Source organism: Pseudomonas sp. Irchel s3h9, assembly GCF_900187475.1.
GTDB lineage: Bacteria > Pseudomonadota > Gammaproteobacteria > Pseudomonadales > Pseudomonadaceae > Aquipseudomonas > Aquipseudomonas neuropathica.
The window spans coordinates 3,847-115,768 of record NZ_FYDH01000002.1 but is presented as its reverse complement, the minus strand read 5'-3'; the positions used below and the strand labels follow the sequence as shown (position 1 = coordinate 115,768).

The 111,922-nt window shown below is 60.0% G+C and carries 110 protein-coding genes and 2 pseudogenes (1 of these 112 cut by a window edge); 55 read left to right on the top strand and 57 right to left on the bottom strand.

Annotated features, from left to right (window positions below; translation table 11 throughout):
• On the bottom strand, positions 1–228 hold the 5' end (the start) of the coding sequence (locus CKW26_RS03440) for an isochorismatase family cysteine hydrolase (protein WP_095047512.1). The gene continues 417 nt to the left of window position 1, outside the view; 228 of the gene's 645 nt are visible here — the first part of the coding sequence; the start codon lies at positions 226–228; the stop codon falls past the left edge of the window.
• Between the two features lie 2 nt (positions 229–230).
• Entirely contained in the window at positions 231–1,085 is an 855-nt protein-coding gene (locus tag CKW26_RS03435) for a MurR/RpiR family transcriptional regulator (RefSeq protein WP_093439023.1), read from the bottom strand.
• A 332-nt stretch (positions 1,086–1,417) separates the two neighbouring features.
• Here CKW26_RS03435 and CKW26_RS03430 point away from each other — a divergent pair, with 332 nt between their 5' ends.
• Together CKW26_RS03430 and cobF are read left to right on the top strand one after the other, a co-directional pair.
• On the top strand, positions 1,418–1,972 hold the full coding sequence (locus tag CKW26_RS03430; RefSeq protein ID WP_095047511.1) for a histidine phosphatase family protein: 555 nt from the start codon (positions 1,418–1,420) through the stop codon (positions 1,970–1,972).
• A complete protein-coding gene (gene cobF, locus CKW26_RS03425; protein ID WP_095047510.1) occupies positions 1,972–2,727 on the top strand; it encodes a precorrin-6A synthase (deacetylating) in 756 nt (251 codons plus the stop codon). Before CKW26_RS03430 ends, cobF begins: the two co-directional genes overlap by 1 nt.
• 232 nt (positions 2,728–2,959) lie before the next feature.
• On the opposite strand, the gene CKW26_RS03420 is transcribed toward cobF, so the two are convergent.
• From CKW26_RS03420 to CKW26_RS03410, 3 genes are read right to left on the bottom strand one after another with little or no spacing between them, the layout of a single operon-like run.
• A complete protein-coding gene (locus CKW26_RS03420) occupies positions 2,960–4,141 on the bottom strand; it encodes an acetyl-CoA C-acetyltransferase (RefSeq protein WP_095047509.1) in 1,182 nt (393 codons plus the stop codon).
• A gap of 11 nt (positions 4,142–4,152) precedes the next feature.
• A complete protein-coding gene (locus CKW26_RS03415; RefSeq protein ID WP_093439005.1) occupies positions 4,153–4,818 on the bottom strand; it encodes a CoA transferase subunit B in 666 nt (221 codons plus the stop codon).
• A 24-nt stretch (positions 4,819–4,842) separates the two neighbouring features.
• Positions 4,843–5,541 (bottom strand): CoA transferase subunit A, encoded by a 699-nt coding sequence (locus CKW26_RS03410; RefSeq protein ID WP_016983257.1) that lies wholly within the window; start codon positions 5,539–5,541, stop codon positions 4,843–4,845.
• Between the two features lie 292 nt (positions 5,542–5,833).
• Here CKW26_RS03410 and CKW26_RS03405 point away from each other — a divergent pair, with 292 nt between their 5' ends.
• A complete protein-coding gene (locus CKW26_RS03405; RefSeq protein ID WP_095047508.1) occupies positions 5,834–6,721 on the top strand; it encodes a LysR family transcriptional regulator in 888 nt (295 codons plus the stop codon).
• A 327-nt stretch (positions 6,722–7,048) separates the two neighbouring features.
• Here CKW26_RS03405 and CKW26_RS03400 read toward each other — a convergent pair whose 3' ends face one another.
• Positions 7,049–7,891, bottom strand: a complete 843-nt coding sequence (locus tag CKW26_RS03400; protein ID WP_095047507.1) for an NAD-dependent protein deacetylase — start codon at positions 7,889–7,891, stop codon at positions 7,049–7,051.
• A gap of 91 nt (positions 7,892–7,982) precedes the next feature.
• Positions 7,983–9,029, bottom strand: a complete 1,047-nt coding sequence (locus CKW26_RS03395; RefSeq protein ID WP_095047768.1) for a class I SAM-dependent methyltransferase — start codon at positions 9,027–9,029, stop codon at positions 7,983–7,985.
• 413 nt (positions 9,030–9,442) lie between these two features.
• Here CKW26_RS03395 and CKW26_RS03390 point away from each other — a divergent pair, with 413 nt between their 5' ends.
• Positions 9,443–10,282, top strand: a complete 840-nt coding sequence (locus CKW26_RS03390) for a DUF692 domain-containing protein (protein ID WP_095047506.1) — start codon at positions 9,443–9,445, stop codon at positions 10,280–10,282.
• Entirely contained in the window at positions 10,275–11,027 is a 753-nt protein-coding gene (locus CKW26_RS03385) for a DUF2063 domain-containing protein (protein ID WP_095047505.1), read from the top strand. Before CKW26_RS03390 ends, CKW26_RS03385 begins: the two co-directional genes overlap by 8 nt.
• 1 nt (position 11,028) lies before the next feature.
• Here the strand turns inward: CKW26_RS03385 and CKW26_RS03380 are convergent, their stop codons facing one another.
• The 4 genes from CKW26_RS03380 to CKW26_RS03365 form a co-directional block, all read right to left on the bottom strand.
• The gene (locus CKW26_RS03380; RefSeq protein ID WP_095047504.1) at positions 11,029–12,057 is read right to left on the bottom strand and encodes an NAD(P)/FAD-dependent oxidoreductase; all 1,029 of its coding nucleotides are present in this window, start codon (positions 12,055–12,057) and stop codon (positions 11,029–11,031) included.
• Complete coding sequence (locus CKW26_RS03375; RefSeq protein ID WP_095047503.1) at positions 12,044–14,224, bottom strand: hypothetical protein; 2,181 nt, start codon at positions 14,222–14,224, stop codon at positions 12,044–12,046. The genes CKW26_RS03380 and CKW26_RS03375 overlap by 14 nt, the downstream gene beginning before the upstream one ends.
• A gap of 241 nt (positions 14,225–14,465) precedes the next feature.
• Complete coding sequence (locus CKW26_RS03370) at positions 14,466–15,773, bottom strand: HAMP domain-containing sensor histidine kinase (protein WP_095047502.1); 1,308 nt, start codon at positions 15,771–15,773, stop codon at positions 14,466–14,468.
• Positions 15,770–16,510 carry a response regulator gene (locus CKW26_RS03365; RefSeq protein WP_007919579.1) on the bottom strand — a complete coding sequence of 247 codons (741 nt, stop codon included), beginning with the start codon at positions 16,508–16,510 and terminating at the stop codon, positions 15,770–15,772. Before CKW26_RS03365 ends, CKW26_RS03370 begins: the two co-directional genes overlap by 4 nt.
• A 296-nt stretch (positions 16,511–16,806) precedes the next feature.
• On the opposite strand from CKW26_RS03365, the gene CKW26_RS03360 reads away from it, so the two are divergent.
• Genes CKW26_RS03360 through CKW26_RS03350 form a run of 3 tightly spaced genes read left to right on the top strand, consistent with a single transcriptional unit; the run spans position 16,807 to position 18,620 of the window.
• On the top strand, positions 16,807–17,070 hold the full coding sequence (locus tag CKW26_RS03360) for a DUF2790 domain-containing protein (RefSeq protein ID WP_095047501.1): 264 nt from the start codon (positions 16,807–16,809) through the stop codon (positions 17,068–17,070).
• Positions 17,071–17,116: 46 nt separating this feature from the next.
• Positions 17,117–17,371, top strand: a complete 255-nt coding sequence (locus CKW26_RS03355; RefSeq protein ID WP_095047500.1) for a hypothetical protein — start codon at positions 17,117–17,119, stop codon at positions 17,369–17,371.
• A 37-nt stretch (positions 17,372–17,408) separates the two neighbouring features.
• Entirely contained in the window at positions 17,409–18,620 is a 1,212-nt protein-coding gene (locus CKW26_RS03350) for a cytochrome c biogenesis protein DipZ (RefSeq protein ID WP_095047499.1), read from the top strand.
• Positions 18,621–18,636: 16 nt separating this feature from the next.
• On the opposite strand, the gene CKW26_RS03345 is transcribed toward CKW26_RS03350, so the two are convergent.
• Complete coding sequence (locus CKW26_RS03345; protein ID WP_095047498.1) at positions 18,637–19,098, bottom strand: GNAT family N-acetyltransferase; 462 nt, start codon at positions 19,096–19,098, stop codon at positions 18,637–18,639.
• 225 nt (positions 19,099–19,323) lie between these two features.
• Here CKW26_RS03345 and CKW26_RS03340 point away from each other — a divergent pair, with 225 nt between their 5' ends.
• Together CKW26_RS03340 and CKW26_RS03335 are read left to right on the top strand one after the other, a co-directional pair.
• Positions 19,324–19,596 carry a DUF4242 domain-containing protein gene (locus CKW26_RS03340; protein WP_095047497.1) on the top strand — a complete coding sequence of 91 codons (273 nt, stop codon included), beginning with the start codon at positions 19,324–19,326 and terminating at the stop codon, positions 19,594–19,596.
• Between the two features lie 33 nt (positions 19,597–19,629).
• Positions 19,630–20,442 carry a class I SAM-dependent methyltransferase gene (locus CKW26_RS03335; protein ID WP_095047496.1) on the top strand — a complete coding sequence of 271 codons (813 nt, stop codon included), beginning with the start codon at positions 19,630–19,632 and terminating at the stop codon, positions 20,440–20,442.
• Positions 20,443–20,590: 148 nt separating this feature from the next.
• On the opposite strand, the gene pcsA is transcribed toward CKW26_RS03335, so the two are convergent.
• The gene (pcsA, locus tag CKW26_RS03330) at positions 20,591–21,313 is read right to left on the bottom strand and encodes a phosphatidylcholine synthase (protein ID WP_007919592.1); all 723 of its coding nucleotides are present in this window, start codon (positions 21,311–21,313) and stop codon (positions 20,591–20,593) included.
• A gap of 259 nt (positions 21,314–21,572) precedes the next feature.
• On the opposite strand from pcsA, the gene CKW26_RS03325 reads away from it, so the two are divergent.
• The 4 genes from CKW26_RS03325 to ligD all read left to right on the top strand — a co-directional run bounded on the left by CKW26_RS03325 (position 21,573) and on the right by ligD (position 27,456).
• Positions 21,573–22,343 carry a tellurite resistance TerB family protein gene (locus tag CKW26_RS03325; protein WP_095047495.1) on the top strand — a complete coding sequence of 257 codons (771 nt, stop codon included), beginning with the start codon at positions 21,573–21,575 and terminating at the stop codon, positions 22,341–22,343.
• 162 nt (positions 22,344–22,505) lie between these two features.
• Positions 22,506–23,882 carry an iron-containing redox enzyme family protein gene (locus CKW26_RS03320; RefSeq protein ID WP_095047494.1) on the top strand — a complete coding sequence of 459 codons (1,377 nt, stop codon included), beginning with the start codon at positions 22,506–22,508 and terminating at the stop codon, positions 23,880–23,882.
• An 11-nt stretch (positions 23,883–23,893) separates the two neighbouring features.
• Positions 23,894–24,847 carry a class I SAM-dependent methyltransferase gene (locus CKW26_RS03315; RefSeq protein WP_095047493.1) on the top strand — a complete coding sequence of 318 codons (954 nt, stop codon included), beginning with the start codon at positions 23,894–23,896 and terminating at the stop codon, positions 24,845–24,847.
• Between the two features lie 17 nt (positions 24,848–24,864).
• Complete coding sequence (ligD, locus tag CKW26_RS03310; protein ID WP_095047492.1) at positions 24,865–27,456, top strand: DNA ligase D; 2,592 nt, start codon at positions 24,865–24,867, stop codon at positions 27,454–27,456.
• Here ligD and CKW26_RS03305 read toward each other — a convergent pair whose 3' ends face one another.
• The 3 genes from CKW26_RS03305 to sodC all read right to left on the bottom strand — a co-directional run bounded on the left by CKW26_RS03305 (position 27,457) and on the right by sodC (position 28,935).
• Positions 27,457–27,858, bottom strand: a complete 402-nt coding sequence (locus CKW26_RS03305; protein WP_175559657.1) for a hypothetical protein — start codon at positions 27,856–27,858, stop codon at positions 27,457–27,459.
• Between the two features lie 80 nt (positions 27,859–27,938).
• Complete coding sequence (locus CKW26_RS03300; protein ID WP_095047491.1) at positions 27,939–28,253, bottom strand: DUF2388 domain-containing protein; 315 nt, start codon at positions 28,251–28,253, stop codon at positions 27,939–27,941.
• A gap of 160 nt (positions 28,254–28,413) precedes the next feature.
• The gene (gene sodC / locus CKW26_RS03295) at positions 28,414–28,935 is read right to left on the bottom strand and encodes a superoxide dismutase family protein (RefSeq protein ID WP_095047490.1); all 522 of its coding nucleotides are present in this window, start codon (positions 28,933–28,935) and stop codon (positions 28,414–28,416) included.
• Positions 28,936–29,179: 244 nt separating this feature from the next.
• Between sodC and CKW26_RS30450 the strand changes: the two are divergent.
• Positions 29,180–29,935, top strand: a pseudogene (locus CKW26_RS30450) (MCP four helix bundle domain-containing protein); the annotation flags it as partial.
• Positions 29,930–30,793, top strand: coding sequence for a methyl-accepting chemotaxis protein (locus tag CKW26_RS30445; RefSeq protein WP_371857731.1), 864 nt, complete (start codon positions 29,930–29,932; stop codon positions 30,791–30,793). The pseudogene CKW26_RS30450 and the gene CKW26_RS30445, both read left to right, overlap by 6 nt.
• 60 nt (positions 30,794–30,853) lie before the next feature.
• Here the strand turns inward: CKW26_RS30445 and CKW26_RS03285 are convergent, their stop codons facing one another.
• The 3 genes from CKW26_RS03285 to CKW26_RS03275 all read right to left on the bottom strand — a co-directional run bounded on the left by CKW26_RS03285 (position 30,854) and on the right by CKW26_RS03275 (position 33,174).
• On the bottom strand, positions 30,854–31,351 hold the full coding sequence (locus CKW26_RS03285; RefSeq protein ID WP_095047488.1) for a hypothetical protein: 498 nt from the start codon (positions 31,349–31,351) through the stop codon (positions 30,854–30,856).
• Positions 31,348–32,583 (bottom strand): AAA family ATPase, encoded by a 1,236-nt coding sequence (locus CKW26_RS03280; protein WP_095047487.1) that lies wholly within the window; start codon positions 32,581–32,583, stop codon positions 31,348–31,350. The genes CKW26_RS03285 and CKW26_RS03280 overlap by 4 nt, the downstream gene beginning before the upstream one ends.
• A gap of 159 nt (positions 32,584–32,742) precedes the next feature.
• Positions 32,743–33,174 carry a nuclear transport factor 2 family protein gene (locus CKW26_RS03275; protein WP_038369331.1) on the bottom strand — a complete coding sequence of 144 codons (432 nt, stop codon included), beginning with the start codon at positions 33,172–33,174 and terminating at the stop codon, positions 32,743–32,745.
• A 522-nt stretch (positions 33,175–33,696) separates the two neighbouring features.
• On the opposite strand from CKW26_RS03275, the gene mqo reads away from it, so the two are divergent.
• Positions 33,697–35,343 carry a malate dehydrogenase (quinone) gene (gene mqo, locus CKW26_RS03270; protein ID WP_095047486.1) on the top strand — a complete coding sequence of 549 codons (1,647 nt, stop codon included), beginning with the start codon at positions 33,697–33,699 and terminating at the stop codon, positions 35,341–35,343.
• 158 nt (positions 35,344–35,501) lie between these two features.
• Here the strand turns inward: mqo and CKW26_RS03265 are convergent, their stop codons facing one another.
• The 3 genes from CKW26_RS03265 to CKW26_RS03250 all read right to left on the bottom strand — a co-directional run bounded on the left by CKW26_RS03265 (position 35,502) and on the right by CKW26_RS03250 (position 38,989).
• Positions 35,502–35,933, bottom strand: a complete 432-nt coding sequence (locus CKW26_RS03265; RefSeq protein ID WP_095047485.1) for a nuclear transport factor 2 family protein — start codon at positions 35,931–35,933, stop codon at positions 35,502–35,504.
• A gap of 363 nt (positions 35,934–36,296) precedes the next feature.
• A complete protein-coding gene (locus CKW26_RS03255; protein WP_095047484.1) occupies positions 36,297–36,875 on the bottom strand; it encodes a DUF4123 domain-containing protein in 579 nt (192 codons plus the stop codon).
• Positions 36,872–38,989 (bottom strand): type VI secretion system tip protein VgrG, encoded by a 2,118-nt coding sequence (locus tag CKW26_RS03250; RefSeq protein WP_256579863.1) that lies wholly within the window; start codon positions 38,987–38,989, stop codon positions 36,872–36,874. The genes CKW26_RS03255 and CKW26_RS03250 overlap by 4 nt, the downstream gene beginning before the upstream one ends.
• Before the next feature lie 142 nt (positions 38,990–39,131).
• Here CKW26_RS03250 and CKW26_RS03245 point away from each other — a divergent pair, with 142 nt between their 5' ends.
• Both CKW26_RS03245 and CKW26_RS03240 read left to right on the top strand, forming a co-directional pair.
• Positions 39,132–40,343 (top strand): helix-turn-helix domain-containing protein, encoded by a 1,212-nt coding sequence (locus CKW26_RS03245; protein ID WP_095047483.1) that lies wholly within the window; start codon positions 39,132–39,134, stop codon positions 40,341–40,343.
• A 31-nt stretch (positions 40,344–40,374) separates the two neighbouring features.
• The gene (locus tag CKW26_RS03240) at positions 40,375–41,007 is read left to right on the top strand and encodes a PQQ-binding-like beta-propeller repeat protein (protein WP_095047482.1); all 633 of its coding nucleotides are present in this window, start codon (positions 40,375–40,377) and stop codon (positions 41,005–41,007) included.
• Between the two features lie 121 nt (positions 41,008–41,128).
• Here the strand turns inward: CKW26_RS03240 and CKW26_RS03235 are convergent, their stop codons facing one another.
• From CKW26_RS03235 to CKW26_RS03195, 9 genes are all read right to left on the bottom strand, one after another.
• Positions 41,129–41,320 (bottom strand): hypothetical protein, encoded by a 192-nt coding sequence (locus CKW26_RS03235; protein ID WP_095047481.1) that lies wholly within the window; start codon positions 41,318–41,320, stop codon positions 41,129–41,131.
• A gap of 202 nt (positions 41,321–41,522) precedes the next feature.
• Entirely contained in the window at positions 41,523–42,911 is a 1,389-nt protein-coding gene (locus CKW26_RS03230) for an amidohydrolase family protein (RefSeq protein ID WP_095047480.1), read from the bottom strand.
• A gap of 13 nt (positions 42,912–42,924) precedes the next feature.
• The gene (locus tag CKW26_RS03225) at positions 42,925–44,289 is read right to left on the bottom strand and encodes a nucleobase:cation symporter-2 family protein (RefSeq protein ID WP_095047479.1); all 1,365 of its coding nucleotides are present in this window, start codon (positions 44,287–44,289) and stop codon (positions 42,925–42,927) included.
• Between the two features lie 256 nt (positions 44,290–44,545).
• A complete protein-coding gene (locus CKW26_RS03220) occupies positions 44,546–45,589 on the bottom strand; it encodes a GTP-binding protein (protein ID WP_095047478.1) in 1,044 nt (347 codons plus the stop codon).
• An 88-nt stretch (positions 45,590–45,677) separates the two neighbouring features.
• Positions 45,678–46,307 (bottom strand): UbiX family flavin prenyltransferase, encoded by a 630-nt coding sequence (locus CKW26_RS03215; protein ID WP_095047477.1) that lies wholly within the window; start codon positions 46,305–46,307, stop codon positions 45,678–45,680.
• Complete coding sequence (locus CKW26_RS03210; RefSeq protein ID WP_095047476.1) at positions 46,304–47,689, bottom strand: UbiD family decarboxylase; 1,386 nt, start codon at positions 47,687–47,689, stop codon at positions 46,304–46,306. Before CKW26_RS03210 ends, CKW26_RS03215 begins: the two co-directional genes overlap by 4 nt.
• 246 nt (positions 47,690–47,935) lie before the next feature.
• On the bottom strand, positions 47,936–48,841 hold the full coding sequence (locus tag CKW26_RS03205; RefSeq protein WP_003224037.1) for an amidohydrolase family protein: 906 nt from the start codon (positions 48,839–48,841) through the stop codon (positions 47,936–47,938).
• A 4-nt stretch (positions 48,842–48,845) separates the two neighbouring features.
• Entirely contained in the window at positions 48,846–49,775 is a 930-nt protein-coding gene (locus CKW26_RS03200) for an amidohydrolase family protein (RefSeq protein WP_095047475.1), read from the bottom strand.
• A gap of 421 nt (positions 49,776–50,196) precedes the next feature.
• Positions 50,197–51,102 (bottom strand): LysR substrate-binding domain-containing protein, encoded by a 906-nt coding sequence (locus tag CKW26_RS03195; protein ID WP_095047474.1) that lies wholly within the window; start codon positions 51,100–51,102, stop codon positions 50,197–50,199.
• A gap of 118 nt (positions 51,103–51,220) precedes the next feature.
• Between CKW26_RS03195 and CKW26_RS03190 the strand changes: the two genes are divergently transcribed.
• The 6 genes from CKW26_RS03190 to CKW26_RS03165 all read left to right on the top strand — a co-directional run bounded on the left by CKW26_RS03190 (position 51,221) and on the right by CKW26_RS03165 (position 58,651).
• Complete coding sequence (locus tag CKW26_RS03190; RefSeq protein ID WP_095047473.1) at positions 51,221–51,685, top strand: (2Fe-2S)-binding protein; 465 nt, start codon at positions 51,221–51,223, stop codon at positions 51,683–51,685.
• Entirely contained in the window at positions 51,685–53,898 is a 2,214-nt protein-coding gene (locus tag CKW26_RS03185; RefSeq protein WP_095047472.1) for a xanthine dehydrogenase family protein molybdopterin-binding subunit, read from the top strand. The genes CKW26_RS03190 and CKW26_RS03185 overlap by 1 nt, the downstream gene beginning before the upstream one ends.
• Positions 53,899–53,904: 6 nt before the next feature.
• Positions 53,905–54,795: a LysR substrate-binding domain-containing protein gene (locus tag CKW26_RS03180; protein ID WP_095047471.1), complete on the top strand. Its 891-nt coding sequence runs from the start codon at positions 53,905–53,907 to the stop codon at positions 54,793–54,795.
• A 197-nt stretch (positions 54,796–54,992) separates the two neighbouring features.
• Positions 54,993–56,489, top strand: coding sequence for a helix-turn-helix transcriptional regulator (locus tag CKW26_RS03175; protein WP_095047470.1), 1,497 nt, complete (start codon positions 54,993–54,995; stop codon positions 56,487–56,489).
• 136 nt (positions 56,490–56,625) lie between these two features.
• Positions 56,626–56,883, top strand: coding sequence for a DUF1652 domain-containing protein (locus CKW26_RS03170; RefSeq protein WP_093438847.1), 258 nt, complete (start codon positions 56,626–56,628; stop codon positions 56,881–56,883).
• A 1,117-nt stretch (positions 56,884–58,000) separates the two neighbouring features.
• Positions 58,001–58,651 (top strand): trimeric intracellular cation channel family protein, encoded by a 651-nt coding sequence (locus tag CKW26_RS03165; RefSeq protein ID WP_256579862.1) that lies wholly within the window; start codon positions 58,001–58,003, stop codon positions 58,649–58,651.
• A gap of 130 nt (positions 58,652–58,781) precedes the next feature.
• Here CKW26_RS03165 and CKW26_RS03160 read toward each other — a convergent pair whose 3' ends face one another.
• From CKW26_RS03160 to CKW26_RS03135, 6 genes are all read right to left on the bottom strand, one after another.
• Positions 58,782–59,549 carry an SDR family oxidoreductase gene (locus CKW26_RS03160; RefSeq protein ID WP_034152479.1) on the bottom strand — a complete coding sequence of 256 codons (768 nt, stop codon included), beginning with the start codon at positions 59,547–59,549 and terminating at the stop codon, positions 58,782–58,784.
• 22 nt (positions 59,550–59,571) lie between these two features.
• A complete protein-coding gene (locus CKW26_RS03155; protein WP_095047468.1) occupies positions 59,572–60,639 on the bottom strand; it encodes a phosphotransferase family protein in 1,068 nt (355 codons plus the stop codon).
• 220 nt (positions 60,640–60,859) lie between these two features.
• Complete coding sequence (locus tag CKW26_RS03150; protein ID WP_095047467.1) at positions 60,860–61,828, bottom strand: 2-hydroxyacid dehydrogenase; 969 nt, start codon at positions 61,826–61,828, stop codon at positions 60,860–60,862.
• Positions 61,829–61,999: 171 nt separating this feature from the next.
• Entirely contained in the window at positions 62,000–62,428 is a 429-nt protein-coding gene (locus tag CKW26_RS03145) for a hypothetical protein (protein WP_095047466.1), read from the bottom strand.
• A gap of 15 nt (positions 62,429–62,443) precedes the next feature.
• Positions 62,444–62,923 (bottom strand): DUF4822 domain-containing protein, encoded by a 480-nt coding sequence (locus tag CKW26_RS03140; RefSeq protein ID WP_095047465.1) that lies wholly within the window; start codon positions 62,921–62,923, stop codon positions 62,444–62,446.
• Between the two features lie 467 nt (positions 62,924–63,390).
• Positions 63,391–63,774: a tautomerase family protein gene (locus CKW26_RS03135; protein WP_095047464.1), complete on the bottom strand. Its 384-nt coding sequence runs from the start codon at positions 63,772–63,774 to the stop codon at positions 63,391–63,393.
• A 241-nt stretch (positions 63,775–64,015) separates the two neighbouring features.
• Between CKW26_RS03135 and CKW26_RS03130 the strand changes: the two genes are divergently transcribed.
• From CKW26_RS03130 to CKW26_RS03115, 3 genes are all read left to right on the top strand, one after another.
• A complete protein-coding gene (locus tag CKW26_RS03130; RefSeq protein ID WP_095047463.1) occupies positions 64,016–64,210 on the top strand; it encodes a hypothetical protein in 195 nt (64 codons plus the stop codon).
• A 529-nt stretch (positions 64,211–64,739) separates the two neighbouring features.
• Positions 64,740–66,020, top strand: coding sequence for an HAAAP family serine/threonine permease (locus tag CKW26_RS03120; protein WP_095047461.1), 1,281 nt, complete (start codon positions 64,740–64,742; stop codon positions 66,018–66,020).
• Positions 66,021–66,100: 80 nt separating this feature from the next.
• Positions 66,101–67,747 carry a SulP family inorganic anion transporter gene (locus CKW26_RS03115; RefSeq protein ID WP_095047460.1) on the top strand — a complete coding sequence of 549 codons (1,647 nt, stop codon included), beginning with the start codon at positions 66,101–66,103 and terminating at the stop codon, positions 67,745–67,747.
• 205 nt (positions 67,748–67,952) lie between these two features.
• On the opposite strand, the gene acnB is transcribed toward CKW26_RS03115, so the two are convergent.
• Positions 67,953–70,562 (bottom strand): bifunctional aconitate hydratase 2/2-methylisocitrate dehydratase, encoded by a 2,610-nt coding sequence (gene acnB / locus CKW26_RS03110; RefSeq protein ID WP_095047459.1) that lies wholly within the window; start codon positions 70,560–70,562, stop codon positions 67,953–67,955.
• Between the two features lie 468 nt (positions 70,563–71,030).
• Here acnB and CKW26_RS03105 point away from each other — a divergent pair, with 468 nt between their 5' ends.
• Positions 71,031–71,501 (top strand): DUF1289 domain-containing protein, encoded by a 471-nt coding sequence (locus CKW26_RS03105; RefSeq protein ID WP_064117650.1) that lies wholly within the window; start codon positions 71,031–71,033, stop codon positions 71,499–71,501.
• Between the two features lie 87 nt (positions 71,502–71,588).
• On the opposite strand, the gene CKW26_RS03100 is transcribed toward CKW26_RS03105, so the two are convergent.
• Positions 71,589–72,452: a universal stress protein gene (locus CKW26_RS03100; protein WP_095047458.1), complete on the bottom strand. Its 864-nt coding sequence runs from the start codon at positions 72,450–72,452 to the stop codon at positions 71,589–71,591.
• Between the two features lie 159 nt (positions 72,453–72,611).
• Here CKW26_RS03100 and CKW26_RS03095 point away from each other — a divergent pair, with 159 nt between their 5' ends.
• The 3 genes from CKW26_RS03095 (at position 72,612) to CKW26_RS03085 (ending at position 75,427) form a co-directional block, all read left to right on the top strand.
• Positions 72,612–73,220, top strand: coding sequence for a tRNA-(ms[2]io[6]A)-hydroxylase (locus CKW26_RS03095; protein WP_095047457.1), 609 nt, complete (start codon positions 72,612–72,614; stop codon positions 73,218–73,220).
• Between the two features lie 212 nt (positions 73,221–73,432).
• Positions 73,433–74,140, top strand: coding sequence for a winged helix-turn-helix domain-containing protein (locus CKW26_RS03090; RefSeq protein WP_095047456.1), 708 nt, complete (start codon positions 73,433–73,435; stop codon positions 74,138–74,140).
• On the top strand, positions 74,141–75,427 hold the full coding sequence (locus CKW26_RS03085; RefSeq protein WP_095047455.1) for an ATP-binding protein: 1,287 nt from the start codon (positions 74,141–74,143) through the stop codon (positions 75,425–75,427). It begins immediately after the preceding gene.
• A gap of 162 nt (positions 75,428–75,589) precedes the next feature.
• Here the strand turns inward: CKW26_RS03085 and CKW26_RS03080 are convergent, their stop codons facing one another.
• On the bottom strand, positions 75,590–76,078 hold the full coding sequence (locus CKW26_RS03080; protein WP_095047454.1) for a GFA family protein: 489 nt from the start codon (positions 76,076–76,078) through the stop codon (positions 75,590–75,592).
• A 138-nt stretch (positions 76,079–76,216) separates the two neighbouring features.
• On the opposite strand from CKW26_RS03080, the gene glsB reads away from it, so the two are divergent.
• The gene (glsB, locus tag CKW26_RS03075) at positions 76,217–77,125 is read left to right on the top strand and encodes a glutaminase B (protein WP_007911001.1); all 909 of its coding nucleotides are present in this window, start codon (positions 76,217–76,219) and stop codon (positions 77,123–77,125) included.
• A gap of 199 nt (positions 77,126–77,324) precedes the next feature.
• Complete coding sequence (locus tag CKW26_RS03070; protein WP_095047453.1) at positions 77,325–78,827, top strand: aldehyde dehydrogenase family protein; 1,503 nt, start codon at positions 77,325–77,327, stop codon at positions 78,825–78,827.
• 122 nt (positions 78,828–78,949) lie between these two features.
• Here CKW26_RS03070 and CKW26_RS03065 read toward each other — a convergent pair whose 3' ends face one another.
• The 3 genes from CKW26_RS03065 to cynS form a co-directional block, all read right to left on the bottom strand.
• Entirely contained in the window at positions 78,950–79,609 is a 660-nt protein-coding gene (locus CKW26_RS03065; protein WP_077573391.1) for a carbonic anhydrase, read from the bottom strand.
• A 12-nt stretch (positions 79,610–79,621) separates the two neighbouring features.
• Positions 79,622–79,858, bottom strand: coding sequence for a DUF2790 domain-containing protein (locus tag CKW26_RS03060; RefSeq protein WP_095047452.1), 237 nt, complete (start codon positions 79,856–79,858; stop codon positions 79,622–79,624).
• 80 nt (positions 79,859–79,938) lie between these two features.
• A complete protein-coding gene (cynS, locus tag CKW26_RS03055) occupies positions 79,939–80,406 on the bottom strand; it encodes a cyanase (protein WP_093437115.1) in 468 nt (155 codons plus the stop codon).
• Positions 80,407–80,526: 120 nt separating this feature from the next.
• On the opposite strand from cynS, the gene cynR reads away from it, so the two are divergent.
• Complete coding sequence (gene cynR, locus CKW26_RS03050; protein ID WP_095047451.1) at positions 80,527–81,414, top strand: transcriptional regulator CynR; 888 nt, start codon at positions 80,527–80,529, stop codon at positions 81,412–81,414.
• A 333-nt stretch (positions 81,415–81,747) separates the two neighbouring features.
• On the opposite strand, the gene CKW26_RS03045 is transcribed toward cynR, so the two are convergent.
• The 3 genes from CKW26_RS03045 to CKW26_RS03035 form a co-directional block, all read right to left on the bottom strand.
• Complete coding sequence (locus tag CKW26_RS03045) at positions 81,748–82,077, bottom strand: hypothetical protein (RefSeq protein ID WP_093437124.1); 330 nt, start codon at positions 82,075–82,077, stop codon at positions 81,748–81,750.
• Between the two features lie 510 nt (positions 82,078–82,587).
• The gene (locus CKW26_RS03040; RefSeq protein WP_095047450.1) at positions 82,588–83,091 is read right to left on the bottom strand and encodes a GNAT family N-acetyltransferase; all 504 of its coding nucleotides are present in this window, start codon (positions 83,089–83,091) and stop codon (positions 82,588–82,590) included.
• 48 nt (positions 83,092–83,139) lie between these two features.
• Positions 83,140–85,083 (bottom strand): DNA topoisomerase III, encoded by a 1,944-nt coding sequence (locus tag CKW26_RS03035; RefSeq protein ID WP_095047449.1) that lies wholly within the window; start codon positions 85,081–85,083, stop codon positions 83,140–83,142.
• Positions 85,084–85,360: 277 nt separating this feature from the next.
• Here CKW26_RS03035 and CKW26_RS03030 point away from each other — a divergent pair, with 277 nt between their 5' ends.
• The gene (locus tag CKW26_RS03030) at positions 85,361–86,767 is read left to right on the top strand and encodes a serralysin family metalloprotease (protein ID WP_095047448.1); all 1,407 of its coding nucleotides are present in this window, start codon (positions 85,361–85,363) and stop codon (positions 86,765–86,767) included.
• A 290-nt stretch (positions 86,768–87,057) separates the two neighbouring features.
• Entirely contained in the window at positions 87,058–87,426 is a 369-nt protein-coding gene (locus CKW26_RS03025; RefSeq protein ID WP_093437143.1) for a DUF427 domain-containing protein, read from the top strand.
• Positions 87,427–87,481: 55 nt separating this feature from the next.
• On the opposite strand, the gene CKW26_RS03020 is transcribed toward CKW26_RS03025, so the two are convergent.
• Complete coding sequence (locus CKW26_RS03020) at positions 87,482–89,104, bottom strand: MFS transporter (protein ID WP_095047447.1); 1,623 nt, start codon at positions 89,102–89,104, stop codon at positions 87,482–87,484.
• Between the two features lie 170 nt (positions 89,105–89,274).
• Positions 89,275–90,921, bottom strand: coding sequence for a GMC family oxidoreductase (locus tag CKW26_RS03015; protein ID WP_095047446.1), 1,647 nt, complete (start codon positions 90,919–90,921; stop codon positions 89,275–89,277).
• Positions 90,922–91,054: 133 nt separating this feature from the next.
• Here CKW26_RS03015 and CKW26_RS03010 point away from each other — a divergent pair, with 133 nt between their 5' ends.
• The 7 genes from CKW26_RS03010 to arsH all read left to right on the top strand — a co-directional run bounded on the left by CKW26_RS03010 (position 91,055) and on the right by arsH (position 95,915).
• Entirely contained in the window at positions 91,055–91,960 is a 906-nt protein-coding gene (locus tag CKW26_RS03010) for a LysR family transcriptional regulator (protein ID WP_095047445.1), read from the top strand.
• A gap of 74 nt (positions 91,961–92,034) precedes the next feature.
• Positions 92,035–92,487, top strand: coding sequence for a GNAT family N-acetyltransferase (locus CKW26_RS03005; protein ID WP_095047444.1), 453 nt, complete (start codon positions 92,035–92,037; stop codon positions 92,485–92,487).
• Positions 92,477–92,908 carry a VOC family protein gene (locus CKW26_RS03000; protein WP_095047443.1) on the top strand — a complete coding sequence of 144 codons (432 nt, stop codon included), beginning with the start codon at positions 92,477–92,479 and terminating at the stop codon, positions 92,906–92,908. The genes CKW26_RS03005 and CKW26_RS03000 overlap by 11 nt, the downstream gene beginning before the upstream one ends.
• Before the next feature lie 148 nt (positions 92,909–93,056).
• Positions 93,057–93,404 carry a metalloregulator ArsR/SmtB family transcription factor gene (locus tag CKW26_RS02995; protein ID WP_095047442.1) on the top strand — a complete coding sequence of 116 codons (348 nt, stop codon included), beginning with the start codon at positions 93,057–93,059 and terminating at the stop codon, positions 93,402–93,404.
• Positions 93,405–93,427: 23 nt separating this feature from the next.
• Positions 93,428–94,711 carry an arsenic transporter gene (locus CKW26_RS02990; RefSeq protein WP_095047441.1) on the top strand — a complete coding sequence of 428 codons (1,284 nt, stop codon included), beginning with the start codon at positions 93,428–93,430 and terminating at the stop codon, positions 94,709–94,711.
• Positions 94,712–94,739: 28 nt separating this feature from the next.
• Positions 94,740–95,210 (top strand): arsenate reductase ArsC, encoded by a 471-nt coding sequence (locus tag CKW26_RS02985; protein WP_095047440.1) that lies wholly within the window; start codon positions 94,740–94,742, stop codon positions 95,208–95,210.
• A 9-nt stretch (positions 95,211–95,219) separates the two neighbouring features.
• The gene (arsH, locus tag CKW26_RS02980) at positions 95,220–95,915 is read left to right on the top strand and encodes an arsenical resistance protein ArsH (RefSeq protein ID WP_095047439.1); all 696 of its coding nucleotides are present in this window, start codon (positions 95,220–95,222) and stop codon (positions 95,913–95,915) included.
• Between the two features lie 29 nt (positions 95,916–95,944).
• Here arsH and CKW26_RS02975 read toward each other — a convergent pair whose 3' ends face one another.
• On the bottom strand, positions 95,945–96,871 hold the full coding sequence (locus CKW26_RS02975) for a universal stress protein (RefSeq protein ID WP_095047438.1): 927 nt from the start codon (positions 96,869–96,871) through the stop codon (positions 95,945–95,947).
• Here CKW26_RS02975 and CKW26_RS02970 point away from each other — a divergent pair.
• The gene (locus tag CKW26_RS02970) at positions 96,870–97,085 is read left to right on the top strand and encodes a hypothetical protein (RefSeq protein ID WP_095047437.1); all 216 of its coding nucleotides are present in this window, start codon (positions 96,870–96,872) and stop codon (positions 97,083–97,085) included. The genes CKW26_RS02975 and CKW26_RS02970 overlap by 2 nt on opposite strands.
• A gap of 34 nt (positions 97,086–97,119) precedes the next feature.
• Positions 97,120–98,193, top strand: a complete 1,074-nt coding sequence (locus CKW26_RS02965) for an NAD(P)-dependent alcohol dehydrogenase (protein WP_095047436.1) — start codon at positions 97,120–97,122, stop codon at positions 98,191–98,193.
• A 49-nt stretch (positions 98,194–98,242) separates the two neighbouring features.
• Here the strand turns inward: CKW26_RS02965 and CKW26_RS02960 are convergent, their stop codons facing one another.
• The 8 genes from CKW26_RS02960 to CKW26_RS02925 form a co-directional block, all read right to left on the bottom strand.
• Positions 98,243–98,806, bottom strand: coding sequence for a GNAT family N-acetyltransferase (locus CKW26_RS02960; RefSeq protein ID WP_095047435.1), 564 nt, complete (start codon positions 98,804–98,806; stop codon positions 98,243–98,245).
• 157 nt (positions 98,807–98,963) lie between these two features.
• On the bottom strand, positions 98,964–100,379 hold the full coding sequence (locus CKW26_RS02955) for an ATP-binding protein (RefSeq protein ID WP_095047434.1): 1,416 nt from the start codon (positions 100,377–100,379) through the stop codon (positions 98,964–98,966).
• Positions 100,376–101,038 carry a response regulator gene (locus CKW26_RS02950; RefSeq protein ID WP_007910671.1) on the bottom strand — a complete coding sequence of 221 codons (663 nt, stop codon included), beginning with the start codon at positions 101,036–101,038 and terminating at the stop codon, positions 100,376–100,378. Before CKW26_RS02950 ends, CKW26_RS02955 begins: the two co-directional genes overlap by 4 nt.
• Before the next feature lie 11 nt (positions 101,039–101,049).
• Complete coding sequence (locus CKW26_RS02945; protein ID WP_095047433.1) at positions 101,050–101,694, bottom strand: tetratricopeptide repeat protein; 645 nt, start codon at positions 101,692–101,694, stop codon at positions 101,050–101,052.
• The gene (locus CKW26_RS02940) at positions 101,691–102,500 is read right to left on the bottom strand and encodes an SDR family oxidoreductase (RefSeq protein WP_095047432.1); all 810 of its coding nucleotides are present in this window, start codon (positions 102,498–102,500) and stop codon (positions 101,691–101,693) included. The genes CKW26_RS02945 and CKW26_RS02940 overlap by 4 nt, the downstream gene beginning before the upstream one ends.
• On the bottom strand, positions 102,487–103,161 hold the full coding sequence (locus tag CKW26_RS02935) for a TenA family transcriptional regulator (RefSeq protein ID WP_095047431.1): 675 nt from the start codon (positions 103,159–103,161) through the stop codon (positions 102,487–102,489). The genes CKW26_RS02940 and CKW26_RS02935 overlap by 14 nt, the downstream gene beginning before the upstream one ends.
• Positions 103,158–104,639, bottom strand: coding sequence for an AMP-binding protein (locus tag CKW26_RS02930; RefSeq protein WP_095047430.1), 1,482 nt, complete (start codon positions 104,637–104,639; stop codon positions 103,158–103,160). Before CKW26_RS02930 ends, CKW26_RS02935 begins: the two co-directional genes overlap by 4 nt.
• Positions 104,629–105,306 (bottom strand): thermostable hemolysin, encoded by a 678-nt coding sequence (locus CKW26_RS02925; RefSeq protein ID WP_095047429.1) that lies wholly within the window; start codon positions 105,304–105,306, stop codon positions 104,629–104,631. The genes CKW26_RS02930 and CKW26_RS02925 overlap by 11 nt, the downstream gene beginning before the upstream one ends.
• A gap of 209 nt (positions 105,307–105,515) precedes the next feature.
• Here CKW26_RS02925 and CKW26_RS02920 point away from each other — a divergent pair, with 209 nt between their 5' ends.
• From CKW26_RS02920 to CKW26_RS30020, 9 genes and pseudogenes are all read left to right on the top strand, one after another.
• Positions 105,516–106,064, top strand: coding sequence for a cytochrome b (locus tag CKW26_RS02920; RefSeq protein WP_095047428.1), 549 nt, complete (start codon positions 105,516–105,518; stop codon positions 106,062–106,064).
• A 63-nt stretch (positions 106,065–106,127) separates the two neighbouring features.
• A complete protein-coding gene (locus CKW26_RS02910) occupies positions 106,128–107,174 on the top strand; it encodes a tetratricopeptide repeat protein (protein ID WP_256579861.1) in 1,047 nt (348 codons plus the stop codon).
• Positions 107,175–107,237: 63 nt separating this feature from the next.
• The gene (locus tag CKW26_RS02905) at positions 107,238–108,116 is read left to right on the top strand and encodes a tetratricopeptide repeat protein (RefSeq protein ID WP_177409222.1); all 879 of its coding nucleotides are present in this window, start codon (positions 107,238–107,240) and stop codon (positions 108,114–108,116) included.
• Between the two features lie 118 nt (positions 108,117–108,234).
• The gene (locus CKW26_RS02900; RefSeq protein ID WP_095047426.1) at positions 108,235–108,447 is read left to right on the top strand and encodes a DUF4287 domain-containing protein; all 213 of its coding nucleotides are present in this window, start codon (positions 108,235–108,237) and stop codon (positions 108,445–108,447) included.
• Between the two features lie 13 nt (positions 108,448–108,460).
• Positions 108,461–108,964, top strand: a complete 504-nt coding sequence (locus CKW26_RS02895) for a GNAT family N-acetyltransferase (RefSeq protein WP_095047425.1) — start codon at positions 108,461–108,463, stop codon at positions 108,962–108,964.
• Positions 108,945–109,763 (top strand): diaminopimelate epimerase, encoded by an 819-nt coding sequence (dapF, locus tag CKW26_RS02890; protein WP_095047424.1) that lies wholly within the window; start codon positions 108,945–108,947, stop codon positions 109,761–109,763. Before CKW26_RS02895 ends, dapF begins: the two co-directional genes overlap by 20 nt.
• A 498-nt stretch (positions 109,764–110,261) precedes the next feature.
• A complete protein-coding gene (locus CKW26_RS02885; RefSeq protein WP_016982978.1) occupies positions 110,262–110,624 on the top strand; it encodes a DUF6124 family protein in 363 nt (120 codons plus the stop codon).
• A gap of 162 nt (positions 110,625–110,786) precedes the next feature.
• On the top strand, positions 110,787–111,311 hold the full coding sequence (locus CKW26_RS02880; RefSeq protein WP_095047423.1) for an excinuclease ABC subunit C: 525 nt from the start codon (positions 110,787–110,789) through the stop codon (positions 111,309–111,311).
• A 392-nt stretch (positions 111,312–111,703) separates the two neighbouring features.
• Positions 111,704–111,922: pseudogene (locus tag CKW26_RS30020) on the top strand (hypothetical protein); the annotation flags it as partial.

Here is a 111,922-nt window from a genome sequence, read left to right as displayed (position 1 = left end):
GGTGTGCAGCACGTTCTGCCGCGCCTCGCGAAAGGCACTGAGCAAACGACGTTGGTTGGGCACCACCTGCATGTGTGCACGGGTCAGGAAATACTCGGCGTCAGGCCCGTTGAGGTGCGCGTCGAACTGCGGTTCGAGCCAGGCACGCTGCATGTCCACCAGCAACAGTGCGGTGTGATCGGTGACAAACGGCAAGTCTCGCGGCGAGCGGTGGGGAAGGCTGAACATCCTTATTTATCCTCCAGCAGGTGGGTGTTGAAGTCATTGCGCAGGGCATCGATGCCTTCCAGGCGATCGGCGAGGTTTTCGGTGCGCAAGGTCAGGCAGGCGATCAGTGCTTCGACCTGAGCCAGCGCTGGCACCATGGTGTCGAACGGCGAAGCCGATTCCACCGGCGCGCTGATGATCAGGTCGGCCAGTTCGCGCAGCGGCGAGGCATAAATGTCGGTGAACAACACCACGCGGGCGTTGTTGTTTTTTGCCGCGCTGGCGACTCGCAAGGCCTGGGTCTGGTAGCGGCGATAGTCGAACAGCAACACCACATCCTGGCGTTGCAGATCAAACAAGCGATCAGGCAGTTGCGCGTTGTCTTCCAGGGCAAAGCAACCGGGGCGCAGCAAGCGCAGGTGATTGAGCAGGTAGGTGGCCATCAGGCTGCTGAAGCGCCCGCCGAAGCAATACACCTGATGCCGGGCATCGAGCAGCCAGTCGGTGAGAATGCGCACGTCTTCGGGTTGGGTCAGCGATTGGGTTTCGACCAGCAGGCGATGGCTGTCGCCCAGATAGTGGCTCCAGGCGTCGTCCCTGTGTTGATGGGCGCGCGGTTGCAACAGCGTGCGCGGCGAGCGCAGGCGGTGATCCATGTCACTGAGCAGGGCATCCTGGAATTCGGCGTAACCACCGAAACCGAGTTTTTTCACCAGCCGCACGATGGTCGGATCGCTGACGCCGGCATGTTCGGCCAGACGCGCCATCGGCCCCAGACCGTTGCGTGGGTACTGATCAAGCAAGGCGCGAACGACTTTGCGCTCCGACGGCGTAAGATCCAGGCCGGGATCGGTGATCAGGTCTCTGAGAGGGGGCATCCGGGCTCCTGCTGGATGGGGGGGGTGTCGAATTCGCTTCATAATCCGTTAAAACAGTATTTATGTAACTGGCGTTACATGTCTAGTGAATTTTTCCGCGTGTTGAAAAGGCCCCAAAATGGGGCGAGACGCCTGTGTAACAAGGGCCACACGGACTTCGACAGGGCTTGTAGTCCATCGCCCACGTTAGTGTCAGAGATTGCCGTATTTTTGCTTTTGTCCGCACATGCCGGGGCGATCCAACAACCCTGCAACCCTCGGTTTACGGCACAATTGCCGACACAACGGCTTTGCGCCGCTGATTTTCATGAAGGCCCACCGGAGCGATCCCTGTGCAGACCACTCGTTTGACATTGATTTGCCATGCGCGAACCGTCGCACAGAAATTGGCGTGTTTTCCTACGAATGAACCTGTTGAAAATAGCCCGCTGACACCGGGCGAATTGGCCGAGCGTTTCGACGCCGCGCGACGCTTGATTTGCGCGCCGGAGTTGCGCACGCGCCAGACAGCGGCATGGTTTGGCTCGGATGCGCAGATTGATGAGGCGCTGCGCGATTGTGACTGGGGACGCTGGCATGGCCAGTCGATCAAAGCCCTGCAAGCCTCGGAAGACGCCGCGCTGCACGCCTGGCTGGACGATCCCCACGCCACTCCGCATGACGGTGAGTCAGTGGCGCAGTTATGCCAGCGCGTGGCGATTTGGCTAGCTAACCTGCAAGGCACGTCGGGACATGTCGTGGCGGTGACGCATCCGTTTGTCATCCGCGCCGCGCTGATCCACGTGCTGCGCGGTTCGGCGTTGCATGACATCGATGTCGAACCGTTGTCGCTGCTCGAACTGCGCTTCACCGGGCGCTGGCGCCTGTGTCTTAAAGGAGCTTTGTGATGAAACAACTGCTGGTGATCGGCATCGGTGCCGGCAATCCCGACTACATCACGATGCAGGCGGTGAAGGCGTTGAATCGGGTCGACGTGTTCTTTCTGATGGACAAAGGCCAGAGCAAGGACAAGCTGATCGACCTGCGTCGCGAGATTTGTGAGCGCTATATCGACAATCCTGACTACCGCTTCGTCGAGGCCCACAGTCCGGAGCGCGAACGCGGCGATGTCGACTACGCCGCCAGTGTCGATGAGCTGAACCGCGCCAAGCAGCAGACCTTTGAGCGGCTGATCAATGACCAATTGTCTGACGGTCAGTGTGGCGGGTTCCTGGTGTGGGGTGACCCGGCGCTGTACGACAGCACCGTGCGTATCCTCCAGACGATTCTGGCCTCGGGCGCGTGTGCCTTCGAGTTTGAGGTGATCCCCGGGATCACCAGCGTTCAGGCGTTGGCGGCGCAGCACAAGGTGCCGTTGAACACCATCGGTCGTTCCATCGAAATCACCACCGGGCGGCGTTTGGCGGCAGGGCAGGTGAGTGATGCGGACAGTCTGGTGGTGATGCTCGATGCTGAAGATTCGTATCACCGGGTGGCCGATCAGGATACCGAGATTTACTGGGGCGCCTACTTGGGCACACCGGACGAGATTTTGATCAGCGGCAGGCTGGCGGATGTTGCGGATGAGATCGAGCGGGTGCGCAAGGCGGCGCGGGCCGAGCATGGGTGGATCATGGATACGTATTTGTTGCGCAAGCCTTAGATTTTCGCTGGCCGGGCGGGCCTCTTCGCGAGCAGGTCGAATCGTCGCACCGTCGCTCCCACATTTTGAAATGCATTCCCTGTGGGAGCGAGCCTGCTCGCGAAGGCGCCGGAACACTCAACGCACATTTCCAACAGGCAAAAAAACACCCGGTGCAACGCAAGTCGCACCGGGTTTTTGTTGCCAGCAAGCGGCGGATGTCGTGGATCCGCCATTCACTGTTGAACTCTGGTTATGCGCGTTCCAGCGCCAGCGCCACACCCTGACCGCCACCGATGCACAGGGTCGCCAGACCCTTTTTCGCATCACGCTTGATCATTTCATGCAGCAGGGTCACCAGCACGCGGCAACCCGATGCACCGATCGGATGGCCCAACGCGATGGCGCCGCCGTTGACGTTGACCTTGTCCAGATCCCATTGCAGATCCTTGGCCACCGCCAGCGATTGCGCAGCGAAGGCTTCGTTGGCCTCAATGAGATCGAGCTGGCCGATGTTCCAGCCGGCCTTGTCGAGGCAGCGGCGGGTGGCCGAAACCGGGCCGATGCCCATGATTGCAGGATCAACACCTGCGTTGGCGTAGGCAGCGATTTTCGCCAGAACCGGCAGACCGAGGGCTTTGGCTTTCTCGGCGCTCATCAGGATGACCGCAGCGGCGCCGTCATTCAGCGACGAAGCGTTGCCGGCCGTGACGCTGCCGTCCTTTTTAAATGCCGGGCGCAGTTTCGCCAGGGATTCGGCAGTGGTGTCGCCACGCGGCTGTTCATCAACCTTGAAGGCAACCGGATCGCCTTTGCGCTGCGGGATCAGGATCGGCGTGATCTCATCGACAAAACGACCGGCCTCAATCGCGGCGGCGGCTTTCTGCTGAGAAGCGGCGGCGAAAGCATCTTGCTGTTCGCGGCTGATCTCGTATTTGTCGACGAGGTTCTCGGCGGTGATGCCCATGTGGTAATCGTTGAACGCATCCCACAGGCCATCGCTGATCATGGTGTCGACGATTTGCGCGTGGCCCATACGCAGACCGGTGCGTGCGCCCGGCATGACGTAGTTGGACAGGCTCATGTTTTCCTGGCCGCCGGCGATGATCACGTCAGCGTCGCCGCAACGGATCGCTTGCGCACCCAGATGCAGGGCTTTGAGGCCCGAACCGCAAACCTTGTTCAGGGTCATTGCTGGCACGGCATGGGGCAAGCCGGCCTTGATCGCGGCCTGACGCGCCGGGTTCTGGCCGGCGCCGGCGGTCAGCACCTGGCCCATGATCACTTCATCGACCTGCGCACCGTCCAGACCGGTTTGTTCGAGCAACTGGCGGATCACCGCCGCGCCCAGATCAACCGCGGACACGCTGGCCAGGGAGCCCTGGAAACTGCCGATCGCGGTGCGCGTGGCGGCAACAATTACGACGTCTTGCATTTTCGAATTCCTCACTGGGCAGCGAACTGCATTTCCGGTACGTGATCCGGGACGATCAGTTTACCAGCGGTTTTGGCGACGATTTCCTCGACGCTGACGCCAGGTGCGCGTTCCTTGAGGACAAAAGCGCCATTTTCGATTTCCAGATAGGCGAGGTCGGTCAACACGCGCTTGATGCAACCGGCGCCGGTCAGCGGCAGGCTGCACTTGGATAGCAGTTTCGACTCACCATCCTTGGAGGCGTGGGTCATGATCACGATGATATTGTCGGCGCCGGCCACCAGATCCATCGCACCGCCCATGCCCTTGACCAGTTTGCCGGGGATCATCCACGAGGCGATGTTGCCTTCGACGTCCACTTCGAACGCGCCGAGCACGGTCAGGTCGACATGACCGCCACGGATCATCGCGAACGATTCGGCGGAGTTGAAGATCGACGCGCCGATACGCGCAGTCACCGTTTGTTTGCCGGCGTTTATCATGTCGGCATCGATAGTGTCTTCGGTCGGGAACGGACCCATGCCGAGCAGGCCGTTTTCCGATTGCAGCATGACTTCCATGCCTTCGGGAATGTAGTTGGCGACCAGGGTCGGAATGCCGATGCCGAGGTTCACATAAAAGCCGTCCTGCATTTCGCGGGCGACGCGCTGAGCCATTTGTTCGCGGGTAAGTGCCATGGTTTTATTCTCCGTCAGCCTGAATTATTTGCGGATGGTGCGCTGTTCGATGCGTTTTTCGAACGTGCCGCAAATGACCCGATCGACGTAGATGCCCGGGGTGTGGATCTGCGAGGGGTCGAGTTCGCCGGGTTCGACGATTTCTTCGACTTCAACCACGGTGATCTTGCCGGCGGTAGCCGCCAGCGGGTTGAAGTTCTGCGCGGTGTGACGGTAGATGACGTTACCGAAATGGTCGGCTTTCCAGCCTTTGACAATGGCGAAGTCGCCGGTGATGGATTCTTCCATCAGGTACTTACGACCTTTGAATTCGCGTACTTCCTTGCCTTCGGCGACCGGGGTGCCGACGCCGGTGGCGGTGAAGAAGGCCGGAATGCCGGCGCCGCCTGCGCGCATCTTCTCGGCGAGGGTGCCTTGCGGGGTCAGGATGACTTCGATGTCGCCTTTGAGCAGTTGTTCTTCGAACAGCTTGTTTTCGCCGACGTAGGAGGCGATGACTTTGCTGATCTGACGATCGGTGAGCAGCACACCGAGGCCAAAACCGTCGACGCCGCAGTTGTTGGAAACGACGGTGAGGTCGCGGGTGCCTTTGCGTTTGATCTCGGCGATCAGGTTTTCCGGAATGCCACACAGACCGAAGCCGCCGGCGATAACGGTCATGCCGTCCTCAAGCCCGGCCAGGGCTTCCTCGTAGGAACTCACGCGCTTGTCGAAACCTGCCATATGCACCTCTTTTATTATTTGCGGGCGGCTGGCTAGCCGAATGGTTGGAGTGTCTCGCTGGAGGATATATTTGTTAAGTTGATTTTTAAGGTTGATTAATAGATAAAACTCAATAATCGCGTTATGGCGTGCTGCTTTGATCGTTCCCACGCTCCGCGTGGTAATGCCTCTAGGGACGCTCCGCGTCCAGTGACGCGGAGCGTCACGGGCTGCGTTCCCACGCAGGAGCGTGGGAACGATCATCATGGCTCGCCGCTTAACGCTTGTAGCTTACAACTGGAGCGAAGCGAGTATGACCATCAAACAGATCCGCGCCTTCCTCGCTGTGGCACAGAGCCTGAGCTTCGCCGTGGCCTGCGAGCGTCTGCACCTGTCGCAATCAGCCTTGAGCCTGACCATCAAAGCGCTGGAAGAGGGCCTGGGCGGTCGCCTGTTCAGCCGTAACACACGCAATGTCGCGCTGACTGCGGAAGGTGAATCCTTGCTGCCGCTGGCGCGGCGGCTGATCGCCGACTGGGATAACGCCGAAGACGAAATGCGCCAACGCTTCAGCTTGCAGCGCGGGCGGGTGACGCTGGCGGCGATGCCGTCGTTTGCCGGCAACCTGCTGCCGCCGATCCTCAAGACGTTTCGTGCGCGCTACCCGAACGTCAACGTCACGGTCAATGACGTGATCAATGAGCAAGTGCTGGAAATGGTCCGTGACCGTCAGGTGGAACTGGGCGTGGCGTTCGAGCCGATGCAAAACACTTCGATGACGTTTACGCCGTTGTACGTGGATCGCTTCGTCGCGGTGGTGTCGAAGGATTCGCCACTGGCGCAGCGCGGCGAGATCGATTGGCAGACGTTATTGCAGGAGCCGTTCATCACCTTGCAGCGGCCTTCGACGGTGCGAGTGATGCTCGAAGAGCACCTGCAGGCGCGAGGCATGAAGTTGCCGGTGGAATTTGAAAGCCATCAACTGGCCACGGTCGGGCGGATGGTCGCCAGTGGTCTGGGCGTCAGTGCCGTGCCGGCGTTGTGCGCCGAGCAGATGCAGGAACTCGGCGCCCACTGCCTGACCCTGGATGACTCGGTGCAGCGGGCTATCGGCGTGCTGACTGAGCCGGGCAATGAACTGTCGGCGGCGGCGCAGGCGTTGTTCGATATTCTCAAGGCTGAAGATCTGGGGCGACTGTGAGATCTACCCCCTCACCCCAACCCTCTCCCCCAGAGGGGGCGAGGGGGAAGGGAGCTGATCGGGGGCATTTCAAAAGATGGGTTCGGCTCGAAATTTTCAGGTCGCAGTATTAAGTCCTGACAACTCGGTCAGTTCCCTCTCGCTTGGGAGAGGGCTAGGGCTAGGCGAGGGAGAAGGGAGCTGATCGGGGGCATTTCAAAAAATGGTTTCGGCTCGAAATTTTCAGGTCGCAGTATTAAGTCCTGACAACTCGGTCAGTTCCCTCTCCCCTGGGAGAGGGCTAGGGTGAGGGGCTTGGGTCCGGAGTCGAGCACAAAGTGCAGCAACTCACCGATCCAGCACTTCAACCAACAACGGCAAAAGCTGTTCACACGACGCTTCAATCTTCAAATCCAGCAAGTCATCCGCGCGGGTCTTGCCCAGATTGATCGCAATCAACGGCTTGCCACGATCGGCAATCACCCGGCACAGGCGAAACGCCGAGTACGCCATCAACGAAGACCCCACCACCAACATCCCCGCTGCATTCTCTGCCGCCGCCATCGCCCTTGCCGCCGTGGGCTGCGCGACGTTCTCGCCGAAAAACACCACGTCCGGTTTCATCCGCTCGCCAGCGCAATGCGGGCAGCGCGGCACCTGAAAGCGCGCTTCGAAGGCCGGGTCGAGCAGGGTGTCGCCATCCGGCGCCTGGACTGCATCGACCCCGGCCAGATACGGGTTGTGCATTTCCATTAATTGTTGAATCGAATCGCGCTCACTGCGCTGGCCGCAGTCCAGGCAGAGGACGCGATGCAGGCTGCCGTGCAGTTCGATCACATCGTGACTGCCGGCTTGATCGTGCAGGGTATCGACGTTCTGGGTGATCAAGGCGTGGATCAGCCCATGGCGCTGCAATCCGGCCAACGCTTGGTGCGCTGCATTCGGCTGCGCCTGACGCACCCTCGGCCAACCCAGCATGGCCCGCGCCCAGTAGCGGCGGCGCGACTCGGGGGCGGCGAGGAACTCCTGGTACATCATCGGCTGCCGGCCACGGCGCACACCGTCGCTGTTGCGGTAATCCGGAATACCCGACGGCGTGCTGATGCCGGCTCCGGTCAGCACGATGAAATCGCCATCAGCCATCACCTCTTGCAGCGTATCGAGGTGTTCGCGGGTCGGGTTGTCGAGCATGGTCAGCGCTCCGAAGTGGGCAGTGCGCGCAGGTTAGCACCAACCTTGGTGGCGAGGGCGCAAGCTCCCACGCCACAGTTTTAAAAGCGGATTATTTACGTGCCTCCAGAATCAGGTTGAACGGCGTTTGCGTGGCCCGGCGGAACTGCTTGAAACCGGCCTCGGCGAATACTTTGCGCAGACGCACTTCCCCGGCCTGCGCCCCCAGGCCCAGGCCGACTTCCTGCGACAGCGAGTTGGGGGTGCAGATAAACGTCGAGGCTGCGTAGAACAGCCGTCCAACCGGGGTGATGTTGTCGTCCAGTGTGTCGTTGGCGAACGGCTCGACCAGCAACACCGTGCCATCGTCTTTCAGCGAGTTATAGGCGTGACGGGCGGCACCGACCGGATCGCCCATGTCGTGCAGGCAGTCGAAATAGCAGATCAGGTCGTAGTCGTCGCCGGGGTAGCTTTTCGCCGAACCCTGAAAGAACTTCGCCCGGCTGCTGACGCCACCTTCCTCGGCGCGCTGGGTGGCGACGGTGATCGAGGGCGCGTGATAGTCATAGCCGACGAAACGCGAGTTGGGAAACGCCTGGGCCATGATCACGGTCGAGGCGCCGTGACCGCAGCCGATATCGGCGACGTTCGCGCCTTGCTCAAGCTTGGCCACCACGCCGTCCAGTGCCGGCAGCCATTCGGCAATCAGGTGACCTTTGTAGCCGGGCCGGAAGAACCGCTCGGTACCGGTGAACATACACGGGTGGTGATCGCCCCAGGACAAAGCGCCGTTGCCGCGCATGGCTTTGACCAGCTTGTCCTTGTCGTGAAAAAACGACGCCACCACCCCGAGGCCGCCAGCGACGTAGACCGGCGAGTCTTCGACGGCCAGGGCCAGCGCTTGCTCTTCGGGTAAACGGAACTGGCCGTCGTGGTGTTCCATGTAGCCGGACGCCACGTGGGCGCTGAGCCATTCACGAACCAGACGCGGGTTGCAGGTAGTTTTGGCGGCGAGGGCATCGGCACTGATCGCCTGACTGTCGGCCATTGCCCGGTACAGCCCGAGCTCTTCGCCGACGATGACATTGGCCAGCATCGCCGCGCCGCCCATGTCGTTGACCAGTTTGCCCATGAATTCGTTGAGCTTCGCCTCATCCATCATGTGTGCTCCTGAAACAGGATCACGGTCCGGCGGCGTCGAGGGTCGAGGCGTGCGCCACCGGGCGGTGGTCACGGAGTTGGGCAGGGCACGGCTGACGTCCTGCGTCCCCCTCGACTGGGTAATAAAGGAGTCTAGCCCCGGTCCGGGAGCGGCGCTGTATTTGTGAGCAACGAAAACCTGTGGGAGCGAGCCTGCTCGCGAAGGCGGCATTTCAGGCAATTCTGGTATTGGCAGTGCTGACGCTTTCGCGAGCAGGCTCGCTCCCACAATATTGATCGGCAGAGAATCTGTATCACTGTGTATCGCCGTGATGGTGGGACACACAGGGCTGCAAATGCCCGGTCATCTGCACACAACCGCAATACATCCGGCGGCTCAAATGTGGCAAACCCACTGCTGAGGTACATCCCATGCATACGCCGCCCTCATCAATGCCACCCAGTGTTGGCCTCGGCCTGCGCCGTGGTCTGCTGAAAGACCTGCAGGCTGCCCGTGGCGGCGCCTTCGACTTTCTCGAAGTCGCCCCGGAAAACTGGATCGGAGTAGGCGGCGCGCACGGTGCGGCGTTACGTGAACTGGCCGAGCGCTATCCGTTGTCCTGTCACGGCTTGTCGCTGTCGCTGGGCGGGTCGGCGCCGCTGGATGTCGGATTCTTGCAGGAGGTCCGGGTGTTTCTCGACCATTACAACGTGCCGCTGTACAGCGAGCACCTGAGTTACTGCAGCGATGACGGGCATCTGTATGACTTGCTGCCGTTGCCGTTCACCGAAGAAGCGGTGCAGCACGTTGCCGCGCGGATCAGTCAGGCTCAGGACATTCTCGGCCGGCGCCTGGCCGTGGAAAACGTCTCCTACTATGCCGCCCCGCGCCAGGACATGGACGAGGTGAGCTTCACCAATGCCGTACTGCGCGAGGCCGATTGCGACCTGCTGCTGGACGTCAACAATGTCTATGTCAACGCGATCAACCACGGCTTCGATCCGCAAACCTTCCTCGCCGGTATCGAGCCGGACCGGGTGGTCGGGATGCATGTGGCGGGTCATTTCGATGAGTCCGATACGCTGAAAATCGACACCCATGGTGCCTCAGTCAAACCGGTCGTGTGGTCTCTGCTGGCGGAGGCTTACAGGCGGTTTGGCGCGCAGCCAACGCTGCTTGAGCGGGATTTCAATTTCCCGGCATTTTCCGAACTGGTCGCTGAGTTGCATACCATTCGCCAACTGCAAGCCGGAGGTCGCCCTCATGGATAACCTGATACTGCAACAACAGGTGCTGACCCGGTATTTGCGCGATCCTGAACATCAATCGCCACCGGCCGACATGAACGTGGCGCGGGTCAACGTTTATCGCGATCTGGTGTTCAACAACGTTTCGCAATTGTTGAGCGGCACGTTTCCGGTGTTGATCCGGATCATCGGGGAACAACGCTGGGGCCTGCTGGTACGAGGCTTTTTGCGCGAGTGGCGGGCGCAGACCCCAAAGTTTGGAGAGATTGCCGAAACGTTTCTCGACTATCTCGCGTCGCCACCGCAGGTGTTGCGCGATGGCGAGTGGCCGGCGTTTCTGCTGGAGCTGGCGCATTACGAATGGGTCGAGATGATCTTGCAGCAGTCCGATGCTCAGGCGCTGCCGCGAAGCGATCCGGCGCTGTTGCTGGAGCGTCCGCTGCAGATCTCGGCACTGGCCTGGCCATTGGCGTATGTGTGGCCGGTGCATGCACTTGATCCGAACCATCAGCCCGCCACACCGCCGGCGCATCCGACCCTGTTGCTGGTGCGGCGCACGGCAGACTGGAATGTGCAGTTTTCCGAGCTGAGCCCGCTGGCCTGGCGCCTGTTACAGCGCATTGAAGCGTTTCCTGACCTTGATGGCCGCCAGCAATTGCAAGATCTGGCAGTAGAAGCAGGGGTGGCCGACACCGAAACGTTCATGGACAGCGGATCGGCGTTGTTGCGGCAGTTTCACCAAGAGGGCGTGCTCGCCAGCGTCCTGTAAGTCATGCCGCAGGCAGCCACGACGGCGGGCAGGGATGCAGACGATAGAAGTCACGCAGGTGCGCCACATCGCGTGCAAATCCTGCGTTCAGCCATTGGCGATATTGCGCCTGCGCCGCTGTTTGCAAGGCCGGTTGGAGCAAACAATCCGCTACGGCTTGCGCGGCTTGCATACCGCTCATCAACGCTTTGAGCACGCCGTGGGAGGACGCCGGGTCGAGCCGGTTGGCGGCATCGCCCACCAGAAAATAGCCAGCACCGGTGACGGCCGGGATGATGCGCCAGGTTACATCGGCGCCGCGTATCCGCCCTACGGCTGGCAAAGCTTGCAGGGCCTCGGGAAGCCTCGTCGAGCGCCTGTTGTTCTCGAACGTCAGGTGCGTCCAGTGCAGCAACTGCGGCTCGACCTGGGCGATCCAGGTCCATCCGTCAGGATCGGCCAGCAAGTGCGCGGTTGTTGCATAGGTTGCGCTGTGACCTTGCAAATAGCCGTAACGCGCCACCAGCGGCGGTGAACAGTGGCGAACCGGCAGACCGAGTTGGCGAGCGAGCCAGTCGCAAGCGCCACTGGCATCGATCAGGCAGGTCGCGTAAAGGCGTGCGCTGTCGGTCTCCACGCCGATCACCCGACTGGCCTGAGTCAGCACTCGCCGTGCCCGGCAGGGCTGACTGATCTCCACCCCCAACGTCGCCGCTTGCGCCAGTAACGTCGCGTCCAGTTGCGCCCGCTCCAAATGAAAGCCCTGCCAGGCGCCGCGATCATCGGCGCCAAAGGCATTGAAGCGCGGCACACCGTTCCAGTGCACCCAGTGGCCGTCAAAGCGCCGTGCCGCGCGGCCACATAGCTGCTCGGCGACCCCCAGTTGTCGTAGCAGCGGTTCGATGCCCGGATGCAGGCTTTCGCCGGGGCGAAACCGGGGGAACGCTTGCCGTTCGATCAAGGCCACGCGCAGCCCGTGACGGGCGCAACTGATTGCCGTTGCGCAGCCCGCAGGGCCGGCGCCGACGACCACAACATCAAAATGTTTCATGGGCGACCCGCCATGGCAGGGTGTCGCGTTTGATCAGGATTGCATCGGCGCTGAGCAGCAAGATCACCAGCTCTTCGACTTCGACGTGGCGCAACCTGAAATCACTTGCAGGGATCTGCACGGCGCCGCGCTTGTACAGCAAAAAGCGCTGCACCCAGCCGTCGAGGAGTTGCCCGGCTTGCGCCTGCGCGCTGTCCAGTTCCGCGTTCGGCCGCTGCACGTCAACGAACGACAACAGTGGCCAGGCATTGCGCAGGGGTTTATCGCTGGCGGCGCCGAGCGCACGGTACACGCGATACATCGAGCGCACGCGCTGCTGATACACGGTTTGCGCAGTGTGGCCGGTCGTGCTCAGGGAGAACTGGCCATCGAGGGCCACCTGTGTGTAATCGGCATGGGCGTACGCGTGGTACTGGACGATCAGCCGATCGTCTTGAGTGATGAGTTGAGGGCCGCGCTGATTATCCCAGGCCAGGCCGCCCATGCCGATTTCTTCATCGGTCAGGGGAATGATGCTGTGCAGCGTCGAGCGCGGCTCAAATACCCGTGCCGAATCCGGTGCCACGCCGGGCCAGAAAGAACCTAGCGCTGCGCAGATCTTCGCATCCTCGGGAAACGGGCTGGCCATCTGATAGCCGGCGAGGACGTTGATCCACTCGTCGTCTGCCGTGCGCTGGCGAACCCAGCCGACCTCCCAGCCAGGCCCGAACACCCCGGCGGCGCCGTCGGGCAGTGAGGTCGGCCGCGATGACGGTGGTAGCGGGGCAGTGGATTGCACCGTGTCGGTTTGATCGGCGAGGGCAACTATGGCGCTCACCCCTCGGTCAGTCGGGGAGAACAGTTGATCCTGCAGATCGAGGTTGGCGCAGTAGCGTACGTTGGAGAGCGCTTCAAGTCGGGCGTGCCAGAGACCGGCACTTGGTAACGCTGGTTCGTCGCTGACCCAGTGCAACAGCTTGCGTTGACTGCATAACGGATAGAAGTCCGGGGGGCCGATCAGCGAATAGGCCGCGACGGCCGGCAAATGGTTTTCCAGCATCGGGCAGCGTGGCAACACCCAGCCATCGGCAGTGCCGTCCTGATAATGCAAGGCGCGATAACCGCCCTGACGCACCAACGCCTCGACACCTTCATGCTCGTTCAGGTCTTCGATGCTGCCATCCGCTTCGACCCGATGACGTCCGTGCACCATGCCGCCGGTATTGGCCGGCAGCATAAAGGACAAGGGCTGCCCCTGATATTCGACGGGCGCCACCAGCCGGGCTCTGGCTTCAGGCACCAGCAGACCGGGGCCGAGATCTACACTCGAGGCCCAATGCGCAAGATTTTCCGTGACGACGAAGGGTGGCTGGCTGATCTGCGGTTCCTGCCAACCGGTGCCGCTGTGGCGCAAATGGACATGCCGCAGTTTTTCGTTGATCTGGTGGTTGCCCAGCGTCACCGTCAGGTTCAGACCCTCCAGGCACTGCGAACCATTGAACAGCTTGTGCACGGGCACCCAGAAATCCAGTCCGGGGTCGAGGTCCATCTGAAAATCCATCGGCCCGAAGCGCTCGGCATCGCCCTTGAGTTGCACGGCAATGTAGGCGCTGTAGCGCACTGGCATCACCCGGATGCCGTGCGGATCATCGTCGACGAAGGGCAGGAAACTGCGCAGCGTTGCGTCATAGCACGGGGGGGCGGTGCCGACGCGGGCGATTCCGGTACGCGAGAAGCACAGGTCGGCATGCCGGCCATGCACGGTGTCGGCGGCGCAGCGATATTCACTGGCAAACGCGACCACCGCCAACGGCGCGCCCCGGGCTTTGTGGCGCAGGCTGTCGAGCGTGGGCGGACTGACGCTGTAGACATAGTCGAGCACGGTCTCGATCTCGGCGGCAGTGGGGAACAGCTGTAATGTCTGGCCGTTTTCATCGCTGAGCACGTTTGGCGAGGCCAGCGCGTGATACAGCAGGCTGTGCGCCGGTGCGCCTGCCTCGATCGCCCGCCTGCCGGTCGTTGCGAAATCAGTAAATCCGGGTATTGACCGGTCGATTTTCAGGGGCTTGTGCAGTTCCGCCGCCAGCGGTTCAGCCAGCAAGTCCAGGCCGTGGGCGAGCATCAGTGAATGCCAGCCGCCAGGCGCCAGGCGCGTACACACGTGGGTAACGGATTCGAGCAGAGTCATGTTGCGCCTCGACAGGTTGGGCCAATTGTCATGGAACCGTAGCCCGGCGCTGACTTGCTACTGTCAGATCTGACAGTGGCGACCAATGGTGAACAGTGCGAAACGGGCAACACAACCATAAGCGCATCAGCCAAGGCGCACAGTCAGTGGATTCTGATGAAGTTGTAGGCATTGGCGCGGCGGTGTGCAGGCTACCGACCGGTATTGGTGCGTAGCGTTTAAACAGGCGCCGTTAAAGCGTTTATGGATGCAGCGGCAGCTTCAGTTCAGCGCACAGCCCGCCACCCTCGCGATTGCTCAACGTCAGCGAACCACCGAGCGCCATGGCCAGTTGCTGGGCGATCGCCAGTCCCAGCCCGGTGCCGCCGGTATCGCGATTGCGCGAGTTTTCCACGCGGTAGAACGGTTGCAGCACCTGCGCCAGTTCGGCGTCGGCGATGCCCGGGCCGCGGTCCATGACGGTGATCGCCAGGTTGCCTTTGTTGGCTTCGACCCAGACTTCGGCGGCGCCGGCGAATTTCAGTGCGTTGTCGGTCAGGTTCACCAGCACCCGGCGCAACGCATGAGGACGGGTGTCGATGACCGCCGCACTCTTGCCGACCAGTTGCACCTGCTTGCCCATGTCCTGATAGTCGAACACCAGGCTTTCGAGGAAGGAATCCATGTTGGTGCGGCGGCTTTCTTCGGTCGAACCATGGATGCTGCGCGCATACGCCACGCCTTCGCGCACCAGGTGTTCCATCTCGCTGAGGTCATTCCACAGTTTGTCCTTCTCGGTGCAATCGTCCATGAGTTCGGCGCGCAGTTTCATCCGCGTGATCGGGGTTTGCAGGTCATGGGAAATCGCCGCCAGCAGTTGCATGCGTTCCTTGAGATAAGCGGCAATGCGCGCCTGCATCGTGTTGAACGCCCGTGCTGCGTAGACCACTTCGTTCGGGCCGCTTTCGTCGAGGTTGATCGGGTGGGCGTTGGGGTCGAGTGTTTCCACCGCGTTAGCCAGCCGGGTCAGGGGGCGAACCGCAATGCGCACCGCCAGCCAGGTGCAGACGAGCATCAGCGCCAATTGGCCGAGCAGTACTACCGGCAACCAGGGTGACAACGGGACCATGGCGGGGCGCACGTCGATGGTCACCGGGCTGCCGTCGCTCAGGCGCAGATGACCCTGAAAGTGTTTCTTCGGCCCGGGAATATCGGTGAAGGTCAGCGGATAGCGTTCACCAATGGCTTCGGTGATCGAGGTGACCGCCACCGGCACATCACTGGCCTCGATCGGTGTGCCCGGTTCGCCTTCGCTCAACAGGTAGCCATAATTTTTTCGCGCCAGACGCTCGAGCCAGGCAGGGCGCTCTTCGGCAGGCAAGCGATCAAGGATCGCAATCGAGGTCGAGACGTCGGTTTCCAGATTGCCGAGCATGGTGTTCTTGGCGCTTTGGTAACGCTCGTAATACTGCGCACCGAACGACAGCGCCTGAGCGAGCAACAGGCCGATCAGGAAAATCAGCGACAGGCGCGAGGCGAGGGTGCGCGGCCAGTGCAGATTGACGCTCATGCCGGGGCCCCGAGAATCTCGACCGGCAGTGAGAACACGTAACCTTCGCTGCGCACGGTCTTTATGTAGGCCGGCTCGCGCGCATCATCCAGCAGGCGCTGACGCAAACGGCTAACCAGCAAGTCGATCGAGCGGTCAAACAGATCGGCATCACGACCCTGGGTCAGATTGAGCAGTTGGTCGCGGCTGAGCACCCGTTGTGGGTGATCGAGAAACACCCGCAGCAATCGATATTCGGCGCCGCTGAGGGCGACCATGGTGCCGTCCTTGTCGAGCAGGTGACGGGCCGAGGTGTCCAGTTGCCAACGACCGAAGGCCAGCAAGCGACCGGCCTCGGTGACCACCAGATTCGGCGGCAGCATGCGCGTGCGGCGCAGCACGGCGTTGATCCGCGCGAGCAATTCGCGGGCGGCGAATGGTTTGGTCAGGTAGTCGTCGGCGCCCATTTCGAGGCCGATGATGCGGTCGGTTTCATCGTTGCGCGCGGTCAGCATCAATACTGGCGTGGCCTTGTGTTTGCCCACCCGCAATTCGCGGCACAGCTGCAGGCCATCGTCGCCGGGCATCATGATGTCGAGCACGATCAGGTCGACGGTGTTGGCCTCGAGAAAGCTGCGCATCTGCCGGCCATCGGCGACCACCGTGGTGCGCAGGCCGTTTTTCTTCAGGTAGTTGCCCACCAGTTCACGGATCTCGCGGTCGTCGTCGACGATGAGAATGTGATCGACATGATCCATCGGTGCAAACCTCTATCAAAAGGGACTGCCGTGCAGTGTATCGAGCCTGCGGTGGCCCGCCTGCCTGCCTTTGTATTGCAGTGTATCTGCCGTGACTACGGATACACGGGGACGCAAAAACGCGATTTTTTCAGGGGTTTGTATCGCTGTGTATCCCCCGATGGCAAGGATACACAGCGATTGAAACGCGCCAGTTCCTGACACAGAGGCGATACCTCGCGAGCCTCAAATAGGCTCCATCGAGGCCCACACAGATCGCCTCGGCTCAAACCCCATTGAAGCCTTGAGGAAACGCCATGAACAACAACTCCGTAATCGCCGCCTGCCTGTTTGCCGCGCTGAACATCTGCACGCTCTCGGCCCGGGCCGAAGCCGCTGTTACCGCGCAAACCTACACCTACGGCACCCACCTGGATATCCAGAAAGTGATCTCGCTGAAACAGGACAACTCGGTGTCCTGCGGCATCGTCGAGGCGCGCATGACCTACCTCGATTCTGCAGGCAAAACCCGCGTACTCGATTACAGCAAATTTGCCGACGGCTGCAACAACGACAACTGAGTCATCAACGGCAACCAAGCCAACTCTTTATAGAAGGAACAACACCATGAACAACGTCGCGCGCTTTTTCACCGCCATCGCTTTCTCCCTGGCCGGCGTCGCCGCCCATGCCAACGCTGCGGTTGAACAGCATAGCTGCCACAGCAGCACCTGCTTCCAACTGACGCCGGGGGCCCAGCAGGGCAGCGACGGCCTGATTGCAGCGGACGGCTCCAGCCGCACGCCACAAGGGCAGATGTTCGCCGAGAACGGCGCCAGCCGTACGCCGCAGAGCCAATGGCTGGAAAGCCAGAGCGTCTGAACGGCTCGCCACAATCATTGATCAAGGGTGACTCACTATGTACCTCATCGCATTTCTCGGCGGTCTGCTGACCGTGCTCAGCCCCTGCATCCTGCCGGTGGTGCCGTTTCTGTTTGCCGGCGCCCAACGCAGTCGCGCTTCGATACTGTTGACCCTCGGCGGCATGGCCCTGACCTTCGCGCTGATCTCCAGCCTTGCCGTGGTCAGCAGCGAATGGGTGATCCAGGCCAGCAACAGTGGCCGTTACGTCGCGCTGATCGTGATGAGCGTGTTCGCCCTGTCGCTGATCTCGGCGCGCATCGGCGGCTGGCTGACACGCCCCTTCGTGATGCTCGGCAATCGTCTGGACCCGGACACCCGGAAAAAGGCCGGGCCGATGGGTTCGTTCATGCTCGGCGTGGCCACCGGACTGCTTTGGGCACCGTGTGCGGGACCGATTCTCGGGGTGATTCTCACCGGTGCCATGCTGCAAGGCGCCAACGCGCAGACCAGCCTGTTGCTGCTGGCCTACGGCGCCGGCAGTGCATTGTCGCTGGGCACGTTGATCTTCACCGGGCGCGGGTTGGTCAACCGTTTGAAACCGTCGATCCCGTTCACCGGTTGGTTGCGTCGTGGTGCCGGGGTTGCGGTACTGGCGACGACAGCGGTGATTGCCACCGGCTTCGATAAAACCTTGTTGGCCAACACCTCCTCCGAAGGCGTCGCCAGTGTCGAAAAACGCGTGTTGGAAAACGTGCCGAAAGTGGTCGACTACTTTGTCAGCAAAGTCCGCGCGGACTCGCCGATGGAGGAGGGCAAAGGCGCGATGCCGTCACTCGCTGGCGCCGTGCAATGGTTGAATTCGCCCGAGCTGAGCGCTGAAGCCCTGCGCGGCAAAGTGGTGCTTGTGGACTTTTGGACCTACGACTGCATCAACTGCCAGCACACCCTGCCGTACGTCAAGGACTGGGCGAAGAAGTACGAGAAGGACGGCCTCGTGGTGATCGGCGTGCACACCCCGGAATACGGCTACGAGCGGATCATCGAGAACGTCAAGGATCAGGTGAAAAAGCTCGGCATCACCTACCCGGTGGCCATCGACAACAACTACGCGATCTGGCGCAACTTCGACAACCAGTACTGGCCGGCGCATTACCTGATCGACGCCAAGGGGCAGGTGCGTTACAGCCACTTCGGCGAAGGTCGCTACGAGGCGCAGGAGCAGATGATCCAGCAGTTGCTGGAGGAGGCTAAGGCGCCTGCGGCGTGATCAGCAAACCACTGGCTCAGAGGTCGCGGACCATGAGCCATTGTTCATTGCCCCAGGCGCGAAAACGCTCCAGGACTTGCCAGCCGCGTTTGGCGTAGTAGTCCTGCTTGGTCTGCGTATGCAGATACAAACGCGCAAACCCGCACTCTTTCGCTTCCTGACAAATCCCTTCAACCAAGCGCTCCGCCAGCCCTTGCCCGCGCGCTTCAGGACTGACGAACACGCAGGCCAGCCAAGGTCCGAGATTGGGGCGCAAGGCGAGGTCATCGCGTGCTAGCGCCGCGCCGCCGACCAGATGTTCACCGTCCATGGCGATCAGGCAAGACCAGTCGCCATTGCCTTGGCCCTCGGCAAATTCACGCTGCCATTCAGCCAACGGTTGGTCGATGTATTCGTAGGGGAATTGCTGGTGGATCCATTGAGCATAACGGTCGCTGTGGTGCATGTGATGCGCGAGCCAATCGAGTTTCAGTGACATCGGTAGAGTCCGTTCCAGAAGCGAGCGGGCATCAGAAACCAATCCTCGAACGTTGGCAATCTTCAAGGTGTTCCAGACGCTTTACAGATTTCCACCGCTCATCGGCAAACCCCCGGTTTTACGGGGTTGCCAGACGATTGGCAGGGACGCCGAGCGGTCTCGGCGCGATAGTGCTTGAGCAGGGTCACTGCCGGCCTTGCCCCATAACAAGAGCGCGAGGTTGCCATGCCGAAATTCGTGATTGAACGCGAGATTCCAGGGGCCGGGAAGCTGTCGGAAGCAGAACTCAAAGCTGTGTCGAAAACGTCCTGTGATGTCTTGCGCGAACTCGGTCCGCAAGTGCAGTGGCTGCAGAGTTATGTCACCGCTGACAAGATCTATTGCGTGTACATCGCGCCTGACGAAGAGCAGGTACGCGAACACGCCAGGCTTGGAGGATTTCCTGCCAACAGTGTGGCGCGAGTGATGACGGTCATCGATCCGACGACGGCCGAATGATCACCGACCCCATCCGCAGCGGAGTTCACTCTTATGAGTACCCCGATTGATCTGACTGCCTTGAAAGAACGCCAGAAAGTCGCCTGGGCCAGTGGCGACTACGCCGTGATTGGTACGACGTTACAAATCGTCGGCGAAAACCTTGCCGAAGCCTGTGACCTGCGTTGCGATGAAGAGGTGCTGGATGTCGCTGCCGGCAACGGTAATGCGACGCTGGCGGCGGCGCGCCGTGGCTGCCAGGTCACCTCGACCGACTACGTTGCAGCTTTGTTGGAGCGCGGCCAGGATCGGGCCCGAGCAGAGCATCTGGACGTGACGTTTCAGGTTGCCGATGCTGAGGCACTGCCGTTCGCCGATGAGAGTTACGACGCGGTGCTGTCGACCTTTGGTGTGATGTTCGCGCCGGATCAGGACACGGCTGCGGCCGAGCTGGGGCGGGTTTGTCGCCGTGGTGGGCGGATAGGTCTGGCCAACTGGACGCCGGAAGGTTTTGTTGGGCAGATGTTCAAGACGCTCAGCCGTCATCTGCCGCCGCCTGCCGGCGCCCAGCCGCCCTCGAATTGGGGCTCCGATGCCTGGCTGCACAAACATTTCGATGACCGTGATTTTCTGCTGCGTGTGACACGGCGCGATTTCAATTTTCGCTATCGCTCGGCCGCGCATTTTATTGATATTTTCCGCCATTGGTATGGGCCGGTGCATAAGGCCTTTGCGGCATTACCGCCGGAGAGCGGGCAGGCGCTGGAGAGTGATCTGGCGGATTTGCTAAATCGGTTGAATCGGGCGGGAGAGGGTTCGCTGGTGGTGCCGAGCGAGTATCTGGAGGTGGTGATCACCAAGCGCTGATTCACCCCCGACTTTCGAATCTATTGCGACCCCTGTAGGAGTGAGCCTGCTCGCGAAAGCGCTGTGTCATTCAACAAAAATGTTGTCTGACACTCCGTCTTCGCGAGCAGGCTCGCTCCCACAGGGGTAGGTATTTTGGTAGTTGAGCCTATTTCACCTGCGGCCGATCAAACCACTCCAGCGCCGTACGCCAGATGCAGATCCCCAGAAAGTACGCCGACATCAGCAACCACAAGCCCATCACCAATGGGTTGATCACCGGGTGGTTGAGCACCAGCGACAGGCTGCATAGCAGCCAGATTGCCGTCACCGCAATGTTGATCGGCATGAACCGGCGCACGCGGAACGGATGCAAAAACTTCATCCGCGTCACGGTCAACAGCGCCAGACCAATCACCGTCAGAAAAGTGATCCACGGCCCCGGTCCGATGATGTACAGGCACAGGGCGACCACATTCCATGCAGCCGGAAACCCGACAAAGTAGTTGTCCTTGCTCTTCATGTTGACGTTGCAGAAGCAGAACAACGAGGACACCAGAATCAGCGACACGGTCAGCAGCAGGGTGTAATCCGGCAGCGGAATGTAGCGATAGATGAACAGCGCCGGGATGAACACGTATGTCAGGTAATCGATCACCAGATCGAGGATCGAACCGTCGAAGCTCGGCAGCACCGATTGCACGTTGACCTTGCGCGCCAGTGCGCCGTCGAGGCCGTCGACAATCAGCGCCACGCCCAGCCACATCAGGCAATGGGTCGGCTGGTTTTCCAGCAGGGCGAGGGTGGCCAGGAAGGCTGTGACCACGCCAGTCGCGGTAAAACCATGGGCGCCCCATGCTTTGAGCCTGGCGATGTGTACGGTCGATATCACGGGGGCGTTCTCCAGAAAGTGAAGCAAGCCGGGTATCACCCTTGAGTAGCAGGGCGCCGGCAAACCGGGTCGGGGTTGCAGCTATCGACCGGTCTGGCCGGGATAAGGTTCACCACTGATCAATCTTAGCTGGCCGGCGAAAAAATACGCGGGCGAAATCCGTCAGGGCTTCGAGCGTCAGCCAAACGGTGCTGGCGCTATGGCTTAAGGGGTCTATCGTTGCCAGACGCAGTCACTGCCAATGCCTGAGGATAACGTCATGAACACCAGCGATTTGCTCGAAAAACTGCTGCGAGGCCAGGCCTCGACCGGCCAACAATCTTCAGCGTCTGCCGGCGATGGTTTGGGTGGTTTGGGTGGGTTGCTGGGTGGACTGCTCGGTGGCGGCTCGGGCGCGGCCAGCGGCGGCGGATCTGCCGGTGGACTTGGCGGCTTGGGCGGCTTGCTCGGTGGTTTGCTCGGCGGCGGTGCCGGTGGTGGTCTTGGCGGCGCTTTGGGTGGGGCGCTGGGCGGCGCGGGCAGTACGCAAAGTCGTTCCGGCGGGACCAATTATGCGGCGCTGGCGTCGCTGGGCATGATGGCGTTCCAGGCGTATCAGGCGTGGCAACGCAGCCAGGCGAGTTCGGCACCGCAACAAATCCCGCAGACGGCCAATCTGCTTGCCGGCCCGGAAGTCGAGGAGCACAGCCACGCTGTGTTGCGCGCTTTGATTGCGGCGGCCAAGGCTGACGGTGAGATCGACGCCCGGGAACAACAGATGATCAGTGGGGAAATCAGCAAACACACCGACGACTCACAATTGCAGCAATGGTTTGAGGACGAAGTCTCGAAACCGCTGGACGCCAACGAAGTCGCGCAGGCGGCCAAAGGCGATCCGGCCATGGCCGCTGAAATGTATCTGGTCAGCGTGATCCTCGTGGATGACCAGCAGGACGCCGAGCGCAGCTATCTGGATGAACTGGCAGCAGCCTTGCGGATCGACCCGGATTTGCAGGTGCATCTGGAGCAGCAGGCCAAAGGCCAGGCCTGATTTAACGGCAAAAAATCATAACCACCCGCAGCTCCGTCAAGGAGCTGCTTCGCCGTCCGTCCGGGCAATTTTCACGTCGATTGAATTTTTCGCAGGCGCCGCCTCTCTGCTGCTGTAGAGGCGTGTGGAACAGCGCCCTGCCAACCGACCGAGAATTTTGCCATGACTGTCCTGACACCTCTGCAAGCCGCGCCTGCCCAACCGCACCTGATGAACGCCGCTGGGAACATGCGGCAGGTCTATGAAGCGTTGTTGCGCAATGACGATTCCCAGGACCTTGCGCAGGCGTTTTTGCAGGAGCAACTGCAACACGCCGCGCAACTTACCGATTCGTTGCCTGAAGACCCGGCAACGTGGCACGCCTGGGTGGCCGAACATTGCGCCGATGTCGCCCGGCAATACGCCGACTATCTCCAGCAGCGCAAGGCCGGCGGGCCTCGGCAATTCTTCCGTGGCAAGGCGCAGGCGCTGTATTTCCTGCAAGCGGTGGCACCGACCAAACTGGTCGACGGCGCTTGGCTCTATGGTCTATTGCCGCGCTGGCAAGACCCGCGTTTCCAAGGGCTGCTGCGAACCTTTCTGGAAGAGCTGGGCGAAGGCAATCCGGCGCAGAACCACGTGGTGATTTACCAGAAATTGCTCGCCGAGCACGATCTGCAGGACAGCAGCGCCATCGACGATGAACGCTACCTGCAAGGCGCGATACAACTGGCCCTCGGTGTCTGTGGTGCTGACTATCTGCCCGAGGTGATCGGCTACAACCTCGGCTATGAACAACTGCCCTTGCACCTGTTGATCAGCAGTTACGAACTCAGTGAACTGGGGATCGATCCGTACTATTTCACCCTCCATGTGACCATCGACAACGCCAGCACCGGCCATGCGCAAAAAGCCGTGCAGGCGGCGCTTGACCTGCTGCCGCTTGAGGCCGATCGCGCTGAGTTTCTGCGCCGGGTAGCGCTGGGCTATCGGCTCAACGATCTGGGGCAGGGCAGCCGCGCAATCATTGAAGGCTTCGACCTTGAGCAGCAATTGCTGGCGATGCTCGAGCGCAAGTGCCCATTCGCCCAACACATGCATTCTGATTACTGCCGTTTCGAAGGGCAGACCGTCAATCAGTGGCTGGCTGCACCCGAGCAATTACCCGGTTTCCTCCAAGCGTTGCAGAACAAGGGCTGGATCAAGCGCCACGAAGACCCGCAGGCCAGCCGTTTTTGGCAACTGATCGCGGGCGACGGTGCGGCGATGTTTGGTGTGTTCAATGCCTACGAAAAACAACTGGTGCACGACTGGATCGCCGGCGATTGGACGCCGTCGGATAAAGCGAAACCCGTTCGGCGGCACAGTCAGACCGCAGCGCCCATCGAAGGGCTTGAACAGGACCCCGACGTACAGGCGCTCAACACCGCGCTGCAAGGTCAGGATGCCTCGGCGCAAATGGCGATTTTGCTCCCCTGGCTCGCCCCGGCCCGCCATGCACATCCGGCCGGGCTGCTCGCCACCCGGCGTTTTATCGAACTCAAATCCCGCTTGCCTTAAGGACACCGCCGATGACTCAGGAAGAACAACTCTGCCCCAACGACCTCGTGCTGCTGCAATTGGGCCGGCGCTTGTTGGCAGACGGATATCGGTTCACCACGCCGACGCCGTTGACCCATCAACGGGTCAACCAGCGTGACGAAGGCCAGATGGCCGACTCTTTGCGTGATGTGTTCGGCTGGTCGCGTCCGTTCGCGCCGGGATTGTTGTCCGCCGATGAACAGCGACAACTGCAAGACGCACAGATCATTGATACCTACGAAGGTGAGCTGAAGAGTCGGGTGCGCTGGTCGAGCCTGGATGATTTGCTGTTCGTCCATTCGGCATTTCCCACCGAGGCCGCTGACGCGGTGTTTTTCGGCCCCGACACCTACCGCTTTGCGCAACTGATCCACGCCCACCTGCAGCAGAACTTCGCGCCGATTCATCGCGCGGTGGACATCGGCTGTGGCGCTGGCGTCGGTGCGATTCTGATCGGCCGCGCCCGTCGCGAGGCAGAGGTGCTGGCGCTGGACATCAACCCTGCGGCGTTGCGTCTGACTGCGATCAATGCGGCACTGGCGGAAGTCGCCAACGTTGAAGTGCGCGCCAGTGATCTGTTGCAGGGCGTCGACGGCGAGTTCGACCTGATCGTCGCCAACCCGCCGTACATGGCCGACCCGGCGGAGCGCGCCTATCGCCACGGTGGCGGGACGCTGGGGGCAGGACTGTCACTGCGCATCGTCGAACAGGCCTTGAATCGATTGGCGCCTGGTGGCTCGCTGCTGCTCTACACCGGTGTGGCGATGGTCGATGGTCGTGATCCGTTTCTCGACACCGTGCTGCCGCGCCTCGATGAAAAACGCTTCGGCTGGACGTACCGCGAACTCGACCCGGATGTTTTTGGCGAAGAACTGCTCAACCCCGGCTATCAACGGGTCGACCGCATCGCAGTGGTGGCGCTGACCGTGACCCGAATGGGCTGAAACAAGGCAGGTGCACGATGAACAGGAACCTCGACGACTACAACCGCATGCGCGATTTTTCGGCGACCTCGGAACCGGCTGCCGTCAAGCGCTCGGGACGTAAAACCGCTGCCGAACATGCTTTGCAGTTCTGCATCCAGAAGCACGACGCTTCACACCTGCATTACGACTTTCGCCTGGAACTCGATGGCGCCTTGAAAAGCTGGGCAGTGCCGAAAGGGCCGTCACTCGACCCCAAGGTCAAGCGGCTGGCGGTGCATGTCGAGGATCATCCGCTGGATTACGCAACGTTCGAGGGCAACATTCCGCAAGGGCACTACGGCGCCGGTGATGTGATCGTCTGGGATCGTGGCGTGTGGATTCCGCTGGAAGATCCGCACAAGGCCTACGCCAAGGGCAAGCTCAAGTTCGAACTGCAAGGCGAAAAGCTCGGCGGTGTCTGGAATCTGGTGCGCACGCACATGCCGGGCAAGAAGGAACAATGGTTTCTGATCAAGCATCAGGACGATGCCGCGCGGCCGCAGGATGATTACGACGTGCTGCTGGCCGAGCCGGACAGTGTCCTGAGCGAACGCACGATAGTGGGCAAACCCAAACTGGCCGCCGAGCAAAGCAAACCGCTGAAGAAACCTGCGGCGAAAACCCGCAAGCCCGCGAGCGGCAAGCTCACCGGCGCGCACAAGGCCAAATTGCCGACGCAACTCAAGCCGGAACTGGCCACGCTGGTCGACAGCGCGCCGGAAGGGCAGTGGAGCTACGAGATCAAGTTCGACGGCTACCGGATCATGGCGCGCATCGATCATGATCAGGTGCAACTGTTCACCCGCAACGGACATGACTGGACGCACAAGTTGCCGCAACAAGCCAAAGCAGTGGCCGCGCTGGGGCTGGAATCCGCATGGCTGGACGGTGAAATGGTCGTCGCCAACGAACAGGGTGTGCCGGACTTTCAGGCCCTGCAAAATGCTTTCGAAGCCGGACGCAGCGGCAACATTCTCTACTACTTGTTCGACCTGCCTTATCTCAACGGTGTCGACCTGCGTGAAGTGCCAGTTGAAGAGCGGCGCGCCGCGCTGGCCACGGTGCTCGGCAGTCATGAGCAACCCTTGTTGCGTTTCTCCGAAGCCTTCGACGAAACCCCGGATGCACTGCTCAACAGCGCCTGCCAGATGCAGATGGAAGGCCTGATCGGCAAACGCCTCGGCTCGCCGTATGTGTCGCGGCGCAGCAGTGACTGGATCAAGCTCAAGTGCAAACACCGCCAGGAATTCGTGGTCGTCGGTTACACCGATCCGAAAGGTTCGCGCAGTGCCTTCGGCGCGTTGTTGCTGGGGCTGCATGACCGCGACAGCGGTGAATTGCGCTATGCCGGCAAGGTCGGCACCGGTTTCAACGAATCGACGTTGAAAAGCATTCTGGCCCAACTCAAGCCCTTGCAGGTGAAGAAGGCGGCGGTGGTCAATCCACCCAGCGGCTTCGAGGTCAAAGGCGTGCACTGGCTCAAGCCGAAACTGCTGGCGGAAGTCGCATTCGCCGAAATGACCAAGGACGGTTCGGTACGCCACGCCGTGTTCCATGGCTTGCGCGACGACAAACCGGCCAAGGGCATCACAGAGGAGCGAGCGAAACCGGTGAAGACTGCAGAGAAGAAACCAGCCACGAAAAAACCGCCGAAAAAAGCCCCGGCGAGCAATCCAGATACCGCGCCGTCACAGCTCGGACTGGCCAACGGCAAGGTGCGCATCACGCACCCGGATCGGGTGATCGACGCGGTCAGCGGCACCACCAAGATGCAACTGGCCGAGTATTACGCCAGCGTCGCCGAATGGATCCTGCCGCAGCTCAAGGATCGCCCGGTGGCTCTGGTGCGCGCTCCAGACGGTATTGCCGGCGAGTTGTTCTTCCAGAAAAACGCCGAGCGCCTGGCAATACCCGGCATCACCACGCTGGACAAAGATCTCACCGGGCAACCGGTGATGCTGATCAATAACGCCGAAGCGCTGATCGGCGCGGTGCAGATGAGCACGGTCGAACTGCACACCTGGAACGCCACCACGGTCGATCTGGACAAGCCCGATCGCTTCGTCCTCGACCTTGACCCGGATCCGGCGCTGCCGTGGAAAAGCATGGTCGAAGCGACGGCGCTGACATTGACCGTGCTTGATGAATTGGGGTTGAAAGCATTCCTGAAAACCAGTGGCGGCAAGGGGATTCATCTGGTGGTGCCGCTGACCCGCAAACTTGGCTGGGACGAGGTCAAGGACTTTAGCCACGCCATCGTCAGTCATATCGCCAAGCTGTTGCCGGAGCGCTTTTCTGCGGTGTCCGGGCCGAAAAACCGCGTCGGGCGGATCTTTATCGATTACCTGCGCAACGGTCTGGGCGCCACCACTATCTGCGCTTACGCCGCGCGCACCCGCGAAGGCTTGCCGGTGTCGGTGCCGCTGTTTCGCGAAGAGGTCGCCGAGCTCAAGGGCGGCAATCAGTGGAACGTGCACAACGTTCATGAGCGGTTGGCTGAGGTCGGTGACGAGCCGTGGGCTGACATGAAGAAAACCCGCCAGAGCATCACCGCCGAAATGCGCAAACGCCTGGGGCTGAAAAAGTGATCAGGTGTCGCGCAGCAAGTCGTGAGCGTTGAGCAATTCGAAGGCGATTTCCGGGTGGTTTTCCAGTCCGCGGCGAATGGCGGCCGGGATCGCTGCACGTGTCTTGCGGCACAGGCCCGGTAACTCGTCGATTTGAATAGCGATCCCGCGCATGGTGCGCACTTCGTTGAAACCGGGAGCGACGTCGACGCGAATCCCCAATTGCTCGAACATGCGCTGTTGCAGATGTTTGAGGTCATTCAGGTCTTTGAGCATTTCGAGGCGAGCGAGCAGGCGTTTTTCTTCCTCTCGGGTCAGGCGCAGGATGCGCAAATCCGCGCCGGGCGTCTCCAGCAACGGATCGCGCCCGCAAATGCAGGCGCCGGGCGGGCAGGGTGAGCGCAAGGGCACAGAAGTCGTCATGGCCTCCATCATAGAGGCCGTCGGACAGTTTTGCCTATGCGCCGTCAGCGGCCATCCATCGGCTGCTTTATCCGTGACGGCTACTGATTCAAGCCTTCGTAATGCACCAGAATCGCGTTGGCCAGATCTTCATCACTGGCATTGAGGCCAGGATTTTCCTGGCGAGCCTGTTGCAGCACCGATTCAAGATAAACCCCACGAATGGCCCCGCCACTGGCGACAAATGCAGACAAGTCGTCACGGGCCGGAATCACCATTTTGTGATCCTTGAAGGTCGAGTACAGCGACGCGGAGACACCGGCCGAGGTGGCGACATCTCCGGCATCGACTTTGGCCAGAGCGGAACCAACGGGCAGGCATAGGAGTAAAGAAGAAACGAGCACTAACTTGCGCATGACGGTGTTCCTCCACAAGCGCGAAGCAAAAAGGGAAGGATTACATAATGTGAGAGGGGCGCGCGCGGCGGGAGTTCCGTGGCGCAGCAAAGTCTGCGTTATTGCAAAACAGACGCGGGCAACGCCATGGCGGGTTGCCCGTCTTTCACGCTGGAATGAGTCAGATCACCCCGCAGGCCATACGATCACCGCCACCGCCCAGTGGTTTGGGCATATCGGCGTGGTTGTCGCCGCCGGCGTGGATCATCAGGGCGTGGCCCTTGATCTCGGAGATCTTTTTCAGGCGCGGCGCCAATACCGGGTAGTTGGCGATGCCGTCCGCCGTCACGTAAACCGCCGGAAGATCACCCAAATGGCCGTCGGCGTAAGCGCCGAGGTGCTTGGCGGTTTTTTGCGGATCGAAATGCCCGCCCGCCGCCAGTGCGGCGCCTTTCACGCCATCCTTCATGCCGGCCTCGCAGCTGCCGTTTTCATGCACGTGGAAACCGTGCACGCCGGCCGGCAGAGATTTCAAGTCAGGCGTGAACAACAGGCCATACGCCGTTTCACTGATGGTGACCGAGCCGATCGCCTGCGGCGCGCCGTCAGCGCTGACCAGATTGATCGCGACTTTTTCCGTCGCCGCGTGTGCGGTACCGATGGCGAACGTGCCGAGCAGACCCAACCACAATGCGCGTTTCATAGCGTTTCCTTTTGCTGCATGAGAATTCAGAACGACGGACTCAATAGCCTGCCGGCATTAACCGGTGATGAAGGCGTTGGCCGTGCGCGTTGAAAAGTGAGACTTGCCGCGCAATCCGAAAGTTTTGCTGCCTTTGGCCAGCACGCCGACACCTGCTGACACGCTCTGGCGCGGCAGACCTGCGCAAATAGGCTTAACTGAAGGCTGACAAGCGTTTACGGGCGTAACGAGAGAGGAAAATCCGGTGTCGATCAAACTGCGTTTAGTGTTGCTGATTGTGACAAGTCTGCTGACAGCCTTGATCGTGAGTCTGGTCAGTTACGTCGGCAATCAGCGGATGGCCTCGGCGGTCAGCGATAACGCGGTCAGCATGAGCGCGCTGCGCAACCACATGGAAGCCGACATGATGCACGACGCCCTGCGCGCCGATGTCTACTCGGCGATGCTGGTCGGGCTGGGCAAAAGCACCAGCACGGCAAGCGAGGTACGCGAATCGATCAACGAGCATGCCGGGCATTTTCATGAAGTGCTCGAGGAAAACCTCAAATTGCCGATCAATCCGGCATTGCGCACGGCCCTGGAGCAGATCAAACCGAGCCTCGATACCTACATCAGCGCGGGCGAACGGATTGTCGGGCTGGCGCTGGACAACCCTGATGCGGCTCAACAGGAACTGGGCACCTTCAACACGGCGTTTGGTCAGCTTGAAGAGCAAATGGCCGCGTTAAGCGAGTTGATCGAGTCCAATACGCTGCAGACCAGCGCAGGCACCGAGTCAGCCATCCGCAGCGCCAACATCGCGCTCGGCGTGGTGTTGATCGCCAGTCTTGTGCTGCTCTTGATCCAGGGGCGCTGGGTCATTCTGAGCATCATGGCGCCGTTGAAGACCGCCAGTCGCATCGCCGAAAGCATCGCCCACGGCAACCTCAGCGAGCCGATCGCCGAGCCATCCGGCAAGGACGAAGCCAGTACTCTGATACGCACACTGGCAACCATGCAGCGCGACTTGCGCAACATGATCGATGTGGTGCGGCGCAATGCTCACGGCGTCAGTGGCATGAGCGAACAACTCAGCCACGGCTGCCATCAGGTCGCCGACAGCAGTCAGCAACAAAGCGTCGCTGCCGGCACCATGGCCGCTGCCGCCAGCCAGATGACCGCGAGCATCGAGGAAATCACCCGCCACGCCGAACGAGCCCTGAGCATGGCCAGTCAGGCCGAAACCCTGGCCAAGGAGGGCGGCGGTGTCATTCATCAAGTGGTCAGCGACATGGACGATATCGCCCGATCAGCACAACAGTCGGCGCAGGTGATCCGCACGCTGGATCAGGAATCCGAAGCCATTTTCAACATCATTCAGGTGATCAAGAGCATTGCCGACCAGACCAATCTGCTGGCGCTCAACGCCGCCATTGAAGCGGCTCGGGCCGGCGAGCAGGGAAGGGGGTTTGCGGTGGTGGCGGATGAAGTGCGTAGTCTGGCGGCACGCACCAGCGCTTCTACCCAGGAAATCGCCGCGATGGTCGCGCGCATTCAGCACAGCACCCGCGAGGCGGTCAGCAGCATGGAGGCGGGTGTCGCGCAGGTCGACAAGGGCATGGCGGTGACGGCGGATGTCGAGCGGGCCATCCGCGAAATTCTCGAGGCGACGTTGAGCACGACGCAACTGGTCAACGACATCACTCGCACGATTGGCGAGCAAAGCCAGGCCAGTAACGAGATCGCCCATCAGGTGGAAATGATTGCCGGGATGTCCGAAGGCAACAGCCGGGTGATCGGGCAAACGGCGAATACCACCGATGAGTTGTCGAGCCTGGCGGGGCAGTTGGCGCAGTCGGTGGATCGGTTTCGGTTGTGAAAGCGGGGGAATGACCCGAACCTGAGTTGAATGTCAGGCAAATAGGTAACAGGAATGCTTTCAGACGATAAGTACCGTCGTTTGTATGTCCAGTTTGAATTTATATGTTCTGAAGAAATGTTGTTTTTTATCTGTTTCAATGGTGACAAAGGGCTTTTTCTTGCGATTGCAAACGAACGCTTTTTTAGGACTGAAGTTATCCAGATACTCCTCACCATGCGTTGTCTGCAGAAATTGAATTGTCGACTCGAGCTGCTCAATCGCATGATTTTTCCATGCGCTACCGCCTCTTTCTTTCAACTCGACCAAGTAAAGCTGCTTATTTGTGGTCAGCATGCAGTCACATCGACCTCGCCCCGGTTCTTCAGTGTCACCAATCACGCATTTGTCGATGGCTGTGAAAAGGACCGCTTTACTATCCGGGTTTTTGACTGTGGCGATCCAGGTCTCTTCTGACTCTGGATCGGCGTAGGCGACAGGACGCGATGTGTTGTCGCACAGGCCAAACCGTTCTTGGTGGTAAGGGCCACTTTGACATTGAGCATTGAGGAAATTCACGCCTCCAATGCCTCCTCGATATCGAGAAGTTGATCGAACAAATCATTACCTTCACGAAGTGATTCGTTGAGGTAGTTATGGTCCGACGGAATGCCTCCCGACATGGGCAATTTTTCGATGCTTCCAGTTGTTTCATCGGCTTGATAAATCGCCAGTTCATTAGCGTCTACCAACGCGTGCAGGGGAATTACTTTGGCGAGGCTGGTTAGCAGGGCCTCTGCGCGCTTCTCCAATATACTGTCGTGCAGATGTTTGCCCTGCACAGCGATCGTCAGATAACTCACCACATAAGGGCTATGAGTTGTCAGTACCAGACGGTTGTTTTGCCCTTGGTTATTGAACTGAAGAAGGCTTTGCAGAACGCTCCATTGTGATCGTGGGTAAAGGTTCTGTTCGGGTTCTTCAACAATGTTTATAAAAGCAGTTTTGTTAAACCTGGCTGACAATGCAGAGAGAGCAATACGGCGTTGTTCCTCTGTCAGTGAGTCGATGGAAAAAATCTCCACAACCTCCTTTCTGAAACGCTCCAGCTCTTCGGTACTCATGGTTTCCTGCCGCTCTTCACTTCGCTCTTGAACGGTGTTGGCTAAGTAGTGGCTCACGAGATGTAGCGGTACAGCTGATTGAAAACCACTGGACGCATCAGCCAATCTCAGTTTGTAGTCTGATTCGCGGATGTTGAGTATGTCATTCAGTTTGTCGTATTCGAGTTCCGCCTGATTGATCGGTAGGCGTAGTGCCCCCTTCATATTGGCTTTCGCCGCGTCGAACTCAGTCAAAAACTCTTTCAGCGAATCAGAAGAAAGCTTCAATTCCCGGGGGTGCCGGACGTAGGCGATGAAATTGCGTTCTGCAGGCACATACATGATTTGAGGCAGGTGATATTTTCTGCCTTTCAATTCACTGACATGCAGCTGTCCGCGCAAATAATGGATTACGTAGGCTTCACCTTCGTATTCGATCTCAGTATCCGCAGAAAGATAATTTTCGAGCCTGTGATACATGAGGTAGGGCTTGATGAATTTATTTTTTCGTTCAAACCATTTTGCGTCGTAGTCGCCGCGCACCAGTGCCTTCTCAATCCACGAGAAGGTTGAATACAGTTTGGCCAATGTGCTCTTCCCCGAGCCCTGATTGCCCACAAATACGGTCACACGTTTGAACTCTATCCAGCCATTGTTCTTCACACCGTTACGGATAGGGCCAAAATGCTTGACGCGTAGTCGGGTCATTGATTACTCCATAGAGACGAGCTGATGCGGTATAGCGGTGCAGCATATCAGGGCGGGATGGAAACAGGAGTGGGAAATGCGACGACTCAGGTATAGCGCCAGTTTTTTGTGGGAAAGGACTCTGCCTCTACTCATTTCAGGCGGAGTCCTTTTTATCAATCAGAACTTGAACGCCTGCCGCCCCACCAACAACCACTTGCCGTCCTGCTTCTGCCAGATCTGAAAGTTTTCGATCTCGGTCGGCACCACCTCGGTTCCCTTCAACGCCTGCGCGGAAAAGTGGTGGCGGACCAGCGCGGTGTCGCCGGACAGGGTGATGGTCTGGTTCTGCATTTCCAGGGTCTTGAACGCGCTCTTGCCGGTTTCGATGTCGGCGATGAACTCCTTCTTGTCCTGGATCTTGCCGCTGGAATGGCCATAAGTCAGGTTGGGCGCGGTGAGCGCGTTCAGTTCGGCGATGTCCTTGTGCAGCATCGCCTGGGTCAGATGGTCCACCGCTTGGGCAACGTCTTTTTCCGCCGGGGCAGAGGCGGCCATCGCGTAACCGTTGAAGGCACAGAGAAAGCCGATCAGGAGTCGGGTCTTGGTCATTGAGGTTGTTTCCTTGTTGTTATGGGGTTGACGACTAATTTGTCAGTCGTCGTACAACGTAGCAGATAATGCTTGAGCAAGGCACTGCCCAAAAGTGCTCAATCTCTGGGCAACTACACTTGAATGCAGGATGGTTTGCGTCGACGCACTCATCAGAGGGTCATGTTCAGCGACTGGCGGCCGATAAGTCCCTGAATGGAAAAAGACTCTCAAGTCGGGAACAGACGCGCGGGTTTGCCCTGACGTGATATTCTTCGCGCCAACTTGGTTTGACCTTATTCGGTTTGCCTGCCTTCGGGCGGGCCGACGGAATCCCTGTCGCTCAAGTAGCTGAGCCAATAATGATAAGAAGTCAGTTCAGAAGGGACATTAACTGAGGTCGATGCAGCATGTCGGCCTTGTGTGCCCACCCGTCAAAATTGAAGTGTGCCGGAATCTGCGACGCTAGCCTGAGCGTCATCAAAGCGGATCGCATACAGATAACAGCGGCGGGCGGAAGGCGTTTTATCATAGGTGCAACAGATGTTTAAGAAAGTGAACACAGCCCTGCTGGGTCTGGCTTTGGCGATGGGGATGACATCCGCCAATGCTGACGAAGCAAAGAAAGTCGACGTCCTGCTGATCGGCGGCGGCATCATGAGCACCACCCTCGGTGTGTGGATCAATGAGCTGGAGCCAAGCTGGTCGATGGAAATGGTCGAGCGCCTCGACGGCGTCGCCCTGGAAAGCTCCAACGGCTGGAACAACGCCGGTACCGGTCACTCGGCGCTCGCTGAGCTGAACTACACCCCGGAAGACGACAAAGGCAACGTAACGATCCCGAAAGCCGTCGAGATCAACGAAGCGTTCCAGGTCTCCCGTCAGTTCTGGGCCTGGCAGGTTCAGCAAGGCGTTCTGAAGAACCCTCGCTCGTTCATCAACACCACGCCGCACATGAGCTTCGTGTGGGGCGATGACAACATCAAGTTCCTGAAAAAGCGCTACGAAGCCCTGCAAGCGAGCCCGCTGTTCGCCGGCATGCAGTACTCCGAAGATCCGGCTGTGATCAAGAAGTGGGTCCCGCTGATGATGGAAGGGCGTGACCCGAACCAGAAAATCGCGGCCACCTGGAGCCCGCTGGGTACCGACATGAACTTCGGCGAAATCACCCGCCAGTTCGCGACGTACCTGCAGACCAAGCCTAACTTCGATCTGAAACTGTCGAGCGAAGTCCAGGACATCACCAAGAATGCCGACGGCACTTGGCGCGTCAGCTACAAAAACCTGAAAGACGGCACCAAAACCGAAACCGACGCCAAGTTCGTCTTCATCGGCGCGGGCGGCGGTGCACTGCACCTGCTGCAGAAGTCGGGTATTCCTGAAGCCAAGGAATACGCTGGCTTCCCGGTTGGTGGTTCGTTCCTGGTGACCGATAACCCGGCCATCGCTGAACAGCACCTGGCCAAGGCCTACGGTAAAGCATCGGTTGGCGCACCACCGATGTCCGTTCCGCACCTGGACACCCGTGTCCTGGACGGCAAGCGCGTCATCCTGTTTGGCCCGTTCGCGACCTTCAGCACCAAGTTCCTGAAGGAAGGCTCGTACCTGGACCTGCTGACCAGCACCACCACCCACAACATCTGGCCTATGACCAAGGTCGGCATCAAGGAATACCCGCTGGTCGAGTACCTGGCTGGCCAACTGATGCTGTCGGATGAAGACCGTCTGAACGCGCTGAAGGAATACTTCCCGAACGCCAAAGCCGAAGACTGGCGCCTGTGGCAAGCCGGCCAACGCGTGCAAATCATCAAGCGTGATGAAGCCGCTGGTGGCGTGCTGAAACTGGGCACCGAAATCGTTGCTGCACAAGACGGCTCCATCGCCGGCCTGTTGGGCGCATCGCCAGGCGCGTCGACCGCTGCACCGATCATGCTGAGCGTGCTGCAGAAAGTCTTCAAAGACAAAGTCGCGACCCCAGAGTGGCAAACCAAGCTGCACCAGATCGTTCCAAGCTACGGCACTCAGCTGAACAACGATCCAGCCAAAGTGGCTGCAGAGTGGGCTTACACCGCCAAGATCCTCGAACTGCCGACACCTCCAGTGATCGGTCAGGCTGCTGCCCCGGCCGCACCTGCAGCTGAAAAAGCTGAAGCTCCGAAGGAAAACGCTGCACGTGACATGGCGCTGTAACTAGACGCCAGACGCACAAAGCCCACTGAACCGGCGACGGTCAGTGGGCTTTTTTGTGGCAAAGCGTTTTGTAGGAGCTGTCGAGTGAAACGAGGCTGCGATCTTTTGATCTTGCTTTTGAAAGATCAAGATCAACAGATCGCAGCCTGCGGCAGCTCCTACATGGCTTTGGCGGACGCCAGATAAGCGCCGAGTCGCCGCCCCATCTCTTCGCCCAAGGCCTGCAATCCACTAAGTGGCCGCACCATCACTTCAAACTCGACAATCTTCCCTCTTTCATCAAAGCGAATCATGTCGATACCTTTCAGCTCCTTCGAACCCACCTTGGCGCTGAACTCCAGAATCACATTCAGGCCATCGGCAGTCGCCAGTTCACGGTGATAGCGGAAATCCTCAAACACCTCGAATACGGTGTTGAGAATCATCGACACCACCGGTGCGCCCGGATAAGGCGTGTGGGCCATCGGCGAGCGGAACACGGCTTGCGGATCAAGCAGACCGGGCAGGGCGCTGAGGTTGCCGGTGCGGATCATTTCGTGCCACTGCTTCAGGGATTCGGCGACGCTGGGTTGCAGGTTCAGGTCAGTCATGTTCACTCCGGGATTTTTGTTGTTGTACTCGCGACGGCAATGACTCTAGTTCAATCGCTCGGAAAGTGAACCCTTGTGCGGCGATCTGAATGTCGGCCAATGGCTCAAGCGGATCAGATGCGCATCTGATCCGTATTTTTTCGCTGGATCTGCCTCTGTTACCGGTTCAGTCATCCGCTCAAAATAGCCCCACAGTTCGGTCACTCGCGACAAGCCTTCATCCCGAAGCATCCGGTGCACCGCAAGCTGAGCATTGAGGAGAGCAACATGAACAAGATGGCGATTTTCCTGGGTGGTTTTCTGGCTCTCACTATTTTGATCGGCTTGCTGGCAACGATTTCTCCAGTCTGAAGAACCGCAGACTCAGCCCAGCGCTTGTGCCGAGGGCCAGCCACTGACCCGCGCCGCCGGGCCGCCCGCAGGATCTGCCGGGTAAACAATCAATGACTGGCCAGTGCTGGTTTCGGCGATCAGCTTGCTCGCCGGGCCGAATATTGCAGCGCGCTCCGGGGGCGTGCAGGTCGGCAGGTAAACGCGCAGGACTCTGGGGTCGTAGAAGCGGAACACCAGCAGGTTGCCATCCGGGTCACTTACACGCAGCAACGTGCGAAAGTGGCCGCGTAATTCGTCCAGGGAAACCTGCGCAGGGGCGATGACGAAAATGCCCCAACTCTGTCCCCAACTGTCTTCCAATAATCGCCAGGTGTAGGCCTGCTGCGGATCCAGGTGCAGCAGATAAGGTGCGGCCGCCGACAGGCTAGGGGCGAGTTCGCCTGCGTACAGGCAGGAGAATTCAGCGCCGCTGGTCCGGACCAGCGGTTCGATGCGTGGGTCGCGGGCGCCGTCGAGCAAGGCGTAGACCTTGGCGGCGCCCGGGCGCGAACCCAGAGGCCAGAGTTCGGCGGTCAACCATTCGTTGAGGCTGGGACGAAACTGGCTCATTGGTTGCAGATCTGGCAGAAGGCCTTGCCGGTTTCTGAGGCGGTCACCAATGTTTGCGCCTGCATGTTTTGCTGTACGAGCCGGAAGTCTGCAGTGGTCGCCGATGTTGGTGCTGCAAGCGGTGCCGCTGTTGGTGGTGCATTGATGGGGGCTGCACTGAGGGTTTTGCCGGCCGTGTCGGCATCTGCTGGTGTCAATGCGATCGGCAGTTTGATTGCGATGCCGGTTCCTGATCCCGGAGATCCGCCGGAGTTGGTTTTCACTTGCGCACCGCTGATGGTCACGCCACCGACATCGACTTTGACAAAACTGCCGCCAGCCTTGGCGGTAAGTTCCATGCCTCCCTCGACTACCACTTTGTCACCGGCGTAATAGTGGATTTCGGACCCGGCTTCAACAAACAGTGCAGTGCCGACCTTCAAGTGCCGGGTGGCACCGACGGTCAAATGGTCATCGGCCCGCGCTTCGGTCTTGCGATCGAGAATGGTGATACGGTGTTCTTCAACTTTGAACTCGCTGAGGGCGTTGGCTTCAACGGTGTCGTGCCGTTCATTGCCGACGCGAATCTTCTGATCGTGTTCGATGTTCTCGTCCCAGTCGCGTTGGGCGTGGATGTAGATCTGCTCGACGCCTTTTTTGTCTTCGATACGGAATTCGTTGTAGCCCTTGCCGCCCGGTGAACTCAGGGTTTTGAAGGTGCTGCGGGTTTTGTTCGCCGGCAGGTCGTAGGGGACGACGTTTTCCTTGTGGTACAGGCAGCCGGTGACCAGTGGCTGATCGGGATCGCCTTCAAGGAAGGTGACGAGGACTTCCATGCCGATGCGCGGGATGGCGATGCCGCCGTACGCGGCGCCGGCCCAGCCGCTGGCGACGCGCATCCAGCAGGTGGTTTTGTCGTTGGACTGACCGTCGCGATCCCAGTGGAATTGCACTTTGATGCGGCCGTATTGGTCGCAGTGGATTTCTTCGCCTGCGGGGCCGGTGACGACGGCGGTCTGGCTGCCGAGGACTTTCGGTTTCGGGTGTTCAAGGGCAGGGCGGTAGTGCGCGTCCCACGGGGTGGCGAGGAAGCTGTTGCGGTAGCCCTGGTGGAAATCGCTTTTGTTGTCGGTGACGTCGCTGGTGACGTTTTCGCCGAGCACTTGCGGTTGTTTGCCTTCGTGGAAAACTTCCAGCAGCAGCCACAGGTCATTCCATTCTGCGCGCGGGTGTTCGGCGAGCGTGAGGAAATGGCCGCTGGTGAGGGTTGGTTCGTCACCTTTGCCTTCGGCGAGTTTGTAGTCGCTGCGATGGCGTTCCAGCGCGCGGGTGGAAAGGAACTTGCCGCGCTCGCGGGTGGTGAAGCGGCCGGGGTAGTCGTAGTCTTCGAGGTCCGGGGCAAAGGTGCTTTTCGCGGTGCCTTCGGGGAGGATCTGCGGTTTTTCGAAGTCGTAGTCGCGGCGGCTGACGCGAGTGGTGCGGGTTTCCAGGCGCAGGTTGAAGCGTTTGATCACCGGTTTGTCGGCGGCCATGCCGGAGTCTTGCTGGTAGCTCACGGCTTTGAGTTTGCGGAACACGGTCTGGTCGTCGCCGAACACCAGTTTGTGGCCGCTGCTGCTGTGCTGGAAGTGGAAGTGAATGCCTTCTTCCTCGCACAGGCGCTGGATGAAATGCAGGTCGGATTCGTCGTACTGCACGCAGTACTCACGCTCCGGGTATTCGGCGTTGAGCTGGAAACTGTAGGCGTCGGCGAGGATGCCGCGATCTTCCAGCACCTGAGCGATGATCTTCGGTACGGTCAGTTGCTGGAAGATCTGCTGATCATGGTTGTGCCGCAGGTAGGCCAGTTGTGGTACCAGGCTGAGGCTGTAACGGGTCAGGGTCTTGCCGGAATCGCCTTGCTCGATGCGATAGACCAGGCCGTGGATCTTGCCTGCACCGGTGGGGCCGAAGGTCAGGACGCCGGGCTTGTGCAGCAGCTCTTCGAGTTTGAGGTCGGGGCGCGCGCTGATCATTTCGAGGTCGAAACGGAAGGGCTGGTTGATGGCTTCACGACCAACAAAGCTCAGCACCTGCAGGTCGCTGGAACTGCCTTCAAGGGAAAAGGTAATGTGGGTAGCGTTTGCGTCCAGCATGCCTGACTCCTTCCGTGGAAAAGCTTGGCTGATGGTGCAGCAATACCAAAGTGCTATCAAGGGATTTTAAACACGCTTGAACCCCTGCATTAAACTCGATCTCAAAGCACTGTACCGAGGTGTCTGCCGGGATGAATTCACCATGGACTCGTTGATTACTGCCGCTGGTCGGGCGCTGAGCGCTGGTGATCCGCTGGGTGCGTTGAACTACGTTGCTTTGCGTGAAGACCCGCCTGCGCTGGCGTTACGTGGCATTGCCATGGCCCAGCTCGGTGATCTGCCCCGCGCCAAAGCGTTGTTGCAGCGCGCGGTGAAAGCCTTTGGCAGCAACGAACCGCTGTCGCGGGCGCGTTGCGTGGTGGCCGAGGCGGAAGTGGCGCTGGCGACGCGGAACCTGGGCTGGCCGGTGAAGGCGCTGGAGACCGCCCGGCAATTACTGCTCAGCCACGGTGACCGGTTGAACGCAGCGCACGCGCGATACTTGCAGATTCGCCGCCTGCTGCTGATTGGTGAACTGGATGCGGCCGAAGCGCTGCTTGCCGAAGTGGACCGCGCACCATTGCCGCCGGCGCTGCATGCCGCCCATGAACTGACGGCCGCCGGGATTGCCCTGCGCCGGGTACAGGCGCACAAGGCCAGCGCCGCACTTGCCCGGGCGCAGCTAGCGGCACAACAAGCGGGCATCGCGAGCCTGATGGCAGAGGTCGATCATGCCATACGAGTCCTCAATGCGCCGGCCGCGCGGTTGACCAGCGCGGGGCACGCGCAAGCGGTGAATCTGGCGCAGGTTGAAGCGTTGTTCGCGTCGTCAAGCCTGGTGATCGATGCCACGCGCTACAGCGTGCGCGGAGCCGGGATGACCGTGGCACTGGCAACCCGGCCGGTGCTGTTCAACCTTGCCCGATTGCTTGCGCAAGCCTGGCCGGGCGATGTGTCTCGGGAGCAACTGATTGCGACGGCATTCCGCCTGCAGCTCAGTGATGAAAGCCACCGCGCGCGGTTGCGTGTCGAAATCGGTCGGCTGCGATCAGCGTTGCAACCGTTGGCGAATATCACCGCCACTTCGCGCGGCTTTGCACTGGTAGCGGCCGATGTGGCGTTGCTCACGCTGCCGATTGAAGACAGACAGGCACAGTTGTTGGCCTTGCTGGCTGACGGTGAGGCCTGGTCGAGTTCAGCCTTGGCGCTGGCGTTGGGGCGCAGCCAGCGACAGGTGCAGCGGGCACTGGAGGCCCTGGCAGTGGAGGACAAGGTGCAGGCTTTTGGCGTGGGCCGGGCGCGGCGCTGGATGACGCCACCGCTAACGGGTTTCGCGACGATCTTGTTACTCCCGGTGTCGTTGGGCAATGGTTAGGCTGGACCCACACATCCATGAGGAAGCCGACATGAAACAGGCAAACGCAGAAATCCTTCGCGAGTACGGTCCTTTTGACGACATCAAAGGCGTTCACGGCGTGACCTTCGATGGCCAGCAGGTCTGGTTCGCCAGCGACGGCCAGCTCAATGCACTCGACCCGGTCAGCGGCGAAACCGTGCGCACGATCAAGGTTGGCGCTGATGGTGGCACCGCGTTCGATGGCCAACATCTGTATCAGATCGCCGATCGCCACATCCACAAGATCGATCCAGCCACCGGCCGCGTGCTCCATACCATCCCGGCACCGGGCAATGGCGGTGATTCAGGCATGGCCTGGGCGGACGGCTCGTTATGGGTGGGGCAGTATCGCGAGCGCAAGATTCATCAGATCAATCCGCAGACCGGCAAGATCCTGCGCACGCTGGAGTCGAACCGTTTTGTCACCGGGGTGACCTGGGTGGATGGCGGGTTGTGGCATGGCACTTGGGAAGGGGATGAGAGTGAACTGCGGCATATCGATGCGCAGAACGGTGAAGTCATCGCGGCGTTGAAGATGCCCGAGGGCTCGGGTGTTTCGGGGCTGGAAGCCGACGGGGCCGATCGATTCTATTGCGGTGGTGGCGACAGTGGCCGGGTGAGGGCGGTGCGTCGGCCCAAATGATGGAGGCGTCTACACGGCCTCTTCGCGAGCAGGCTCGCTCCCACAGTGATTGCGGGTGAACACAAGCTTTGTGAGTTACCCAAAACCCTGTAGGAGCGAGCCTGCTCGCGAAAGCGCAGTATCAGCCACCGCTGTTGCGACGACGTTCAATACCCTCCGGGCCGCCGATGTCCAGCAACCTTCTTTCCACCAGAACATTCTCAAGTGCCTGGCGCTCGACCGGCGCCATTTGGTGCTCACGCTTTTTCAGCTCCAGCAGAATCGGGCTGGACCAAGTACGGTAGGTCTGTTCGATGTTGCGACGCGACGTCATCAGTCTCTCCTTGAAAAAGAGCCGGGTGTTGCGGGCAGGGACTCTATCCGATGAGGTAATAACGTTAGTCGAGAAAGCCAAGACGCGCGAATCCACACGCCGGATGTAGGAGCTGCCGCAGGCTGCGATCTTTTGACTTTGTTTTTTAAAAGACAAGATCAAAAGATCGCAGCCTGCGGCAGCTCCTACAGGGGGGGCGAGGTTAGTCGTCGACGTCCATCAGTTGCTGCACACCTTCCCACGCTTCGGCGCGCATGCGTTCAATGTCCAGGCCCGGAATCACGCCGTTCTCCACGACCACGCGGCCGCCGACCAGACTGTATTTGACGCTAATCGGCTCACCCGCCACCACGGGCGCGACGGCGCTGTCGTGGAAGCCATAGAACCGCGGGTGGTCGAGGCTGTAGATCACCAGATCTGCCGCCTGACCGACTTCAAGTGTGCCAACTGCGTCGAGTCCGAGGACTTGCGCGCCGCCTGCCGTGCCCCAGTGGATGACATCTTCCGCCGTGGTCGCCGAGGCGCCTTGTTCAGCGCGGTGGATCAGCCATGCGGTGTTGGCTTCGCCGACCATGCTTCCGGACTCGTTCGAGGCTACGCCATCCACCCCCAGGGAAACCGGCACGCCGGCCTCATACATCTGGGGCACAGGCGCCACGCCGCTGCCCAGCCGAGCGTTGCTCACCGGGCAGTGGGAGACGCCAGTGCCGGTCTGCGCGAGCATGCGGATTTCGCCGGGTTGCAGGTGTACGGCGTGGGCGAACCAGACGTCCGGGCCGAGCCACTCGTGTTCAGCGACGAATTCCACCGGCAGGCAGTTGTACTTGTCGCGGCAGAAATTCACGTAGTTCTGTGTCTCCGACAAGTGCGTGTGCAGGCGCAAGCCGAGGCCGCGCGCGGTGTGCGCCAGTTCGCGCAGCAGCGTCGGTGGCAGCGAGAACGTCGGTGTAGTCGGGGCGACCACCACGCGGCGCATCGCGTCCGGGGTGTCCTGGTGGTACAGCGATTTCAACCGTTCTATATCGCCGACCATTTGCTCAAGGCTTTCCGGTTGCAGCGCGGTTTTCGAGAAGCCCGGATGGGCGCTGGCCGATTCCAGCGCGCCGCCACGGCACAGGACAAAGCGCAGGCCAAACTCATCCGCCAGATCGAACAGCAGATCACCGGTCTCGGTGCTGCCGTGGGCGTGGTAGAGATAATGGTGATCAGCGCACGTCGTCACGCCAGACAGCAACAATTCGACCATGCCCAGCCGTGCAGCGATTCGCGCCAGTTGCGGGGTAAACCGGTTCAGACGCGGGTAGGGCACGCTGGCCAGCCAGCCTTGCAGATCCTGATTCAAGCCTGCGGGTACGGCTTTGAGCAGGTTCTGGAACAGATGGTGGTGAGTGTTGATCCAGCCCGGATAGACCACGCAGTTTCGCGCGTCGATCACCCGTTCACCGGGTTGTGCTTGCAGGTCGGCGGCCATCGCGGCGATGCGCCCGTTGACCACGCGGATGTCCACGGCGCCGGCCCGCGCGCGGGGGCCGCGCAGGCCGGTCATCACCGCAACCGGGTTCTTGATCAGGATGTTCTGAAGTTGAGTCATGGGCAGCTCCAAACTAAAGGATGTGCGAGGCGGATTTGTTGGCGGTGGTTTCCGGCACGCTGACGCCATTCAGCGCGGCGTTGAGCAGCACCGACACCAGGCAGGCGATGACCACGCTGCTGTGCAGGAACGGCTGCGACCACTCGGGAAGTTGTTTGAACAGGGTTGGCGCGAGCACCGGTACCAGCGCGGCGGCGATGGTGAAACCGACGATCAGCACGTTGTAGCGATTGCGCTCGTAGTCGACTTTGGCGAGGGTCTGAATGCCTGCCGCTGCGACCACGCCGAACATGGCGATGCCAGCGCCACCGAGGGCAGCGGTCGGCATCGAGGCGATGATCGCGCCGGCCTTTGGCACCAAGGCAATCGAGCACATCAGCAAACCGCTGACCGCGACCACCCAACGGCTGCGCACGCCGGTGAGGATCACCAGGCCGACGTTTTCCATGAAGGCGATAAACGGAAACGCGGCGAACATCCCGGCGATGGTGCTGGCCAGGCCGTTGGCGCGCAGGCCATTGATGACCTGTTTGTCTTCCACCGGTTTTTCGACGATGTCGCCGATGGCCACGAACAGCCCCATCGACTCGACCATCTGCACGATCATCACCACCACCATGGTCGCGATGGGGATCAGGCTGAAAGTCGGCAGACCGAAATAGAACGGATAGGGAACGGTTAGCCACGGCGCCTCTTCGACGCTGTGAAAGCTGCCCATGCCGAGGCCATACGCGAGGCCTGCACCGATCAGCATGCCGATCAACACCGCCATGTTGCGCAGTAGCGGGCTGCCGTAGCGGTTGACCAGCAGAATCGTCAGCAACACCACCACCGCCACACCGAGAAACGCCGGGGCGCCGAAGTTGCTCGCGTTGCGCCCACCTCCGACCCATTCATAGGCAATCGGGAACAGCTGCAAGCCGATCACGGTGACGATGCAACCGGTCACCACCGGCGGAAAAAATCGCCGCAATCGACCCACGAACGGCGCTATCAGCATGGTGAAAATCCCCGCGCCGATCACCGCCCCGCAGACCCCGGCAAAGCCCACCTCCGGGTTGCTGCCGATGGCGATCACGGGGCCGACGCTACTGAACGCCACGCCTTGCAGAATTGGCAGGCGCACGCCGAATTTCCAGAAACCGACGGTTTGCAACAGGGTGGCGATGCCTGAACAGAACAGCGTGGTGCTGATCAGCACCACCGTGTCGGCATGGGACATTTTCAAGGCACTGGCGACAATCAACGGCACGGCAATGGCGCCGATGTACGACACGGCCATGTGTTGCAGGCCGAGGGTGAGCATCTGTCGCACCGGTAAAATGCGGTCCACGGGATGCACGGTGGCGGATTGCGTTGGAGATGGGGCTGACGACATGGGGAAACACCTCTGGCTGTTTTTATGCGGTAGAGAGGGGTATTCGTCTGATGCCGATCAGCTCAAGAACACAGTGGAACCCTGTGGGAGCTGGCTTGCCAGCGATGGCGATTTAGCAGTCATCATTTTTATAAACTGACAGTCCGCTATCGCTGGCAAGCCAGCTCCCACAAGTTTTGTGTTGTGTAAAAAACTGGCATCAGTCATTCGTACACATGTGCCCGAAGCCGCCATCCACCGGCTCCGATGCCTTGTTTCAGCCTGCTAGGCAGGCGGCGAAGCCCTGGTTCAGCGCCGCGCGGTCGAGGTCGCGGCCGATGAATACGATCTTGCTCGAGCGGGGCTCCGTGCCCCACGCGGTCGAGGCGCGGAATTCCACCAGGCTGTGCACGCCTTGCAGCACGTAGCGCTGGTCTTCGTTGGCGACGGCGAGCACGCCTTTCATGCGGTACAGGTTGTCGGCCTGGGAAGAGCGCAGTCCGCTGATCCAGCGGTGGAACGCCATCAGATTGACCTCGCCGTCCACGGCGATGCCCACCGATGACACGCTTGGATCGTGTTCGTGATCGGGCGCTTCGTGATGATGATCGTGGTGGTCGTGGTGCTCAGGTTCAGCACCGATTTCCATGAGCTTCTGCGTGCATTCGAATGCGCCGATGCCGAGGATTTTCGTCAGGTCGATTTGCGCATGGGTCGAGGTCACCAGATCCGCTGTGGCGTTCAAGCCACGGATCTTGCCGCGCAGAACGTCCACCTCGTCGCTGCTGACCAGATCGACCTTGTTGATGACGATCCGGTCGGCGCAGACAATCTGATCCACCGCCTGATTGTCGACGCCATCGAGTTGCAGATCCTCCAGATGCTGAGCGATGTGTTTGGCGTCGACCATGGTTACGATCGCGTCGAGTTCGACTTCTTCGGCGATCGGGTCATTGATGAAGAAGCTCTGTGCCACCGGATACGGATCGGCCAGGCCACTGGTTTCGATGAGGATGTGATCGAGGCGCACCGGCCGCGCCACCAGTTCGCGGACGATGCGCACCAGGTCCTCACGAACCTCGGCAGTGCAGCACACGCAGCCGTTGACCATCTCGTAGATTTCTTCGGTCTCGGAGCTGAGGACGAGGTCGCCGTCGATACCGACTTCGCCGAACTCGTTTTCGATCACGGCGATCTTGCGGCCGTGGTTTTCCTTGAGGATGTAATTGAGCAGGGTGGTTTTACCCGCGCCGAGGAAGCCGGTGAGGATGGTCACGGGGATTTTCGTGTTGCGGGTTGGGGCGTTGAATGGGGTGTTCATGGTGAGGCTCCTTTGATTGACCGGTGCACACTGAATTCGGGTGATGCTGCTTCATTGTGGGAGCGAGCCTGCTCGCGAAGGCGGTGTGTCATTTAGCAGTGATGGCGACTGATCCATCGCATTCGCGAGCAAGCTCGCTCCCACAGGGTTTTTGGTGTTCTTGCCAGCGGGTGGCAACGCCCGCATCGAGACCAAACAGGTCGAGCACGCGGCCGAGGCTGTGGTCGACCATTTGCGCCAGGTTCTCCGGGCGGGCGTAGAAGGCGGGCACCGGCGGGGCGATGATCCCGCCCATCTCGGTGACGGCGGTCATGTTGCGCAAATGGGCGAGGGTCAGCGGCGTTTCCCGGGCCATCAACACCAGCGTGCGGCGCTCCTTCAGCGTGACGTCAGCGGCACGACCGATCAGCCCCGAGGACGTGCCGGTGGCAATCTCCGCCAACGTCCTCATCGAGCACGGCGCAACCACCATCCCGAGGCAGCGAAACGATCCGCTGGCGATCCCGGCGGCGACGTCATCGGCGCGGTGGTAATGACTGGCCAGCGCAGTGACGTCGGCGAGTTTGTAGTCGGTTTCGTGGGCCATGGTCAGCAGCGCGGCGCGGCTGACGATCAGGTGGCTTTCGATGTTCAACTCGGCGAGCAATTGCAGGAGTCGCACGCCATAGATAAACCCGGACGCACCGCTGATGCCGACCACCAGCCGTTGCCGGTTCACGATTGCAGACCTTTGAGCAAAACCCGCGCGCGCTCCAGAACTTCCTGATCGAGCTGCGCCTTGATCCCGTCAAAACCCGAACCGCGTGTGGCATCCAGGCCCATCCGCGACGTGGTGCCATTGACCGACGATGAAGGATCGAGCGGACTGCCCGGCAAACCATCAATAGTGAAAATATCCAGGTGCGGCTGGAAGTGCGTGGCCAGTGCCCACAGCACCTGGCTGTCATCGCTGATGTCGATATCGCTGTCCACTGCGATCACTGTTTTCAGGTACGGATCCCAGCCGAGCAGCGCCAGCATGATCTGCCGCGCCTCGCCGTCACGGCTTTGGTCCAGCGCGACGTAGCAGTGAAAATGCGTGCCGGAATTGGGGTAGTGCACAGCGGTGACGGCGGGGAAACGCGCCTTGAGTTTCTCGCTCATTTCCGCTTCGCGCGGCAGGCGGGCAAGGGTCAGGTGTTCGGCGTAGCGGCCGCCCATGACGTCGACCAGCCAAGCGTCTTTGCGCTTTAACAGCGTATCCACGCGCAGCACGTTGTTGGTCGAACGATCCGAGGAGTAACCGCTGAATTCACCGAACGGACCTTCCTCGGCATACGCCGCCGGGTCAATCGCGCCTTCCAGAACAAACTCGGCATACGCCGGCACACCGATGCCGTAGCGTGGGGTTTTCACCAGTTCCAGCGGCGCGCCGAACAGCCCGCCAGCGACGGCACGCTCATCGGCGCCATAAGGCAAGCGCGCAGCAGCGGCGAGCATGAACAACGGATGCGCACCGACGACCATTGCCACGCGCAACTCTTCGCCACGCTCGCGAGCGGTCTGCAACATTCGCCACAGGTGCCCGCGTGAATGCAGACTGGTCGCTAGCGCTTGGCGGGCGTGGCGCATCGAGCGGTGATAGCTCATGTTGGCGATGCCGGTCAGCGGGTCTTCGGCGATGATGATTGCGTTAGTGATGTATGGGCCGCGATCGCTGGCGAAATGCTTGAGCATCGGCAGCAGCGCCAGGTCCAGCGCTTCGCCTTCGAAGACCTCATCGAGGATCGGACCGCTCTCCACATAGCGTGGTGCGATGGGCTGGTTGGCGCGGGTCTGGAAGGTTTCGTGCAGTTGCGCCGCAGTGACGCCGAACAGCCGGGCAATGCGGGTACGGGATGCAAACAGATTGGTCGCCACCGGCACACCGAGGTTGCCGACGTGTTCGCAGATCAGCAGTGGATCGCGGCCTTGGGCGGCGAGGGCATCGACCAGGGCGGTGACGTCCTGATCGGCGGAAATCGCTGGGGTGACAGTCAGCACATCGTCCGGGTACTCACGGCGATAGGCGTCGATGAACACGTGAAAGTCCTGAGAATCGCCGAGCGTCGAACGGGTCATGGTGTCACCTCGTAAAAAGCAGGCACGCAGGGGTGAGAGGGCGATCGCGCGGCCAGCCGTTGGCCTGCCGGTCGAACGAACGCCGGGTCATTTTCGTGCCTGTAAAGTCGCTGTGTGCCTGGGTTGAACACTGATCCCCTGTAGGGGTGAGCCTGCTCGCGATAGCGGTGTATCAGTCACTATCACCGCTAAATGACACTCCGCTATCGCGAGCAGGCTCACTCCTACAGTGGGATATGTGTGTGGCTACAAGTACGTGGTGGTCAGGCGTATGTCGGCCTCGACCAGATCCTTGGGCGGTGGCGTCGGTTCGATCCCGCACAACCGGGCGATGTTGTTGCCCAAGTAGTCCTCGAGATGATCCTCATCGATGCCCAAACCCTGCGGCGCCGGTGAGCACAACACCTCAAGTTCGCGCAGCCACATACCCGGTTCGTTCGGCGGCGAATCCGTACCGAACACGATCTTGTTGCGCGGCAGTTCCTTGGCGAATTCGACGATCCGCGACTGGAAGCACCAGCCCGATTCGCAGTACACGTTCGGCGTGTCCATGGCCATCCAGAACGCCTCGAACGAGTAGTTGCCGCCGGTCTGGATGCCGAAGTGGCCGATGATGAAATTGACCATCGGGAACTCGCGGATGATCGGGTAGAACATCGTCGGAATCGTGTACGGGCCGTCGCCAGTGTGGATCAGCACAACGATGTTGTACTTGGCGCAAACCTTCATCGCCGGGCGCAACCAGTCGAGTGCGCGATCCGGGCGATAGCCGTGCATGTTGGCGTGCAGCTTGAGCATCTTGAAGCCGTATTCCTTGATGTGGAATTCCAGCTCCGCCGCACCGTTTTCCGGTCCCCAGCGCGGGTTGAAATTGAAGTTGCCGATGAAGCGATCTGGGTACTTCACGCAGAGTTCAGCGACGTAGGACATGTAGTCCCGCACGCCCTCGCGGCCCCGGCGGTTGCCGTCGCGATAACCGGTGTTGCCCGGTGGCGGCTGGATGAAACCCATGTCGATGCGGCGCGGTTTGCCGTTGATCATGTACGGGCCGTCCATCAACTTGAGCATGCGCTCACCGGTGAACGGTTCGCCGGTGTGGCGCCAGGCCTCGTCGACCAGATTGGTGGGGTGCAGATGGGTGTCGATGATCATCGGTTCAGCTCCTGGCCAGTTGAGTGGTGACGGGACGCTTGAGTTGCGCCTCTGCTTCGGAAACGGAACGCGGTGGCGGGGTTGGCTCAAGGCCGATCATCCGCGCGGTGTTGTTGCCCAGATACTCTTCGAGGGTGTCCTCGTCGAGGTTCAGGCCTTGCGGCGGCTCGTGGCAAAGCACTTCGAGCAGGCGCAGCCACATGCCCGGTTCGTTCGGCGGGGTGTCGGTGCCGAAGAGGATCTTGTGCGTCGGCAAGACCTTGGCGAATTCGACGATCCGCGATTGCAGGCACCAGCCGGATTCGCAGTAGACGTTGGGCAACTCCATCGCCCATTGCATCGGTTCGAACACATAGACGCCGCCGGTCTGCACGCCGAAGTGGGCCATGATGAAATCGACGTTGGGAAATTCCTTGATCATTGGCACCCATTCCGACGGGATGCTGTAAGGCCCATCGCCGGTGTGCAGCTTGACCGGAATGCCCAGCTCGGCGCATTTCTCGAAGCATGGGCGCACCCAGTCAAGTGCACGGTCAGGCCGGTAGGCATGCATGTTGGCCTGCATCTGGACCATCTTGAAGCCGTGTTCCTTGACGTAGCGCTCGATCGCCTCGACGCCGTTTTCCACACCGCAGCGCGGGTTGTAGACGAAGCAGCCGATGAAGCGGTCCGGGTAGGTCTGGACCATTTTCAGGGTGTAGGCCATGTAGGCGTCGATGGATTCGCGGCCCGAGAGTTCGCCGTCGGTCCAGGTGTAAATCGTGTTGCCCTGCGGTGGCTGGATGAAGGCTTTGTCGATACGGCGCGGCTTGCCGTTGACCATGTACGGGCCATCCATCATCTCCAGCAGACGCTCGCCGGTGAACGGGTCACCGTCATGCCTCCAGGCGAGGTCCACGAGATCCGTGGGATAGCAGCTGATATCGATGATCATTGCAGTCGATCTCCTGATAGCGGGGAAGGGAGCCTTGCGGCTCTCGGCATCCACGTCCCGGGCAATCGGCCGTTGCTATGCGCAAGACACGCGCATTCCCTCGCCTGTTCGCATCCGGCCCGGGTGGGTGGTTGCTGAGGGCGAGTATTGGAAGGCGGGGTTGGGTTCGTACAATATTAATTGGGCGCGGTGGTGATACTTGGGCGATATGGGCAGATCAAGAGCTACCCTCACCCCAGCCCTCCCGAAACGTCGGACCGCCCGTAGGGAGAGGGGGCCGACCGAGGTGTTTTTCGCGATGCATCGACCTGAAAGATCGAGTCGATTATGGATTCAAGGCTGATCTTTCAAGTCGGCGTAATTCGTCAATATCCCCCAATCAGTCCCCTCTACCTCTGGGCGGTCCGACGTTTCGGGAGGGCTAGGGTGAGGGCTGGATTTCAAGCGTACGCAAAGCCAACTGCTTGATCACTTCAACCACCGGCGCCACGCGCTCAGCCTGCCCATGCGGCCACACCGCATAAAGGTTGTAATGCGCGGCAATCTGCGCCTCGTTCAACGCCACCAACCGCCCACTGCGCAAGGCATCGGCAGCCAATAGTCCACGCACCAACCCCGCACCAACGCCAGCCTCAGCCGCCGCAATCAAATTCGCCGCATTATCAAAAATCACCCGCGTCGACGGTTCGGTCGGTGTCATCCCAGCGGCATCCAGCCATGGAATCCACGAGCGCCGCGTATACCCCAACAAAGGCAATTGAAGAATCTGCGCGGGACTCAACGGCGCCTGCAAACCATAGCGTTCCAGCAATTCGGGCGAAGCCACCGCCAACACCCGATCGCCACAAATCTGCGTCATCTCGCAGTCGTCCCAATCGCCATAGCCATAACGCAACGCCAGATCCACTCGCTCAAACGTACTGCGATCACTGCGCGGCATCGACAGCAGCGTCACCTCGTAATCCGGCAGCTCATCGAGCAGCTGCGGCAGGCGCGGATTGAGCCAGCTCTGTGCCAGTTCACTGTCGACATCCAGGGTCAAACGTTGCGCCATGCTGCGGTTTTTCACCGACGAAATCGCCCGATCAATCTGCGCCAGACCGTCCGACAGCACACTGGCAAACAACTGCCCGGCGTCGGTCAGATTGCTGCCGCCACCTTCACGCACGAACAGCGGCTGGCCGATGAAATCTTCCAGCGCGCGGATCTGCTGACTGATCGCACTGTGCGTGAGGTCGAGCTTGCGCGCAGCACTGGAGAAACTGCCGCTGCGCGCCGCGTGGATAAACGCGCTCATGGACTGCACCGACGGGTATCGCTTGTACATGTTGTTAGTCCTGCTTACAGCGGTTGGCAGAAATCGTCGCTGGCCGCGTTTTGCCCGGGGTTCCAATAATCGGTCACCAGGCCCGCACAAAGACGGGCCGCTCTTTTGGAGCCTGACAATGATTGCATTCACGGTTAACGGCGAACGACGCGAGCTGGATGAAGCGTCCTCCTCCATGCCCTTGTTATGGGTACTGCGTGATCAACTGAAACTCACCGGCACCAAGTTCGGTTGCGGCATGGGCCTGTGCGGTGCCTGCACCGTGCACCTGGACGGCGTCGCGGTGCGTTCCTGCCAATTGCCGGCGGCCGCCGTCGCGGGCCACCGCATCACCACCATCGAAGGCTTGTCACCGACGCAAAACCACCCGTTGCAATTGGCCTGGATCGCCGAAGATGTGCCGCAATGCGGTTACTGTCAATCCGGGCAGATCATGTCCGCCGCCGCGTTGCTCAACACCGGTGCGGCGGTGACCGATGACTCGATCCGCAATGCGATGTCCGGGAATATCTGCCGCTGCGGCACTTACGGGCGCATCAACAAAGCGATCAAACGCGCGGCGAATGCGCCGAAGGAGGCGTGATGAGCCTTATCGACGACAGTCGCACAGAATTGCCGCGCCGAGTGTTTCTCAAGCAAGCGGCGACGGTTGCTTCGGGCCTGGCGATTGCTCTTTATCTGCCGAGTGGCATGGCGGCTACTGACCCAAAAGCGCCAGCACCGGCGAGTGAATTCGAGCCGAATGCCTGGGTGCGCATCTTTCCCGACGGCACGGTGAAACTGGTGGTGCACAAGCACGATTCCGGCACCGGCACGCAAACAGCGCTGGCCGCGTGCGTGGCGGAAGAACTGGACGTCAATCCGATGACCGTGCAGGTCATCACCCCGGAAGATCCGTTCTTCGAGACCTACATTCATCCGGTCTGGAAGGTCTTTTCCACTGGCGGCAGCACCAGTGTTTCCCTGGAATACGAGCGCCTGCGCATGGCCGGTGCCATGGCGCGGGCGCTACTGATCACGGCAGCCGCCAAGCAGTGGAAAGTCAGCCCTGACAGTTGCACCACGGAAGAAGGTCGGGTCGTTCACATTGCGAACAAACGAAGCCTCGGTTACGGCGAACTGGTCGGCGTTGCGGCGAATCTGCCAGCCCCGACAAACGTCAAGCTGAAGGATCCGGCGCAGTTCAAATACATTGGCAAACTGCGCCACAAACGTGATGCGGCGGCCAAGGTCTGCGGGCAATTCAAGTACAGCATCGACGTGCAACTGCCAGACATGCTGGTCGCCGTGATTCAGCGCGCGCCGGTGGTTGGATCGACAGTGCTCAGCGTCGACTCAGCGGCCGCATTGCAGGTGCCGGGCGTGCGCAAAGTGCTGGCGATTGCGGGGCGCCCTGATGTGCTCGGCGGCAATCAGGAAGGCGTCGCTGTGTTGGCGGATACGTTCTGGGCCGCGCAGCAGGGGCGCAATCTGCTGGCGATCAAGTGGAGCGATTCGCCGTTGGCCGGGTTCTACAGCGAGCAACTGTCCAGCGCGCAAGCCAAGGCCATCGGCGACCCGCAAGCACAAACCGTCAAAGCCATGGCCCAGGGTGATGTCACCGGGCAATGGTCAGGCGCGGCGAAGCTGATCGAAGCCGATTACACCATGCCCTACAAGGTGCAAAACCCGCTGGAACCGATCTGCATCACCGCACACGTCAAGGACAAAGCGATCACTTACTGGGGCGGTGTGCAGGTGCCGTCCTCGGCACTGGAAGCGGCGCAAACCGTGTGCGGCATCGACAAGGCCAACGTGACCATTCATGAATTGGTCTCCGGCGGCAGTTTCGGCGCGCGGGAGGCTAAGTACTGGTTGTTCGAAGTCGCGTATCTGGCGCAGAAAACCGGCGTGCCGGTGAAACTGCTCAACAGTCGCGAGGACGAAATGCACGCGCTGTTCAATCACCCAGCGACCTTGCATCGAGTCAAAGGCGCGCTCGACGCCCAGGGCAAACTCACCGCGCTGCAACTGCACGCGGTGTCGCCGGCCTCGCCGGAGCAGTGGGAACCGGGTTACTTCGAACGGCCGGACCATATGGATTACAGCACCACCGAGGCGATCACCGCGTGGGACTTCGCTTACCGTCCGCCGCACCTGGAGCTGAACTGGGTCAAGCATGAAAGCCACGTGCCCAGTGGCTGGTATCGCTCGGTGAGCTTCATCCCCAACGTGTTCGCCGTGGAAAGCTTCATGGATGAACTGGCCCACGCCGCAGGCGAAGATCCATTGGCATTCCGGTTGGCCAATATGCAGGAGCGGCCACGGCATGTGGCCGTGCTCAAGCAGGCTGCCGAGCGCGCCGGTTGGGGCAAACCGTTGCCGCCGGACACGGCGCTGGGGATCGCGACCAATCAGGGTTACACCAGTTTTATTGCGGTGGTCGCGCGACTGGCAACGGTTGATGGCAAGGCCCAGGTCGAGAAGCTCACCTGTGTGGTCGATTGCGGTCTGGCGGTTTCGCCGGGCGGTGTCGAGGAGCAGATCTACGGGGGTCTGATGTGGGGACTTGGCCATGCGTTGTTCGATCGGCTCGACATCAAACAGGGCCGGGTGGTGCAGAGCAATTTCCACGATTATCGGGTGATGCGCATGTCCGACATGCCGGCCACCGACATCGTCGTGTTGAATGGCGAGCCGAGTAAACCCGGTGGCGTCGGCGAGTTGGGCAGCCCTTCGGTAGTGCCGGCCATCGCCAATGCCTTGTTCGCGCTGACCGGCGTACGCCAGCGTTCGACGCCGCTGAGTCTGGGGTAAGCCGCCATGGACTTGCGCCTGTTGCGTTACTTCATGGCGTTGGCCGATGAGCTGCATTTCGGTCGCGCCGCCGAACGCCTGCACATCTGCCAGCCGCCGCTGAGCCAGCAGATTCGTTTGCTGGAAGAGGAACTCGGTACGCCGCTGTTCGAGCGCAGCCATCATCGGGTCGAACTCACGGCGGCGGGGCAGATGCTCAAGGAGCAGGCGCCGCTGGTGTTCGAACAGCTTGAGCGGGCGCTGGACCTGACGCGGCAGACCGGGCGCGGACAACTTGGTGAGCTGGAAATCGGCATGATCAGTTCGGTGATGGTTGGCGTGCTGCCCAAGGCCTTGCACCTGTTTCGCGAGCGTTATCCGCAGGTCAACTGGCGTTTGCATGAAATGACCCCGGCGGCGCAGGTCAAGGCGTTGAAGGAGAAACGCATCGACGCTTGTGTGTTTCGCGTCGGCTATGACGATCCGCAGTTGCGCAATGAACTGCTGATCTACGAGCCGATCAACGTGGTAATGCCGGCGGATCATCCGCTGGCTGGCCGCGAGGTGCTGGCGCCGGCGGATCTGGCGCAGGAGCCGTTTGTGGCACTGGAATTGAAACAGTCGCGGTTCGCTCATTTTCTGTTTCAGTGCTGCATTCAGGCCGGGTTCACGCCGCAGATTCGTCAACAAGTGATCGAGGTGCAGACCTTGCTGAGTCTGGTGCGCGCCGGGTTTGGCGTGGCGCTGTTGCCGGCGTCCATCGAGCAACTGGCCCCGGCGGGGTTGGTGTTCCGGCGCCTGACCCCGGCGTTGCCGGAGGTGCCGCTGTATGCCACTTATCGGGCGGATGATGCTTCGCCGGTGCTCAAGCTGTTTCTCGACACCCTCCGGGAACTCAAGACGCAAAATTCGAACTGAAATCCAATCCCCTGTAGGCCTTCGCCTGCTCGCGATAGTGATGTGTCATTCAACGGATCTGCTGGCTGACACACCGCTATCGCGAGCAGGCGAAGGCCTACAAAGGGATTTGTGCCGTTGCGAACATTTATGCTCGGCACGATCAGAGGTGGCTGCGGTCGTACTCTTCACATGGGCGTATCACTTGTGGAGATCCAATGAGCCAGGAAGTCCTGACCACCGAAACCAACCGCCGCCAGTTGCAGCAGATCATCGCCGGGCTGTCCGACGGGGTGATCCTGTTGGAGCTGGATCAGAGCATTCTCTGGGCCAACGAAGCCGCGCTGGCCATGCACGGTGTCAAGCGGATCACCGATCTGGGCCACAATGCCGACGAATACGCCAAGAAATTCAACCTGCGCTATCGCAATAATCACTCGATCACCGCCGAAAACTACCCGATCAGCCGAGTAGCGCGCTGTGAGAGTTTCAATGACGTACTGATCGAAGTGTCGCCGAGCGACGACCCGGAACGCATCTGGGTGCACAGCGTACGCAGTATGATTCTCACGGACCGCGAAGGGCAGCCCGAGTCGCTGGTGCTGATCATGAGCGATGTCACCGATTGGGCCAACGCCGAGCAGCGCTTCGAAAGGACGTTTAATGCCAACCCGGCACCGGCGGTGATCTGCCGGCTTAGTGATCTGCGTTACATCAAGGTCAATCCGGGGTTTCTGGAAATGACCGGGTACACCCGCGAGCAGGTGATTGGCACGACCTCTTATGAAATCGACATTTTCGAGCAGGCCGAACACCGCGACCTGGCTATTCAGCGCCTGCGCGACGTTGCGACCATCCCGCAGATGCAAGCCGAGCTGCGCCTGCCCGATGGCAGCAGCAAGCAGGTGATCGTGGCCGGCCAGCCGCTGACGCTCAACGATGAGGATTGCATGCTGTTCTCCTTTGTCGACATGGAGCTGCGGCACAAGGCCGAGGTGGCGCTGCGTCAGAGTGAGGAGCGTTTTGCCAAGGCGTTTCGCCTGACGCCGGTGCCGATCCTGATTTGCAGTGCCGACGAACAGCAGGTGATCGACGTCAATCAGGCGTTCCTCGAAACCCTGGCTTATGACAGCGACGACGTGCTCGGCAAAACCGTGCCGCAGCTGGACTTTATCGATGACAGCGGCGCGCGCACGCGGTTGCTGGCGGCGCTGGCGAAAAACGGGCGGGTGGATCGGGTGGATGTGCGGGTGCGCAAGAAAGATGCGGATCTGCTCGAGTGCGCGCTGTCCGCTGACACCGTGAATATTCAGGACACACCGTGTTATTTGCTGGTGTTGATGGACATCACCGAGCGCAAGCGTACCGAGCTTGAGTTGGTGGCGGCGATTGAGGAGGTGATGAAAGATGCTTCCTGGTTCAGTCGTACGTTGATCGAGAAACTGGCCAATGTGAAAAAGGTCAACTCGCCGCAACTGCCTAGCGTTTCGTTCACCGATCTGACGGCGCGTGAGCGCGATGTGCTGGGGTTGATCTGCGAAGGGCTGGCGGACAAGGAGATCGCGGCGCGGCTGAAACTGGCGCCGAACACGGTGCGTAATCATGTCGCCACGGTGTATTCCAAGCTCGATGTGCACAGTCGCAGCGAGGCGATTGTCTGGGCGCGCGAGCGTGGATTGTTTTCCGGGGAGTGGGGCGCCAAGGGCCAGCGCTGAGGTGCAAATGCACTAGTTCATCAGGTGCATATTGAGGTGTTGGCGGTCGACGGCTGTTCTTAGTCTGGCGGGGTGCGATACGAGTTTTTTCTGGCTCGGGATCGTGGCCCTTCGCAGTCGTTATAGGAACAGTCTGATGATGAATCTTGCGCAGTTGCGCACGCAGCTTGAACGCAGTTTTTCGCCGCTGGCGTGTGAGTGTCTGGTGGATGGCGATCATTCGCTGACGGTGAAGCTTTATCACCCGGTGTCGGGGCAGGTGGATCTGGTGATCAGTGGGTTGAAGCTTGATGCGCTACGGACGCCGGAGTCGGTTGAGGCTTTGATTGAAGAATTGCGGTATGAGTTGGAGAGCAACACTTTGCGTTCTTTTCGGGATCCTGATTTGGCTTAGGGCTTTTAGGCTTGGCGGCCTTTGGGCCGACCATGCTCTTGGGGGGTGGGTGTATATCCGTTTCTTTGGGTGCTGCGGCTGGCGGTTCCGCTCTTACAGCGGGTCACTTTTGCAGACGCCCAAAAGTAACCAAAACGCTGGGCCCCGGCGTTCGGCCCACTCGCTAAAGCTCGGGGTTCCTTCGCTCCGGGATCGATCCGGGGGCAGCGCCTACGGTTTGCTTCGCTGCACCTCCTCTCGCTGTGTTTGGCTTCGCCAAACGGTCGCTGCGCTCCCACCCCCGGATCAATCCCTCCACTCAGCCTGCCGAAGGGGCCAGCACGGCAAGATCAAGAGCTGCAGCCGAGCTAACGCTCATCCTGTTGAGTGGTGAGAAGCACAAGCGATGCGCGATTTGTGCTGTTTTGCTTTGGCTGTTCTGTGGGAGCGAGCCTGCTCGCGAAGGCGGCCTGACAGCCGACCAATCTCTGCCAGATGTACTCTGTTCAATTGTAGGAGTGAGCCTGCTCGCGAAGGCGGCCTGACAGCCGACCAATCTCTGCCAGATGTACTCTTTTCAACTGTGGGAGCGAGCCTGCTCGCGAAGGCGGCCTGAAGCCGACCAATCTCTGCCAGGTGTACTCTTTTCAACTGTGGGAGCGAGCCTGCTCGCGAAGGCGGCCTGAAGCCGACCAATCTCTGCCAGATGTACTCTGTTCAATTGTAGGAGTGAGCCTGCTCGCGATGAGGCTCTATCAGGCAAAGCACATTTCAATTTGCCAATCCTCTCGAATCCGAACGCAAAATCGACAGCCACTTCCTCCCGATCCGGCCGATTCACTGGCGCTTGCGGGGGGCTCGGCTATAAAGAATGAGTGGTCAGGTCTTCCGTGGTCGGTTCGGTCGCGGGAGTTGCTCTTCCATTTGTCGCGGGTCGTCCTATGAACAATCTTGGGAAACGCGTGTTGCCGTTGGCTTTCTTTACAGTGTTGTTGGCGGGTTGCGCCAGTCCTCCACCCCCTCCACCGGCAGCGCCGCCGCCACCGCCGGAGCGTACGTGTCAGGTGCTCGAAAACACTGAGGTCGCCGGTGACGTGTACGCCGACGGGCAGGTTACTCGACACATCACGACCACCCGTTGCGTCACGCAATAGCGCCGGCGGGGCGGCAGTCCCGGGTTGAGCGGATTGTGCTGGTAGCCGACCTGGCCGGCACTGCGGTGTTTGCCGTGGAAGGCGCTATTGCGGCGATGCGCAGTCAGCTCGACTTGCTCGGTGTGATGGTGATTGCGTTTATCGTCGCCCTCGGTGGCGGGGTGACTCGTGACTTGTTGATCGGTGCGACGCCACCCAATGCCGTGGCCGATTGGCGCTACCCGGCACTGGCGTTTTTCATGGGCGGGCTGGCGTTTGCCTTTCATGAGCAGGTGCTGGGCTGGTCCGGTTCAACCTTGATTGTGCTGGACGCTGCAGGCTTGGCGCTGTTTGCTGTGGCCGGTGCGCAGAAAGCGTTGAATTTCGCGATTACGCCGTTTGTGGCGATGCTGATGGGCACCATTACCGGCGTCGGTGGCGGGGTGATACGCGACATTGTGCTGGCGCGGATACCGGTGGTGTTGCAGGCGGATTTGTATGCGAGTTCGGCGTTTGTCGGTGCGGCGGTGTTGATCATCGGCCGCAGGCTGGGCGTTTCACCGGTAGCGGCGGCGTTGCTGGCGGGGGCGGCGTGTTTGCTGTTGCGTTTGCTGTCGGTGCATTTCGGTTGGCAGTTACCGAAAGTCATTGCCTGATACACAAAACCCTGTAGGAGCTGCCGAAGGCTGCGATCTTTTGATTTTGATTTTTTTACAAATAAGATCAAAAGATCGCAGCCTTCGGCAGCTCCTACAGGGACAAGATCAGTTCAAGTCCCGAGTCGAATCAGGACAGAAACCCACCGTCCACATTCAGCGCAACCCCGGTGGTGTAGCTCGACGCATCGCTCGCCAGGTACAGCACCGCACCGGCCATTTCGCTTGGATCAGCCACACGCTTGAGCGGGATCTGCGTCAGCGCTTGCTTGAGAATCGCATCATTCTTCACCAGTGCCGAGGCAAATTTGGTGTCGGTCAAACCCGGCAGCAGCGCGTTGCAGCGGATGCCGAACTGCGCGCACTCCTTGGCGAAGACCTTGGTCATGTTGATCACCGCCGCTTTGGTCACCGAGTAGATGCCCTGGAAGATCCCCGGCGAAATGCCGTTGATCGACGCGACGTTGATGATGCTGCCGCCACCGTTTTCGCGCATCAGCTTGCCGGCTTCGACCGACATGAAGAAGTAGCCACGGATGTTCACGTCAACGGTTTTCTGGAACGCACTCAGATCGGTGTCCAGCACATTGCAGAATTGCGGGTTGGTCGCGGCGTTGTTGACCAGAATATCGAGGCGGCCGAACTGTTCCTTGATCCCGGCGAACACCTGGCTGATCTGTTCCATTTCACCGATGTGGCAGGCCACGGCCGTGGCTTTGCCGCCGGCGGCGATGATCGCGTCGGCGACGTGCTGGCAGCCGTCGAGCTTGCGGCTCGACACGATCACATGGGCGCCTTGCTGGGCCAGCAGTTTAGCGATGGCTTCACCGATGCCACGGCTGGCGCCGGAAACGAAAGCAATTTTACCGTCGAGGTCGAACAACTGAGTCTTGGACATAAGGGTTCCTGGGTGTGGGCCGTCAGAGGCTCGATTTCGCAATGACCTGCAAGCTCATCTGCTCCAGCAGTTTGTTCATGTGAATGAACTGCGCGAAGCGTTTGTCCTGGGTCTGGCCGTGGTAGAAGCGGTAGTAGATCTGCTGCACGATGCCGGCCAGACGGAACAGGCCGTAGGTGTAGTAAAAGTCGAAATTGTCGATCTGGATGCCCGAACGTTCGGCGTAGTAATCGACGAACTCGCGGCGGGTGAGCATGCCCGGCGCGTGGCTTGGCTGGCGGCGCATCAGTTGCACCGGCGCCGGATCGTCCGCCTGAATCCAATAGGCAAGGGTGTTGCCCAGATCCATTAACGGATCGCCGAGGGTGGTCAGTTCCCAGTCGAGCACGCCAATGATCTGCATCGGGTTGTGCGGGTCGAGGATGACGTTGTCGAAGCGGTAGTCGTTGTGGACGATACTTGAGGTCGGGTGGTCGGCCGGCATCTTGTCGTTGAGCCAGGCTTTTACTGCTTCCCAATGCGGCGCATCCGGGGTCAGGGCTTTTTCGTAGCGCTCGCTCCAACCTTTGATCTGACGGGCGACGTAGCCTTCCGGTTTGCCCAGATCGCCCAGGCCGCAGGCGTTGTAGTCGACGCGGTGCAGTTCGACGAAGCGCTCGATAAAGCTTTTGCACAGGGCTTCGGTCTTTGCCGAATCAAGGCCCAGCTCCGGCGGCAGCTCCGAGCGCAGGATGATCCCTTTGACTCGTTCCATGACGTAGAACTCGGCGCCGATCACCGATTCGTCGGTGCAGTGCACGTAGGCTTTCGGGCAATACGGAAAACCGTCGCGCAATTGATTGAGGATGCGGAATTCACGGCCCATGTCGTGGGCGGACTTGGCCTTGTGGCCGAACGGCGGACGGCGCAGGACGAATTCCTGTTCCGGGTATTCCAGCAGGTAGGTCAGGTTCGACGCACCGCCAGGAAACTGGCTGATCGCAGGTGTGCCGCTCAGGCCGGGAATGTGCGCCTTGAGGTACGGATCGATCAGGCTGGCATCGAGTTCTTCGCCAGAGCGGATACGGGTGGACTGGTCAGTAAGCGCCATGCTTATCCCTTCTGCTTATTTTGGAGGCCAGACATCATTGGCTAATCTAATAGCGCGCTCGGGTCGCCACAAGCGCGAGTCGGTCTTATAGGCTAGCGTGTTGCCCGATAATCACCTTTGGGAATGTGCGCGAAAGGTCGCGGTGAACCAAGGTTTAGCGGATATGCCGTGGCCGAAAAGGAGGGCTGGGACGAGCGCTCGCCACGTCGTCCGGTGTGCTTCAGTGCACGCGCTGGTTGTTGAGTTTCGGAGGCAAGGCAATGGGCGTCAGTACCGGTTCGCCCGAAAAAAACGCCACGAGATTTTTGCCCACCAACTCCACCGTGCCTTGAGTGGCTTCCGGTGACAGACCGGCGACGTGTGGCGTCAGAAGCACGTTGCTCAGGGTTTTCAGCGCATCCGGCACTTGCGGCTCGTGGTCGAACACATCCAGTGCGGCGCCGGCAATTTTGCGTTGCTCAAGCGCCGTGATCAGATCCGCCGTGGCGATCACACTGGCGCGGGCGATGTTGACGATAAAGCCTTTCGGCCCAAGCGCATCGAGCACCGGGCGAGTCACCAGATGCTGTGTACCGATGCCGCCGGGCGTGGCGATGATCAGGAAATCCGAGGCCCGTGCCAGTTCGGTTGGCGTCGAGCAGAATGTGTAAGGCACATCGCTGCGCATCTGGCGGCTGTGATAGCTGATCTCCATGTCGAAGCCAAGGTGGGCGCGTTTGGCTATCGCCATGCCCACGGCGCCCAGTCCGAGAATCCCCAGGCGTTTGCCGGCCAGCGACGGGCGCATGATCTTCGGCCATTCACCGCGGCGTACCGCCGCGTCACAACGGGGGATATCCCGGACCAGCGCCAGCAGCATCGCCATCGCATGGTCGGCCACCGACGAGGCATTGACCCCGGCGCCGTTGGTGACGGTAATGCCACGGTTACTGGCGGCTTGCAGGTCGACCTGCTCGTAACCGGCGCCGATTACCGTGATGATTTTCAGCGCCGGCAGGGCGGTGATTTCATCGGAGGTCAGGCCCAGCGGGCCGCGGGTCAGCACCGCGTCGATGCGGCTGCCGTGAGTGGCGATGGCTTGCGCACGCTCGGCCGGCGTGGGGGCGAGGATCAGGTGAAAACCCTGATGTTCGAGGATCGGCAAATAGTCATTGATGGTTTCAACCAGTACCAGAACGGTTGCGGGCATTGCGCGGCTCCTGTGAACGTCGGCGGGTCGGTCGCGAAAGTCGTTTCAGAGTGCTGAATCCGCAGCGGCTTGGCAATCGTTGTCATTCGCGCAGTGGTGCTTTGATTCTGGACGGCTTCGGGCAAGAAGCAAGGGTAGGCAGCACACCGGTGATCCGGTGTGCTGTCGGCATCATTGGGCTGCTTGGGCTTTGGTTTGTTCTGCGAGGGCAATCGGCTTGAAATCATAGGTTGGATAAAACTCGGTTCGGTAACTGCCCCATGCGGTGTTTTCCAGGGCAAGGTTCACTTCTGCCAGCCGTGAGGCGGGGAAGCGTACGGTCACCACTTGGCCAATGCCCATCATGATGTTCCAGCTCACCACTTCGACCCCGGCAGGGGGGAAGGTCTTGTAGAAGCCTTGTTGTGTGAGCTGGGCCTTGAGTTCGCTCAGCGGGCGGGTCTGATCATGTTTCAGAAATACGGTCAGCATCATTGCATTGTCGGCGGTGGCAACAGTAGTTGTGGCGGGTTGGGTGGCGGCTTGCGCACTGACTCCGGCGCAATACACCGTGGAGGCCAGCAACGTCGACATCAGCAGGGTTTTGACTGTCTTTTGCATGTTGAACTCCAGGTTTTATTGTTTGATGGCGGATTTGGTTTCTACGGTGCCGGTATACGGCGCGTGAACGACATGAATACGTACAAGTGGATTGTTGTCGATCATGTCGCGGGGGACTTCCCGAGAGTAAGTGAATTCACTGTTGTTCAGTGTTTCCAGGCGCCTGACAATTGTTTTGGTCGGACCGACATCGGGTACCAGAATGTGCTGTTTCTGGTTACCGGTGACAAAGAAATAACCGCCTCCGCCTTTGTTGTACTTTGACTCGCCCGTGTCGGTGTAAAAGAACTCGTATCGATTACTCTCGGGATCCCAGGTCGATATACCTACGACGCCGGGATACTTCGCCTTGACGTCTGTTTCAGGAGCGCCATCGATGTAGACCTTGGTAGTCAGCCATCGCGGCGAAGAAGCCAGCTCGCGGACATCAGCGCTGGCAAGCGGGGTGAAAAGCAGTCCGGTCAACAGCAGGCCGGTGATCGTGCGCTTTTGCATGCTTTTTCCTCTTTATCAAACTTCGAAGGTCGTTTGCGATTGGTCTTTCGTCATTCAGGACGTGGAAAATATAGGCCTGAAAAAGAGGAGTGTTCAATGGCTGCGTAGTTGCTTGTAACAAATGACTGTTATTCGGATTTCGGTAATATTTCGTCGTGGTTTTATTAGGTGTTTTTGGTTGTAGGAGTATTCTGAAGTATCGATAAGCGAAGGGCTTTTTATTGGTGTTTTCTGTAATTCATAGCGCAGATGACATTAGAGAAGTACACGCAGTTGTAGGACGGAGGATAAGGTTACAAATTCGTGATTGACGCAACCGCAGACAGCGAAGTTGCGTCAATTTCAAGGAGCGTTTCTTTTAAAACCTGAAATGAGCACTGTCGATTACTCGTGCGAAGGCAGCGCCGAGGGTTGCGTTGTGATGTTTGATGATCGCTTCGGCCGGTAGCTGGCTGTCAATTGCGTGGTCAGGTGACGTACTGGGCAATGCCATTGCCGAATGACCAGTTCTCTTTTTTTACCTCGACCAGATTGATGAACACGTCTTCCAGGCGCACCGCCAACTGCGCGTGCAGGCGCTCGGCGATGGTTTTGAACAGCAATTGCTTTTTCTCCACCGTGCGCCCTTCGCTGATGGTGATCTGAATGAATACCACGCCGTCGCTGCGCTGGATCCCCAGGTATTGCGGGTCGTAGACCAGGTGCTGGCCATCGTGCTCGGTCAGGATCTGAAAGTTGTCGTGCTCGGGCACATCGATACAACTGCGCAGGGCGGCGTAGATCTGCTCGCCGATGCGCTTGGCGAAGTTGGGGTCGGGGTTTTGTCTGATGTCGACGCGAACCAATGGCATGGGAAGGCTCCGCAGGGCAGGGGGACTCATTTCACGCTAGATCATGTGGGCCAAATTGAAAGGCACGGGTACTTGATCGCGAGGTGTTTTCTGAAAGGTCTCTGTATGAGGCTGCCTACCTGACTCGCGGATTTTGCCTACGAATTCGACAGATCCGTCCGCTATCGGGCAGTTGATGAATGCGAAATCATGAGGGCACAAAGCAGCCCGGGCACTCAGTGCTAAACGCCAAGGAAGGCACATGCTTCAGAATGATCGAGAAAACCTGGAACTCGAAAGACTACAAAACGAATCCCGCAAGCTCATTGTCGAGAGGCGCAAGCTCATGGCTGAGGAAAACAAACTCAAGCGAGAAAGGTTCTGGTACCCGGTGGCCGTAGGCACGGGACTGCTAACTGCGATTACGGCTGTATTCGGGATATTGACCAAGCTTTGAATGAAACGCTGCAAGCATCATGGTTTGCGATCAGGCGTATCGGATGCTCAACAACGATTTGCATAGCAGATTGATCTCGTGACTTCGCAAAGGACAATAAACATGTACACAGAAGATCCCAAGGCCAGAGTCGAACGACTTCGACGAGAGGACGCCGAGTTCGCTGAAGAGGCGAAAGGACTGTCCCCCGCGGAGATTCGCTCTGAATTATTCAGGTTCGCCATGGGGGCAATATTTGCGCTGGTCGTCATCACAATCGGAACCCTGGTTCTTCGTTCGGTCTGAAATGTGTTCTTGAACTCGCACGGTCATACTAAAAACGACATTCGGCGTGTCTTTGTACGACAGCCATTTTTCCGAAAACGACACTCGACTGATCTGCTCCGCACAACCATTCCTCAGCTAAGTCTTTGCTTCTGCTCATTTATCGCGGAGAATCGCGCCCCTGTTTCGGCCGGAGCATGTCTGTCGGTTTTTTCCGACGCGTCTGACCGAGTGGCAAGTGACCGGAATGCGGAGATCCGACCGGATGAATGATCAGGCCAATAGCGTCGAAGAGCGCTTTGATGCAGCAGCACCCGCTGAACTTTCGAGCTGGAATCGCCAGGACACCACCTGGATGTTGGGACTGTTTGGGACGGCCATCGGCGCCGGTACCCTGTTTTTGCCGATCAACGCAGGACTGGGTGGCTTCTGGCCGCTGGTGGTCCTTGCGCTGCTGGCCTTCCCGATGACGTTCTACGCGCACCGTGGTCTGACCCGCTTTGTGCTTTCCGGTCGTGAAGGCGCCGACATCACTGAAGTGGTCGAGCAGCATTTCGGCATCAAGGCCGGCGCGCTGATCACCTTGCTGTACTTTTTCGCGATCTTCCCGATCCTGCTGATCTATAGCGTCGGTCTGACCAACACGGTCGCCAGTTTTCTCGAACATCAACTGCACATCACGCCGCCACCGCGCGCTCTGCTGTCGTTCGTGCTGATCCTCGGTCTGCTGGCCGTGGTGCGTTGCGGTGAGCAGGCGATCGTCAAGGCGATGAGCCTGATGGTGTATCCGTTTATCGTTGCGCTGCTGTTCCTCGCCGTTTACCTGATTCCACACTGGAACGGCGGCATTCTCGCCACGGCTTCGCAGGTGCCGGCACCGTCTGCGTTGCTGCACACGCTGTGGCTGGCGATTCCGGTGATGGTGTTCTCCTTCAACCACTCGCCGATCATCTCGGCGTTTGCGGTCGATCAGAAGCGTCGTTACGGCGTCCACGCTGAAGAGCGCAGCTCGCAGATCCTGTCCCGCGCACACCTGTTGATGGTGGCGATGGTGCTGTTCTTCGTCTTCAGCTGTGTGCTGACCCTGTCGCCGGCACAACTGGCCGAGGCCAAAGCGCAGAATCTGTCGATCCTGTCGTACCTGGCCAATCATTTCAGCAATCCGACCATCGCTTTCGCAGCACCGTTGATTGCGTTTGTGGCGATCTCCAAGTCGTTCCTCGGTCACTACATCGGTGCCAGCGAAGGTCTCAAAGGCCTGATTATCAAGAGCGGCAAACGCCCGGGCGCCAAGGCGCTGGATCGCATCGTGGCGGCCTTCATGTTGGTGGTTTGCTGGATCGTGGCAACCCTGAACCCGAGCATTCTGGGCATGATCGAAACCATCGGCGGCCCGGTGATCGCGGCGATTCTGTTCCTGATGCCGATGTACGCAATCCGTAAAGTGCCAGCGATGGCCCGCTATCGCGGCCAGGCGTCGAACGTGTTTGTAACGGCTGTCGGCCTGGTAGCGATTTCGGCGTTGATTTATTCGCTGACCGCGTAAGCTACAACTCCAGATACTCAGCTACAGTGGCCGCTGCATACGACGTATGCAGCGGCTTTTTTTCGTCTGGAGACAGTGGATTGTCGAGCGCCCCGCAACCTGTAGAGCAACGCAATCGCTGGCGGGATGTACTCGCCGGTCTATCGATAGCCGGTCTCTTGCTGCCCGAAGCGGTGGCGTATTCGACCATTGCCGCGCTGGCACCACAGGCCGGGGTAATCGCGCTGTTTGCTGGGCTGTTCTGCTACGGGGTGTTCGGTACGAGTCGCTTTGCGATTGTCTCGGCGACGTCTTCTTCGGCGGCTGTGCTGGCGGCGGCGACGGCGACACTGGCCAATGGTGATCCGCAATTGCGCTCCGCTTTGGCGGTCGGTCTGGTTCTCATCAGCGGTGCGCTGTTTTTGCTGGCCGGGGTGTTTCGTCTGGGCAGTGTCACGTCCTTCATCGCCAAACCGGTTCTGCGCGGATTCGCCTTCGGCCTGGCGTTGACCATCATTCTCAAGCAGGTCGCCACTGTGGTGGGCGTGCATCTGACCGAGGCCAATCTGGTGCGCTTCGCCCCGCAACTGCTAGAACAACTGCCGCATTGGAACTGGATGGCCGCGGCTGTTGCGGCCGTCGCGCTGGTGTTGCTCGCGGTGTTTTCACGATTCCCGCGGGTGCCCGGTGGCTTGCTGGTTGTAGTGATCGGCATCGCCGCCGGGCAATGGTTGAATCTGTCGGCGTACGGCGTGCAGATGATCGGCATTATCGACCTGAGCCTGGAAGTTCCTAACCTGCCGGTGCTGCCATTCGCCGACTGGCTACGGCTGGGGGAGGTGGGTTTTGCGCTGGTGATGATTCTGTATGCGGAGTCTTACGGGTCGATCAGTGCGTATGCGCTCAAGCATGGCGATCGCGTCACCTCAAACCGTGATCTGTTGGCGTTAGGCGCATCGAATCTGCTCTCCGGATTGTTTCATGGCATGCCGGCCGGGGCAGGGTACTCGGCGACCTCGGCGAATGAAGCAGCAGGTGCGACGTCACGCTGGGCCGGCGGTGTGGCGGCGTTGGTGGTGTTAATCATCGTGCTGACGGTGTTGCCGTGGATTGCCCTGACCCCGGAGCCGATCCTCGCCGCGATTGTCATGCATGCGCTGGGTCGCGGTTTGAGTCTGCAGCCGCTGGGCCGCTACTTCATCTGGCGGCGGGATCGTGTGCTGGTGATCTGCGCGGTTACGGCCGTGTTGGTATTGGGCGTGCTGGACGGTCTGCTGGTTTCGGTGGCGATCAGTGTGCTGCTGATGCTCAAGCAGATGTCAGCCGCGGACATTCAAGTGCTCGGGCGGATTGATGGCGGGCACGATTTTGTCGATGTGCAGCGTCATCCCGTTGCGCGAACGGAGCCTGGCGTACTGATCATTCGGCCCAGTGAGGCGTTGTTCTTTGCCAACGTTGAGCGGATTCTGGGCGCGGCGTTACGGCTGATCCGCCATGCAGAAATGCCGGTGCATACGGTGATTCTGAGTCTCGAGGAGACGCCGGATCTGGATGGCACCAGCATTGAGGCGATGCAGGAGTTCTTTGTGCGGGTGCATCAGGAAGGCAAGCGTTTGATTCTGGCGCGGCTCAAGCATGAGGCGCTGGCGGTGCTGGAGGCGTTGCCCGAAGTGCAAGCCAACGCTGTGATCCTCAGCGGTTTGAGCGTCGATGGCGCCGTGCAGAAAGCCCTCAAGCTCAACCCGTAACCCTATCGGGAAATGCAGGTCTCTTGTCTGGTAAGAATCAAACGTGGGAGCGAGCCTGCTCGCGAAAGCGATTCATCATCCAATAGTTACATCGACTGACACACCGCTTTCGCGAGCAGGCTCGCTCCCACAGGGTCTATGTGTGAGGCATAAAAAAACGCCGCTCATCTCACGATGGGCGGCGCTTTTTCATTGCGTTGCAGCGTTAGGCTTGAACGACCGGGATGTTGGCGTTCGCAGCAGCTTCACGGAACTCGGCAATCTGGTCGAAGGACAGGTAGCGGTAGATATCGGCCGCCATGCTGTCGATCTTGCCAGCGTATTCCATGTACTCCTCGACGGTCGGCAGGCGACCCAGGATCGAAGCCACGGACGCCAGTTCGGCCGAAGCCAGGTAGACGTTCGCGCCGTCGCCCAGACGGTTCGGGAAGTTACGGGTCGACGTCGACACCACGGTGCTGTTCGGCTCAACGCGTGCCTGGTTACCCATGCACAGCGAGCAGCCTGGCATTTCCATGCGTGCGCCAGCCTTGCCGTAGATGCCGTAGTAGCCTTCTTCGGTCAGTTGGTGAGCGTCCATTTTGGTCGGCGGCGACAGCCACAGACGGGTTGGCAGCTGACCCTTGACCTGATCCAGCAGTTTACCGGCAGCGCGGAAGTGACCGATGTTGGTCATGCACGAACCGATGAACACTTCGTCGATCTTCTCGCCAGCAACGCTGGACAGCAGACGGGCGTCGTCCGGATCATTCGGCGCGCACAGTACCGGCTCGTTGATGTCGGCCAGATCGATTTCGATGACTTCGGCGTATTCGGCGTCGGCATCGGCTTCCATCAGTTCCGGGTTGGCAACCCAGGCTTCCATCGCTTGAGCGCGACGTTCCAGGGTACGCGCATCGCCGTAACCTTCACCGATCATCCAGCGCAGCAGGGTGATGTTGGAGTTCAGGTACTCGGTGATCGACTCTTTCGACAGCTTGATGGTGCAACCGGCAGCCGAACGTTCGGCCGAGGCGTCGGACAGTTCGAACGCCTGCTCCAGGGTCAGACCTTCCAGACCTTCGATTTCCAGGATGCGGCCGGAGAAGGCGTTTTTCTTGCCTTTCTTCTCGACGGTCAGCAGACCGTTCTGGATAGCGAAGTAAGGAATGGCATGAACCAGGTCACGCAGGGTGATGCCAGGTTTCATTTTGCCTTTGAAGCGCACCAGGATCGATTCCGGCATGTCCAGCGGCATAACGCCGGTGGCCGCAGCAAACGCAACCAGACCGGAACCGGCCGGGAACGAGATGCCCATCGGGAAACGGGTGTGCGAGTCACCACCGGTACCCACGGTGTCTGGCAGCAGCATGCGGTTCAGCCACGAGTGGATGATGCCGTCGCCCGGACGCAGAGAAACGCCGCCGCGGGTCATGATGAAGTCAGGCAGGGTGTGGTGGGTGGTCACGTCGATCGGCTTTGGATACGCCGCGGTGTGGCAGAAGGACTGCATCACCAGGTCAGCCGAGAAGCCCAGGCACGCCAGGTCTTTCAGTTCGTCACGGGTCATTGGACCGGTGGTGTCCTGAGATCCCACGGTGGTCATCTTCGGTTCGCAGTAGGTGCCAGGACGAACGCCTTGGCCTTCTGCCAGACCGCAAGCCTTGCCGACCATTTTCTGCGCCAGGGTGAAACCCTTGGTGCTTTCAGCTGGTGCTTCTGGCTTCTTGAACAGGTCGAACGGTGGCAGACCCAGTTCGGCGCGAGCCTTCTCGGTCAGGCCACGGCCGATGATCAGCGGGATACGGCCGCCAGCACGGACTTCGTCCAACAGCACCGGAGTCTTCATTTCGAAGGTGGTCAGGACTTCGTCGGTGCCGTGTTTGCAGACTTTGCCAGCATGCGGGTACAGGTCGATCACGTCGCCCATGTTCATGTTGGAAACGTCGAACTCGATTGGCAGTGCGCCGGCATCTTCCATGGTGTTGTAGAAGATCGGAGCGATTTTGCTGCCGAAGCAGAAACCGCCAGCACGCTTGTTCGGCACGTAAGGAACGTCGTCGCCGAAGAACCACAGCACCGAGTTGGTGGCCGATTTACGCGACGAACCGGTACCGACCACGTCACCGACGTAGGCGATCGGGAAGCCTTGACCGCGCATTTCTTCGATCTGCTTCATCGGGCCGATGGCGCCCTGCTGATCAGGAACGATGCCGTCGCGGGCCATTTTCAGCATGGCCAGGGCGTGCAGCGGGATGTCTGGACGCGACCAGGCATCAGGAGCAGGGGAGAGGTCGTCGGTGTTGGTTTCGCCGGTAACCTTGAATACGCGCAGGCTGATCTTGTCGGCCAGGGTCGGACGGTTTTTGAACCACTCGCCGTCAGCCCAGGATTGCAGCACGGCTTTAGCGTGAGCGTTACCGTTCTTGGCTTTTTCCGCGACGTCGTGGAACGCATCGAACATCAGCAGGGTGTGCTTGAGTTGCGCGGCAGCGACCGGCGCCAGCTCGGCGTCGTCCAGCAGGTCAACCAGAGTGACGATGTTGTAGCCGCCCTGCATGGTGCCGAGCAGTTCTACAGCGCGTTTTTTGTCCAGCAGAGGGGAGGAAACTTCGCCCTTGGCCAGTGCAGACAGGAAGCCGGCTTTGACATAGGCCGCTTCGTCCACGCCTGGTGGAATGCGATTGGTGATCAGGTCAACGAGAAATTCTTCTTCGCCAGCCGGAGGGTTTTTCAGCAGCTCGACCAGGCCTGCTGTTTGTTCGGCGTTAAGCGGCTGGGGAACGATACCCAGGGCTGCACGCTCTTCGATATGTTTGCGGTAGGCTTCAAGCACAGTTATTACCCTCATCAGTGGTCCCAAATGGGTGTCCGGGACGCTCATCCCGAAATTGCCGTACTCATGCTCCTCACGACGTTGTGGGTCGTTCGGCCAGAATTACCGGCAATTCCTTACAGAAGCTGCTTTCAAAGTTTTACGCCTGCAGAACGGGGAGCTGATGAGGGTTGGCGCTGGATTTTTCCCCGCTGGAAAAATCCCTCGCCAACACCGCTCTGAAGGAACGACTGTGCTCGTGACGCTTTGAAAACAGCTTCTAACGGACATTGGCGCCTTAAAAGGCTGGCTGATTCTACGGCAAAAAAAATTTAAAGGTAAGTCGGGCTCTATTGGACTTTCGTGGCAATGCGCGTGGCCAGGGCAAACGCCGCGCGTGGCTGTGACCCTGAAGTTTGAGGGGTGATCAATGCCCGACAAAGGGCTAACATGCCGACCTGTTCCGCGTTTCAGTGTTTTACCTATCTTATGCCCAATCAGACCATCAAGACCCCCTGCGTCGGCCTCTGCTCCACTGTTTACGGTGATCTGGTGTGCCGTGGCTGTAAGCGTTTCCACCACGAAGTGATCCACTGGAATGGCTACAACGAGGAAGAAAAACGTGCGGTATGGTTGCGTCTGGAGCAATTGCTGTCACAAGTGATGGCGGCCAAGGTCGAGATTTTCGATTCGGCGCGCCTGCGCGAGCAACTCGAGCAGCGCAAGATCCGCTTCGTGCCGCATCAGTCGGAATATTGCTGGGCGTATCAGCTGATTGCCCGTGGGGCGCGGGTGATCATTAATCTGGAAGCGTACGGGATGGTGTTGCTGCCGGAGTTTCGCGACTGGAACCTGCCGGAATTGCGCGATGCCATTGATCGGGAATTCTTCCTGCTGTCGGAAGCGCACTACCAGCGCTACATCGCCCCGGGCTTTCTGAAAGACGCCTTCGGCGCCTGAAGGTCAAAAGATCGCAGCGTGCCGCAGCTCCTACATGGGAATGCGTTCTACCTGTAGGAGCTGCCGAAGGCTGCGATCTTTTGATCTTTAATGTTTCACCGCCAACTCCACCAGATGATCCTCAACCTCCTGCGGTTTGAGCACCAACACATCACTTTCCAGCGCATCCAGCACCACTTCCGCGGTATTGCCGATCAGCGCCCCTGATAACCCGGTGCGCGCCACCGTGCCAATCACGGTCACCGCCGCTTGCAGCTTGTGCGCCATGAACGGAATCAAAACGTCCGCCGGGCCTTCCTCGATGTGCAGATGCTCATCATCGACATCGAATTCCGCCTGAAACGCTCGACATTGCTCGCGATAACGCGCCTCGATGGTTTCGCTCAGTTGCAGCGTCGGGTCTGCAGCCGACAGCATCGGTGATGGATGCGCAGCGATCACATGCAGATGCGCCTTGGCCAGGCTGGCGATGTCGTAGCCATGATCAATGATCGTCGTGTGCAAATGCCGATGTTCACCATCGGCATTGCCCACGTCCACGGCTGCCAGAATCACCTTGTCCTTCCACGAACCGGCGGTTTTCACCAGCAGCACCGGGGTAGGGCAGTGGCGCAGGAGCTTCCAGTCCGCCGGGGTCAGCAGGGCTTTTTTCAGTGAGCTGTCGGGGAAGTGCTGCTTGATCACCAAACCGCAGCCCTCGGCCTGCTGCACCTCGATGATGGTTTCATGCAGGCTCTCGTTCCACGCCTGTTCGGTGGTCACGCTGTAGCCGTCGGCCACTAGTGCGGCTTTGAGCACACCGAGCATGCCGGCGTGGTCGTGCTTCTTGTCGCACACCAGCAGGTGCAGATGGGCCTGGGTTACGCCGGCGATCAATTTGGCGCGCTTGAGCGCCAGGCTTTCCGAATGTTCGGGTTCGATGACCACCAGAATGCTGCGAATGGCTTGCATGAGCGGAGTCTCCAGCAAAGAAAAGGCACGGCGTTGCACAACTATAGTTGCTGTCCGATCGTGCGCGACTTGATGCATATCAACGCCAGCCGCTGGTGGTCTGCGGACAGGCCGGTATAATCGGCGCCCTTCGCTCGAACACCTTTTACCGTGAGCCCCATGATCCTTCCCGAAATCCACGAATTCCTTGGCTGCCGCACCCCCGACGCCTGGGTTCAGGCTGCACTGGCCGATCAGGAAACCCTGCTGATCGACCACAAGAACTGTGAGTTCAAGGCTGCCAGCACCGCCCTGAGCCTGATTGCCAAGTACCATTCCCACGTCGACCTGATCAACATGATGTCGCGTCTGGCCCGGGAAGAACTGGTGCACCACGAGCAGGTCATGCGCATCATGAAGCGGCGCAAGATCGAACTGCGCCAGCTCCACGCCGGTCGTTACGCTTCGGGCTTGCGCAAGGTAGTGCGCAGCCACGAGCCGGTGAAGCTGGTGGATACGCTGGTGGTCGGCGCGTTTATCGAAGCACGCAGTTGCGAGCGTTTCGAAGCACTGGTGCCGCATTTGGACGAAGAACTCGGCAAGTTCTACTTTGGCCTGCTGAAAAGCGAGGCGCGGCATTTTCAGGGTTATCTGAAACTGGCCTATCAATACGGCGATGCGAAGGATATTGCTCAGGTCATCGAGAAAGTCCGCGCCGCCGAGCAGGAACTGATCGAGTCGCCGGATGAAGAATTCCGCTTCCACAGCGGTGTGCCTGTCGCGGCATAACCCTGTTCGAAAAAACAACGTCAAAATATCGCAGCCTTCGGCAGCTCCTACATTTGGAATGCGTTTCCCTGTAGGAGCTGCCGAAGGCTGCGATCTTTTGCGTTTGAATGTTAAAAACTCTTAAGAGTATGAAACATTACCGATAACGGACCTCCGCCTGCGATTGCCGCCATAATGCCGACCACTTCACACATGGGCGGCACACGGTCGTTATGGAAAACCTGGGTTTTGGCAAACTCCTGCTGGTGGAAGACGATGAGCGCCTCGCCGCGCTGATCGCCCACTTTCTCGAACAACACGGCTACGAGGTGCGCACGGTGCATCGCGGTGATCTGGCCGTGGCTGCCTTTCTCGAGTTCAAACCGAAAGTCGTGGTGCTCGACCTGATGTTGCCGGGGCAGAGCGGTTTGCACGTGTGCCGCGAGATTCGCAGTGTATCGGACACGCCGATCGTGATTCTGACGGCCAAGGAAGATGACCTCGACCATATCCTCGGTCTGGAGTCCGGCGCCGATGACTACGTGATCAAACCGATCAAGCCACCGGTATTGCTGGCCCGGCTGCGAGCGCTGCAGCGGCGGCAGGTGCCGGATAGCAATGTCGTCAGTTTTCTGCAGTTCGGCCAGTTGAGCGTCGACCGCAGTTGCCGTGAAGTGCGGCTGGCGGGCGAGGTCATTGAAATGACCACCATGGAATTCGAGCTGCTGTGGTTGCTGGCCAGCGCGGCGGGCAAGGTGCTGTCGCGGGATGACATTCTCAATCGCATGCGCGGGATTGCCTTCGACGGGCTCAATCGCAGCGTCGACGTGTACATCAGCAAATTGCGCAACAAGCTCAAAGACAATCCCCGCGAGCCGATGTGCATCAAAACCGTGTGGGGCAAGGGGTATCTGTTCAATCCGTTCGCGTGGGAGCTGTAGATGCTGCGGTTATTTCTCGGGCTGTTTCTGGTCATGACGATAGGTCTGGTGCTGGCGCTGCAAACGGTCGAGCGTACTTTTGATGCCTTGCTCGATTATCAGATGCAGGACTACAACCGTGAGGCCGTGCGCGGCCAGGCCTGGACGCTGGGCCAGCAGCTGCGCGACCTCGACAGACCGGCCCGGGAACAACAGCTGGAAACGATCCGCCCGCATTACGGTTTGGGGCTGACGCTGGTCGACGCCTCTGAACTGGCCCTGAGCAACGAGGAAAAAGCCGAGCTGGCCAAAGGGCTGCTGGTGATCCGCGACAAGTACAACCAGTACATTTCTGCGATTGACGAGGGGCCGCAGTTGCTCAGCATCCGATTGCCGGCCGAGCCGAGCCTGATGCCGTTCTACATCGCCAGTGCCTACCTGATGATTGCCGTGTTGATCGGCATCGTCCTGTTTTTCTGGGTGCGCCCGCACTGGCGCGATCTGGAAAAACTGCGCCTGGCCGCCGAGCGTTTCGGCGATAACGACCTGTCGGTGCGCATTCAATTGTCGAAACGCTCGAACATTCGCGATCTGGCCGAACACTTCAATCTGATGGCGGCGCGCATCGAAGGGCTGATCGCCAATCAGCGTGAGCTGACCAATGCCGTGTCTCACGAACTGCGCACGCCGATTGCGCGGCTGTCGTTTGAACTCGACCAGCTTAAGCAACAGCCGGACGCCAGCCAGAACCGCGAGCTGATTGCCGACATGTACGCCGACCTTGGTGAACTGGAGGAGATGGTGTCCGAGCTGCTGACCTACGCCAGCCTTGAGCGCGGCGCGACGGTGATCAAGCGCGAAAACATCCAGGCTGCCAATTGGCTTGATAGCGTGGTTGGCAGCGTGGCGCTGGAGGCCGAAGCGGCGGGGGTGCAGTTGCTGATCGCGGATTGCCGGATCGACACAGTGCGCATCGAACCGCGATTCATGGCGCGGGCGGTGATCAATCTGCTGCGCAACGCGATTCGTTATGCCGAACAGCGGGTGGAAGTGACGCTGGAACGCACGGGCGATTATTACCAGGTGCGGGTTAACGACGATGGGCCGGGGGTGCCGGTGGACGGGCGCGAGAAAATCTTTGAACCGTTTTCGCGGCTGGATGCCAGTCGCGATCGCCGCACCGGCGGGTTTGGTTTGGGCCTGGCGTTGGTGCGACGGGTCTCGCAGTCCCATGGCGGGCAGGTTGAGGTGGGCGATTCGCCCTGGGGTGGGGCGTCGTTTCGCATGACCTGGGCGCATCTGGATTGAATGCGTTGCCCTGTGCCGCCCCCTTCGCGAGCAGGCTCGCTCCCACAAATGGAATGCGTTCTCCTGTGGGAGCGAGCCTGCTCGCGAAAGCGTCGGGTCAGTCAGCATGGGTGTGCCTATCCACCGCTATCGCGAGCAGACTCACTCCTATAGGGGCACTGTTCAGCGGGTCAAGCCGAGGCGCTCATGCCACTGGGCAATCGATTCTTCGGGATATTCGTCAAATTGCTGGTCCTTGGGTTTCACCTCGACTTCCACCCAGGTTGCTTTCGAACCGAGCATCAGATGCGTATGTTCCGGCGGCACCGGCAACGGCGTGTCGATGGCCGAGGCAAACGGGTGGATCAGTTCCGGCCATTCCGGGCTGAACAGCCACAAGCCGCTGCCGCACAGTGAACAGAAATGTCGTTCGGCGCTGCTGCGATGGGCGCGCTGGTCGCCTTCGTCTTTCATCTTCGCGTGGTAAATGCTGATGTGTTTGCGCCCGCGCACCTTGAGGCTGGTCGCGTCGCCGCCAAGGTTGATCGCACAACCGCCACCGCCCTGAGTCTTGCGACAGATCGAGCAATAGCAGCGTTGATAAGGGTAGGGATGGGCGCTGGTGAGACTGAACGTGACCTCGCCACAATGGCAGGAGCCTTCGAGTTGCATGGTTGCTCTCCCGTTTTTGAATGTGCGGTTGAGCCTAGAACATTCAGTGCGATGGCGGCCGGTGTGATTCGACGGGCGGGCGCAGCGTCTAGCCCCAGTGTCCCCGCAATCCCATGGGGCGAGACTTCGGAACCCGGCATGCAAGCGCTGTTGAACGAGATTCTTGACGCTGTCCGCCCGTTGATCGGGCAGGGCAAGGTGGCTGACTACATTCCTGCCCTCGGCACCGTGCCGGCCAATCAGCTGGGCATCGCCGTGTACGGCAACGACGGCGAGATGTATTGCGCCGGTGACGCCGAGACGCCGTTCTCGGTGCAGAGCATTTCCAAGGTGTTCAGCCTGGTGCAGGCGATCGATCATTCCGGCGAAGCGATCTGGGAACGCCTCGGACACGAGCCGTCCGGGCAACCGTTCAACTCGCTGGTGCAGCTGGAATTCGAGCGCGGTCGGCCACGCAACCCGTTCATCAATGCCGGCGCGCTGGTGATCTGCGACATCAACCAGTCGCGCTTTGCTGCACCAACCCTGTCGATGCGCGATTTCGTCCGCCGACTGTCAGGCAATCCGCAGATCATGATCGACGGCAAAGTCGCCGACTCCGAATACCAACACCGTGCGCGCAATGCAGCGATGGCGTATCTGATGCAGTCGTTCGGCAACTTTCACAACGACGTCGAAGCGGTGTTGCGCAGCTATTTCAGCCACTGCGCGTTGCGCATGAACTGCATTGATCTGGCGCGGGCGTTCTGCTTTCTGGCCAACGACGGTTTCTGCAAACACAGCGGCGAACAGATCCTCACGCGTCGGCAAACCCAACAGGTCAACTCGATCATGGCTACCAGCGGCTTGTATGACGAAGCGGGCAACTTCGCTTATCGCGTTGGCTTGCCGGGCAAGAGCGGTGTCGGCGGCGGGATTGTCGCGGTGGTGCCGGGGCAGTTCACGGTGTGCGTGTGGTCGCCAGAATTGAATGCGGCGGGGAATTCGTTGGCGGGCATGGCGGCGCTGGAGATGCTTAGCGCGCGGATTGGCTGGTCAGTCTTCTGACCTGATCACACAGACACCACAAAACCCTGTGGGAGCTGGCTTGCCAGCGATGAGGGTCTGTCAGTCACTATAAATTGACTGAACCACCGCTATCGCTGGCAAGCCAGCTCCCACAGGTTTCTTAAGTGTTTGAAGAGGTGTATTTCATCGAGTAATCCGCTACATTTTCCGGCCGCTCCCTGCATGGTGAATCCGCTTCATGTCTCTCGCGCTCGAACGTCTAGTCGCTGGCACGCCGATCCCTTTCGCTGGTAACCGCGTCACCGTGGTCAGCCCCGAACTGGCCGCGCGCTTTCAGCCCGGAGACCATCTGCTGGTGGAGCAGGTCAGTGGCGAGTTGCTGTTGATTCCCGTGGCGGATCAGCAAGCGGCGTCCGTGGCGATCGAACGTGCGGCAGCGGCATTCACTGCGTTGTCGGCGGTGTCCGATGAGGCCATCAGCCAGTTTTTCGACCTGTTTGCGCAACGTCTGGAAACCCCTGCGTGCTGGGCACACATCGAAACCGCCAACCGCGCGGACATCGAACGGGCCAAGGCGCGCGGTCGTTCCACCACCCGATTGCTCGCCGATGAGCGCATGCGTGGCGACATGATCGCCGGTCTGCGCGCCTGGCGAGATGCCGCAGCCACGCGCGGTAAAGTCATCAGCAGCGTCGAGCACGACGGCTGGAAGGTCGAGCAAGTGGTTTCGCCGTTGGGCATCGTCGCGTTTGTCTTTGAAGGCCGGCCGAACGTGTTCGCCGACGCAGCCGGTGTCTTGCGCACTGGCAACACCGCCGTGCTGCGCATTGGCAGCGATGCGTTGGGCACCGCGCAAGCCATCGTCACTCATGCGTTGAACCCGGCGCTGGCCGATGCCGGTCTGCCGGCCGGCGCGGTGTCGTTGGTGGAAAGCGTCAATCATGCCGCCGGTTGGGCGATGTTCGCTGACCGGCGTTTGTCGCTGGCGGTGGCGCGCGGTTCGGGGCGTGCGGTCAGTCAATTGGGCAGCATTGCCCAGCAGGCCGGCACCGCCGTCAGCCTGCACGGCACGGGAGGTGCGTGGTTGATCGCTGATCGTGATGCGGATGCCCAACGTTTCGCCGCCGTGGTGCGCAACTCGCTGGATCGCAAAGTCTGCAATACGTTGAACGTCTGCCTGATCCAGCGTGATCGCGCGGCGGAACTGGTGCCGTTGTTTCTTGAGGCATTGCAACAGGCCGGCACCGCGCGTGGTCAGGGTTGCAAACTGCACATCGTCGAAGGCAGCGAAAGTTGCTTGCCGAGCGAGTGGCAGAACGCGACGGTCGAGGTCTATCGCGCTGAGGGCTATCAGACCGAAGCACTGGCCGAACCCTTGGCAGAGTCCGAGTTGGGCCGCGAGTGGGAGTGGGAAGAAACCCCGGAAGTCAGCCTGATGATCGTTGACGATCTGGATCATGCGATTGCGCTGTTCAACCGCTACAGTCCGCAATTTACCGTGTCGTTGATCAGCGAGGATGCGCAGGTTCAGGAGCGCTTTTACAACGCGGTCAACGCGCCGTTCGTGGGCAACGGCATTACTCGTTGGGTCGATGGGCAGTACGCGCTCAACAAACCAGAGTTGGGGCTTTCGAACTGGGAGAGTGGGCGCTTGTTTGCGCGCAGTGCGATTCTTTCGGGGGATGGCGTGTTCACTGTTCGTAGCCGCATGACCCAAGTAGACCTCACGGTAAAACGCTGATCTGGCGGACAATGATCGTTCCCACGCTCCAGCGTGGGAACGCAGCCCGTGACGCTCCGCGTCACTGGACGCAGAGCGTCCCCTGAGGCATTCCCACGCAGAGCGTAGGCACGATCAGTTGCTCAGGCGGCGTGGGTGGTTTGTGCATGAATCGCGCAAGTCGCCGGCTGTTCAGCCAGCGGCACAAACGTGCGGCGGTCGGCGGACAGCGCATCGATCGAGCCGGTCTCGATGTCATACACCCAGCCATGCAGATTCAGCAGGCCTTTCTCCTGAGCCAGACGTACGCTCGGGTGGGTCTGAATGTTCGCCAGTTGCGCGATCACGTTTTCGCGCACCATCGAACTCAATTTCGCCGCGTCATTGGCATGCGGCCGCGCTTCATTCACCACTTTTGCCGACTCGGCATGCTGCAGCCAGCCACTGACGGCGGGCAGGTGATCCATGCATTTGCACTGGGCAATCGCGGTCATCGCGCCGCAGTCCGAATGGCCGCAGATCACAATGTCGGTCACGCCGAGCACCGCCACCGCATATTCCACCGTTGCCGAAACCCCGCCCGGATGCGGGCTGTAGGACGGCACGATATTGCCGGCATTACGGATCACGAACAGCTCGCCGGGTTCTTGTTGAGTCAATAATTCTGGCACTACACGGCTGTCGGAACAGGTGATGAACAAGGTGCCGGGCTGTTGCGTGGTCGCCAGGTGTTTGAACAGTTCGGTGCGTTGCGGAAACGCTTCGTTCTGGAATTTCAGGAAGCCATCAATCAGGTTTTTCATGGTGTTGTCCTCTTAGTTCGAGCAACCACTGCCGAATTCGCTGTATTGAAGAACGTGTTTGCCACCGTGGCTGTCCAGATACGTCATCTCCACCGGCACCACGCCACACACATCGGCAACCGGGGTAATGTTCAGCACTTGGGCGATATCCATCTGCATGCCATAGCGGTAGGCAACGGCCTCGTCAGCGGCAGATGCCTGGACGGAAAAGCCGCCGAGCAGGGCCAGGATCAGTAGAATTTTTTGCATGGGGCAGCCTCCAGACGCAGTGGTGACGGGTAACCATTTGGGGTGGGTTGGCCCGCACGCAGGGTGCGGGCCGGTGCGGATCAGAACGGACGCAGGGGCAGGAACTTGCCGTCGAGGGTGACCACAGCGCGGGAGCCGCCTTCCGGATCTTCAACTTTCTTGATGTCGAGCTTGAAGTTGATCGCGCTGATGATGCCGTCGCCGAACTGTTCGTGAACCAGGGCCTTGAGGGTGGTGCCGTAGATCTGGATCATCTCGTGGAAGCGGTAGATGGTCGGGTCGGTCGGCACGCCGCTGAGGCTGCCACGCAGCGGGATGATCTGCATCGCCGCGACGTCTTCAGCGCTCAGTTCCAGCTTGTCACCGACCACTTGGGCGGCGTTTTCCGGCAGCGGGTGCTGACCGAGCAGGGCAGCGGTGACGTACGCCAGGCTCAGGCCGGTGTCGTCGGCGAGATCCTGCCACGACAGATCTTTGCGTGCCTTGGCGTCGAGAATGCGGGTGGTCAGGGCCAGGCTGGTGTCGTTGTAGGCGTGGGACTGTTGCATGGTGTCACTCCTTTCAGGGGTTGGCTTGCTGTGTGGGATTGATCTTCTGCCGATTCATCCATAGCGTCCAAGACCGATATACAATGCTTGGCATAAGTCCTGCCTATAGATGGTGTTCCCATGCTGCTGCGACATTTGCGTTACCTGCTGGCCGTTGCCGATCACGGCGGCTTTACCCGTGCCGCCGAGGCATTGCATGTTTCACAGCCGACCTTGTCGCAGCAGATTCGCCAACTGGAAGAGACACTGGGGGTCAATCTGTTTGATCGCACCTCGCGGACGGTCAAACCCACCGATGCTGGCGAGGCCTACATCGAATGCGCGCGACGGGTGCTGGTGGAGCTGGAGGCGGGCAAGCGCGCGTTGCATGACGTGAAGGATTTGTCTCGCGGGACGTTGCGTCTGGCGATGACACCGACGTTCATGGCGTACCTGGTCGGACCGTTGGTGCGCGACTTTGCCGCGCGCTATCCGGGGATTCATTTGCAGATTTTCGAGCTGTCGATGGACGACATCGAGGCGGGGTTAGCGGATGATTCGCTGGATATTGCGATTGCGTTTACGCCGGTGCGCAATGCTGATATCGAATGCATTCCGGCGTTTACCGAAACGTTGGGGATCATGGTCGGGCGTGAGCACCCGCTGTATGACAGCCACTCGTTACTGACGTCGGAAGATATTGCTTCACTGGATTTCGCCTTGTTGGCGCCGGACTTCATCACGCGGTTATCGGTGGATGAATATTTCCGTCAGCACGCAATTACGCCGCAGGTGCGGATTGAGGTGAATTCGGTGAGTACGTTGCTGGAAGTGGTGCGGCACTCACCGCTGGCGACGATGCTGCCGCAGGCGATTGCGACGGAGGATCGGGCATTGCGCCGGTTGCGCGTGGATAGCGAGGCGCCGCAGCGTGGAGCGGCGTTGTTGCGGCGGCGCAATAATTATCACAGTGCGGCGGCGGTGGCGTTTGTGGAATTGGTGTTGGGCATGGGAAGCCCCTCACCCTAACCCTCTCCCAGTGGGAGAGGGAACTGACCGAGTTGCTTGGGCGATTTACGCCGACCTGAGAAACCTGAGCCGAACTCTGGTTCTGAAAGCACCATAAATCGGCTCCCTCTCCCTCGGCAGAGGGGACTGACCGAGGTGTTTGTGCGATTTACGCCGACCTGAAAGTTTTGAGCCGAACTAAAATTTTGCGCGCAGCACAAATCGGCTCCCTCTCCCTCGGGAGAGGGCTGGGGTGAGGGGCTACAATTCCAGTCACGCCAAATCAATGCAAGCGAACAAAAAAAGGCCTGCTTCCTTTAAGGAAGCAGGCCTTTCAATTATTTAATTACTAGCTCAGCAGAACCGATCAATCACCCGAACTTCATTCTTATTCTGCATCGAATCCCACGCCTGTTTCAGCGTTTGCAGAACATTCCCGATGAAGTCCTTGTCGGCCGCGGCTTTCTTGCCAACATAACCGTGGCCGCGGCGGTACATCTTCAAGCGGGCCAGCAGGTTCTGATGATTGCGGTCGAACTCGTCTTCGTCAGCATGGGTCGCCAGGCAGTCGATATGCACCTGACCCGACTTGCTGATCCAGAGAATATGGCTGTCATGGCTGTCTTTCTGCGCAGCGAACATACGAGCCAGTTCTTCGATAGTAGGTTGATTGTTCAGATTCATGATATTGCCCCTTGACCAGTCTGGTGATCTTTCAAAGTTGATTCGCTAATACAGGTAGCCCATCGGTTAGTTGATCCCTGGCACCGAAACCAGGACGTCAGCGCTCGCCCGTGTGAAGTACGGGGTCGTGCATCTGTTGCATGTAGTCGTGTTGAATAACTGCTACGCAATAGCGTCACAACGAGGAGAAGCAGCGAAAACCGGGAGGCTCCTTGACGACATTTACCGTGTCGACCACAAGCGTCTTGAGAATTTTCGCCAGCGCTTCTCGTCCTTGTACTGGACGTTCAGGCCAGGTCAGCTTCTTCAATCTGCCTTGTGGGCAGCGTGTATCCGGAAAAAACAACTCGGCGGTCAGACGAGTTTGCTCAAGCGTGTTACCGATGTTCCCGATCGGGGAACGTCTTCATCATGCAAAAGCAAAACGACGCCGTCAACGGTTTTGTAGTGATTATTTTTGCTCACTACATATTGTCGGACAAAGCTGTTTTGGAATGAGAAAGAATCCGTTCAGGCAACGGAAAAAGGCGTTCGCAGCACGTAGAAGGTGCACGGATAGCCGTCCACTTCACGCTGCTGCAGGGTGAAGTGGCCGTCGCTCAATAAAGGAATCAGCCTGGCCCAGAAGCGCTGTGCCGGCAGGTTGGCGTCGATATGGAAAATCTGCCATTGACCGGGGATGCGGCTCAAGAGGGCAGAGACGACAAACTGCGCGACGCCTTGGCCACGAAAGCGTCGGGCGATGAAGAAGTAGCCGATGTTGTGTTCGGCCCCGGCGATGTGGATTTCGTTATCGACGGTCACGAAACCGGCGAGTTCGCCATTGACGCGAATCAGGAACGGTTGGGTGGTCGGGTGACGCCAATAGCCGATTTTCGGCTGGATCGAGAAAAAACCGTGCTCGGCGAGCTTCAGCGGCAGCCATTCGCTGAAGTCGTACATGTAGAACTGCATGAGGTTTTCGATGATATCCAGCTCATCGCGCTGAGCGGGGTGCAGTTCGATATTGGCCATGCGCAGGGTTCCTGAAAGTGCTGAGCCTTGCAGAAACACTAGCGGGTTTTATTTGCCTGACGGTTTCGCTGTGCGTTTTGTCGTACCCGTGGTTTTGCTGCGGGTCGATTTGCGTTTTTTCTTCCACGGGGCCGCCGCTTTACCGGCTGGTGGCGGGCCGCTGATGGTCAGGCTGAGACTGGAACAGCGCGTCACCTGTTTGCTCATCCACGCTGCCTGTTTGGTGACGAACTCTTCCAGACTCATTTCGCCATTTTGCACCATGTCCAGCGCCTGCTCCCAGATGGCCGTGGTGCCGGGGTCGGCAATTGCGCGGGGCACCGCGTCGATCAGGCTGAACGCCGCCGGGGTAGCGGCGAGGGCCTTGCCGTTTTTCACCAGATAGCCACGGTCAAGCAAGCCCTGAATGATCGAGGCGCGGGTCGCTTCTGTGCCGATCCCGGTGGTGTCCTTGAGCTTCTGTTTGAGCAGCGGATCTTCCACCAGTTTGGCGACGTTTTTCATCGCCTTGATCAGATCGCCTTCGGTGTAGGGTTTGGGCGGTTGCGTCCACAGATCCTTGAACTTGACGTCAGCCACCGCGCACTCAACGCCTTGCGTAAGTGCCGGCAAGGTTTGCGGTACCGGTGCCTCGCGGCCCTTGGCCGCTGCCAGCGCCTCGGGCAGTGCGCGTTTCCAGCCCGGTTCGATGATCTGCTTGCCGACCGCACGCAACGCTTCACCAGCGCAATCGAAATCGGCCTGGGTGCGATCGTATTCGTGATTGGGCAGGAACTGCGCCAGATAGCGCGCACGTATCAGTGTGTAGACCGCGCGGTGTTTGCCGGTCAGGCGCTCTAGATTCTTCGCTGCAGCGGTGGGAATGATGCCGTGGTGCGCGCTGACCTTGGCGTCGTTCCACGCGCGGGATTTGCGTTGCGGCTCCAGAAACCCGTTGAGCGCCTCAAGGCCCGGATCGGCCTGACGCAGCGCGGCGAGAATCCCCGGCGCCTCACTGTGCTGGCTCAGCGGCAAATAACCGCAATCACTGCGTGGATACGTGACGACTTTGTAGGTTTCGTAGAGAGCCTGGGCGATGTCGAGGGTTTCCTGCGCGCCGAGGCCGAGTTTCTTCGAGCAGACTTCCTGCAAAGTGCCGAGATCGAAGGGCAGGGGCGCCACCTCGCGCAGGCGCTCGGTTTTCAGTTTGACCACCCGGGCACTCGCAGCGCTGCTGATCGCAGCCGCCGCTTGCTGGGCCAACGCCTGATTCAGGCAGCGATCCTGATCGTCACAGGTATCCGACGGCGCACGCCACTGCGCAGTAAACGGTATGCCGTTGTGCAGCAGATCGACATCAATCGCCCAGAACGGCACTGGCACGAAATCGGCGATGCTGCGGTCACGATCCACCACCAGGCGCAAGGTCGGCGTCTGCACCCGGCCCACCGGCAACACGCCCTGATAACCCGATTGCCGACCCAGCAGCGTGAATAGCCGGCTCATGTTCATGCCGATCAGCCAGTCCGCCCGCGAGCGGCCCAGCGCCGAGTGATACAGGCTGAAGGTTTCGGCCCCCGGCTTCAATGCCGCCAGGGCTTTGCGGATCGAAGCTTCGTCCAGCGCCGACAGCCACAAACGCCGGATCGGCCCGCGATAGCGACAGTGCTCGACCAGTTCCCGGGCGATCATCTCGCCCTCACGGTCGGCGTCGGTGGCGATGATCAGCTCGCTGGCCTCGCCGAGCAGGCGTTTGACCGCTTTGTACTGGCTGGCGGTGCGCGGCTTGACGGTCATTTTCCACTTGTCCGGAATGATCGGCAAATCGGCCAGGACCCAGCGCTTGTAGCGGGGGTCGTAGGCGTCCGGCGGGGCGGTTTCGAGCAAGTGGCCGATGCACCAGGTCACCGTGACGTCTGTTCCCAGCCAGCAGCCGTCACCCCGACGCCTGGCGCCGAGCACGGCCGCAATGTCTTTGGCCTGAGAAGGTTTTTCACAGAGGTACAACCGCATAACCACCCACGTCGATCAAGGTCCGCACAGGTGCACAGAATGGCCGGACTTGGCGTCAGCAGCAACTTTTATCTGTATGGATATACAGATAAAAAGCATTGCAGCACATGACGGGTAATACAGGGACGCAGCCCGGGCTATCGAGAAATTGATTAGCCTGCGGTTTACACCTGTGTCAGGTTTTTCAGCGATTCAAACACGCGAGTGACAGGACGATCTCGCCAGAAGATCGCCGTGGTCTGTCGACACTGACTACTCAGAAACAAGGAAGTCCACCATGGCTCAAGCCAAATCGAAAACCAGCAGCGCCTTCGACGAAATCGATACCTTCAGCCACCTGTATGACCGTGGCGTCGGGCTGGTCAATGGCAAACCCTCATTCACCGCCGACCAGGCCGCTGACGAAATCCTGCGCAAAGGCCTGTCGTGGGGCGACAAGAACGCTGACGGCAAGATCGACCTCAGTTACAGCTTCCTGACCGAGAAACCGGCGAACTACAACGTCAAACTGGGCAACTTCAGCGAGTTCAGCGCCCAGCAAAAAGCTCAGGCCGTGCTGGCCATGCAATCCTGGGCCGATGTCGCCAACGTCACCTTCACTGAAGGCAAGGGCGGTGATGGCCACATGACCTTCGGTAACTATGATGTCAGCACCGGTGGCGCTGCGTTCGCTTACCTGCCGAGCGGCGGCAGCTATGACGGCCAGTCGTGGTATTTGATCAACGATCAGTATCAGGTCAACAAAACCCCGGACACCAACAATTACGGGCGTCAGACCCTGACCCACGAAATCGGCCACACCCTCGGCCTGTCGCACCCGGGCGCGTACAACGCCGGTAATGGCAACCCGACCTATAACGACGCCAAGTTCGCCGAAGACACCCGTGGCTACAGCCTGATGAGCTACTGGAGCGAAGCCAACACCGACCAGAACTTCAGCAAGGACGGCAGCGGCGCGTACGCCTCGGCGCCGTTGCTCGACGATATCGTCGCGGTGCAAAAGCTGTATGGCGCCAACTACGCGACCCGCGCCGATGACACCACTTACGGTTTCAACTCCAGCGCCGAGCGCGATTTCTACAGCGCCACTTCGGCCTCCTCCAAAGTGGTTTTCTCGGTGTGGGATGGCGGCGGTAATGACACCCTGGATTTCTCCGGCTTCAGCCAGAACCAGAAGATCAACCTCAATGAAGGCTCGTTCTCCGATGTTGGCGGTCTGGTCGGTAACGTGTCCATCGCGCACGGCGTGACCGTGGAAAATGCCATCGGCGGTTCAGGCAATGACCTGCTGATAGGCAACGCCGTTGCCAACGAGCTGGTCGGCGGTGCCGGTAATGACATCATTTACGGTGGTGGCGGTGGCGACACCTTGTGGGGTGGTGAAGGTGCGGATACTTTCGTGTTCGGTGCTGCCAGCGATTCAACTATGACTGCGCCGGACTGGATCATGGATTTCACCAGCGGCCTGGACAAGATCGACCTGTCGGGGATCGCCGGTTTCGCCACGGGCGCGGCGTCGCTGAATTTTGTCAGCGGTTTCACCGGGCATGCCGGCGATGCGATCCTGACTTACTTCGCGCAGACCAATCAGACCAGCCTGATGGTTGATCTGACGGGGCAGGGTTCGGTGGACTTTGCTGTGGGTGTGGTTGGGCAGGCGGTGGCGGCTGATATTGTGGCGTGATGCCTGGAGAGCGGCCCTCACCCTAACCCTCTCCCAGTGGGAGAGGGGACTGATTGGGGGATGCTACAGAAATACATCGACCTGTCAGCGCTTTGCCGAATCCATAATCGAAGTAGGACTTTTAGGTCGATGTTGAACGCAAAACAACACGGTAGGCTCCCTCTCCCTCTGGGAGAGGGCTGGGGTGAGGGGCTTTTGATGTTGAAGGGCCGTTCGGCTGCAAACCCACCCCAACCAGAACCAATGAGCTATACCTGAACCGGTCTCTTCGCCGTATCCAGGAGAACCCCATGAAAAGCTCCGGCCCTAGTCCCGTCATTGCCCTCGAACAACTTCCCGGCTGCCTGATAGTGAAATTCCACGGCATCCAGGTCGCGGCCTCGTCCCACGTACTGATCCTCAACGAAGCCAACTACCCGCCGGTCTATTACGTCCCCCGCGAAGACATCGACGAAAAGTATTTCGCCCGCACCGACCACACCAGTTATTGCCCGTACAAGGGCGACGCCAATTACTTCAGTCTGCAAGTGCCGGGGCATGAAGGGGCGAATGCGGTGTGGACTTATGAGAAACCGAAAATCTCGGTTGGTCCGATCAAGGACTACGTGGCGTTTTATCCGGATCAGGTGAAGTTCGAAGTGATCAAGGCTGATGCCTGAGCAAAAAAAACGGCGAGGGTCAAAGCCCTCGCCGATTGAGTTGTCAGGTTGAGTTTCAGTTCTTGTCGAGATCTATATTCTTCGTCTCACGCAAACAGATCATCCCCACCACCAGGCTCACCCCGGTAATCAGCACTGGATACCACAGCCCATAAAAGATGTCCCCGGTGTACACCACCAGCGCAAACGACACCGTCGGCAGAAACCCGCCAAACCAGCCGTTGCCGATGTGGTATGGCAGCGACATCGAGGTGTAGCGAATGCGTGTCGGGAACAGTTCGACCATCAGCGCCGCGAGCGGGCCGTAGCACATGGCCGAGATGATGATCAGCGCCACGATCAGGGCAACGATCATTGGCTTGTTGATCTGCTGCAAATCGGCCTGTTGCGGGTAGCCGGCCAGGGTGATCGCGCCGCGCAGTGCGGCCTCGTCGAAGCCATCGAGTTTGACGTCGCCGACGCTCACTTGCACGGCGCTGCCGGCCGGGGCGGCGGCGCTGGAGTAGGGCAGGCCCTGTTTGACCAGGAAGGTTTTGACCTTGTCGCACGGGCTGTCGAATTTGGCTTTGCCCACCGGGTCGAACTGAAAGGTGCAGGTCGCCGGATCCGCCAGTACGGTGATCGGTGCCTGACGGCTGGCCTGATCAATCGCCGGGTTGGCGTAGTGCGCGAGGGATTTGAAGATCGGGAAGTACAGCGCCGTGGCCAGCAGCAAGCCGAGCATCAGCACTGGTTTACGGCCGACCTTGTCCGACAGCCAGCCGAAAAAGATGAAGAACGGCGCGCCGATCACCACGCTGATGATCAGCAAGGTGTTGGCCACCGCCGGATCCATTTTCAGGAACTGGGTCAGGAAGAACAGCACGTAAAACTGCGCGGCGTAAAAGGTCACCGCTTGCCCGGCGTTGATGCTGAACAGGGCGATCAACACGACTTTGAGGTTTTCCCATTTGCCGAAGGATTCGCGGATCGGCGCTTTCGAGGTTTTGCCTTCCTCTTTCATTTTCAGATACGCCGGCGACTCGTGCAGGCTCAGGCGGATCCAGGTGGAAATGCCCAGCAGCACGATCGACAGCAGGAACGGAATACGCCAGCCCCACACCTCAAACTGATCGCCGGTGAAGTAGCGGCAACCGAGCACCACCAGCAGCGACAGCAACAGGCCGAGAGTGGCGGTGGACTGAATCCAGCTGGTGTGGAAACCGCGTTTGCCGATTGGCGCGTGTTCTGCCACATAAGTCGCAGCACCGCCGTATTCACCGCCGAGGGCCAGGCCCTGAAGCATGCGCAGCACCACCAGAATGATCGGTGCGGCGATGCCAATGCTGGCGTAGGTCGGCAGCAGGCCGACGCAGAAGGTCGCCACGCCCATCAGAATGATCGTCGCCAGAAAGGTGTATTTGCGCCCGATCATGTCCCCCAACCGACCGAACACCAGCGCCCCGAATGGCCGCACGATAAAGCCGGCGGCGAAGGCCATCAGCGCAAAGATGAACGCCGTGGTGTCGTTGACCCCGGCGAAAAACTGCTTGCTGATCACCGCCGCGAGGGCGCCATAGAGGAAGAAGTCATACCACTCGAACACCGTACCGAGTGATGAAGCGAAGATGACTTTGCGTGTATCCGGGCTGGTCTCCGCGCTGCGCACGGCGTCCAGCGGCTGAACGTGTTCTGACATATCGGTATCCCTCACAGTGATTGTTTTTGTTGTTCCACTGGTGTTGCGTGTCCGGGTGATGCCTTGAATTAAACGCGGTCCCTTGTAGGAGCTGCCGCAGGCTGCGATCTTTTGATCTTGCTTTTGATATGGAAAATCCAAAGTCAAAAGATCGCAGCCTTCGGCAGCTCCTACAGGGTTTGGGCCAGCTCCAATTTCGGGGTGCTGCTCCTGGTGTTGGGGTTGAGGATCAGTTGTGCCGCTTTCTCGGCAATCATCAGCGTAGGCGAACAGGTGTTGCCCGAGGTGATGCGCGGCATGATCGAGGCATCGGCGATGCGCAAACCGGGCACGCCGTGGACGCGCAGCTGTGCGTCGACCACCGCATCGCCGTCATTGCCCATGCGGCAGGTACCGACTGGATGGAAAATCGTCGTGCCGATCGTCGCCGCTGCTTGCTGCAATTGTTCTTCACTTTGCAGGTTGGCGCCGGGTAGGTACTCCACCGGTTTGTACGCTTGCAGGGCAGGGGCGCTGACGATGCGCCGGGTCAGGCGAATCGCATCAGCCGCGACGCGCAAATCCTCTGGATGACTGAGGTAGTTGGGTTGAATCAGCGGCGCTTCCTGTGGATCTGCCGAACGAATGTCGATGCGTCCACGACTCTGCGGACGCAAATCACACACCGACGCGGTAAACGCCGGAAAGCTGTGCAGCGGCTCGCCAAAACGCTCGAGCGACAGAGGCTGCACGTGATATTCCAGATTCGCCGAGGTCTGCTCCGGCCCCGAGCGCGCAAACGCGCCCAACTGACTCGGCGCCATCGACAGCGGCCCGCTACGGTCATACAGATAACGCAGGCCCATGCCCATCTTGCCCCACACGCTGCCAGCGATCTGGTTGAGAGTGCGGGCGTTTTCCAGTTTGTAGATCAGGCGCAATTGCAGGTGATCCTGCAGGTTGCCGCCGACGCCTGGCAGCTCATGAATCACGCCGATACCGAGGCGTTCGAGCAGTGGGCGCGGGCCAATCCCGGAGCGCTGCAAAATGCTTGGTGATCCGACCGCGCCGGCACACAGGACGATCTCCTTGCGCGCCTTGAACTGCTTGGTCTGACCTTCGTGGCGCGCACTGACTTTTGTTGCGCGACCGTCCTCTAGCAGCACACGATCCACCTCAACCCCGGTCAGCACTGTCAGATTGGCTCGGTCACGCACCGGTTTCAAAAACGCCTTCGCCGCGTTCCAGCGCACGCCGGATTTCTGGTTGACCTGAAAGTAGCCGCAACCCTCGTTGTCGCCCTGATTGAAGTCATCGATGCTGGCAATGCCGCTCTGTTCGGCGGCACTGCGAAAGGCATCCAGAATCGGCCACGACAGGCGCTGCTGTTCAACCCGCCATTCACCCTTGGCGCCATGAAATTCAGCCGCGCCGGCAAAGTGGTTTTCGCTTTGTTTGAACAGCGGCAGCACGTCGTTCCAGGCCCAACCCGGGTTGCCCTCGGCCGCCCAGCCATCGTAGTCGTTGGCCTGGCCGCGCATGTAGATCATGCCGTTGATGGACGAACAACCGCCCAGCACTTTACCGCGCGGATAGCTCAGCGCGCGGCCGTTGAGGCCCGGTTGTTCTTCGGTCTTGAAGCACCAGTCGGTGCGCGGGTTACCGATGCAGAACAGGTAACCGACAGGAATGTGAATCCACGCATAGTTGTCGCGCCCGCCGGCTTCGAGCAACAGCACGCTCTGCTGCGGATCTGCCGACAGCCGATTGGCCAGCAAACACCCGGCAGGGCCGGCGCCGACCACGATGTAGTCGTATTCATCGAGGGAAGTCTGCATTCCCTGACCTCGCTTTTTGTTTTTATTGTCGGACACTCTAGTTGTTAGCTTTCGTTAAAAGAATGTTAGTTTTTGCGCAGCCGCTGTGCGTTTTCAAACAGCGTGCATTGACCATAGCCGACAAGGACACGCCATGTTCGACTGGAACGACCTGCGGTTTTTTCTCGAGCTGCAACGCAGCGGCCGCCTGCTCACCGCCGCCCGCCGCCTCAACACCACCCACGCCACCGTCGCCCGCCATATCGAAGCCATCGAAAAAAGCCTCGGCACCGCGCTGTTCGTCCAGCACGCCCAAGGCTACGAAATGACCCCGGCGGGGGAGGCGCTGCTTAAACATGCTGAAGCGATGGAAAACGTTGCGTTGCTGGCGCAGGAAGAGATCACCCAATCCACTGCGCCACTGGGCAAGATTCGTGTTGGCGTCACCGAAGGGCTGGGCATCAAGTTTCTCGCCAGCCGGATGATCGGCTTGTTCGAGCGCTATCCGGGATTGGAAGTGGAACTGGTCGCGGTGCCGCGCTTTGTCAGCATCCTCAACCGTGAAGCGGAAATCAGCATTCACCTGGAGCGCCCGGCGGCGGACATGCTGGTCACGCGCAAGCTCACGGACTATCGCTTGGCGCTGTACGCCAGCCAGCGCTATCTCGATAAAGCCCCGCCCCTGCACAGCCGCGAGGACCTTGGGCGGCATGCGTGGATCGGTTATGTCGACGATTTGCTGTTCAGCCAGGAATTGATGTTTCTCAACAGTTTCTGTCGCAGCCCTCGGGTTGTGTTTCACAGCACCAGCGTCATCGCGCAGCAGGAGGCGGCGCGGTCGGGATTGGGCATTGCGGTGTTGCCTTGCTACATGGCCGAGTCTGATCCCGATCTGGTGCCGTTGCTGCCGGATGAAAGCATCGAGCGCAGCTACTGGATCAGTACGCGGCGCGAGTTGCACAAGTCGGTGCGGCTGCGGGTGGTCTGGGATTATGTGGTGGGGTTATGTGAAGCGGAGCAGGGGTTGTTGCTGGGCAGATCGCAGGCCGGCATCCGTTAATCCTTTTGGCTGTGCTGCTGTTGGCGCCGCTTTTGCTTGAATAGCTTCAAAGCCTTTGGCAATGGAGAGCAGCAATGAGGGAATGGCTTAGCGTTCGCGACATCAATGCGGACACCTTGAAGGCCATCAGTGACGGCGTCTTACGGCATGGCCGAGCCTTGTCTGAGGCTCGCGGCGGGCACGCTGAAGCCATCGCCTGTGCGCTGATGGAGGAGGGAACACTGATCGGCGGCGCTACCGGCAGAACCGAATTCCGGCGCCTGTTTGTCAATTACCTGTGGATCGACGCGCAATGGCGCGGAACCGGGCTGGGTACTCAGGCGTTGCACAAGCTTGAGGCGCTGGCCGTTGAAAGGGCGTGCGTGGATGCCTTGATCGAAACGCTGGATGACGACGTCGCCCGTTGGTACACCCGCTGCGGCTACCGATTGATCGCGCACGTGCCTGAGTACTGCGGCCCGTGGAGTCGTCATACGCTGTTGAAAACCCTTGGCGCAACCCAAGGAAATGCCGCCGATGACCAATAGCGATCTGGGCAGTACACCCAAAACCGGCAGGCTTCATCACGTTGAAATCAACGTCTCATCGCTGGAAGTCTCGCTGCGCTTTTGGCAGCCGTTGCTCTTGATGCTGGGTTATACGCAGCATCAAAACTGGCCCGCCGGGCGCAGCTTTATTCTCAACGGCACCTACCTGGTGTTCGTTCAGGCAAGCGATCTGCAACAGGGCTTTAACCGCCGGGGCGTGGGCTTGAATCATCTGGCGTTCCAGGCGGGTTCACAGGCGCAAGTGGATGAAATGGCGGATTGGCTGCGAACGTCCGGTTTTCGTCTTCTCTACGAGAGCGCCTATCCGCACGCCGGCGGCCCGGAGCACTACGCCCTCTACTGTGAGGATCCGGACAAGATCAAAGTAGAGATCGTCGCGCCGGTGGACACGCACCTGTAGTCCCGTTTGCAGGGCTGGCACGAATGACGTTGCGTGCGGCATTGAAGACTGTGCCTTCTACAGCGCTTTGGCAAAAAGGAAATTCTTGGGGTTGATTAATATATGGATATCCGTATATTCGAATTTCCATATGTACAGAGCCCATTCCATGATCACTCCCACCGAAGTCTTCAAGAGCCTCGCTGACGAAACCCGTGTCCGCGCCATGCTGCTCATTTCCGATCAAGGTGAACTCTGCGTCTGCGAGCTGATGTGTGCGCTCGACGACAGCCAACCGAAAATCAGCCGCCACCTCGCGCAACTGCGCAGCAATGGCTTGCTGCTCGATCGCCGTCAGGGCCAGTGGGTCTATTACCGGCTCAATCCGGAGCTGCCGGCGTGGGTGCGCGAGATTCTGCAAGTGACGTCCAAAGCCAACGCCGATTGGCTCAAGGACAACGCCGCCCGCCTGCAGAACATGGACGGGCGTCCGGTGCGCGAAGCCGCCTGCTGCTGAATCCGGATTTAGAGAGTTCTGACATGTTGCTGGCTTTCGCTGTTTTCGTCTTCACCCTCGTACTCGTCATCTGGCAACCCAAAGGATTAGGCGTCGGTTGGAGCGCCACGTTCGGTGCCCTGATCGCCCTGGCTGTCGGTGCCGTTTCGCTGCAGGACATTCCCACAGTGTGGGCCATCGTCTGGAACGCCACCGCCACGTTTATCGCGGTGATCATCATCAGCCTGCTGCTGGATGAAGCCGGCTTCTTTGAATGGGCGGCACTCCACGTTGCACGATGGGCAAAGGGCAGTGGTTATCGATTGTTCGCGTTCTGCGTGTTGCTCGGCGCGGCGGTGGCGGCGGTGTTCGCCAACGACGGTGCGGCGCTGATCCTCACACCCATTGTCATGTCGATGTTGCTGGCGCTGCGCTTTTCACCGGCGGCGACGTTGGCATTCGTCATGGCCGCCGGGTTTATTGCCGACACGGCCAGCCTGCCGCTGGTGGTATCAAATCTGGTCAACATCGTCTCCGCCGACTACTTCGGCTTGGGCTTTGCCGAATACGCATCGGTGATGGTGCCGGTGAGTCTGGTCAGTGTCGCGGCGACGTTGCTGGTGCTGTTTGTGTACTTCCGGCGCGATGTGCCACAGCGCTACCCGGTTGAGGCGCTTCAGGAACCCAAAGCAGCGATTCGCGACCACGCCACCTTCGTGGTCGGCGGCTGGACACTGCTGATACTGCTGGTCGGACTGTTCGCACTGGAACCGCTGGGGATTCCTGTCAGTGCCGTCGCGGCAGTGTGTGCGGCGATCCTTTTTGCGGTCGCTGCCAAGGGCCACAAGATCGCTACCCGACGGGTTTTGCGCGATGCACCGTGGCAGATCGTGGTGTTCTCGCTGGGCATGTATCTGGTGGTGTATGGCCTGAAGAATGCCGGGTTGACTGACCTGCTGGCCGTCGTCCTCGACCGCTTGGCCGAGCAAGGTTTATGGAGTGCCACCCTCGGCACTGGCCTGCTGTCCGCGCTGTTGTCATCGGTGATGAACAACATGCCCAGCGTGCTGATCGGTGCGCTGTCGATCCAGGCCAGCGACGCCCAAGGGCTCGTTCGCGAAGCGATGATCTACGCCAACATCATTGGCTGCGACCTCGGCCCGAAAATCACCCCCATCGGTAGCCTCGCCACGTTGCTCTGGCTGCATGTGCTGGAACGCAAAGGTCTGCGCATCACCTGGGGCTACTACTTCAAGGTCGGCATTCTGCTGACCCTTCCGGTTCTGTTGATCACTCTTTCGGCCCTGGCACTGCGCCTGAGCCTTTGATGTCCGCCAAAAGCGGTAGGAGCAATCCATGCGAGTTTTGTTCATGTGCACGGCCAACAGCTGCCGCAGCATCCTCTCTGAAGCCATGTTCAATCATCTGGCGCCAGCGGGATTCGAAGCGGTGAGTGCCGGCAGTTTTCCCAAAGGTCAGGTCTTGCCGCGCAGCCTGTCGACGCTGCAACAGGCCGGCATCGCCATTGATGGTTTGCACAGCAAAGGCAACGACGCTTTTGAAAGCAACCCGCCAGATATCGTCATCACCGTGTGCGACAAAGCCGCTGGCGAGACTTGCCCGGTGTATTTCGGCCCGGCGCTGAAATCCCACTGGGGGCTGGAAGATCCGTCCGAAGTGAAGGGCGACGAAGCCACTGTCGACGCGGCTTTTCACGCCACCCTTATGCGCATCGGCCAACGCTGTCAGGCCTTCCTCGATCTGCCTTTCCACTCGCTCAGCCGCGATCAACTCAAGGCTGAGCTCGACCGCGTCGGCACGCTTTAAGGAGGATTTATGTCCGAACTGCCCAACCTCGATCTCAATCTGTTCGATAACGCCAAACCGTCGCAAGCGGGCGCGCACAAACCGCGCATCCTGCTGCTCTACGGCTCGACCCGCGAACGCTCCTTCAGCCGTTTGCTGGTAGAGGAGGCCGCACGTCTGCTCGAACACTTCGGCGCCGAAACGCGCATCTTCAACCCATCCGGTCTGCCACTGCCCGACGACGTTCCAGTCGACCATCCCAAGGTGCAGGAACTGCGCGAGCTGGTGCTGTGGTCGGAAGGCCAGGTCTGGTGTTCGCCAGAACGGCACGGCGCGATGTCCGCCGTGTTCAAGGCGCAGATCGACTGGATCCCGCTGGAACTCGGCGCCGTGCGCCCGACTCAGGGTAAAACCCTGGCCGTAATGCAAGTCTGCGGTGGCTCGCAGTCGTTTAACGTGGTCAACCAGTTGCGCGTGTTGGGCCGCTGGATGCGCATGTTCACCATCCCCAACCAATCCTCGGTGCCGAAGGCCTACATGGAGTTCGACGACACCGGGCGGATGAAAGCGTCGCCGTTCTACGATCGTGTGGTGGATGTAATGGAAGAACTGGTGAAGTTCACCGTGCTGCTGCGTGATCAACAGGCGCATCTGGTCGACCGTTACTCCGAGCGCAAGGAAAGTGCCGAGCAATTGATGGCGCGGGTCAATCAGCGCTCGATCTGAGGCCGTCCCTCGGCGAGGGACGGCTGCGTTCAGTCGACCAGTACTTGCGGTGACACCACCCAGACGCTGCAGGGCATTTTGTACAGCAACTGTTCCACCGTGCTACCGATCAACCGACCGAGGCCGCGATGACCGATCCGGCCCATGACGATCACGTCGATGTCATAGGCATCGGCGTAGCTGCACAGCACTTTGGCCGGATTGCCCATGATCATGTGCTGGCGTTCCGGCGCGATGCCGTTGCGCTCGGCCAGTTCGCGGAATGCATCACCTTGCGCATCGAACAGGGTTTTCGCCTTGCCCGGGGTAAAAAACGTCGAGGCGTTGCCAAAACCGAACTCGTCGGCGCTGATCGATGACAGGTCGTAGGCGTAGATCACATCCAGTTCGGCATCGCAGAGGCTGGCCAGTTTCGCGGCCTCGCGCAGAATGCGGTCGTTGAAGTCAGCGTATTGCTCGTCGCGATGAAACGGATCAATCGCCGCGACGATCCGCCGAGGCCGGGCATGCTGAACATGGCTGACAAAGTGCAGCGGCACCCGGCATTCACGCAGCAAATGAACATCGAGCGGGGTGAACATCAATCGCGACATGAACGAGGCGTGCTGCAGATCCTTGATCAGCAGGGCCATCGGCTGCTCCTTGAGGTGAATCTGGATTTCACGCAACGGATTGTCGACCCACACCACTTCCGTGGTCACGGTCACGCCGAGGTGGCGCATGGGCCGGGCCTGGTCCTCCAGCCATTGGCGGTGGCGCTCGACATAACCCAGGCGCATCTGTTCCAGGGCCTGCTCGTTGACCAATCCGGCGGTCGCCAGCCCTTCGAGGTAATCGAATGCCACGATATGCAGCGCCGCACCCGATGCCTTGGCCAGGGCAGCGGCCCGATCGAACGCAGGGCTGTGTTTCATCAGCGGTGAAGCTACCAGCATGAAACGTGCTTGCTCGGACATGACGAATCTCCTGTGGGTAGCGGCATTGGCCGGCCAGACGCAACGGCGTCAGTTCATGTTGCTCCGTGCCGCCGGGCGCGGCTTGATCTTTGTCAATGACGCAGCCGAGCAACCCCCGCGCCCGACGGGCGGTAACGGCGGGCGCAATCCTGCATTGATTGATCGTTATCAACCTTGTGTCGGTCAGTTCGGCGCAGCCTTGGAAAGGTGCTGAACTCACTGCAAACACCTGCACAGGAGTCTTGATCATGGCCATGATGAAAGCGGCGATATTCGTCGAAAAGAATCGCATCGTGCTGGATGACAAACCGATCCCCGAGGTTGGCCCGCTGGACGCACTGGTGCGTATCACCACCACGACGATCTGCGGCACCGACGTGCATATCCTGCGTGGCGAGTATCCGGTGGCCAAAGGTTTGACCGTCGGTCACGAACCGGTGGGCGTGATCGAGAAACTCGGCTCACAGGTGCGCGGATTTTTCGAAGGCCAACGGGTGATTGCCGGCGCCATCACCCCCAGCGGCCAAAGCTACGCCTGCCTGTGTGGCTGCGGCTCCCAGGACGGGCCGGACACTCGCCACGGCTTTCGCGCCACCGGCGGCTGGAAATTCGGCAACATCATCGATGGCTGCCAGGCGGAGTACGTCTTGGTGCCCGATGCCTTGGCCAACCTGTGTCCGATCCCCGACGGGCTGAGTGACGAACAAGTGCTGATGTGCCCGGACATCATGTCCACCGGATTCTCCGGCGCCGAACGTGGTGAAGTCAGTATCGGCGACAGCGTTGCGGTGTTCGCGCTGGGGCCGATCGGCCTGTGTGCGGTGGCCGGGGCGCGGCTCAAGGGCGCGAGCGTGATCATTGGCGTCGACGCGGTGGCCGAGCGCATGAGCGTCGCGCGGCAGTTGGGTGCGACCCATGTGGTCAACTTCAAGGATGGCGACGTGGTCGAGCAAATCATGGCGTTGACCGACGGGCGCGGCGTGGATGTGTCCATCGAAGCCTTGGGCACCCAAGGCACGTTCGAGTCTGCCTTGCGGGTGTTACGCCCGGGCGGACGCTTGTCGAGCCTTGGGGTTTACGCGTCGGACCTGCGCATTCCCTACGATGCCTTCGCGGCGGGGCTGGGCGATTACAGCATCGTCAGCTCCCTGTGCCCCGGCGGCAAGGAGCGCATGCGCCGGTTGATGGCGGTGGTGCAAAGCGGTGGTGTCGATCTGTCGCCGCTGGTGACCCACCACTTCAAACTGGACGATATCGAAGCCGCCTATGAACTGTTCGCGCATCAGCGCGATGGGGTGATGAAGGTGGCGATCACGCCTTGATTGGCAATGCGCCCCGTACTGTTTACTGGTGCAGGGCGCAGGAATGGCGCTACAGACTCAGGCGATGAATGACCTGATGGGGATCATCAGGATCGCTGTGGGTTTCAAAGCCCAGTGATCGGGCGAGGTCGCGCATGGCCGTGTTGCTGGCCGAATCCACCGAATACAGATGTTTGAAACCGTTGAGCCGGGCGGCTTTGATCAGGTGCTCCATCAGCAACGTGGCCAGGCCCAGGTGCATCCATTCATCGGCGACCGTCACAGCGCATTCGCAGTCCTGTTCGCCCGTGGCGGCGTAGCGGCTGATGCCGATCTCGATCAATTCGCCATTTTCGTGAACCAGTGCGATGAAGGCCGCGCGTTGTTTGTAATCGACGTCCATCAACTGATCGAGCAACGCGGTGCCCGGCTCACTCATCTGCGCGAGAAAACGCAGGTGTCGGGACTCGGGCGACAAGCGCTTGATAAACGCGTACTCGCGTTCGCGATCCTTGGCGGCCAGTGCGCGGATCAAGACGTGGCGGCCATCCTTGAGCGACTCGATCCAGTATTCACCTTGGTGCGCGGCATAGGCCGGCGCCGCACGGTCATTGTGGTCTTTGACAGTGAGCATGAGATGAGCCTCCATCGGGGCTGAACGAGCAACGCGCAGGAGAGTGCGCTGAGTCTGTTCTACACCGATGTCAGCCCCGGAAGCTGATCTGGATCAGATTCCGACGCGCGGCCACTGTTTTTTAGCGGGCGATGGTGCTTCTGTTTCCGCAACAGGCTCAGCCCTGAGGTGGTTCGCGGGTGCTGCGTTGCGATGCGGGGCGCGGTTGCCCGTCGGGAATCGACAAAGTCGCGCGCAGGCCGCCCTCAGCGCGGTTGACCAAAGTGATCCGTCCGCCCAACTGCGTGGCAATGGTGTTGACGATGGTCAGTCCCAGCCCCGCGCCGTGGGCATTGCCGCGACTGTAGAAGCGTTCGAACAAGCGCGCCCGGTCGGCTTCATCGATGCCCGGCCCCTGATCTTCAACGCTCAAGTGATAGAAACCCTCAGCCTGGCTGAGCAGCACGGTGATCACGCCGTGTTCCGGGGAGAAGTTCGCAGCATTGGTGATCAGGTTGTTCAGGGCAATGTCGATCGTGCCGGGGCTGGCCATGATGTTGAACGGCTGGGCGCTGTCTTCAAAGGCCAGTTCCAGGTGTTTGCTCAGCAACCATGGCGTCAATTGCACCAGGCTGTTGCGCACGGTTTCGCTGAGGTCGATGGGTTGCAGCGGCGGCGGATTGGGTTTCGGCTCCAGACGCGCCATGGTCAGCAACTGGTTGACCAGGCGACTGGTGCGGTCGACCCCGGCGATCAGAAACGCCAGCGATTCGCGGCGTTCCTGTTCGGTGCCGGCCTCCTGCAGGTTCTGCGCATGCACCCGCAGCACCGCCAGCGGCGTACGCATTTCGTGGGCGGCGTCGGCGATAAAGCGCCGCTCGCGGCCGAGCACTTCCTGGATCTGCGCGAGCATACGGTTGAGCGCCGCCTGCATCGGTTCCAGCTCACTGGGCAGCGGCGCCAATTGCAACGGTTCCAGCGAACCGCTGTGGCGGGCGCGCAAGGTTTCGGCCATGTTCGCCAAAGGTTTGAGGCCCCAGCCAATCGCCAGCCAGACCATCGCTGCCAGCAGCAGGCTGCCGACCACGTTCGGCCACAGCGTGTGACGGACGATGCGGTCGACCAGATCGGCGCGCACATCGTCGCGCTCACCGACCCAGATGCGCAGGCCGTTCTGTTTGTCTTCAAGGAGAAAGGCGCGCCAGTGCCGATTGTTCAGATCCACCACATCGCTGAAACCGGGCTGAGTCGGCGGCGCCTTGAAGGACGGTGCGCTGGCGGTGTGCACCAACACATCACCGGCAGGATTCCACGCCTGAAAGGCGATTTTGCGTTCGTAAGGATGACCCTCGCCGCGCGGCACCGCTTCGCCCAGCGCCGAGTTAAACGCCTGGTAAAGCTCTGCGTGCTGTTTGCTGGCCAGGGGCATGCGCATCACCCCTTGCAACAAGCGCGCGTTCTGCGCCAATTGTGCGTCGTAGACTTCGGCGATTTCGTGGTTGCTGTCGTGCAGGTTGAAGGTGCTGAGCACCGCGAGGCCGGCCAGCAACAGGCCGATGATCAAGGTCAGCGTGCGGCGGCGGATCGAGGTCATCGACGCTCCTCCACCAGATAACCCACGCCGCGAATGGTGCGGATCAGGTCGGTGGAAAACTTCTTGCGCAGGTGATGGATGTGCACTTCGAGGGTGTTGCTTTCGGCTTCTTCATTCCAGCCGTAAAGCAGCTGCATCAACTGATCGCGGGTCATCACCCGGCCCGGCGGCGACAGCAGCTCGTGCAGCAACTGATATTCCTTGGGCGTCAGGGCCACAGGCTGGCCCTGATAGCTGACTTGCTGGGTGCCGGGGTTAAGGCTGATGCCGGCATGCTCGATCAACGCCTGGGCGCGCCCGGCACTGCGCCGCAACAGGGCGCGCAAGCGTGCCTTGAGCTCGTCCAGGTCGAACGGTTTGATCAGGTAGTCGTCGGCCCCGGCGTCGAGCCCGGCGATGCGATCTTCGGTAGCGTCGCGCGCGGTAAGAATCAGCACCGGCAGATTCGAACCGCTGTCGCGCAGGCGGCGCAGCACTTGCAGGCCGTCCATGCGCGGCAGACCGAGATCCAACACGGCGACATCGAAGGTTTCACTGAGCAGCGCATGCAACGCGCTGCTGCCGTCCTTGAGCCAGTCGACGGTGTAACCCTCGCGGCCCAGCGCCTGATGAATGCCTTCACCCAGCGCCACGTCATCCTCAACCAGTAATAAACGCACGCGGACTCCTGTCAGTCGAGTTTCTTGTTCACGTCCACCAGCAGGGCGGCGATCTCTTTGCCACGCCCGGCATCGGCACTTTCCCGGCCCGGACGCGGCGCCGCTTGTTGGGCTTTGAGCAGGGCTGCTTTGGCTTCAGCGTAGCGCTTCTGACGGTAGAGGTGATCGCCCCAGAAGTACAGGCTGTCGATGCCGTTGGGGTTGAGTTGCAAGGCTTGCTTGAGCAGTTGCTCGGCCTTGTCGCTGTCGCCGAAACCGATGGGCCAGCCGGGCACGCGGTCATACAGCGCGGCGAGGCTGGTGTAGGCCGAGCCTTGCAGGGCTTTGGGATCGAGGGTCAGGGATTTTTCCAGATCGGCTTTAGCGTCCTTGGCTTTGCCCAGTGCGCCGAGTCCGCCCTCGGCACCGGCCCAACTGCTGGTGACGATGCCTTTCCAGATCCACGCTTCGGCCACCGCCGGGCGCTGCGTGGTGAACGTGTTGGCCTCGTTGGCCAATTGTTCGAACGCGACGGCGCGCTGTTTTTCCGCCACTTCATATTGAATGTGCGCCCAGCTCTGCTGGATGCCCTCGAGACGTTGCTGGTCGGCCGGTTCCAGCGCCCAGACACTTTGACTCAAGGCGGCGAGCAACAGGCATGCGGATAGTTTTTTCATGGCTTTGGCGACTCGTGGTCAGGTTTTTCACTGAGACGGCGGATCAGCGGCAACTGCTTGCGCAGGCCTCGATCCACCAGATGCGGGAGCAGATTGTTCAGGCGGACGAAGAAGCGTTCCGGCCAGCCCAGGTAGAGGTCGCGACGATCACCGGCAATCGCATGGATCACCGCCGAGGCCACGGTTTGCGGATCGTCGACGTTGGCCTTGAGTGCGTCGTTCAACGCTTGTGCGGCGGCGCTGTTCATCGAGGTGCGCGTGGCGCGGGGCGCGACGTACAGCACGCTGACGCGGGTGTCGGCGAGCTCGCGGCGCAGCGCCTCGGAAAACCCGCGCAAAGCGAATTTGGTCGCGCAATAACTGGCGTAACCCGGGTAGCCGATCGAGCCATAGGTCGAACCGACGTTGACCACCATCGCGCTGTCGGCCTGCTTGAGCAGCGGCAACAGCATTTTGGTCAGGCACATCGGCGCACTGATGTTCACCGCCAGCATCGCGTTGATATCGCTGTCATCGAGCTGTTCGAGCATGGCGAAGTGATTGACCCCGGCGGCGTTGATCAGCAGGTTGATGCCGCCGATGGCTTCGGCGGCGACCAGCACTTTGCGCCGATCGCTGAGGAAGGTCAGGTCAGCCGCGACCCAGCACAACGAGTCGGGGTAGCGCTTGAGCAACGGCAGCAATGCCTCCTGATGCCGCGCCACCGCGAGCACATGGGCACCGGCTGCGCACAAGGTTTCGGCGATGGCCAGGCCGATGCCGCCACTGGCACCGGTCAGCACCACCCGCGCATCACGCAGCTGCATGTTGAGCCTCCGCGTCACGCGGCAAGCCACGGAACATGTCGGTGTACAGGCGATAGACGACTTTCGAGGCATGGATCACGGCGGCTTGATCGGCAGGATCTTCCAGCTGATTCATCAGGCGCCGATAGGTCTGCATGTGCTCGATATCGAGCGAACCGTGGGAGCTCAGGTAACTGAACGCCGTTTCCGGCAACGCCAGGCGCTCGCGAATGCTGCCCGCCGCGTGGGTGGCCAGGGCGATGCTGGTGCCTTCGAGCACGTTGACCATGCCGAACAGACCGACCGGATTGCCCCGGGCGATCAGGTCGTAAAGAAAGCTGACCATCAGTTCGATCGACAACGACGGCTGACCGTCGCGCACCGCATCACGATCACCGCCACATGCAGCGATGTCGTTGAGCACCCAGTGCTCGTGGCCGTATTCGTCTTCGATGTACTCGGCCACCGCTTTGCGCAGCCATTCCAGACGCGTCGGCAGGCGCGCACCGCAAGCCATCATCAGCGGCACGGTGTGGCGCACGTGGTAATACGCTTGCGCGAGAAACGCCCGATAGCTGTCGAGGCTGACCTTGCCTTGCAGGGCATCGACGATGATCGGCAGGTTGAACAGTTCGTGGCGTTCCTGTTGCGTGGCTTCTTGCAGGGTGTCAAAAAAACTCATGATGCGGACTCCTCGGAAACAGCGGATTCGGTCAATTGCGCGTGGTACTGCGCGACGATGGCGTCGCGGCGCGGGCGGCCATTGGCGGTGAGCAAGCCATTGGCGGCGGTGAAGGGTTGCGGCAGGCGCGTCCACTGATGCACCTGGGCGTAATCGGGCAAAGCCTCGTTGGCTTCGGCGACGGCAGCGGCCAGTTCGGCATCGGTGCAGTCCGGACGATGTGGCCAGAGCAGTGCGTGGTTATGCGGCAAGGCCTCGCCGTAAACGAACGCCTGAGCGATGTGGCGGCGCTGGGTCAGCTCGGACTCGACCCATTCCGGGTTGACGTTGCGCCCGAAACTGGTGACGAACTGGTGCTTCTTGCGGCCCTTGAGATAGAGAAAACCTTCCGGGTCGAACTCGCCCAGATCGCCGCTCGGCCACCACTCATCGGCGTACGGCGCGTCGCCCAGATAACCGAGCAATGTGGACCCCTTGATCAGCACCTCGCCGTCCTCGGCCAGGCGCACTTCAACATGTGGCAGCGGTCGGCCGACGCTGCCGGGGCGGCGTGCGCCGGGGCGATTGAGGCACACCACCGAGGCGCATTCGGACAGGCCGTAGCCTTCGTAAACTGGCAGCCCGACCCGTTGCGCACGGTGCAGCAGATCCTCCGAGACCCGCGCACCGCCGACAGCGGCAAAGCGCAGGTTTCGCGGGTCGAAGGCTTTCTGTTCGGCGGCGCTGACCAGCAACAACAGCAACTGCGGCACCAGGATCAGACTCTCCGGCGCACGGCTGGCCAGATAACCGAGCAAGCGCGGAATCTCGACGCCGCTGGCGCCTTGAATGCCGAGGGTTTTCTGGCTCGGCACACTGAGCGTTGCGCCGGCATACAGCGCGGCATAGCAGCCGAGGTTCTCTAGCAGAATCGCCAACGGCAACAGCGCCAGATGATGCTGCGGGCCGGTTGCTTCGCTGGCCTGATCCAGCTCCCGCGCCACCCGCAGCAGGCTGTCGGCGCTCAGGCACACACCTTTCGGCGTGCCGGTGGTGCCGGACGTGAAAGTGAGTTTCGCGGTGCCGGCCGGCATGCGACTGGGGCCACTGAACGAGCGGCGCCAGAACTCGCCACGTTGTTCATAACCAGCCGCGAGCACTTCGGCGCCCAGTTCTGGCTCGGCGATCACCCGTTCGGCTTGGCTTTGTTGCAGACAATGAGCACGTTGCGCCGCACTGAAAAACGGCGGCAGCGTCACACAGGTCAGGCCTTCAAACAGCACGGCCAGATCCCACAGCATCGCGTCGACGCCGTTGTCCAACGCCAGCGCAATCACCTGCGCTTGCTCATCGCGCAGGCGCTCCTGGCGATACAACACCTCGGCGTACAGCGTGGCGTAATCGAGTTTCAGCGTGTCGCCCCACAGGGCCGTCGCGTTGTCATTGCGCCGGGCATGGTCGCGCAGGGTTTCCTGGAAGCGTTGCAGTTCAAGCGACATGACAGGCTCCTTCAATCGAGCCGGGCAAACCCAGGCGAGTAAACAGGCCGATATCGCGCAAATGGACGAACCCGGCGCGGATGTTGCCGACGTGCACCCAAGGTTTACTTTCGTAATAACTGCCCCAGTGTTGACGCTCGTCACCCAACCGTTCCGGATCAGCGGCGCACAATGTCACTGGCTTCAAACCCAGGCGATGGAAGCTGTTGACCAGGCCGATGTTGCCGGTGAACGTCACCCATTCCAGGCCGCCCATGGCCAGCAGGTAGGTGATGGCGATGATGCTCAGGCGCGCGCTGCCGGTGTCGCTGGCGGCGAGGTTGCCGACTTCGACGATGGCGCTGCGCTCGACCGCACGATCTGCCGCCGCGCTGATCAACGGCTCGATCGGCTCATCCAGATAGCGCTCAAGGAACAGTGATTCCAGATGCGCGCGACGCACCCCGGCCACGGCGCACAACTCGCCATCGCCGTTGTGCATGCCGAACAGCTCGGGCATGAAATGGCGGATGTCGGCGCCGTGGGCTTTGCGAAAGCGCTGCTGGATAAAGCTTTCAAACGTCGCTCGCAGAGTGTCGTCGGGCAGCGCGCCAGTCAGTGTCATCTGCGGCGTTTCGGCTTGACCGAAGCGCAGGGGCAGGGGGATGTTCCAGTCAAATTCGGGCATGGGCAGAACGCCTCCCTCAATAGGTTTGAGGCGAGTATCGGAGGCATTTCTTAACGAAGTCTGAAGGTGAAAAAAGGTTAACGTGAGGGTCTGTCTTCAGACTCTCTTAAGACTGGGCGGGCAGGGTAACGCCGTCGGTTCGCCCAACAACCGGAGCGAGGCAGTCGAACGAATCGGCCGTCACTCACGACAATCAAGAGGCGCAGCTTATGTCCCACGACATCGCCGTAACCCGTTACGGAAAACTCTCAATCACCCTGCACTGGCTAATGCTGGCGCTGTTCGTCGGCGTCTACGCATGCGTCGAAATCAAGGGCTACATGCCCAAGGGCAGCGAAGCACGCGGCTTGCTGATGGGCTTCCACGGCCTGTTCGGCGCGAGCATCTTCGCCCTCGTGTGGATCCGCCTGCTCGGCCGCCTCAGCCCACGCCCACCGATCACCCCCAAACCACCGGCGTGGCAGACCGGCATCGCGCACCTGATGCACCTGGCGCTTTATGGGCTGATGATCGCCACCCCAATCCTCGCCTGGCTGATGCTCGCCGCCGCCGACAAACCGTTCCCGTACTTCGGCTTCCACGTCCCGGCACCCGTGGCCATCGACCCGGACTTCGGCAAACAACTGAAGTACTGGCATGAACTGATTGGCAGCACCGGTTACTGGCTGATCGGGCTGCACGCAGCGGCGGGGTTGTTTCACCATTATTGGGTGCGGGATAACACCCTCGTGCGGATGCTTCCGGGCCGCACCGAATAACCCTGATCCACTACAACCCCTGTGGGAGCGAGCCTGCTCGCGAAAGCGGTGTGTCAGCCTCTGATGATGTCGGCTGACACGGCCCCTTCGCGAGCAGGCTCGCTCCCACAGTTTTTTGTGGTGTTCTCGAGTAACCGACACTTCAGGTTTTGCGCCTGCCTGCCGATGAAATCTGCACGATTTCAACGGATGCCGTTCATGAACAAGGTTGTTGCTGTACTGGCGCTTACTGCCCTCGTTGCAGGCTGCAAAAGCAGCAGTTCTTCTACCCAGACCGCAGATCTCTCCAATCTGCGCTGCTTCGCTTACTGGGACGATAAATCCATTAGCTCGCTGGAAGTCAGCTACATCCGCGATCTGAGTAAGAGCGGTAACCTGCCGTGCACGATCATGCTGGGCGACCTGTACGAGAAGGGGCGCGGTGTGCCCCAGGACATTTCCAAAGCCAAAGCCCTCTATCAATCCGTAGCCGATCAAGACCCCGGTGCCTACGGCCAACTTGGGCGCATGGCCGAGGAAGGCATCGGCGGGCCGGTCAATGACATCGATGCACGGCAGTATTACCAGCGTGCTGTGAGCAAGCCCGAACAGCGGCGCAGTGAAGCCAAACTGGCCAAATACATGGAGGAAGGGCGAGGTGGCCCGCAGGATCTGCAAGGCGCGTTGACGCATTACTTCAACGCCACGCAATACCTCGGCGATGCCTCTTGGCAAGGCATTGAACGCCTGCGCGGCAAAGGCTTGGTTCTGACGATCGAGCAGCAACAGCGCTACAACAAAATTTTTGTCAGTAGTGTGCAGAGCGGCCTCAAAAAACGCGTTGATGTCATAGAGAAATCTCTGGAGAACAACGTCAATTCGACGTCTGCGAGCAAACCGGTGCAAGTGCAGTTGGAGTACACCCCTGGCGCATTGGCACCGGTGGTTTCGATACGGCAAAGCTCGGGCGATATCGCCCTTGATCAGAGAGTCATGCAAGCCTTTAGCGACTATCGCTTTCCCGGCGACCCGATCCTGCCACCGGGCCAGAAGAGCTATCAGGCGATTCCGGTCGTCAGGACAGACGGCAAGAGCCCGCTGCAGAGGTTCAACGAGAGCAGAAAAAAATAAGCCTTCACACTGCCAAAATCATTTACAGGCGTGCCATTCAAGGACGAATTCCGGATGAATCACATGAATAAGGCGGTTGCTTTTCTGGCCCTCGCGACCCTCGTTGCAGGCTGCAAGAGCACTCCACCCAATCCACAGGAAGAAAGCCTCACCGGCACCCGCTGCATGGTGTTCTCGAGCGTGAAAGACCTTTCCACCGAACACCTCGACTATGTTCGCGAAGCCAGCAGCCACGGCAACCTCAAGTGCAAGATTGCGCTTGGCGTGTTGTATGAGTTTGGTCGTGGCGGCTTATCACCAGATGTGCGCAAGGCCCGGTCCCTGTATGAGTCTGTCGCTGTCGTGGATGGCGCCGGGTATGAGCAATTGGCGCGCATGGCCGATGAGGGCAGCGGTCAGGCGCCCGATGCTGTCGAAGCGCGACGGCTTTATCAATTGGCGCTCAAGCATCGTCAGAGCACCTACAGCGAGTTCGCGCTGGCACAACTGATGGAAGCAGGTCGAGGTGGCCCACAGGATCTGTCCGGGGCGCTGACGCATTACCTTAATGCCACTCAGCGCATCGATGACGAGGCATGGGCCGGCGTGCAGCGGGTCCGCGCCCAGATGTTGACGCTGACCACCGAGCAGACACAGCGCTACAACGAAAAATGGTACGACGGCGTCGGCAACAGCCTCGCAGCAGCGATACACGATACCGAGTTGCTGTTGAACAGGCAGATCAAACCCGGCACCGCGAGCAAGCCCGTCACGCTGGAGGCGAAAGGCAAACCCGGTTCGCTGGTCCCGCAAATCACCTTGGTCGAAAGCTCCGGCAACAACGACGTGGACCAAGCGGTGGTCAAGGCCCTCAGCGAATACCGTTACCCGGCGCAGCCGATTTTGAAGGCTGGGCAGGAGTCCTGGTCATCAGAGTTTCCGGTCAAGGTCGGAGTGAAGTGAACTGGCCGGGCCGGGCCGGGCCGGGCCACTTGCCGGAACAGTCTCTCGCGTCCACTCTATGACCTGCCGACAAGGAGCGTCCGCCGACCCTCCGTCGTGACCACAGGGAGCTTGCAGCATGAGCGAAGACAACAAGGTAAAAGGCCCGGCGTCGTACTTCCCCTCCATCGAGAAAAAATACGGCCAGCCGATTGATCACTGGCTGAGCCTGCTCGCCGGCATCAGCGACAAGAAACACATGGAACTGGTGGCGTGGCTCAAGGAGGAACACGGCATGGGCCACGGTCATGCCAACGCCTTGGTTGCGCATCATCTGGCGGGTAAACAGTGAGGGCAGGGCAGCGATGAATTTCTCCCACCGGCCTGTGACGGCCGACGACGTCAACACCCTCTGCAGCTTTCCCCAGGGCGAACAAGAGCTGTTCTTCATGTTCCCGAAAGCCAACTTCCCGCTAACGGAAGAGCAGATGCACAGCGCAATCAGCCAACGCTTCGACTCCACGGCTTTTCTGGCCAACGGCGAGTTCGTCGGCTTCGCCAATTTCTACCGCGCTGAGCACGATGGCATCTGCTGCATCGGCAACGTCATCGTCGCGCCCTACGCTCGAGGCCAGGGTGTGGCGCGGTACATCGTCGAGACCATGACCGCAGTGGGTTTCGAAAAATACCAGGCTAAGGAAGTGCAGCTCTCCTGCTTCAACGAAAACACCGCAGGCTTGCTGCTCTACCCGAAACTTGGCTTCGTGCCGTACTCCATCGAAGAGCGCCCTGCGCCGGGTGGTAAACGTTCAGCGCTGATCAACATGACGCGCAGCAGAGACGCAGCGAATGCCACTCACCTTCCATAAGATGCACGCCAACGGCGATGACTTCGTCGTGATCGACTCACGCAACATCAGCAACCCCGTCACCAGCCAACTCGCCCGGCGCCTGGGCGATCGTCATCGCGGCATCGGTTTCAACCAACTCGCCGTGGTCCTCGATTGCGCAGACGCCGATGCGCGCGTGGAATTCTGGAACGCCGACGGCTCAGCGCTTGACGTGTGCGGCAGCGCCACCCGTGGCGTGGCGGACAGGTTGATGCGCGAAGCCAGCCGGACATCGATCACCCTGCGCACAAACCGTGGCTTGCTCACCTGCGAACGCACGCCCAGCGGATTGATCGCGGTCGACATGGGCGAACCGTTGTTCGACTGGCAATACATCCCTCTGGCGCAAGAACACGACACGCTATTTCTACCGCTCGCCGGCGCTCCAACCGCGTGCAACATGGGCAATCCGCACTGCACCTATTTCGTCGACGACCTTAGCACCGTCGATATCGCCGCCCTCGGCCCAAGCCTCGAAACCCATCCGTTGTTTCCGCAAAAAACCAACGTCCACTTCGTGCAAATCATCGACCGCCAACACATCCGCCTGCGCATCTGGGAGCGCAACGGCGCCATCCCGCTCGGCTCCGGCTCATGCTCATGTGGCGCAGCGGTCAACGGCATCCGCCGAGGCCTGCTCGACCACACCGTCAACGTCGAATGCGACGGGGGCCCCGTCACCGTTCACTGGAACGGCACCGGCCCCGTCACCCTGAGCGGCCCGGTAGAGTCGAGCTTCACCGGCACAATCCCCGACAGCCAACTCGACCTCAAGTGAACAAAATCCCCCTGTAGGAGTGAGCCTGCTCGCGATGACGCCAGCCCAACCACCACCAATCCCAACCCAACCACATAACCCTGTGGGAGCTAGCCTGCTAGCGAAGACGCCAGCCCAGTCCCCCCATCAACCACCGACCGAAATAAACAGTAAAAACCACCACTGTTTAAACGAAGCCTCAAGTAACCACCAAAACCCTACAACGCCTTGCGCCGTTACCTACGACTAAGCCAGAATCCGCCGGCTTGTGCGTCTAGGTCGCGGGTTCTATCGTCTGTCGGTCGCTGAAAAACAGTGATCGGGTTTGGTAGCCCGCCATAACTAGTCGCATCGCGAACCGTTTGCAGACCTCATCAGGTCTCTGCTCAATGGTGGCCATGCGCAGGACACCTTCGGGTGTGCCGGGTCCTAGTTACCGGTCTACCAACCCGCGTATGGCCGCCACCTTCGTTTGGTAGCGAATGTGAAGGCTCCTTTTTATTAACTAGGAGTTTCACCATGATCAAACCAACACCGAACCCACCCGAAACCGACCCAACATCCCCCTACGAATCCCCCGATTCCAAACGCTTCCACGAAGCCGCCGAACGCGCCCTCGACCACTACCTCAAACCCGCCAGCCAAATCATGGCCAGCACCCAACAACCCGAACGCATGTACCTCGCCAACCCGAAGTACAACAGCGAATCCCTGCTCGCCAACGCCAGCGAAACCCTCGGCTCCGCCAGCGAAATGCTCCTCAACTTCGCCGCCATGCTCGACACCCCGCACCGCAAAACCGCACTGGGCATCGCCCAAGTCGTGATGCTCGGCGAAATCGCCGTCAACCAGGCACTGGATAACGTCGAAATCGCCAGCTAGATGTGAACGATCTCTGTAGCGATTCCTCTGTTCTTCGCTACAGGGATCTATTACCCCACATTGTTCTGGCGTCGCTTTAAATAGACATGTGCTACATCGCTTGTAATGGCCTGACTTGACGCGATAGCGTTGGCGCCCATCTCTCGATCGAGCGGTTCTCCAATGGCGTTACACGAATGCATACACACATTTGAAGAGTTAGCCAAAACTGTTCTGCCCGGCCATATGAGCAGAATGAAAAGCTCTCTTGAAACTCCGCGAGAGATGAAGGACTTTTCAGTGCCCGGTGTTGGCGTTAAATCGTTGCTGAAACAGTTCAAACTGGCGCAAGATTTTTCGGGCTGCTACGTGTTGATCGACAACGGCGTGCCTATCTATGTCGGTATTTCAAGAAGCGTGATCAGTCGGCTTCGTCAGCACGTCTTCGGTAAAACACACTTCGACGCTAGCCTGGCTTTTCGAATTGCGATGGCAAAACATCCAGATCAAACGATTTCCAAGCTGACGCGCGCGAAGGCAATGGATGATCCTCTATTCGGTACATCATTCGCAGAGGCTCAGTCCTATCTCAAGTCACTCCAGGTGGCAGCGATAGATATTGAGAATCCGCTTGTGCTTTACGTTTTCGAACCCTACTGCGCGCTGGATCTTGATACTCACCAGTGGAATTCGTTTGAGACCCATTGATTCGGAATTCTCTGCATCTCAACTGACCTGTTAAACAGATGATCTACATGTTTGTTTAATAGGTGTCTCTCGTTGCTGGCTACGCCCTACAACTCCTTGCGCCATCGCCTACGACTAAGCCAGAATCCGCCGGCTTGTGCGTCTGGCACTCCCTCCGTACCTTGATTCCCGTCACTGCTCATCAGTGATCGGGTCTGCAAGCCCGCCGGAAAAACCAGTCGCACAGCCAGCCAAAAGGACACTCGTTCGTGTCCGCTCAATGGCAGCTTTGTGCGGGAGACCTTCGGGTCTGCCGGGTGCCTGGTTTCCCGGTCTTGCAGACCCGCGCATAGCTGCCACCCATCATCTGCAAGTGATGCTGGTAGCTCCTAATGAAAACCAGGAGTTTCACCATGATCAAACCAACACCCAACCCACCCGAAACCGACCCCACATCCCCCTACGAATCCCCCGATTCCAAGCGATTCCACGAAGCCGCCGAACGCGCCCTCGACCACTACCTCAAACCCGCCAGCCAAATCATGGCCAGCACCCAACAACCCGAACGCATGTACCTCGCCAACCCGAAGTACAACAGCGAATCCCTGCTCGCCAACGCCAGCGAAACCCTG

What these genes read in the sequence shown, in the direction of transcription:
- CKW26_RS03435 (WP_093439023.1), bottom strand. Translation starts at nt 1,085, where the DNA reads ATGCCCCCTCTCAGAGACCTGATCACCGATCCCGGCCTGGATCTTACG.
- cobF (WP_095047510.1), top strand. Translation starts at nt 1,972, where the DNA reads ATGAAACAACTGCTGGTGATCGGCATCGGTGCCGGCAATCCCGACTAC.
- CKW26_RS03420 (WP_095047509.1), bottom strand. Translation starts at nt 4,141, where the DNA reads ATGCAAGACGTCGTAATTGTTGCCGCCACGCGCACCGCGATCGGCAGT.
- CKW26_RS03415 (WP_093439005.1), bottom strand. Translation starts at nt 4,818, where the DNA reads ATGGCACTTACCCGCGAACAAATGGCTCAGCGCGTCGCCCGCGAAATG.
- CKW26_RS03410 (WP_016983257.1), bottom strand. Translation starts at nt 5,541, where the DNA reads ATGGCAGGTTTCGACAAGCGCGTGAGTTCCTACGAGGAAGCCCTGGCC.
- CKW26_RS03405 (WP_095047508.1), top strand. Translation starts at nt 5,834, where the DNA reads ATGACCATCAAACAGATCCGCGCCTTCCTCGCTGTGGCACAGAGCCTG.
- CKW26_RS03400 (WP_095047507.1), bottom strand. Translation starts at nt 7,891, where the DNA reads ATGCTCGACAACCCGACCCGCGAACACCTCGATACGCTGCAAGAGGTG.
- CKW26_RS03395 (WP_095047768.1), bottom strand. Translation starts at nt 9,029, where the DNA reads ATGGATGAGGCGAAGCTCAACGAATTCATGGGCAAACTGGTCAACGAC.
- CKW26_RS03390 (WP_095047506.1), top strand. Translation starts at nt 9,443, where the DNA reads ATGCATACGCCGCCCTCATCAATGCCACCCAGTGTTGGCCTCGGCCTG.
- CKW26_RS03385 (WP_095047505.1), top strand. Translation starts at nt 10,275, where the DNA reads ATGGATAACCTGATACTGCAACAACAGGTGCTGACCCGGTATTTGCGC.
- CKW26_RS03380 (WP_095047504.1), bottom strand. Translation starts at nt 12,057, where the DNA reads ATGAAACATTTTGATGTTGTGGTCGTCGGCGCCGGCCCTGCGGGCTGC.
- CKW26_RS03375 (WP_095047503.1), bottom strand. Translation starts at nt 14,224, where the DNA reads ATGACTCTGCTCGAATCCGTTACCCACGTGTGTACGCGCCTGGCGCCT.
- CKW26_RS03370 (WP_095047502.1), bottom strand. Translation starts at nt 15,773, where the DNA reads ATGAGCGTCAATCTGCACTGGCCGCGCACCCTCGCCTCGCGCCTGTCG.
- CKW26_RS03365 (WP_007919579.1), bottom strand. Translation starts at nt 16,510, where the DNA reads ATGGATCATGTCGATCACATTCTCATCGTCGACGACGACCGCGAGATC.
- CKW26_RS03360 (WP_095047501.1), top strand. Translation starts at nt 16,807, where the DNA reads ATGAACAACAACTCCGTAATCGCCGCCTGCCTGTTTGCCGCGCTGAAC.
- CKW26_RS03355 (WP_095047500.1), top strand. Translation starts at nt 17,117, where the DNA reads ATGAACAACGTCGCGCGCTTTTTCACCGCCATCGCTTTCTCCCTGGCC.
- CKW26_RS03350 (WP_095047499.1), top strand. Translation starts at nt 17,409, where the DNA reads ATGTACCTCATCGCATTTCTCGGCGGTCTGCTGACCGTGCTCAGCCCC.
- CKW26_RS03345 (WP_095047498.1), bottom strand. Translation starts at nt 19,098, where the DNA reads ATGTCACTGAAACTCGATTGGCTCGCGCATCACATGCACCACAGCGAC.
- CKW26_RS03340 (WP_095047497.1), top strand. Translation starts at nt 19,324, where the DNA reads ATGCCGAAATTCGTGATTGAACGCGAGATTCCAGGGGCCGGGAAGCTG.
- CKW26_RS03335 (WP_095047496.1), top strand. Translation starts at nt 19,630, where the DNA reads ATGAGTACCCCGATTGATCTGACTGCCTTGAAAGAACGCCAGAAAGTC.
- CKW26_RS03325 (WP_095047495.1), top strand. Translation starts at nt 21,573, where the DNA reads ATGAACACCAGCGATTTGCTCGAAAAACTGCTGCGAGGCCAGGCCTCG.
- CKW26_RS03320 (WP_095047494.1), top strand. Translation starts at nt 22,506, where the DNA reads ATGACTGTCCTGACACCTCTGCAAGCCGCGCCTGCCCAACCGCACCTG.
- CKW26_RS03315 (WP_095047493.1), top strand. Translation starts at nt 23,894, where the DNA reads ATGACTCAGGAAGAACAACTCTGCCCCAACGACCTCGTGCTGCTGCAA.
- ligD (WP_095047492.1), top strand. Translation starts at nt 24,865, where the DNA reads ATGAACAGGAACCTCGACGACTACAACCGCATGCGCGATTTTTCGGCG.
- CKW26_RS03305 (WP_175559657.1), bottom strand. Translation starts at nt 27,858, where the DNA reads ATGACGACTTCTGTGCCCTTGCGCTCACCCTGCCCGCCCGGCGCCTGC.
- CKW26_RS03300 (WP_095047491.1), bottom strand. Translation starts at nt 28,253, where the DNA reads ATGCGCAAGTTAGTGCTCGTTTCTTCTTTACTCCTATGCCTGCCCGTT.
- sodC (WP_095047490.1), bottom strand. Translation starts at nt 28,935, where the DNA reads ATGAAACGCGCATTGTGGTTGGGTCTGCTCGGCACGTTCGCCATCGGT.
- CKW26_RS30445 (WP_371857731.1), top strand. Translation starts at nt 29,930, where the DNA reads ATGCAGCGCGACTTGCGCAACATGATCGATGTGGTGCGGCGCAATGCT.
- CKW26_RS03280 (WP_095047487.1), bottom strand. Translation starts at nt 32,583, where the DNA reads ATGACCCGACTACGCGTCAAGCATTTTGGCCCTATCCGTAACGGTGTG.
- CKW26_RS03275 (WP_038369331.1), bottom strand. Translation starts at nt 33,174, where the DNA reads ATGACCAAGACCCGACTCCTGATCGGCTTTCTCTGTGCCTTCAACGGT.
- mqo (WP_095047486.1), top strand. Translation starts at nt 33,697, where the DNA reads ATGTTTAAGAAAGTGAACACAGCCCTGCTGGGTCTGGCTTTGGCGATG.
- CKW26_RS03265 (WP_095047485.1), bottom strand. Translation starts at nt 35,933, where the DNA reads ATGACTGACCTGAACCTGCAACCCAGCGTCGCCGAATCCCTGAAGCAG.
- CKW26_RS03255 (WP_095047484.1), bottom strand. Translation starts at nt 36,875, where the DNA reads ATGAGCCAGTTTCGTCCCAGCCTCAACGAATGGTTGACCGCCGAACTC.
- CKW26_RS03250 (WP_256579863.1), bottom strand. Translation starts at nt 38,989, where the DNA reads ATGCTGGACGCAAACGCTACCCACATTACCTTTTCCCTTGAAGGCAGT.
- CKW26_RS03245 (WP_095047483.1), top strand. Translation starts at nt 39,132, where the DNA reads ATGGACTCGTTGATTACTGCCGCTGGTCGGGCGCTGAGCGCTGGTGAT.
- CKW26_RS03240 (WP_095047482.1), top strand. Translation starts at nt 40,375, where the DNA reads ATGAAACAGGCAAACGCAGAAATCCTTCGCGAGTACGGTCCTTTTGAC.
- CKW26_RS03235 (WP_095047481.1), bottom strand. Translation starts at nt 41,320, where the DNA reads ATGACGTCGCGTCGCAACATCGAACAGACCTACCGTACTTGGTCCAGC.
- CKW26_RS03230 (WP_095047480.1), bottom strand. Translation starts at nt 42,911, where the DNA reads ATGACTCAACTTCAGAACATCCTGATCAAGAACCCGGTTGCGGTGATG.
- CKW26_RS03225 (WP_095047479.1), bottom strand. Translation starts at nt 44,289, where the DNA reads ATGTCGTCAGCCCCATCTCCAACGCAATCCGCCACCGTGCATCCCGTG.
- CKW26_RS03220 (WP_095047478.1), bottom strand. Translation starts at nt 45,589, where the DNA reads ATGAACACCCCATTCAACGCCCCAACCCGCAACACGAAAATCCCCGTG.
- CKW26_RS03210 (WP_095047476.1), bottom strand. Translation starts at nt 47,689, where the DNA reads ATGACCCGTTCGACGCTCGGCGATTCTCAGGACTTTCACGTGTTCATC.
- CKW26_RS03205 (WP_003224037.1), bottom strand. Translation starts at nt 48,841, where the DNA reads ATGATCATCGACACCCATCTGCACCCCACCAATCTGGTCGACGAGGCC.
- CKW26_RS03200 (WP_095047475.1), bottom strand. Translation starts at nt 49,775, where the DNA reads ATGATCATCGATATCAGCTGCTATCCCACGGATCTCGTGGACCTCGCC.
- CKW26_RS03195 (WP_095047474.1), bottom strand. Translation starts at nt 51,102, where the DNA reads ATGTACAAGCGATACCCGTCGGTGCAGTCCATGAGCGCGTTTATCCAC.
- CKW26_RS03190 (WP_095047473.1), top strand. Translation starts at nt 51,221, where the DNA reads ATGATTGCATTCACGGTTAACGGCGAACGACGCGAGCTGGATGAAGCG.
- CKW26_RS03185 (WP_095047472.1), top strand. Translation starts at nt 51,685, where the DNA reads ATGAGCCTTATCGACGACAGTCGCACAGAATTGCCGCGCCGAGTGTTT.
- CKW26_RS03180 (WP_095047471.1), top strand. Translation starts at nt 53,905, where the DNA reads ATGGACTTGCGCCTGTTGCGTTACTTCATGGCGTTGGCCGATGAGCTG.
- CKW26_RS03175 (WP_095047470.1), top strand. Translation starts at nt 54,993, where the DNA reads ATGAGCCAGGAAGTCCTGACCACCGAAACCAACCGCCGCCAGTTGCAG.
- CKW26_RS03170 (WP_093438847.1), top strand. Translation starts at nt 56,626, where the DNA reads ATGATGAATCTTGCGCAGTTGCGCACGCAGCTTGAACGCAGTTTTTCG.
- CKW26_RS03160 (WP_034152479.1), bottom strand. Translation starts at nt 59,549, where the DNA reads ATGTCCAAGACTCAGTTGTTCGACCTCGACGGTAAAATTGCTTTCGTT.
- CKW26_RS03155 (WP_095047468.1), bottom strand. Translation starts at nt 60,639, where the DNA reads ATGGCGCTTACTGACCAGTCCACCCGTATCCGCTCTGGCGAAGAACTC.
- CKW26_RS03150 (WP_095047467.1), bottom strand. Translation starts at nt 61,828, where the DNA reads ATGCCCGCAACCGTTCTGGTACTGGTTGAAACCATCAATGACTATTTG.
- CKW26_RS03145 (WP_095047466.1), bottom strand. Translation starts at nt 62,428, where the DNA reads ATGCAAAAGACAGTCAAAACCCTGCTGATGTCGACGTTGCTGGCCTCC.
- CKW26_RS03140 (WP_095047465.1), bottom strand. Translation starts at nt 62,923, where the DNA reads ATGCAAAAGCGCACGATCACCGGCCTGCTGTTGACCGGACTGCTTTTC.
- CKW26_RS03135 (WP_095047464.1), bottom strand. Translation starts at nt 63,774, where the DNA reads ATGCCATTGGTTCGCGTCGACATCAGACAAAACCCCGACCCCAACTTC.
- CKW26_RS03130 (WP_095047463.1), top strand. Translation starts at nt 64,016, where the DNA reads ATGCTTCAGAATGATCGAGAAAACCTGGAACTCGAAAGACTACAAAAC.
- CKW26_RS03120 (WP_095047461.1), top strand. Translation starts at nt 64,740, where the DNA reads ATGAATGATCAGGCCAATAGCGTCGAAGAGCGCTTTGATGCAGCAGCA.
- CKW26_RS03105 (WP_064117650.1), top strand. Translation starts at nt 71,031, where the DNA reads ATGCCCAATCAGACCATCAAGACCCCCTGCGTCGGCCTCTGCTCCACT.
- CKW26_RS03100 (WP_095047458.1), bottom strand. Translation starts at nt 72,452, where the DNA reads ATGCAAGCCATTCGCAGCATTCTGGTGGTCATCGAACCCGAACATTCG.
- CKW26_RS03095 (WP_095047457.1), top strand. Translation starts at nt 72,612, where the DNA reads ATGATCCTTCCCGAAATCCACGAATTCCTTGGCTGCCGCACCCCCGAC.
- CKW26_RS03090 (WP_095047456.1), top strand. Translation starts at nt 73,433, where the DNA reads ATGGAAAACCTGGGTTTTGGCAAACTCCTGCTGGTGGAAGACGATGAG.
- CKW26_RS03085 (WP_095047455.1), top strand. Translation starts at nt 74,141, where the DNA reads ATGCTGCGGTTATTTCTCGGGCTGTTTCTGGTCATGACGATAGGTCTG.
- CKW26_RS03080 (WP_095047454.1), bottom strand. Translation starts at nt 76,078, where the DNA reads ATGCAACTCGAAGGCTCCTGCCATTGTGGCGAGGTCACGTTCAGTCTC.
- glsB (WP_007911001.1), top strand. Translation starts at nt 76,217, where the DNA reads ATGCAAGCGCTGTTGAACGAGATTCTTGACGCTGTCCGCCCGTTGATC.
- CKW26_RS03070 (WP_095047453.1), top strand. Translation starts at nt 77,325, where the DNA reads ATGTCTCTCGCGCTCGAACGTCTAGTCGCTGGCACGCCGATCCCTTTC.
- CKW26_RS03065 (WP_077573391.1), bottom strand. Translation starts at nt 79,609, where the DNA reads ATGAAAAACCTGATTGATGGCTTCCTGAAATTCCAGAACGAAGCGTTT.
- CKW26_RS03060 (WP_095047452.1), bottom strand. Translation starts at nt 79,858, where the DNA reads ATGCAAAAAATTCTACTGATCCTGGCCCTGCTCGGCGGCTTTTCCGTC.
- cynS (WP_093437115.1), bottom strand. Translation starts at nt 80,406, where the DNA reads ATGCAACAGTCCCACGCCTACAACGACACCAGCCTGGCCCTGACCACC.
- cynR (WP_095047451.1), top strand. Translation starts at nt 80,527, where the DNA reads ATGCTGCTGCGACATTTGCGTTACCTGCTGGCCGTTGCCGATCACGGC.
- CKW26_RS03045 (WP_093437124.1), bottom strand. Translation starts at nt 82,077, where the DNA reads ATGAATCTGAACAATCAACCTACTATCGAAGAACTGGCTCGTATGTTC.
- CKW26_RS03040 (WP_095047450.1), bottom strand. Translation starts at nt 83,091, where the DNA reads ATGGCCAATATCGAACTGCACCCCGCTCAGCGCGATGAGCTGGATATC.
- CKW26_RS03035 (WP_095047449.1), bottom strand. Translation starts at nt 85,083, where the DNA reads ATGCGGTTGTACCTCTGTGAAAAACCTTCTCAGGCCAAAGACATTGCG.
- CKW26_RS03030 (WP_095047448.1), top strand. Translation starts at nt 85,361, where the DNA reads ATGGCTCAAGCCAAATCGAAAACCAGCAGCGCCTTCGACGAAATCGAT.
- CKW26_RS03025 (WP_093437143.1), top strand. Translation starts at nt 87,058, where the DNA reads ATGAAAAGCTCCGGCCCTAGTCCCGTCATTGCCCTCGAACAACTTCCC.
- CKW26_RS03020 (WP_095047447.1), bottom strand. Translation starts at nt 89,104, where the DNA reads ATGTCAGAACACGTTCAGCCGCTGGACGCCGTGCGCAGCGCGGAGACC.
- CKW26_RS03015 (WP_095047446.1), bottom strand. Translation starts at nt 90,921, where the DNA reads ATGCAGACTTCCCTCGATGAATACGACTACATCGTGGTCGGCGCCGGC.
- CKW26_RS03010 (WP_095047445.1), top strand. Translation starts at nt 91,055, where the DNA reads ATGTTCGACTGGAACGACCTGCGGTTTTTTCTCGAGCTGCAACGCAGC.
- CKW26_RS03005 (WP_095047444.1), top strand. Translation starts at nt 92,035, where the DNA reads ATGAGGGAATGGCTTAGCGTTCGCGACATCAATGCGGACACCTTGAAG.
- CKW26_RS03000 (WP_095047443.1), top strand. Translation starts at nt 92,477, where the DNA reads ATGACCAATAGCGATCTGGGCAGTACACCCAAAACCGGCAGGCTTCAT.
- CKW26_RS02995 (WP_095047442.1), top strand. Translation starts at nt 93,057, where the DNA reads ATGATCACTCCCACCGAAGTCTTCAAGAGCCTCGCTGACGAAACCCGT.
- CKW26_RS02990 (WP_095047441.1), top strand. Translation starts at nt 93,428, where the DNA reads ATGTTGCTGGCTTTCGCTGTTTTCGTCTTCACCCTCGTACTCGTCATC.
- CKW26_RS02985 (WP_095047440.1), top strand. Translation starts at nt 94,740, where the DNA reads ATGCGAGTTTTGTTCATGTGCACGGCCAACAGCTGCCGCAGCATCCTC.
- arsH (WP_095047439.1), top strand. Translation starts at nt 95,220, where the DNA reads ATGTCCGAACTGCCCAACCTCGATCTCAATCTGTTCGATAACGCCAAA.
- CKW26_RS02970 (WP_095047437.1), top strand. Translation starts at nt 96,870, where the DNA reads ATGACGAATCTCCTGTGGGTAGCGGCATTGGCCGGCCAGACGCAACGG.
- CKW26_RS02975 (WP_095047438.1), bottom strand. Translation starts at nt 96,871, where the DNA reads ATGTCCGAGCAAGCACGTTTCATGCTGGTAGCTTCACCGCTGATGAAA.
- CKW26_RS02965 (WP_095047436.1), top strand. Translation starts at nt 97,120, where the DNA reads ATGGCCATGATGAAAGCGGCGATATTCGTCGAAAAGAATCGCATCGTG.
- CKW26_RS02960 (WP_095047435.1), bottom strand. Translation starts at nt 98,806, where the DNA reads ATGCTCACTGTCAAAGACCACAATGACCGTGCGGCGCCGGCCTATGCC.
- CKW26_RS02955 (WP_095047434.1), bottom strand. Translation starts at nt 100,379, where the DNA reads ATGACCTCGATCCGCCGCCGCACGCTGACCTTGATCATCGGCCTGTTG.
- CKW26_RS02945 (WP_095047433.1), bottom strand. Translation starts at nt 101,694, where the DNA reads ATGAAAAAACTATCCGCATGCCTGTTGCTCGCCGCCTTGAGTCAAAGT.
- CKW26_RS02940 (WP_095047432.1), bottom strand. Translation starts at nt 102,500, where the DNA reads ATGCAGCTGCGTGATGCGCGGGTGGTGCTGACCGGTGCCAGTGGCGGC.
- CKW26_RS02935 (WP_095047431.1), bottom strand. Translation starts at nt 103,161, where the DNA reads ATGAGTTTTTTTGACACCCTGCAAGAAGCCACGCAACAGGAACGCCAC.
- CKW26_RS02930 (WP_095047430.1), bottom strand. Translation starts at nt 104,639, where the DNA reads ATGTCGCTTGAACTGCAACGCTTCCAGGAAACCCTGCGCGACCATGCC.
- CKW26_RS02925 (WP_095047429.1), bottom strand. Translation starts at nt 105,306, where the DNA reads ATGCCCGAATTTGACTGGAACATCCCCCTGCCCCTGCGCTTCGGTCAA.
- CKW26_RS02920 (WP_095047428.1), top strand. Translation starts at nt 105,516, where the DNA reads ATGTCCCACGACATCGCCGTAACCCGTTACGGAAAACTCTCAATCACC.
- CKW26_RS02910 (WP_256579861.1), top strand. Translation starts at nt 106,128, where the DNA reads ATGATGTCGGCTGACACGGCCCCTTCGCGAGCAGGCTCGCTCCCACAG.
- CKW26_RS02905 (WP_177409222.1), top strand. Translation starts at nt 107,238, where the DNA reads ATGAATAAGGCGGTTGCTTTTCTGGCCCTCGCGACCCTCGTTGCAGGC.
- CKW26_RS02900 (WP_095047426.1), top strand. Translation starts at nt 108,235, where the DNA reads ATGAGCGAAGACAACAAGGTAAAAGGCCCGGCGTCGTACTTCCCCTCC.
- CKW26_RS02895 (WP_095047425.1), top strand. Translation starts at nt 108,461, where the DNA reads ATGAATTTCTCCCACCGGCCTGTGACGGCCGACGACGTCAACACCCTC.
- dapF (WP_095047424.1), top strand. Translation starts at nt 108,945, where the DNA reads ATGCCACTCACCTTCCATAAGATGCACGCCAACGGCGATGACTTCGTC.
- CKW26_RS02885 (WP_016982978.1), top strand. Translation starts at nt 110,262, where the DNA reads ATGATCAAACCAACACCGAACCCACCCGAAACCGACCCAACATCCCCC.
- CKW26_RS02880 (WP_095047423.1), top strand. Translation starts at nt 110,787, where the DNA reads ATGGCGTTACACGAATGCATACACACATTTGAAGAGTTAGCCAAAACT.